Origin of the sequence: Nocardia arthritidis NBRC 100137, assembly GCF_001612765.1 — a bacterium.
Classification (GTDB): domain Bacteria; phylum Actinomycetota; class Actinomycetes; order Mycobacteriales; family Mycobacteriaceae; genus Nocardia; species Nocardia arthritidis.
Genome location: NZ_BDBB01000016.1, coordinates 57020 through 172362, shown reverse-complemented (window position 1 = coordinate 172362; position 115343 = coordinate 57020). Strand labels below are relative to the sequence as shown.

The 115343-nt window shown below is 68.2% G+C and carries 115 protein-coding genes (2 of these 115 running past the window's edge); 46 read left to right on the top strand and 69 right to left on the bottom strand.

Annotated elements, in window-relative coordinates; all coding sequences use genetic code 11:
• The 3 genes from NA8_RS13605 to map all read right to left on the bottom strand — a co-directional run.
• Positions 1-108 carry the beginning of an AbrB/MazE/SpoVT family DNA-binding domain-containing protein gene (locus NA8_RS13605; RefSeq protein ID WP_245663809.1) on the bottom strand. Its footprint begins 138 nt before the window's first position, so the window shows 108 of its 246 coding nt (coding positions 1-108); the start codon lies at positions 106-108; its stop codon lies beyond the left edge, outside the window.
• A gap of 130 nt (positions 109-238) precedes the next feature.
• Positions 239-1777, bottom strand: a complete 1539-nt coding sequence (locus NA8_RS13600; protein ID WP_063050726.1) for a cobyric acid synthase — start codon at positions 1775-1777, stop codon at positions 239-241.
• Positions 1778-1829: 52 nt separating this feature from the next.
• Entirely contained in the window at positions 1830-2693 is an 864-nt protein-coding gene (map, locus tag NA8_RS13595; protein WP_063050725.1) for a type I methionyl aminopeptidase, read from the bottom strand.
• 801 nt (positions 2694-3494) lie between these two features.
• Here map and NA8_RS13585 point away from each other — a divergent pair.
• The gene (locus NA8_RS13585; RefSeq protein WP_063050775.1) at positions 3495-4121 is read left to right on the top strand and encodes a DUF4126 domain-containing protein; all 627 of its coding nucleotides are present in this window, start codon (positions 3495-3497) and stop codon (positions 4119-4121) included.
• A gap of 199 nt (positions 4122-4320) precedes the next feature.
• Here the strand turns inward: NA8_RS13585 and NA8_RS13580 are convergent, their stop codons facing one another.
• From NA8_RS13580 to NA8_RS13570, 3 genes are all read right to left on the bottom strand, one after another.
• Complete coding sequence (locus NA8_RS13580; RefSeq protein ID WP_063050774.1) at positions 4321-4680, bottom strand: DUF4254 domain-containing protein; 360 nt, start codon at positions 4678-4680, stop codon at positions 4321-4323.
• A gap of 543 nt (positions 4681-5223) precedes the next feature.
• Positions 5224-5604, bottom strand: a complete 381-nt coding sequence (locus tag NA8_RS13575; RefSeq protein ID WP_063050723.1) for a DUF1304 domain-containing protein — start codon at positions 5602-5604, stop codon at positions 5224-5226.
• A 150-nt stretch (positions 5605-5754) separates the two neighbouring features.
• Entirely contained in the window at positions 5755-6570 is an 816-nt protein-coding gene (locus NA8_RS13570; RefSeq protein WP_063050773.1) for an amidohydrolase family protein, read from the bottom strand.
• A gap of 280 nt (positions 6571-6850) precedes the next feature.
• On the opposite strand from NA8_RS13570, the gene NA8_RS13565 reads away from it, so the two are divergent.
• Complete coding sequence (locus NA8_RS13565) at positions 6851-10270, top strand: serine/threonine-protein kinase (protein WP_063050722.1); 3420 nt, start codon at positions 6851-6853, stop codon at positions 10268-10270.
• A gap of 136 nt (positions 10271-10406) precedes the next feature.
• Here the strand turns inward: NA8_RS13565 and NA8_RS13560 are convergent, their stop codons facing one another.
• From NA8_RS13560 to NA8_RS13550, 3 genes are all read right to left on the bottom strand, one after another.
• A complete protein-coding gene (locus NA8_RS13560; RefSeq protein WP_245663808.1) occupies positions 10407-11696 on the bottom strand; it encodes a GGDEF domain-containing protein in 1290 nt (429 codons plus the stop codon).
• 117 nt (positions 11697-11813) lie between these two features.
• Positions 11814-12926, bottom strand: a complete 1113-nt coding sequence (locus NA8_RS13555) for a terpene synthase family protein (RefSeq protein WP_157106676.1) — start codon at positions 12924-12926, stop codon at positions 11814-11816.
• A 285-nt stretch (positions 12927-13211) separates the two neighbouring features.
• On the bottom strand, positions 13212-13883 hold the full coding sequence (locus tag NA8_RS13550) for a PAS and ANTAR domain-containing protein (protein ID WP_063050721.1): 672 nt from the start codon (positions 13881-13883) through the stop codon (positions 13212-13214).
• A 537-nt stretch (positions 13884-14420) separates the two neighbouring features.
• On the opposite strand from NA8_RS13550, the gene NA8_RS13545 reads away from it, so the two are divergent.
• The 3 genes from NA8_RS13545 to NA8_RS13535 all read left to right on the top strand — a co-directional run bounded on the left by NA8_RS13545 (position 14421) and on the right by NA8_RS13535 (position 17367).
• On the top strand, positions 14421-15290 hold the full coding sequence (locus NA8_RS13545; protein WP_063050720.1) for a helix-turn-helix domain-containing protein: 870 nt from the start codon (positions 14421-14423) through the stop codon (positions 15288-15290).
• Between the two features lie 98 nt (positions 15291-15388).
• Entirely contained in the window at positions 15389-16777 is a 1389-nt protein-coding gene (locus NA8_RS13540) for an APC family permease (protein ID WP_063050719.1), read from the top strand.
• Between the two features lie 92 nt (positions 16778-16869).
• Positions 16870-17367: a hypothetical protein gene (locus tag NA8_RS13535; protein WP_063050718.1), complete on the top strand. Its 498-nt coding sequence runs from the start codon at positions 16870-16872 to the stop codon at positions 17365-17367.
• On the opposite strand, the gene NA8_RS13530 is transcribed toward NA8_RS13535, so the two are convergent.
• The 3 genes from NA8_RS13530 to NA8_RS13520 all read right to left on the bottom strand — a co-directional run bounded on the left by NA8_RS13530 (position 17368) and on the right by NA8_RS13520 (position 19504).
• The gene (locus tag NA8_RS13530) at positions 17368-17820 is read right to left on the bottom strand and encodes a DUF4254 domain-containing protein (protein ID WP_063050717.1); all 453 of its coding nucleotides are present in this window, start codon (positions 17818-17820) and stop codon (positions 17368-17370) included.
• Between the two features lie 35 nt (positions 17821-17855).
• Entirely contained in the window at positions 17856-18683 is an 828-nt protein-coding gene (locus NA8_RS13525) for a hypothetical protein (RefSeq protein ID WP_063050716.1), read from the bottom strand.
• A 62-nt stretch (positions 18684-18745) separates the two neighbouring features.
• Positions 18746-19504, bottom strand: a complete 759-nt coding sequence (locus NA8_RS13520; protein ID WP_439957387.1) for an SDR family oxidoreductase — start codon at positions 19502-19504, stop codon at positions 18746-18748.
• Positions 19505-19574: 70 nt separating this feature from the next.
• Here NA8_RS13520 and NA8_RS13515 point away from each other — a divergent pair, with 70 nt between their 5' ends.
• From NA8_RS13515 to NA8_RS13505, 3 genes are all read left to right on the top strand, one after another.
• A complete protein-coding gene (locus tag NA8_RS13515) occupies positions 19575-19925 on the top strand; it encodes a winged helix-turn-helix transcriptional regulator (RefSeq protein ID WP_063050715.1) in 351 nt (116 codons plus the stop codon).
• A 288-nt stretch (positions 19926-20213) separates the two neighbouring features.
• Positions 20214-21272 (top strand): DNA polymerase III subunit beta family protein, encoded by a 1059-nt coding sequence (locus tag NA8_RS13510; RefSeq protein WP_169810499.1) that lies wholly within the window; start codon positions 20214-20216, stop codon positions 21270-21272.
• Between the two features lie 129 nt (positions 21273-21401).
• Positions 21402-21902: a hypothetical protein gene (locus NA8_RS13505; protein ID WP_063050769.1), complete on the top strand. Its 501-nt coding sequence runs from the start codon at positions 21402-21404 to the stop codon at positions 21900-21902.
• 48 nt (positions 21903-21950) lie between these two features.
• On the opposite strand, the gene NA8_RS13500 is transcribed toward NA8_RS13505, so the two are convergent.
• A complete protein-coding gene (locus tag NA8_RS13500) occupies positions 21951-23306 on the bottom strand; it encodes a TIGR03118 family protein (protein WP_439957386.1) in 1356 nt (451 codons plus the stop codon).
• 107 nt (positions 23307-23413) lie between these two features.
• Between NA8_RS13500 and NA8_RS13495 the strand changes: the two genes are divergently transcribed.
• A complete protein-coding gene (locus NA8_RS13495) occupies positions 23414-23920 on the top strand; it encodes a peroxynitrite isomerase (RefSeq protein ID WP_063050767.1) in 507 nt (168 codons plus the stop codon).
• Positions 23921-23938: 18 nt separating this feature from the next.
• Here NA8_RS13495 and NA8_RS13490 read toward each other — a convergent pair whose 3' ends face one another.
• Entirely contained in the window at positions 23939-24361 is a 423-nt protein-coding gene (locus NA8_RS13490) for a DUF4254 domain-containing protein (RefSeq protein ID WP_063050713.1), read from the bottom strand.
• Positions 24358-24717 (bottom strand): DNA-directed RNA polymerase subunit beta, encoded by a 360-nt coding sequence (locus tag NA8_RS13485; RefSeq protein WP_245663807.1) that lies wholly within the window; start codon positions 24715-24717, stop codon positions 24358-24360. Before NA8_RS13485 ends, NA8_RS13490 begins: the two co-directional genes overlap by 4 nt.
• A gap of 353 nt (positions 24718-25070) precedes the next feature.
• On the opposite strand from NA8_RS13485, the gene NA8_RS13480 reads away from it, so the two are divergent.
• The 10 genes from NA8_RS13480 to NA8_RS13435 all read left to right on the top strand — a co-directional run bounded on the left by NA8_RS13480 (position 25071) and on the right by NA8_RS13435 (position 31916).
• The gene (locus NA8_RS13480) at positions 25071-25949 is read left to right on the top strand and encodes a helix-turn-helix domain-containing protein (protein WP_063050711.1); all 879 of its coding nucleotides are present in this window, start codon (positions 25071-25073) and stop codon (positions 25947-25949) included.
• Entirely contained in the window at positions 25946-26158 is a 213-nt protein-coding gene (locus NA8_RS13475; RefSeq protein ID WP_063050710.1) for a DUF397 domain-containing protein, read from the top strand. The genes NA8_RS13480 and NA8_RS13475 overlap by 4 nt, the downstream gene beginning before the upstream one ends.
• Positions 26159-26365: 207 nt before the next feature.
• Positions 26366-26932 (top strand): DUF3558 domain-containing protein, encoded by a 567-nt coding sequence (locus tag NA8_RS13470; RefSeq protein ID WP_063050709.1) that lies wholly within the window; start codon positions 26366-26368, stop codon positions 26930-26932.
• A 41-nt stretch (positions 26933-26973) separates the two neighbouring features.
• Positions 26974-27453 carry a hypothetical protein gene (locus NA8_RS13465; RefSeq protein ID WP_245663806.1) on the top strand — a complete coding sequence of 160 codons (480 nt, stop codon included), beginning with the start codon at positions 26974-26976 and terminating at the stop codon, positions 27451-27453.
• Positions 27450-28601, top strand: coding sequence for a WXG100 family type VII secretion target (locus tag NA8_RS13460; RefSeq protein ID WP_063050708.1), 1152 nt, complete (start codon positions 27450-27452; stop codon positions 28599-28601). Before NA8_RS13465 ends, NA8_RS13460 begins: the two co-directional genes overlap by 4 nt.
• Before the next feature lie 105 nt (positions 28602-28706).
• Entirely contained in the window at positions 28707-29483 is a 777-nt protein-coding gene (locus NA8_RS13455) for an ESX secretion-associated protein EspG (protein ID WP_063050707.1), read from the top strand.
• Between the two features lie 414 nt (positions 29484-29897).
• Positions 29898-30434 carry a hypothetical protein gene (locus NA8_RS13450; protein WP_063050706.1) on the top strand — a complete coding sequence of 179 codons (537 nt, stop codon included), beginning with the start codon at positions 29898-29900 and terminating at the stop codon, positions 30432-30434.
• Positions 30434-30748, top strand: a complete 315-nt coding sequence (locus tag NA8_RS13445) for a hypothetical protein (protein WP_063050705.1) — start codon at positions 30434-30436, stop codon at positions 30746-30748. Before NA8_RS13450 ends, NA8_RS13445 begins: the two co-directional genes overlap by 1 nt.
• Positions 30748-31332 carry a hypothetical protein gene (locus NA8_RS13440; RefSeq protein WP_063050704.1) on the top strand — a complete coding sequence of 195 codons (585 nt, stop codon included), beginning with the start codon at positions 30748-30750 and terminating at the stop codon, positions 31330-31332. Before NA8_RS13445 ends, NA8_RS13440 begins: the two co-directional genes overlap by 1 nt.
• A complete protein-coding gene (locus NA8_RS13435) occupies positions 31317-31916 on the top strand; it encodes a hypothetical protein (RefSeq protein WP_063050703.1) in 600 nt (199 codons plus the stop codon). The genes NA8_RS13440 and NA8_RS13435 overlap by 16 nt, the downstream gene beginning before the upstream one ends.
• A gap of 66 nt (positions 31917-31982) precedes the next feature.
• Here NA8_RS13435 and NA8_RS13430 read toward each other — a convergent pair whose 3' ends face one another.
• Positions 31983-32303, bottom strand: a complete 321-nt coding sequence (locus NA8_RS13430; RefSeq protein WP_063050702.1) for a hypothetical protein — start codon at positions 32301-32303, stop codon at positions 31983-31985.
• Positions 32304-32659: 356 nt separating this feature from the next.
• On the bottom strand, positions 32660-32863 hold the full coding sequence (locus tag NA8_RS13425; protein WP_063050701.1) for a hypothetical protein: 204 nt from the start codon (positions 32861-32863) through the stop codon (positions 32660-32662).
• A 770-nt stretch (positions 32864-33633) separates the two neighbouring features.
• On the opposite strand from NA8_RS13425, the gene NA8_RS13420 reads away from it, so the two are divergent.
• From NA8_RS13420 to NA8_RS13400, 5 genes are all read left to right on the top strand, one after another.
• Positions 33634-33855: a hypothetical protein gene (locus tag NA8_RS13420; RefSeq protein ID WP_063050700.1), complete on the top strand. Its 222-nt coding sequence runs from the start codon at positions 33634-33636 to the stop codon at positions 33853-33855.
• Positions 33852-34289, top strand: a complete 438-nt coding sequence (locus NA8_RS13415) for a hypothetical protein (protein WP_063050699.1) — start codon at positions 33852-33854, stop codon at positions 34287-34289. The genes NA8_RS13420 and NA8_RS13415 overlap by 4 nt, the downstream gene beginning before the upstream one ends.
• Positions 34286-34591 carry a hypothetical protein gene (locus tag NA8_RS13410; RefSeq protein WP_063050698.1) on the top strand — a complete coding sequence of 102 codons (306 nt, stop codon included), beginning with the start codon at positions 34286-34288 and terminating at the stop codon, positions 34589-34591. The genes NA8_RS13415 and NA8_RS13410 overlap by 4 nt, the downstream gene beginning before the upstream one ends.
• Positions 34592-34929: 338 nt before the next feature.
• Positions 34930-38862 carry a beta strand repeat-containing protein gene (locus NA8_RS13405; protein WP_084466758.1) on the top strand — a complete coding sequence of 1311 codons (3933 nt, stop codon included), beginning with the start codon at positions 34930-34932 and terminating at the stop codon, positions 38860-38862.
• A 120-nt stretch (positions 38863-38982) separates the two neighbouring features.
• Positions 38983-39990 (top strand): hypothetical protein, encoded by a 1008-nt coding sequence (locus NA8_RS13400; RefSeq protein WP_063050696.1) that lies wholly within the window; start codon positions 38983-38985, stop codon positions 39988-39990.
• Positions 39991-40195: 205 nt separating this feature from the next.
• Here the strand turns inward: NA8_RS13400 and NA8_RS13395 are convergent, their stop codons facing one another.
• The 5 genes from NA8_RS13395 to dxr form a co-directional block, all read right to left on the bottom strand.
• Positions 40196-41983, bottom strand: a complete 1788-nt coding sequence (locus NA8_RS13395; RefSeq protein ID WP_063050695.1) for a penicillin-binding transpeptidase domain-containing protein — start codon at positions 41981-41983, stop codon at positions 40196-40198.
• Positions 41984-42057: 74 nt separating this feature from the next.
• Positions 42058-42921, bottom strand: a complete 864-nt coding sequence (locus NA8_RS13390; RefSeq protein WP_084466757.1) for a GNAT family N-acetyltransferase — start codon at positions 42919-42921, stop codon at positions 42058-42060.
• Positions 42922-42986: 65 nt separating this feature from the next.
• Positions 42987-44144, bottom strand: coding sequence for a flavodoxin-dependent (E)-4-hydroxy-3-methylbut-2-enyl-diphosphate synthase (ispG, locus tag NA8_RS13385; protein ID WP_063050694.1), 1158 nt, complete (start codon positions 44142-44144; stop codon positions 42987-42989).
• 151 nt (positions 44145-44295) lie between these two features.
• Positions 44296-45495, bottom strand: a complete 1200-nt coding sequence (locus NA8_RS13380) for a M50 family metallopeptidase (protein WP_063050693.1) — start codon at positions 45493-45495, stop codon at positions 44296-44298.
• A gap of 166 nt (positions 45496-45661) precedes the next feature.
• Complete coding sequence (gene dxr / locus NA8_RS13375) at positions 45662-46801, bottom strand: 1-deoxy-D-xylulose-5-phosphate reductoisomerase (RefSeq protein WP_063050692.1); 1140 nt, start codon at positions 46799-46801, stop codon at positions 45662-45664.
• A gap of 145 nt (positions 46802-46946) precedes the next feature.
• Here dxr and NA8_RS13370 point away from each other — a divergent pair, with 145 nt between their 5' ends.
• A complete protein-coding gene (locus NA8_RS13370; RefSeq protein WP_063019818.1) occupies positions 46947-47213 on the top strand; it encodes a DUF2631 domain-containing protein in 267 nt (88 codons plus the stop codon).
• Between the two features lie 140 nt (positions 47214-47353).
• On the top strand, positions 47354-47668 hold the full coding sequence (locus tag NA8_RS13365) for a hypothetical protein (protein ID WP_063050691.1): 315 nt from the start codon (positions 47354-47356) through the stop codon (positions 47666-47668).
• A 58-nt stretch (positions 47669-47726) separates the two neighbouring features.
• Here the strand turns inward: NA8_RS13365 and NA8_RS13360 are convergent, their stop codons facing one another.
• Positions 47727-48644 carry a LysR family transcriptional regulator gene (locus NA8_RS13360; protein WP_063050690.1) on the bottom strand — a complete coding sequence of 306 codons (918 nt, stop codon included), beginning with the start codon at positions 48642-48644 and terminating at the stop codon, positions 47727-47729.
• A 176-nt stretch (positions 48645-48820) separates the two neighbouring features.
• On the opposite strand from NA8_RS13360, the gene NA8_RS13355 reads away from it, so the two are divergent.
• The gene (locus NA8_RS13355) at positions 48821-49234 is read left to right on the top strand and encodes a DUF5997 family protein (RefSeq protein WP_063050689.1); all 414 of its coding nucleotides are present in this window, start codon (positions 48821-48823) and stop codon (positions 49232-49234) included.
• A 106-nt stretch (positions 49235-49340) separates the two neighbouring features.
• Here the strand turns inward: NA8_RS13355 and rlmN are convergent, their stop codons facing one another.
• Complete coding sequence (rlmN, locus tag NA8_RS13350) at positions 49341-50450, bottom strand: dual-specificity RNA methyltransferase RlmN (RefSeq protein ID WP_063050688.1); 1110 nt, start codon at positions 50448-50450, stop codon at positions 49341-49343.
• Between the two features lie 125 nt (positions 50451-50575).
• Here rlmN and NA8_RS13345 point away from each other — a divergent pair, with 125 nt between their 5' ends.
• Entirely contained in the window at positions 50576-50920 is a 345-nt protein-coding gene (locus tag NA8_RS13345; protein ID WP_063050687.1) for a LapA family protein, read from the top strand.
• A 9-nt stretch (positions 50921-50929) separates the two neighbouring features.
• Here NA8_RS13345 and NA8_RS13340 read toward each other — a convergent pair whose 3' ends face one another.
• The 5 genes from NA8_RS13340 to rpsB all read right to left on the bottom strand — a co-directional run bounded on the left by NA8_RS13340 (position 50930) and on the right by rpsB (position 55296).
• Positions 50930-51835, bottom strand: coding sequence for a phosphatidate cytidylyltransferase (locus NA8_RS13340; RefSeq protein WP_063050764.1), 906 nt, complete (start codon positions 51833-51835; stop codon positions 50930-50932).
• Positions 51836-52027: 192 nt separating this feature from the next.
• Entirely contained in the window at positions 52028-52585 is a 558-nt protein-coding gene (gene frr, locus NA8_RS13335; RefSeq protein ID WP_040868343.1) for a ribosome recycling factor, read from the bottom strand.
• Positions 52586-52635: 50 nt separating this feature from the next.
• A complete protein-coding gene (pyrH, locus tag NA8_RS13330) occupies positions 52636-53364 on the bottom strand; it encodes a UMP kinase (protein ID WP_040780648.1) in 729 nt (242 codons plus the stop codon).
• Between the two features lie 195 nt (positions 53365-53559).
• Complete coding sequence (gene tsf, locus NA8_RS13325) at positions 53560-54384, bottom strand: translation elongation factor Ts (RefSeq protein ID WP_040868273.1); 825 nt, start codon at positions 54382-54384, stop codon at positions 53560-53562.
• Between the two features lie 99 nt (positions 54385-54483).
• Positions 54484-55296: a 30S ribosomal protein S2 gene (gene rpsB / locus NA8_RS13320; RefSeq protein WP_062969814.1), complete on the bottom strand. Its 813-nt coding sequence runs from the start codon at positions 55294-55296 to the stop codon at positions 54484-54486.
• 379 nt (positions 55297-55675) lie between these two features.
• Between rpsB and NA8_RS13315 the strand changes: the two genes are divergently transcribed.
• The 3 genes from NA8_RS13315 (at position 55676) to NA8_RS13305 (ending at position 57166) form a co-directional block, all read left to right on the top strand.
• Positions 55676-55957 carry a hypothetical protein gene (locus tag NA8_RS13315; RefSeq protein WP_063050686.1) on the top strand — a complete coding sequence of 94 codons (282 nt, stop codon included), beginning with the start codon at positions 55676-55678 and terminating at the stop codon, positions 55955-55957.
• 23 nt (positions 55958-55980) lie between these two features.
• Entirely contained in the window at positions 55981-56532 is a 552-nt protein-coding gene (locus NA8_RS13310) for a M23 family metallopeptidase (protein WP_084466756.1), read from the top strand.
• A gap of 115 nt (positions 56533-56647) precedes the next feature.
• Positions 56648-57166: a DUF1990 domain-containing protein gene (locus tag NA8_RS13305; RefSeq protein ID WP_063050685.1), complete on the top strand. Its 519-nt coding sequence runs from the start codon at positions 56648-56650 to the stop codon at positions 57164-57166.
• Between the two features lie 26 nt (positions 57167-57192).
• Here the strand turns inward: NA8_RS13305 and NA8_RS13300 are convergent, their stop codons facing one another.
• From NA8_RS13300 to NA8_RS13280, 5 genes are all read right to left on the bottom strand, one after another.
• Positions 57193-59094 carry an alkyl/aryl-sulfatase gene (locus tag NA8_RS13300; protein ID WP_063050684.1) on the bottom strand — a complete coding sequence of 634 codons (1902 nt, stop codon included), beginning with the start codon at positions 59092-59094 and terminating at the stop codon, positions 57193-57195.
• Positions 59095-59141: 47 nt separating this feature from the next.
• Positions 59142-59450 (bottom strand): DUF202 domain-containing protein, encoded by a 309-nt coding sequence (locus NA8_RS13295; RefSeq protein ID WP_063050683.1) that lies wholly within the window; start codon positions 59448-59450, stop codon positions 59142-59144.
• Positions 59447-59812 carry a YidH family protein gene (locus tag NA8_RS13290; RefSeq protein ID WP_063050682.1) on the bottom strand — a complete coding sequence of 122 codons (366 nt, stop codon included), beginning with the start codon at positions 59810-59812 and terminating at the stop codon, positions 59447-59449. Before NA8_RS13290 ends, NA8_RS13295 begins: the two co-directional genes overlap by 4 nt.
• A 550-nt stretch (positions 59813-60362) precedes the next feature.
• Positions 60363-61091, bottom strand: a complete 729-nt coding sequence (locus NA8_RS13285; protein ID WP_063050762.1) for an acetoacetate decarboxylase family protein — start codon at positions 61089-61091, stop codon at positions 60363-60365.
• 152 nt (positions 61092-61243) lie between these two features.
• Positions 61244-61990 (bottom strand): TetR/AcrR family transcriptional regulator, encoded by a 747-nt coding sequence (locus NA8_RS13280; RefSeq protein ID WP_063050681.1) that lies wholly within the window; start codon positions 61988-61990, stop codon positions 61244-61246.
• A 54-nt stretch (positions 61991-62044) separates the two neighbouring features.
• On the opposite strand from NA8_RS13280, the gene NA8_RS13275 reads away from it, so the two are divergent.
• The 3 genes from NA8_RS13275 (at position 62045) to NA8_RS13270 (ending at position 64869) form a co-directional block, all read left to right on the top strand.
• Positions 62045-63508 carry an MFS transporter gene (locus NA8_RS13275; protein WP_063050680.1) on the top strand — a complete coding sequence of 488 codons (1464 nt, stop codon included), beginning with the start codon at positions 62045-62047 and terminating at the stop codon, positions 63506-63508.
• Positions 63509-63745: 237 nt separating this feature from the next.
• Positions 63746-63997 (top strand): hypothetical protein, encoded by a 252-nt coding sequence (locus tag NA8_RS33755; RefSeq protein ID WP_157106675.1) that lies wholly within the window; start codon positions 63746-63748, stop codon positions 63995-63997.
• 206 nt (positions 63998-64203) lie between these two features.
• On the top strand, positions 64204-64869 hold the full coding sequence (locus NA8_RS13270; protein ID WP_063050761.1) for a chymotrypsin family serine protease: 666 nt from the start codon (positions 64204-64206) through the stop codon (positions 64867-64869).
• A gap of 38 nt (positions 64870-64907) precedes the next feature.
• Here NA8_RS13270 and NA8_RS13265 read toward each other — a convergent pair whose 3' ends face one another.
• On the bottom strand, positions 64908-65441 hold the full coding sequence (locus tag NA8_RS13265; RefSeq protein ID WP_245663804.1) for an FHA domain-containing protein: 534 nt from the start codon (positions 65439-65441) through the stop codon (positions 64908-64910).
• Between the two features lie 456 nt (positions 65442-65897).
• Here NA8_RS13265 and NA8_RS35710 point away from each other — a divergent pair, with 456 nt between their 5' ends.
• Positions 65898-66296: a GNAT family N-acetyltransferase gene (locus tag NA8_RS35710; protein WP_369690254.1), complete on the top strand. Its 399-nt coding sequence runs from the start codon at positions 65898-65900 to the stop codon at positions 66294-66296.
• Here the strand turns inward: NA8_RS35710 and NA8_RS13260 are convergent.
• From NA8_RS13260 to NA8_RS13205, 13 genes are all read right to left on the bottom strand, one after another.
• The gene (locus NA8_RS13260; protein ID WP_063050679.1) at positions 66233-67156 is read right to left on the bottom strand and encodes a tyrosine-type recombinase/integrase; all 924 of its coding nucleotides are present in this window, start codon (positions 67154-67156) and stop codon (positions 66233-66235) included. The genes NA8_RS35710 and NA8_RS13260 overlap by 64 nt on opposite strands.
• Positions 67157-67210: 54 nt before the next feature.
• Positions 67211-68446, bottom strand: coding sequence for a DNA-processing protein DprA (dprA, locus tag NA8_RS13255; protein ID WP_084466753.1), 1236 nt, complete (start codon positions 68444-68446; stop codon positions 67211-67213).
• A complete protein-coding gene (locus tag NA8_RS13250; protein WP_063050678.1) occupies positions 68443-69951 on the bottom strand; it encodes a YifB family Mg chelatase-like AAA ATPase in 1509 nt (502 codons plus the stop codon). The genes dprA and NA8_RS13250 overlap by 4 nt, the downstream gene beginning before the upstream one ends.
• Positions 69952-70308, bottom strand: coding sequence for a YraN family protein (locus NA8_RS13245; protein WP_063050677.1), 357 nt, complete (start codon positions 70306-70308; stop codon positions 69952-69954). It lies immediately after the preceding gene.
• Between the two features lie 101 nt (positions 70309-70409).
• Complete coding sequence (locus NA8_RS13240) at positions 70410-70715, bottom strand: DUF2469 domain-containing protein (protein ID WP_011210678.1); 306 nt, start codon at positions 70713-70715, stop codon at positions 70410-70412.
• 46 nt (positions 70716-70761) lie between these two features.
• Positions 70762-71547, bottom strand: a complete 786-nt coding sequence (locus NA8_RS13235; RefSeq protein ID WP_157106684.1) for a ribonuclease HII — start codon at positions 71545-71547, stop codon at positions 70762-70764.
• A gap of 47 nt (positions 71548-71594) precedes the next feature.
• Positions 71595-72377, bottom strand: coding sequence for a signal peptidase I (gene lepB, locus NA8_RS13230; protein ID WP_063050676.1), 783 nt, complete (start codon positions 72375-72377; stop codon positions 71595-71597).
• A gap of 76 nt (positions 72378-72453) precedes the next feature.
• The gene (gene rplS / locus NA8_RS13225) at positions 72454-72795 is read right to left on the bottom strand and encodes a 50S ribosomal protein L19 (protein WP_040780792.1); all 342 of its coding nucleotides are present in this window, start codon (positions 72793-72795) and stop codon (positions 72454-72456) included.
• Between the two features lie 265 nt (positions 72796-73060).
• Positions 73061-73354: a hypothetical protein gene (locus NA8_RS32685; protein WP_245663803.1), complete on the bottom strand. Its 294-nt coding sequence runs from the start codon at positions 73352-73354 to the stop codon at positions 73061-73063.
• Positions 73355-73511: 157 nt separating this feature from the next.
• Positions 73512-74432, bottom strand: a complete 921-nt coding sequence (locus NA8_RS13220; RefSeq protein WP_245663802.1) for a hypothetical protein — start codon at positions 74430-74432, stop codon at positions 73512-73514.
• Positions 74433-74459: 27 nt separating this feature from the next.
• On the bottom strand, positions 74460-76877 hold the full coding sequence (locus NA8_RS13215; protein ID WP_084466751.1) for a Tex family protein: 2418 nt from the start codon (positions 76875-76877) through the stop codon (positions 74460-74462).
• A 136-nt stretch (positions 76878-77013) separates the two neighbouring features.
• The gene (locus NA8_RS13210; RefSeq protein ID WP_063050675.1) at positions 77014-78672 is read right to left on the bottom strand and encodes an AMP-binding protein; all 1659 of its coding nucleotides are present in this window, start codon (positions 78670-78672) and stop codon (positions 77014-77016) included.
• The gene (locus tag NA8_RS13205) at positions 78669-80303 is read right to left on the bottom strand and encodes an AMP-binding protein (protein ID WP_063050674.1); all 1635 of its coding nucleotides are present in this window, start codon (positions 80301-80303) and stop codon (positions 78669-78671) included. The genes NA8_RS13210 and NA8_RS13205 overlap by 4 nt, the downstream gene beginning before the upstream one ends.
• A gap of 99 nt (positions 80304-80402) precedes the next feature.
• Here NA8_RS13205 and NA8_RS13200 point away from each other — a divergent pair, with 99 nt between their 5' ends.
• Entirely contained in the window at positions 80403-81254 is an 852-nt protein-coding gene (locus tag NA8_RS13200; protein ID WP_063050673.1) for a helix-turn-helix transcriptional regulator, read from the top strand.
• Positions 81255-81468: 214 nt separating this feature from the next.
• On the opposite strand, the gene trmD is transcribed toward NA8_RS13200, so the two are convergent.
• The 13 genes from trmD to ftsY form a co-directional block, all read right to left on the bottom strand.
• Positions 81469-82176, bottom strand: a complete 708-nt coding sequence (trmD, locus tag NA8_RS13195; RefSeq protein ID WP_063050672.1) for a tRNA (guanosine(37)-N1)-methyltransferase TrmD — start codon at positions 82174-82176, stop codon at positions 81469-81471.
• Between the two features lie 73 nt (positions 82177-82249).
• Positions 82250-82774: a ribosome maturation factor RimM gene (gene rimM, locus NA8_RS13190; protein WP_063050671.1), complete on the bottom strand. Its 525-nt coding sequence runs from the start codon at positions 82772-82774 to the stop codon at positions 82250-82252.
• Positions 82775-83017: an RNA-binding protein gene (locus tag NA8_RS13185; RefSeq protein WP_011210690.1), complete on the bottom strand. Its 243-nt coding sequence runs from the start codon at positions 83015-83017 to the stop codon at positions 82775-82777.
• A 94-nt stretch (positions 83018-83111) separates the two neighbouring features.
• On the bottom strand, positions 83112-83543 hold the full coding sequence (gene rpsP, locus NA8_RS13180) for a 30S ribosomal protein S16 (protein WP_063050670.1): 432 nt from the start codon (positions 83541-83543) through the stop codon (positions 83112-83114).
• A gap of 196 nt (positions 83544-83739) precedes the next feature.
• Complete coding sequence (locus NA8_RS13175; RefSeq protein WP_063050669.1) at positions 83740-84477, bottom strand: class I SAM-dependent methyltransferase; 738 nt, start codon at positions 84475-84477, stop codon at positions 83740-83742.
• Positions 84478-84526: 49 nt separating this feature from the next.
• Positions 84527-85510 carry an LLM class F420-dependent oxidoreductase gene (locus tag NA8_RS13170; protein ID WP_040868319.1) on the bottom strand — a complete coding sequence of 328 codons (984 nt, stop codon included), beginning with the start codon at positions 85508-85510 and terminating at the stop codon, positions 84527-84529.
• Between the two features lie 54 nt (positions 85511-85564).
• Positions 85565-86659 (bottom strand): amidohydrolase family protein, encoded by a 1095-nt coding sequence (locus NA8_RS13165; RefSeq protein ID WP_063050756.1) that lies wholly within the window; start codon positions 86657-86659, stop codon positions 85565-85567.
• Between the two features lie 130 nt (positions 86660-86789).
• Positions 86790-88352 carry a signal recognition particle protein gene (ffh, locus tag NA8_RS13160; RefSeq protein ID WP_063050668.1) on the bottom strand — a complete coding sequence of 521 codons (1563 nt, stop codon included), beginning with the start codon at positions 88350-88352 and terminating at the stop codon, positions 86790-86792.
• Between the two features lie 106 nt (positions 88353-88458).
• Entirely contained in the window at positions 88459-88773 is a 315-nt protein-coding gene (locus NA8_RS13155) for a hypothetical protein (RefSeq protein WP_063050667.1), read from the bottom strand.
• Between the two features lie 120 nt (positions 88774-88893).
• The gene (locus tag NA8_RS13150) at positions 88894-91365 is read right to left on the bottom strand and encodes a [protein-PII] uridylyltransferase (RefSeq protein ID WP_063050666.1); all 2472 of its coding nucleotides are present in this window, start codon (positions 91363-91365) and stop codon (positions 88894-88896) included.
• A gap of 83 nt (positions 91366-91448) precedes the next feature.
• Positions 91449-91787 (bottom strand): P-II family nitrogen regulator, encoded by a 339-nt coding sequence (locus NA8_RS13145; RefSeq protein ID WP_040868325.1) that lies wholly within the window; start codon positions 91785-91787, stop codon positions 91449-91451.
• A gap of 4 nt (positions 91788-91791) precedes the next feature.
• Entirely contained in the window at positions 91792-93171 is a 1380-nt protein-coding gene (locus tag NA8_RS13140; protein WP_063050665.1) for an ammonium transporter, read from the bottom strand.
• Positions 93172-93495: 324 nt separating this feature from the next.
• Positions 93496-95004 (bottom strand): signal recognition particle-docking protein FtsY, encoded by a 1509-nt coding sequence (gene ftsY, locus NA8_RS13135; RefSeq protein ID WP_063050664.1) that lies wholly within the window; start codon positions 95002-95004, stop codon positions 93496-93498.
• A 193-nt stretch (positions 95005-95197) separates the two neighbouring features.
• Here ftsY and NA8_RS13130 point away from each other — a divergent pair, with 193 nt between their 5' ends.
• Positions 95198-95587: a DUF2237 family protein gene (locus NA8_RS13130; RefSeq protein WP_019048221.1), complete on the top strand. Its 390-nt coding sequence runs from the start codon at positions 95198-95200 to the stop codon at positions 95585-95587.
• A gap of 126 nt (positions 95588-95713) precedes the next feature.
• Here NA8_RS13130 and NA8_RS13125 read toward each other — a convergent pair whose 3' ends face one another.
• On the bottom strand, positions 95714-96484 hold the full coding sequence (locus NA8_RS13125; RefSeq protein ID WP_063050663.1) for a TetR/AcrR family transcriptional regulator: 771 nt from the start codon (positions 96482-96484) through the stop codon (positions 95714-95716).
• A 106-nt stretch (positions 96485-96590) separates the two neighbouring features.
• On the opposite strand from NA8_RS13125, the gene NA8_RS13120 reads away from it, so the two are divergent.
• Both NA8_RS13120 and NA8_RS13115 read left to right on the top strand, forming a co-directional pair.
• Complete coding sequence (locus NA8_RS13120) at positions 96591-97553, top strand: NmrA family NAD(P)-binding protein (RefSeq protein ID WP_063050662.1); 963 nt, start codon at positions 96591-96593, stop codon at positions 97551-97553.
• A gap of 95 nt (positions 97554-97648) precedes the next feature.
• On the top strand, positions 97649-97855 hold the full coding sequence (locus tag NA8_RS13115; protein WP_063050661.1) for a hypothetical protein: 207 nt from the start codon (positions 97649-97651) through the stop codon (positions 97853-97855).
• Between the two features lie 13 nt (positions 97856-97868).
• Here the strand turns inward: NA8_RS13115 and smc are convergent, their stop codons facing one another.
• Positions 97869-101489, bottom strand: coding sequence for a chromosome segregation protein SMC (gene smc / locus NA8_RS13110; protein WP_063050660.1), 3621 nt, complete (start codon positions 101487-101489; stop codon positions 97869-97871).
• A 439-nt stretch (positions 101490-101928) separates the two neighbouring features.
• Here smc and NA8_RS33750 point away from each other — a divergent pair, with 439 nt between their 5' ends.
• The gene (locus NA8_RS33750) at positions 101929-103578 is read left to right on the top strand and encodes a hypothetical protein (RefSeq protein WP_157106674.1); all 1650 of its coding nucleotides are present in this window, start codon (positions 101929-101931) and stop codon (positions 103576-103578) included.
• A 57-nt stretch (positions 103579-103635) separates the two neighbouring features.
• Here the strand turns inward: NA8_RS33750 and NA8_RS13100 are convergent, their stop codons facing one another.
• Positions 103636-104061, bottom strand: coding sequence for a DUF1707 SHOCT-like domain-containing protein (locus NA8_RS13100; RefSeq protein ID WP_062969845.1), 426 nt, complete (start codon positions 104059-104061; stop codon positions 103636-103638).
• Between the two features lie 228 nt (positions 104062-104289).
• Here NA8_RS13100 and NA8_RS13095 point away from each other — a divergent pair, with 228 nt between their 5' ends.
• Positions 104290-105375: an S-(hydroxymethyl)mycothiol dehydrogenase gene (locus tag NA8_RS13095; protein ID WP_063050755.1), complete on the top strand. Its 1086-nt coding sequence runs from the start codon at positions 104290-104292 to the stop codon at positions 105373-105375.
• Entirely contained in the window at positions 105369-105998 is a 630-nt protein-coding gene (locus NA8_RS13090) for an MBL fold metallo-hydrolase (protein ID WP_218019446.1), read from the top strand. The genes NA8_RS13095 and NA8_RS13090 overlap by 7 nt, the downstream gene beginning before the upstream one ends.
• 48 nt (positions 105999-106046) lie before the next feature.
• Here NA8_RS13090 and NA8_RS13085 read toward each other — a convergent pair whose 3' ends face one another.
• The 5 genes from NA8_RS13085 to NA8_RS35030 are packed head-to-tail and all read right to left on the bottom strand — an operon-like array spanning position 106047 to position 110943.
• Positions 106047-106919: a potassium-transporting ATPase subunit C gene (locus tag NA8_RS13085; RefSeq protein WP_063050657.1), complete on the bottom strand. Its 873-nt coding sequence runs from the start codon at positions 106917-106919 to the stop codon at positions 106047-106049.
• A gap of 1 nt (position 106920) precedes the next feature.
• On the bottom strand, positions 106921-109059 hold the full coding sequence (gene kdpB, locus NA8_RS13080; RefSeq protein ID WP_157106681.1) for a potassium-transporting ATPase subunit KdpB: 2139 nt from the start codon (positions 109057-109059) through the stop codon (positions 106921-106923).
• A gap of 16 nt (positions 109060-109075) precedes the next feature.
• On the bottom strand, positions 109076-110746 hold the full coding sequence (gene kdpA / locus NA8_RS13075) for a potassium-transporting ATPase subunit KdpA (protein WP_063050655.1): 1671 nt from the start codon (positions 110744-110746) through the stop codon (positions 109076-109078).
• Positions 110747-110833 carry a K(+)-transporting ATPase subunit F gene (gene kdpF / locus NA8_RS35705; protein WP_062969850.1) on the bottom strand — a complete coding sequence of 29 codons (87 nt, stop codon included), beginning with the start codon at positions 110831-110833 and terminating at the stop codon, positions 110747-110749. It abuts the gene before it with no gap.
• Positions 110830-110943: a potassium-transporting ATPase gene (locus NA8_RS35030; RefSeq protein WP_157106673.1), complete on the bottom strand. Its 114-nt coding sequence runs from the start codon at positions 110941-110943 to the stop codon at positions 110830-110832. Before NA8_RS35030 ends, kdpF begins: the two co-directional genes overlap by 4 nt.
• Positions 110944-111430: 487 nt before the next feature.
• Between NA8_RS35030 and NA8_RS13060 the strand changes: the two genes are divergently transcribed.
• From NA8_RS13060 to NA8_RS13045, 4 genes are all read left to right on the top strand, one after another.
• Complete coding sequence (locus tag NA8_RS13060) at positions 111431-113977, top strand: ATP-binding protein (protein WP_084466747.1); 2547 nt, start codon at positions 111431-111433, stop codon at positions 113975-113977.
• 54 nt (positions 113978-114031) lie between these two features.
• Positions 114032-114715, top strand: a complete 684-nt coding sequence (locus NA8_RS13055) for a response regulator (protein ID WP_063050654.1) — start codon at positions 114032-114034, stop codon at positions 114713-114715.
• A gap of 98 nt (positions 114716-114813) precedes the next feature.
• Positions 114814-115281: an OsmC family protein gene (locus NA8_RS13050; protein WP_063050653.1), complete on the top strand. Its 468-nt coding sequence runs from the start codon at positions 114814-114816 to the stop codon at positions 115279-115281.
• Positions 115281-115343: the start of an acylphosphatase gene (locus NA8_RS13045; RefSeq protein WP_063050652.1), read on the top strand. Its footprint extends 216 nt past the window's final position; only the first 63 of its 279 coding nucleotides appear in the window; it begins with the start codon at positions 115281-115283; its stop codon lies beyond the right edge, outside the window. The genes NA8_RS13050 and NA8_RS13045 overlap by 1 nt, the downstream gene beginning before the upstream one ends.

The following is a 115343-nucleotide window of genomic DNA, read 5'->3' as shown; positions in this document are numbered from 1 at the left end:
GTTGGGCGTGGGCACGAACGCGACTCGCACGCCCGCGCGCAACCCCATCGCCACGCGAACATCGATCGGGATCGTGATCTGTCCCTTACTGGTGACCGTCGCCGACACCACATTCGTCCCTCGGCCGCTGGGCCTCTTCTCCGCCGCCATCATCCTCACACCCGACCGTGCCGACCGGCTCCAAGCCTTACCTGGAGCCGAATTCCTTACTGCAAGGTAAGGCGCGGGGTGGCCCGCGTCAACCGATACGGTCGCCCGTGAGCACCGCGTCGGTGGCCAGGACGGGCAACCCGGCGGGCGCGCCCTCGCAGAGCAGCCGCTCGAGCGCGGCGATGTCGAGGTGATCTTCGATCAGATCGGCCAGCAGATCGAGCTGCGCGGCGCGCACCGCCGGTACCGAGATGTCCTCGGCCACGACGAAACCCGTGCGGCCCGCCGCCGTGGCGACCGCGCGGAGCCAGGCACGGCGGAACTCGTCGGACTCCAGCAGTCCGTGCAGATGCGTGCCCCATACCGCGCCGCGAACGCTGCCCTCCGGCTCGCCCTCGACCCTGAGCCATGCCGGGTCGCCACGGTGCGTGACGCGGCCGTGGTGGATCTCGTAGCCGCGCACGGCGATTCCCGCGGCGTGCCCTTCGCTACGGCGCAATACCTTGGATTCGGCGAACTCGACGGTCAGATCGAGCAACCCCAGCCCGTCGATCTCGCCCGCGCCGGATTCGACGCGGTCGAGGATGCGAGCGCCGAGCATCTGGTACCCCCCGCAGACGCCGAGGATCGGCCCGCCTGCGGCGGCGCGTGCCCGCAGGGCGCCGGCGAGGCCGGTACGCCGCAGCCACCGCAGATCCGACACCGTCGCCTTGCTGCCGGGCAGGACCACCAGATCGGCGCCGGCCAGCCGGGACGGCTCGGTCACCCAGCGCACCGCCACGCCGGGTTCGCACGCCAGCGCCTCGACGTCGGTGGAGTTGGAGATGCGCGGCAGCCGGATCGCGGCGACGGTCAGCCAGTCGGCGCCCAGCGGCGGCCGAGGGCGGCCGACCGGCGCGTCGGCGAGGGTGCCCAGCGAGTCCTCCGCATCGATCCAGAGGTCCTCGGCATACGGCAGCACTCCGAGGGTGGGGCGGCCGGTGAGTTCGGTGAGACGCTCCAGCCCCGGCCGCAGCAGCTCGACCGCGCCGCGGAACTTGTTGACGATGAAACCCGAGATCAGTCGCTGATCATCGGGTTCCAGGATGGCGACGGTGCCGAACAGGTGGGCGAGCACGCCACCGCGATCGATGTCTCCAACGAGCAGCACGGGCAGTTCCGCGGCGCGTGCGAGCCCCATGTTCGCCAGATCCGTCGCGCGCAGGTTGATCTCGGCGGGCGATCCGGCGCCCTCGCAGACGACCACGTCGAATTCGGCGCGCAGCGCGGCGAGGTCGGCGGCCACCACGTCGCGCAACTGCCGGCGATGCCGGAAGTAGTCTTCCGCGCCGACAGTGCCGATCGCCCTTCCCCGCACCACCAGTTGGGAACGACGGTCACTGCCCGGCTTGAGCAGGACCGGATTGAACCGCACGCTGGGCTCCAGGCCGCACGCCTGGGCCTGCAACGCCTGTGCCCGCCCGATTTCCCCGCCGTCGAGCGTGACCACGGAGTTGTTGGACATGTTCTGCGCCTTGAACGGGGCGACGCGCACGCCGCGCCTGGCCAGCATCCGGCAGATCCCGGCCACGACGACGCTCTTCCCCGCATCCGAGGTCGTGCCGGCGACCAGCAGCGCGCCCTTCATCGCCGGCCGGTCATCCGGTGCGCTGCCACCCGGGCAGCCGGATCACGACCGTTCACGGCAGGGTCAGAATCTCGGTCCCCGACTCGGTGACCACCAAGGTGTGCTCGAACTGCGCGGTCCACTTGCGGTCCTTGGTGACCACGGTCCAGCCGTCGTCCCAGATCTCGTAGTCGATGCCGCCGAGGTTGATCATCGGCTCGATGGTGAACGTCATGCCAGGTTCGATGACGGTCTCCACCGCGGGCTGGTCGTAGTGCAGCACGACCAGCCCGCTGTGGAATGTCGGGCCGACACCGTGGCCGGTGAAGTCGCGCACCACGCCGTAGCCGAACCGGTTGGCGTAGGACTCGATGACGCGGCCGATCACGTTCAGCGCCCGGCCGGGCCGCACGGCTTTGATCGCCCGCATGGTGGCCTCCTCCGTCCGCTCGACCAGCAGGCGCACCTCCTCGTCGACATCACCGGCGAGGAAGGTCTTGTTGGTGTCGCCGTGCACGCCGTTGATGTAGGCGGTGACGTCGATGTTGACGATGTCGCCGTCCTCGATCACGGTGGAGTCCGGGATGCCGTGGCAGATCACCTCGTTCAGCGAGGTGCAGCACGACTTCGGGAAACCCTTGTAACCCAGAGTCGACGGGTAGGCGCCGTGGTCGCACATGTACTCGTGCGCGATGCGGTCCAGCTCGTCGGTGGTGACGCCGGGCGCGACCGCCTTGCCCGCCTCTTCCAGCGCCCGCGCGGCGATCTTGCCCGCGATGCGCATCTTCTCGATCGTCTCGGCGGTCTGCACCCAAGGCTCGCGTCCCTCGTCGGCGGTCTTCTTCCACGCGTATTCCGGGCGCTCGATGGCACGCGGGACTTCACGGGTGGGCGACAACGTACCGGGGACGAGAGGCTTGCGAGTGCGGACAGACATAGCGAACAGCGTAATCAACCGACCGCGCCGATGCCGAGGGCCAGCGGGAACAGGCCGGGAACAGGCCGGGACCACGGTCCGCTTCCCGGCCGGTGCGCACCGGCCGGGAAGCGCGCAGTGCCGGTAGCGGTCACCGTCCGGCTCTCGACGTCCGCGACACCGATCGACTGTTTTCGCCGAACACCCTCTTCCAGGATCGCCCGCGCGATCGGTGATCACGTACACGCCTGATAAAGCTGAACAATAGTCCGGTCTACGTAGAGTCGCCGCCCTCCGAAAATCCCGCTTTCACTCGAACCCGAATGTGCGCATGGGATGGACAGTCGACCTGTAGCCGCTCGTCGAGCGGGAGAAGAATGGCCACCGAACCAGCCGCTCGAGCTCATTCGGACGAAACGGCGACGGCTCCGACACCCGATGCCGCTCCGGACCAGCCGCAGAAAAACTCCGCTGCACCGAAAAGTACACCAACGTCGGCCGCACCCCCTTCCGGCAGCGGTGAACGCAAACGCGACAGCGCAGCCCTCGATACCGCGCTCATGGACTTCACCAACAGGCTCGGCGCAGTGGTAAACGATCTCATGACGCAGAGCCGCAAGGACGTCAACCAGCCGCCGGTCGACAGCGCCGGTCACGGCCCTCGAACGCCCCGATGCGGGGTCGAGCAGACCGGGTCCCTCCTCCACTCCCCGGGCCGCGCCGAGCCGGGGTTCTCGGACCACCACTCTCGCTCGGCCCTGCACCCGTGACGACGCATCACGCCTCCGGCGCCGAACGCCCGCTCGCCATACCATGGGCGAGGTGTCCGTACTACCTCTGATCTTCACCGCAGGCTGGGCCAGTGGCGTGAACGCCTACGCGGTGGTCCTGTTGCTCGGACTCTTCGGCCGGTTCGGATTCACCGATTCCGTGCCGGAAGCGTTGCAGCGCACCGATGTCCTGATCGCGGCGGCGGCGTTGTTCCTGATCGAGGCCGTGGCGGACAAGGTCCCCTATCTCGACTCGTTCTGGGACGCGGTGCACACCGTGGTGCGGCCGATCGCGGGCGCCGTGGTCGCCGCGCTGCTGGCCGGACAGGACGGATCGCTGCCGGAACTCGCGGCGGGCGCGGTCGGCGGCACCGCCGCGCTGATGAGCCACCTGGTGAAAGCCGGAACGCGGATGGCCGTCAACACCTCCCCGGAGCCCGCCAGCAATATCGTGGTCAGCACCGCCGAGGACGTCACCGTCGCCGGGGTGGTCTCCCTCGCCGTTTTCCACCCTGTGGCCGCCGCGGTGATCGCGGCGATTCTGCTCGTCCTCGGTCTGGCGCTGGTGTATTTCTGCGCGAGCCGAATCCGTCGCTATCTCCGGCGGCGGCGCGCCCGCCGGGCAGCGCGCGTGGTCGCCCGCGTACAAGTCGCGAATAATTGCCACGCAGCGGAATAGGTGGCGGGCGTGCCGCGCCAGTCGACCACGCGGCACGCCGGGCGGGGCGCCCCATTGCGCCCGCCGTCACTGTGCCGGCGACAAAATCGCCCGGCCGAAGCCACTGGTCGGATGACTCGGCACCGGGACATCGCCATTCGGACGAGTGACGCTGCGGGGCAGTGTCACTACCGCGGACGAGACCACCGTCGCGACGAAATCATTGTTCGGGCAAACGGCGGCGGCCACCGGCCACGTCGGTTACCAGATCAGTGTACCCGTCGACCAGTTCGGCTAGTTGATACCAATGTTTATGGGTATTGTCGCTGCGCGCGCCCTCGGTGTGAATGACCTGATTCGCGTTCACCCAGCTACGCGCCATCCGGTCCACCACAGCGCCCAGGCTTTCGGTGTGCAGCGAGGACCCGTTGCGATGCTGCGGGATCTCCTGCGCGACCCAGTCGTTGATCTCGTCGACGAGTTCGCGCCGCCGACAGTCGATTTCGGCTAGGAGTGCGGCATCCGACACCTGCACGCGGTGCTGATGCAGCTCGGCGAGTGCGTGTGCCGACCGCAGCAGTTCCCTGTCCTGGAAACGCCGCCCCTGGAAAGCACACAGCAATTGCGGTGCGGTCGGTAAGACGCCGACCGTCGGCGCGCTCATCGGCGCCCCCCGAGTTCACCCGACACCAACGCTCTTTGTACCAACATAATTGGCTCTCGATTCCGTTATCCCGGCCATCGGATCGGTTGTCACAACTAGGCTAGCTGGATCATGCACGTACAGATGCAAGAACGCAAGATTGCGTCCGCATTCTGCGGTCAAGGGCTCCTGACGGCGCGCGAACGCCCAGAGCAGACCGGCCGCAACCTTTTTCGGCTCCTCGGTCGAGTCCGCTCCACACCGATCGGCGATGGTGCGCACCGCCGCTCGTTCCCGACTCGTGGTCACCTTCGCGGGTCGCTCACCCGCCCGCGAGTACGAAATTCGGCCACCACCGCGAACCTTCGGTCGGCACCGGCGGGCCGATGGCGCCCGCCGGACGCGGCGGGGCGATGAGAATCCTTCGGGCGATCACCCGATACCGAAGCGGCGCACCGATCCTCAGCGCGTGAGCCGCGTTCAGAGCTGGGTCGCCGCGGCCAGCAACGTCAGCACCGGTAGCGTTCCCTGCACCACAGCGCCTCTGGCGAACCGGCGGTCGTGTGCCACCAGCACCACCGCGGCGGCCAGCATCGACCCGCAGCCGCTGAGCACCAGCGCCCATCCCGCTTCCGGCGCCGACCGCAGGATCGCCACGCCCACCAGTGTCGTCACCGCGAGAAACAGGTTGTAGAAGCCCTGATTGAACGCCCATGGCCGCACCGAGGGCAGTTCGGCTTCGGAAATTCGGAAGACCCCCTGGTACACCTTGGGGTCGCCGAACCGTACCGACTCCATGACGAAGATGCCGACATGGAGCACAGCGGCCGCGACGGCGAACACCTGTACCACCCAGAGCATTCGACCTCCTCACGATGCGCGCCGACCGGTGACGCCGACAATGGATTCCGCGAAGATCCGCGCGACGGCCCGGTCGACTCCGGCGTGCCGAGGCATCTTATGGCCCGAGCAACGCCCAGCACCTACCCGACACGCCGCCGCACGATTCGGTCAACCGGCCAGTCCGAAAACGCGCCGGGCGTTGCCGTCGAGGTACAGCTCGCGGGTCTCGTCGTCGAGGCCGAGGGCGGCGAGGCCGTCGAGCGCGTGCTGCGGGAAGATCATCGGATAGTTCGTGCCGAACAGCACCTTGTGGCGACCGCTACGGGACTTCAGAAAGGAGATCAGTTCGGCCGGAACGCGTTTCGTCGTGTACGCCGAGGTGTCGATGACGACGTTCTCGTGCTTGCGCGCCACGGCGATCATCTCCTCGGTCCACGGGTAACCGATGTGCCCGCAGACGATCGTCAGCTCCGGGAAGTCGAGCGCCACCTGATCGATGTACGGGATGGGGCGGCCGGTCTCCGACGGCCGCAGCGGACCGGTGTGCCCCACCTGGGTGCAGAACGGGACACCCAGCTCCACGCAGGCCGCGAACAACGGGTAGAAGCGGCGATCGGTCGGCGGTAGTTCCCACAGCCACGGAAGCACGCGCAGCCCCTTGAACCCCTGCTCCACGCGGCGGCGCAGTTCCCGTACCGCCTCCATCGGCCTGCGCAGGTCCACCGACGCGATCGGAAGCAGGCGCTCAGGGGCCTCGGCCACCCAGGCGGCGACCTCGTCGTTGGAGATGAGGACGCCTTCCGGCGCGTGCCACGCCGAGATGAGGGCTCGGTCGACGCCCGCGGCGTCCATCGCGTCAAGGGTGACCTCGAGCGGGATCTCGTCGGTCGGTATCACGGCTCCGGTCCACCGCCGCAGTGAGGCGAACATGTCGTGGGCGAGGAATCGCCGGGTCGGATGTTGCGCCCAGACGTCGATGGTCATGCGCGGATTCTGACACACGTCATAGCTGCACGACAGCGCTGCGTCGACGTCCGCGATAGGAGGTTTTGCGGGGCGACACGGGCCGCCGGACAGCGACTTCCGCGTCTGCGATGCATGTTGCCCCGCCGAAGCGCATGGTCCCGCGCCCACGGGTGCGCACTTCCGCAGCGACTTCTCCACCTGATCTTCTATATCGCACGTAATAACCAGGGACAGGGTTCGCTGGGCATAAACTGGGTATCTACCGCAGGACTGAAGACATCCGACGCAGAGCAGGGCCATGGCCGGTTCGGACCCGTTCGCCACACAGCACGATCGGCCTCCAGGTATCGAGCGGGAACTGGAGGGCGCGGGCCTCGACGACCCCGAAGTGATCGGCAAGGGCGGATTCGGTGTCGTCTACCGCTGCCGACAGCGGGCGTTGAATCGCAGCGTCGCGGTCAAGGTCCTCACCGCGCGGCCGGAACTGGAACCGGAGAACGTCGAACGATTCCTGCGCGAGCAACAGGCGATGGGCGCGCTGTCCGGCCACCCGAATATCGTGCCGATCCTGCAAGTGGGGACCACCCGCAGCGGACGGCCCTACCTCGTGATGCCGTATCACTCGCGCGGTTCGCTGGAGGACCGTATCCGCCGGGAAGGTTTTGTGCCCGTGCCCGAGGCGATCGGGATCACCGTGAAATTGGCCGGAGCCTTGGAGACCGCACACCGGGCCGGGATCCTGCACCGCGACATCAAGCCGGGAAATGTCCTGCTGACCGATTACGGCGAGCCGCAACTCACCGATTTCGGGATCGCCCGGGTGGAGGGCGGATTCGAGACCACCACGGGAGTGGTGACCGGCTCGCCCGCCTTCACCGCGCCGGAGGTGCTGCGTTCCGGCGTTCCGTCGGTCGCCTCGGATATCTACGGGCTCGGCGCGACGCTGTTCGCCATGATCACCGGTCACGCGGCGTACGAGCGCCGCTCCGGCGAGCAGATCGTCGCGCAGTTCCTGCGCATCGCCGCCGAGCCGCTGCCGAATCTGCGGCTCGACGGCATCCCCGACGAGGTGGCCACCGCCATCGAGGTGAGCATGGCGCACAACCCCGCCGACCGTCCGGCCTCGGCCGCCGCGTTCGGCGAGATCCTGCGCGATATCCAGCGCGGCAACGACATGCCGGTCGAGCACATGACCCTGCCCGCCGGCGATCAGCCCGCGCCCGAAGACCTCAGTACGCGGCCGCTGACCGCCACCGCGCGGTTCTCCACTCCGCACCCCAAGACACCGCCGACGCCCGAGACCAAGTTCCGCCCGGCGATGCCCACCCGGCCGCTGGTCCAGCGCGAGCGCCTGATCGACGCGTTGCAGACCGAGCCGCGCCCGCGCCTGGCCGTCATCCATGCCCCGGCCGGGTTCGGTAAGAGCACGTTGGCGGCCCAGTGGGCCAAGCGTCTCGCCGAGACCGAGAAAGTGGTGGTGGCCTGGTTGAACGTCGACCGTGACGACAACAACGTCGTCTGGTTGCTGACGCATCTGATCGAGGCGTTCAACCGCGTGAGCCCGGCGCTGGCCCCCGACCTGGCGCCGGTCCTGGAAGAGGGCGACGCGGCCGCCGCACGCTACGTGCTCACCACGCTGGTCGACGCCATCGATGAACGCGACGAGCGGTTCGCCTTGGTGATCGACGACTGGGATCGGATCACCGATCCCGCCGCCGTCGACGCCCTGCACTATCTGATCGAGGAGGGGCCGCAGCACCTGCAGATCATCCTGACCAGCCGATCGCTCGAGGGCCTGCCGCTCGGCACCATGCGCGTGCACCACCAGCTGGTCGAGATCGACGCCGCCGCATTGCGTTTCGATGCCGAGGAGGCACGGACGTTCCTCGCCGAGCAGACCGGGCTCACCCTGGCGGACACCGAGAGCGCCGAGCTGCGCGACTACACCGAGGGCTGGGCGGCGGCATTGCAGCTGGCGTCGCTGTCGCTGCGCGAGCACCCCGATCCGGCTTCGCTGATCGCCCACCTGTCCGGGCGTGATCACGCCATCGCCGAGTACTTGGCCGAGAACGTGCTGGACACCGTCGAGCCCGAGCTGCTCGACGTGCTGCTCAAAACGTCACTCCCGGAACGGGTCTCGGGCAGCCTGGCCACGGCCCTGACCGGGCGGCCGCACGGGCAGGACCTGCTGGAGAACCTCGAACGCCGCAATCTGTTCCTGCACCGCGTCGACGAGAGCGGCGACTGGTTCCGCTACCACCACCTGTTCGCGGAGTTCCTGCGCAGGCGACTCGAACGAGACCATCCCGAGCAGGTTCCCGAACTCCACCGCGCGGCGGCCGCCTGGTTCGGCGACCACGGGATGCTCAGCGAGGCCATCGACCACGCGCTGGCCGGCGACGACGGGGAAATGGCCGTCGACATCCTCGAGGCGAAATCCCGTGCACTGGTGGAAGACGCGCACCTCGCGACGCTTCTCGGACTGGTCGCCAAACTTCCGCCCGCGGCTGCCGCCGCGCGTCCTCGGCTGCAGATCGCCATCGCCTGGGCCCACGCGGTGCTGCGCAGACCCACCGAATCGCACGCCGCGTTACGGCTGGTGCGAGCCGGGCTGGACAAGGCTGCGACCCTCGACCCCGATCTGGCACTCGAAGCCGATCTCATCGAGTGTGTGGAGCGCGCGTTCGCCGACCATCCGGAAGGTGTGGACGCCGTGGTGAGCAAATGCCTGGGCCGGGCCGACACGCTGGGGCCGTGGGTGCTGTGCGAAGCCGCGAACCTGGCCGCGTTCACGGCGTTCAGCCGGTTCGACTTCGAGCGGGCCCGGGAATGGCACGACTGGGCCACACCGTTCTACCGGCAGACCCGCAGCACGTTCATCATGGTGTACGGCCACAGCCTGGTCGGCGTCGCGGCACGCGAACAGCTCGATATGGGGCAGGCGGAGCGCAGCTTCCAGACCGCGCTCGACATCGCCAAGTCATCGGGCCCGCGGTCCTACGCCGCTCGCCTGGCAGGCGCCATGCTCGGCGAGCTGCTCTACGAACGCGACCAGCTCGCCGCCGCCGAGCGCCTGCTGGACGAAGCGGGCCGGCTCGGCACCGAGGGCGGGCCGGTCGACTTCCTGATGGCCAACTACGCCACCGGCGCCCGGATCAAAGCCCTGCGCGGTGACCTGGCGGCCGCCGCGCGCCGGCTGGACGAAGGCGCCGAGGTGGCGCGCGCGCTGAAGCTGCCACGGCTGGCCACCCGCATCGCCAACGAGCAGGTGCGGCTGGGCCTGACGGCCAGCTACGTCACCGAGCCACCGGCCGGGGAAAGCGGTATCGCCACGATGACCGCGGAACTGCGCGAGGATTCCGCGATCCGGATGCTGCTACGTTCCGGAGCCGCCAAAAGGGTCGCCGCCGCGTCGGCGCGCGCCCGGCAGTTGCGGGATTCCATCGACGCCGATCGACGCCCCCGGGCCGCCGCCCAGGCGTCACTGTTGCTCGCCTCCTGCCTCGCGGCGGCGGGAAGGACCGAATCGGCCAAGGACGAGTTGGTCCCGGTAGTGATCCGATACGCCGACGCCGGGCTGATCCGGCCGTTACTGGACGAGGGGCCCTGGATCATGTCGCTGTTGCACAACTTGGACTACGACTTGCGCGAAGGACGTTGGGACGACGAGCGGCCGATGGTCCCGCCGAGGTTCCTGCACAGGTTGCTGGCGCGCTGAACGCCCCCCGCGAAGGGCTGCCGGAGTTCCGCGACGGTCACTGCGGCCACGGTGCGCGTCCGGTGCGTCGGCCGCGTAACTTCACAGACCGGAATCGCCCATCGCGAGGACCACACCCACGGATCGTTCTCGCGGCTCACAACACCGGTTGCGGACCGCGTGAGGTGTCGGTGTCCAGGATGTGCAACACCCACCGCCCCTTACCGTCGGCCTTCGCCCGGTAGAGGCCGGTGTCGGCGGCGTCGAGCAGCGATTCGGCGTCCGCGCCCGCGACCGCGGTGACGACCGCGCCGATGCTGATCGACATGCGTAGTCGCCGGTCGCCCGCCGTGATGGGATCGACCAGCGCTTCGAGCAGACTGTTCGCCACGGTGGCCACTCGATGGTCGCTGGCCGGCGGCGGGATCAGCGCGACGAACTCGTCACCGCCGATGCGGGCGACCAGGCACCCCGATTCGCGGACACTGTCCTGCAGGCGCCCGGCGACCGCGGTCAAGATCTGGTCACCCGTTCCGTGACCGTAGCGATCGTTGATGTGTTTGAAGCGGTCGATGTCGACGAAACACAATCCCGCGCGATCCCCATTGCGTGCGTCGGCGATCATCGCGTCGATGCGTTCGATGAGGTGACGCCGGTTCGGCAGCCCGGTCAGCGGGTCGTGCCGGGCCTGCCGGTGCAACTCCTCGCGCATCCGGTGCTGCTCGGTGACGTCCTCACCGACCGCGAGCAGGTAATCGCCCTGCCCGTCGACGCCCTTGACGAAGGTGATGGCGAACGACGCCCACCCGTAGCTGTCGTCGGCGCGGCGGATCCGCTGTTCCAGTCGCACCGTGCCTTGCCCGGCCGGGACCAGCTTCTCGTACACCAACGTGCGGATGCCGTCGCGGTCGCTGGGGTGCGCGAAGTCGTAGACCGACACCCCGCGCAGGGCTTCGGCGGGCACCCCGATCATCTCCGCCAAGCCGCGGTTGACGTCCAGCAAGGTGCCGTCGGTGTCGCCGATGGCGATCGCGATCGCGGCGTTGTCGAAGACCACGCGGAACCGCGCGTCGTCGGATCGGCGTGCCTCGCGCACCGCTTCCTCGTGCGAACGCGCCTGAGCTTCGTATCCCTGCCCGACCGCCGCGAGCAGCGCCGCGAGCCGCCGTCCGGTCTCCGGAGCCGCCCGGTGTCCGGCCAGCTCGTACAGGACCTGGGCGGACGTACTGGGCACGGCCGGGCCGACCAGTCCCGCGGAGACCAGCGCCGCGCCCACGCGGTGTCCGACGCCCGCGTCGAAGGGTTCGGCCTCCAGGCCCGAAGCCAGCTCCTCGACCATCTCGAGCAGCACGACCTCGGGGTCCGGTACAAACACGGACCCACCGGCGACGGCCTGCAGGGCGCGCCACCACAAGTTCGCCATCCTGGCGAGTTCGATCTGTTCCACCGCAACCCCCTCACCATTCAGGCCGGAGATAGCCCCCGACGCATCGTATCCACAGATGTTCGAGACCGTCGAGTACTGCCGCCTGGAAGCATTCCCAGCAATGGCGAGATAGCGGGATTATTGCAACCCGTTCTCCCTGAATATCGACGCACCTTTGTAACGCAGAGTCTTGATCTGCCAGACCCAGGTCGCCTGGACGCAGGCGATCAGATCGGCGAGGTGCGTCGATACGGTGGCCGCCAAGGCGGCATCCTGCGCGGCCAGGCGGTCGCAGCGTCCGGCGGCCACCGCGCCCAGCTGGCGGAACTCGGCCAACCGTGCGCGCACGATCTCGGTGGCGCCCTGCACGGCATCCTCCAGTGACCATCCGTGATGGTTGAGCAGGACCACCGGGATCAAATTGAAATCCGCCAGATCGACGATGCACTCCTTCTCGAACGAGAACACGTCATTCATCAGCGCGCCGATCTCCACGGTCAGTATCCGCAACCGGTGCAGATCCTCGGCCAGCCCGGCGTACCGGATGCGTTCCCACGGCAGGTAGTCGTCCCGGCCGAACTCGCACAGCGCGATCGCCGGATACATGCCGGATACCTGTGCCCGCAGATCGATGTACTCCGCCACTCCGAGCAACCCGCCGCGAGCCCGGGCGTTCTGGTCCCGGATCGCGGGCCGCAGGTGCTCGATGGTGGATTCGACGAACCGGTCGAGCCAGACCGGGTCCGCGAGCGCGGACAGCATCGTGAGGAACGCCGACGTCGAGGTCTCCAGGGCGGTGGCGTCCTCGGGGGCCGAACGGGTGCGCAGGAGCACGCACAGCCGGTCGATCGCCACCCGCGCCTCGCGCTGTTCGTCGTCGCGCAGGTGCCCGAACTTCTCCCGGCCGACGGTGTCGTTGAGCCAGAACAGAATCGCGTTGTAGAGACCGATGATCGTCATCCGCTCGGCGCTGACGGCGCCGGGGTGCAGGTAAGGCGTCATGCTGTTGTAGTGCGGTCCCGCGCGCTCGAGCCAGATGCCGTGCTCGCGGCAGAAACGTTCCACCTCCGCGCAAGCTTGCTCGCCGAACCGGTTGGGCCGGAAGTCGCGGCAGTAATCGACGATGTCCCAGTCGGGTGTGCCGAACATCGCGCGCAACGACCACTGCCGCCCGGTCTCCAGCAACACTTGATGTTGCCCGCGCATGTCGAGGATTTCCCGCTCGAGTGCCGATGTGTACTCACTGACCACAACGGACCCCCTCCCACTATGGTTACTTCTAATGAATTGTCTCCGACTTATCGGGAGTGGGATCGGTCGACGGGCGAAGATCACGCAACACCCTCGCCCCGAATGGCGTTGGAACGCCGGGCATTCGACGGCGACGCCGCAGCAAACAGTGGTTTCGCCCGCGGCGGGAGGGTCGCGATGGCGCATAGAGGCAAGCGGCCGGTTCCGGACGCGCGGCAGGGATCGGTGTCCTCGGGCGCGCGACCTACGCTCGATCTATCGGCTGACGGTCACCGAGCCCGGCGCTCACTTCGACGCGAGAACGTCGTGCATGGTCAGCAACAGATGGTCGAAGCAGGCTCGTTGCGAGGCCGGGCCGCCGCCCAGCGCGGGGACCTCGCCGACCAGTTGGCGCGCCAGCGTCCGCAGCTTGATGTTGGTTTCCTGGGAGCGCCACTGCAATACCCGGAACGCCTGTTCGGCGTTGATGCCGTACACGACCATGAGCACGCCCTTGGCCTGTTCGATCACCGCCCGTGATTCGACCAGTTCGGGCAGGGTGTCGTCGAGGATCTCCTGCCGGTTCTCCTCGAGGGTGCCGGACACGTCGATGAAGTAACCGGCGGTGCCGACCACCAGCCCCCGGTCGTCGAGCAGGCGATCGGCGACGACGATGACGTGGTGGGTTCGCCCGGCGGTGTCGATGACGCGGTGGCGGCCACAGAACGGCTCACCGGTTCGCACCGCGGTGGCGATGGACTGGGCGAGCAGCGCGCGGTCGTCGGGGTGCTTGTGCGCCAGCAGCAACTCCGTACTGGGTTGCGCCTCTCCCTCGGCGTAGCCGTAGATCGCGGCCGCTTCGTCCGACCATTCCCATCGCTGATCCTCGAACCAGAAGCGGAAGCTGCCCACGCTCTGCGGCGTGCCCGCGATGACGCTCGCTATCGCGGAGGCGCTTCTCAGCGCGAGGTCATCCATCCTCGTCACGCGGCCATTATCCATCGGCGCCCGCGGGCCACGGTCCGGAACACGAGATGAAACCAAATCGTGGCAAACTCTCCGCATCCTCCATAACGCGCCGTTTACCTGGATAGAAGAGTCATACGGACGGGCAATCAATCTCGTAGCAATCAAACTGCAATAACGTCCGCGACACCCGAGGGCCGGAAGGCGCGGCAGCGCACCAGCCGGCTTCACTCCTCCGGCGGCGGACGCGGGGGCGGGCATCCGGCGGTCGCTTTCCGGCGGCGCGGCCTTCCCGCCGCCCGCATGTCGACGCGGAGCGGGTCCGCGAGTATCCGCACGCGGGCTCAACCGAGTAGCCGGTTCGGTTCACCCCTCGATCTCGGCCGCCGAACGCAGAGCCCGCGAAAACACTGACCATAACGTGGATCACTGGAGGTAGTCTCTGTTGCTGTGCCCACACTCGGCACAGATCCGCTGCACATAGGCCGCATTCGAGGGCGAACGTCATAACACGTTCCAGCAAGTGCGTAGACCGAAGGGGTTGTACTGATGGCAGGCAAGCGCACCGTACTGACCGTCCGGTTGCGGCGGCTGGCCGCGATGCTGCACGAGATGCGCGAGAATGCCCAGCTCAGCAAGGAAGAGGTCAGCGCGAAGACCGGCATCAACGTCACCACGCTGTACCGGATCGAGACCGCCCAGGCCCGCCCGCAGCGACGCACCCTCATGGCGATGCTCGACCTCTACCGCATCGGAGACGAGCAGCGCGAGGATGCACTGGAGCTCCTCTCCGATGCGCTGAAGCCCGGCATGTCGCGCGCCTACGAGGGCAGCGTGTCGGAGGTCTACGCCGCCTACATCAACTTCGAGTCCGAGGCGTTGTCGGCCCGGCACTACCAAACATCCATCATCCCAGGGCTTTTGCAGACCTATGAGTACGCGACGGCGGTGATCGACACCTCCATGCCGAAGCTGGAGGCGGCGGTCATGGAGAGCAGGGCGAAGGCCAGGATGGACCGCGCCGTCAACCTGACCAAGGAGAACCCGCTCGAGCTGTGGGTCGTCATGGACGAGGCCGCGATCCGTCGTACCATCGGCGGACCCGCCGTGATGCGCGGTCAGCTCGACCGGCTCATGCAAGAGATCAAGCGTAAGAACGTGATCCTGCAGATACTGCCGTTCGACGCGGGCGCGCACCCCGGCATGGCGGGCTCCTTCACCCTGCTGGATTTCCCCGATCCCGCCGATCCCGAACTGGTCTACGTGGAGGGCATCGCGGGCGACGAGCTGATCGAGGGCCATACCGAAATCCGCCGTTTCGGCGTCATTTTCGATCAGCTGCGCGCCATGGCGCTGAGCCCGCGCGACTCCGCGGCCATGATCGTGGAGGCCGCGCGGCGGATGGACCGGATGGAGTAGAGCGTCCGCTCCCCGCGAAACGCGCGCGCACGGCCCGGTTGAACGACTATTCCGCGGCCGAATGGGTACCCTCGCCCTTACTGCCGAGGGGAGGACGCATGTCCGAAATCACCGCGAATCCGACATCGGAATCGGGGCCCGAACTCAAACGGGTGATGGGGCCGGGGCTGCTCTTGCTGTTCGTGGTCGGCGACATCCTCGGCACCGGCATCTACGCGCTCACCGGGAAGGTGGCCAACGAGGTCGGCGGGGCGGTGTGGGTGCCGTTCCTCGTGGCGTTCCTGGTCGCGCTCATCACCGGTTTCAGCTATCTCGAGCTGGTCACCAAATACCCGAACGCCGCGGGCGCCGCCCTGTACACGCACAAGGCGTTCGGCATCCACTTCCTCACCTTCATGGTCGCGTTCGCGGTGATGAGTTCGGGTATCACCTCCGCTTCCACAGCGTCGCGGGCCTTCGCGGCCAACTTCGCCGAAGCCTTCGACCTGGATCTCGGCAGCGGGGCCGCGGTGACCGGGATCGCGCTGTTGTTCATGGCCGTGGTGGCGGCGATCAACCTGCGCGGCGTGAGCGAGGGCGTGAAGCTCAACGTGGTGCTCACCTGCGTGGAGCTGACCGGTCTGCTGATCGTCATCGCGATCGGTTGCTGGGCCTTGGGCGTCGGCGATGGCGACTTCTCGCGCATCGTCGAGTTCGACACCGGGGAGCGCAACGCGGTGGGCGGCGTCATCGTGGCCACCACGCTCGCGTTCTACGCGATGGTCGGTTTCGAGGACTCGGTGAACATGGCCGAGGAGTGCAAGGAGCCCACCCGCATCTTCCCGAAGGTCCTGCTCGCCGGACTGCTCATCACCGGGCTGATCTACGTGCTTGTATCGATCAGCGCGGTCGCGCTCGTCCCCGCCGACCAGCTCGGCGAAGGCGACACGCCCCTGCTGAAGGTGGTCGAGGTGGGGGCGCCGAGCTTCCCCACCCACGTCTTCGCCTACATCACCATGTTCGCCGTCGCCAATTCGGCGCTGATCAACATGCTGATGGCCAGCCGCCTGATCTACGGCATGGCCCGGCAAGGGGTATTGCCCCGGCCGTTCGGCCGAGTACACGAGCGGCGCCGGACGCCCTACAACGCCATCATCTTCACCACGCTGCTCGCGCTCGGGCTGATCGTGTTCGTCGGTGAAGTGCCCGAACTCGGCGGTACCACGGCGCTGCTGCTGCTCGCGGTGTTCACCGTGGTCAACGTCGCCGTGCTGGTGCTGCGCCGAGACCCCGTGGCGCACAAACACTTCAAGACGCCGACGCCGCTACCGGTGCTGGGTGCGCTCAGCTGTGGCTTTCTGGTCACGCCGTTCACCGACCGCAACCCGGCGCAATACGCCATCGCCGGCGTGCTGCTGGCCATCGGAATCGCGCTGTGGGGCCTGAACTACCTGGCCATCCGCGCCATGCGGGCACAACCCTTGGACAGCCGGCCGCCCGCGGAGTGACCGATCGGCTTGTGCCGCTGCGGATCACCTCCCTCGGTGTGCCGGAATTCCGCAGATGACTAGTCGCCGCCCGATAGGTAAGGTGGGCGCCGATGACCAGCATGGAAGCCCGTTTCGGGGATGCCACCCGGAGCGTGCCCCTCCCCAACCCGTGGAACCTCACCGCTTATCTGGCTGCGGTGGCGGCCCATCGCGGACGCTCGATCAGCCTGCACCCCGTGCCCAAGGCGATGTTGGCCGATACGGGCTGCGGTGGAGGCGGCCTGTGGGTGGCACGCAAGCACGACGACATCATCGTGTACGACGCCGCGGCGACCGGCCGCAACGCCGATCACGTCATCCTGCACGAGATCGGTCACATGCTGCTGGGTCACCACAAAGACCAGGAACGCGGCGATCCGTTGCCGCCCTCCTTGGCCGTCATCCTGCCCTCGATCTCGCCGCACTCGATCGAACACGTACTCGGCGCCGCCGATTTCGGCGCCGATCGCGAGCGGGAAGCCGAGGTCTTCGCCGACATGACCATGGTGTACTCGACCCTGCCGCGCCGGCGCAAACGGTCGTTCCGGCTGTTCGGGCGTAACGGATAGCTACCAGCGGTCGTAGCACCCCTCGGGTAGTCGCCTCGCCCCGGCGCGCAGATCGTCGACGAGATCCTGGTAGCCGTCGGCCAATTCGTCGATCCGGACCCACGCGTCGTAGAAGACCGATTCCGGCGCGTGCGCGAGCGCGACGAACGCCTGGGCGGCCAGCCTGGCCAACCGGTCCACCATCCGGCCCACGGTCTCGGCGTGCTCGGGAGCGGCGGGCGGCGGGATCGGTGTCGCCAGGGTGACCCAGCGGTCGATGCCGCGCACGAGTTGTGCCCGGCGCCGGTCGAGTTTGTCGCACCGGCTCGCGGGCGTGCGTTCGCGCGTCTGGTGCAGCTGAGCCAGTTCGCCGGCCGCCTCCAGCATCGGATGATCCATGTGCGGCAACCCACGGAAGGCGGCCAGCAGCAGCTCTTTGCCGGGAATCACCCGAGCCTCGGACGCCTGGTCCATTTCCGGAACCCCCCTTCCGACCAGGATGGACGCGTCTAGGCCACGTCCTCGATGCCTTGCCTCGCCGGTGTCCCGGCACTGCCCGAACATCCACATATGCCTAGCGTGACCGAGAGTCGCGTCTGCCGCATCGGATTCGACGAGTTCCGCTCACGCGACACGCCCATCGCCCCGATTTTCCCGGTCCCCGCCCGGCACCGCAGCCGTGGCAAACATCCAGTGACCTTGCGTTTTTCGAGGATAGAGCCATCTTTCCCGGGGCTATTGCCATCCGAGCCGACACGCCAGCCACTCTCGAGCGAGTTGGGCAAACACCGATTGATGCTTGCGCAAACAGGGCGAACGGCGGACCCGGCTTCCGGCAGCCGCTGCCCGGTAGCCGGCGAGCGCGCAGACGAAGGTTGCGGCCCATAGGCATCCGCCACCGTCGGCACCTCCGACAGCGGGCTCGGTGTCAGCTCCGTGGCCAACCGCGTCACCAACGCGAGGGTGTCCCGCAACTCCCCCGGCTCATCGAGCCGCGGAAACGCCCCCTCGACGTCGTCGAACCCGGCGACAAACCACCCCGCGATCTCGCTGACGAACCGGCATCGCGGCGCGGGCGCCGTCGCGGGCAGGCGCGACGCGATGTGCGCCTCCTGCCGATACACCTGCGCGAGTTCGTCTCCCGCCTCGATCGCCTTGACGAAGGCCGGCTCGCCTCCGCCGGTGCGCACGCGCACTGCGACGCCGTGGCCGAACCCGCCACGCTGATCCACGGCCGAGCACACGACATCCCCGAGCAGGCGCTCTACTTCCAGCCGCACCGGCTGCGGCACCTCGCTCCGCTCGGTCCGCAACGCGGTGTCCAGGTAATTCACCATCGCCCCATGGTCCGAGCCCCACCCGCGAACCGGTACCGAATTATTCGTCCTGGCATGAAGACTCAGAAAATGGTCTCGTAGGCGTCGAGGTAGTCCTGACCGCCGATGTATGTGGTGTGGCCCGGATCGGCGGCAGCGGTGGTGGCCAGGGCGACGGCGGTGGCGAACTCCGCGACGGTGGGCAAGGCGCCCTGGTCGCGGCGCGCGGCGACCGCGTCGGGGTTTCGGCGCTCCAGCAGCTGGACGATGATCGTGCCGTCGATCATGTCGCCGGAGACGACGTGCAAGGCGATGCCCCCGGCGGTGAGTTCCGGGATCATGGCGCGTAGCGCGTCCTCGCCCGCGCGCTTGCTGGCGGCGATGGGTTCGTAGTCGGCGGGCACCGGTTTGCGGCCGTGGAAGTGGGCCTGATGGCTGGTCACGAACACGATCCGCGAACCGGAAGGCATATACGGCACGGCGAGTCGGACGAGCCGTTCCTGCGCGTCACGATTGAGGGCTATCGCGTAACCGGGCGAGGCGTTGCGCTCCAGCCCACCGGACGCGTTGAGGATCAGCACATCCAACCGGCCGAACTCCTCGACGACCCCGGCGACCAGGACGCGTGCCGAATCCGCGTCGGCGATGTCCGCGCCCGCCGTGGACGCATTGCCGCCCGCCTGCCGGATCGCCTCCGCCAGCGTGTCGGCGCGCTTGGCCTTCTCCCGGTAGTTGATCACCACGTGGTCACCCCGCGCCGCGAGCACCCGAGCGGTCTCCGCGCCGATGCCGCGGGAGGCGCCCGTGATCAGAACGATTCGCCGTCCGGTCGTGTCGTCCACTGTCACCCTCTCGGTCCGCCCGGCGGCCCGGGCCAGTGCTTCTATTTCAGAATCACTATGCTGGTTCTAAATGAGAAGCGCAAACGAACCCAAGCCGCCGCGCGGCCGGGATGACCCGGCGAACGAGCCGCTGCTGGCCACGATGGACCTGCTCGGCCAGCGCTGGATCCTGCGCATCCTGTGGGAACTGGAACCCGACCGCCTCGGCTTCCTCGAACTGCGCAGACGCATGGGCAACTGCTCCTCCAGCATGCTGTCGGTGCGCCTGCAACATCTGCAGTCCGCGGGCCTGATCGCGAAGAATCCCGACAAGTCCTATGAATTGACCACCGCGGGCATCGAACTCGGCACGGCGCTGGGGCCGGTCTGGGAGTGGTCGCGCCGCTGGCGGGTGACCCCCACCGACCCCCGCACCGACTGACCGGCTCACGCCCGGCGCCGACCGCAATGCGCACGGGCTCATGCGTGAACCGAGGATCGTCGCACCTGGGGCGCGCCGATCGCAGACCCGCAACGTCACCGACGACGATGCGAACCACCCACGGAGGTGCGGCCGCCAGAGGCACCGGGTCGGGCAGTCGTGCGCAGCGCTCCGGCGACATCGATCCGGCGCAGAACTCACCCGCGTCAGGACCTGAGACCTCTCAGCGAGGGTGAGCTGCTCGTGACAGGTTGACCTTCGAGTTGGTTGAGGCTCCATGATGGCCGGGTGACGAGTTCGGAGCCCGCAGGGTTGATCACGATCGGTGTGCTCGCGCGGGCCAGCGGGCTCACTGCGAGCGCGCTGCGGTTCTACGACGACTGCGGCCTGCTCGTTCCGGCCCGGGTCGACCCGCTGACCGGATACCGCTACTACGCCGAGGAGCAGCGAGAACGGGCGACGCTCATCCGGCAGCTGCGGGCGATCGAGCTACCGCTGGAGGCGATCGCGGAGATTCTCGCCGGTGACGCCGAGCGGTCGCGCCGCCTGCTCGATCGTCACGTGGCGGAACTGACGCGCAGAGCACGCGAGGCCGCGTACGTCGCCGCGGTGGTCGAACAGTCGCTCGGCGCTCACGTGGCGGCCGACGCGGCGGCGCTCGCGGAGGCGATCGACCAGGTTCGGACAGCCGCTGCCCGGACCCGGGAGATTCCCGTGCTGGCGGGTGTTCTGCTGGAAGCGGGCGCGAACGCCGTCACCCTCACGGCGACCGACCGCTACCGTCTCTCCACCCGCACCGTGGTGGCGAAGCGGCAGCACGGCGGCGAATGGTCCGTGGTGCTCGATCCGAACGGACTCGAGTCGATCACCGAGGCGCTGCGCGACATGGATGAGGTCGTCGCCGCACCGGCCGACGGCGGGCTGATTTTGACCGGAGACGGCGTAACACACCGGTCGGCTGTCATCGATGAGCCCTTCCCGGATCACCGTGCCGTGCTGTCGGGACTGGGACCGGTCCGCACCAGGGCGATCGTCGCTCGGGACATGATGCTGGAGATCCTTGAAAGGGCTTATACCACAGTGCGATTCGCGATCGGACCGACCGATATCGTGGCGTCCACACCTGACGAAGCGCGTCGCCTGCCCGCGACGGTCACCGGCGCCGCCTTGTCACTGTCGTTCGCTCCCACGACACTGCTGCCCGCCGTCCACATCGCGCTCGGTCCCGAACTCATGCTCGACATCATCGCGACCGATCAGCCGGTGATCCTGCGCTCCGCGACCGACGGAGACCTGACCACCCTGGCGATGCCGGTCCGGCCTCCCGACCACAACACCTCGAGATAGTCGCGCGGACGTCCACGCCCGCGCCCATCGACTTCGAGTGCCGTCCCACCCGCACTCGAGTCGGCCGTCCGGACGCGCCCACGACGCACCACCCCATCCATGCACACACTGCCCCCGAAGGAGACCCGCATGAACTCGGCAACCGACCCCGCCATGGACGCCATCACCAGCGCTGTCGCGCTCGGCCGCGAGGGCCGTCCGGACGACGCGCGGGACGCTCTGCTCACCGCGTGGGCCGCGCTCGGCCCGCAAGGCGACCCGCTGCACCGGTGCACGCTCGCCCACTATCTCGCCGACCTGTACAACGACGCCGCCGAAGCGCTCACCTGGGACATCCGCGCGCTGGACGCCGCCGACAGCCTTACCGACGATCGCGCGCGGAACTACGACGGATCGCTGCGGGTAGCCGCGTTCTACCCGTCACTGCACCTCAACCTCGCCGACGACTACCGCAGGCTCGGCTCGTTCGACGCCGCGCAGCGCGAAATCGACGCCGCCCGCGCGTGTCTGCACACGCTCGCCGACGACGGCTACGGGGCGACGATCCGAACGGCGGTCGACGAAGTCGAGTCGGCGATCCGCGAACGGCGCACCGAACGCCGGGACTCGGCGCCGACCGGTGGCCGATAACGCGCGAGCAGCCCGCACCGATCCGGTGCGGGCTGCTCGGGAACGGGCCTACTTCAAGCGCAGCTTGCCGAACAGACCGTCCTTCTCATCATCGGGCCCGGCTGTGAAGTACAGCGAGTCCGCGTCACCGAGGCTCTCGCCGTTGCCGAACATCAACGCCCACAGTCCCTCGATCGCGACCGGCTTGCCGTCGGCATCGCGCAGGTAATCGGCGAACTTGCCGGTGGTGTCGTCGTAGGCCAGCACGTGCCCGGCGCCGCCGAAGTTGCCGACCAGCAGTTTGCCGCTGAGCGGCCCGAACCCGTCCGGCGCGATCGTCACCGCCCAGGGCGCGTTGAGGCGCTTGCCGTCATCGATGATGCGCACCAGCTTGCCGTTGGCGTCGAACTCGGCGAGCTTGCCCTTGTCCGGTTTGCCGCCCGCGCCCTGCTCTTCGTCCTTATCCAGCGAATCCTCCTCGCCGGCGTCGAACCCGGTCGCGTCCTTCTCGTCCGGCTGCGTGGTGGCGTAGGCGACGAACACCCGGTTACCGACGGTCGAGACGTTGAACGGCGCGGGATCGCCGGGCTTGGCCTTCTTGCCCTTCTCCGGCGCGGCCGGGTCGATCGCGTCACCGGTCGCGAACGGGTTGGCGAAGCCTGCGGTCGGGATCAGCTGCCAGTTGCGGTCGAACGTCCGGACCTGCGGGTCGGCGCCGAAGTCGGCGGCCAGCAGCTTGTCACCGGACGGGGCGAGCGCGATGCCGAAGAACTGCATCCCCTGCGGCTGGCCGTCGAAGACCAGGTTCGCGGGCCCGTCGTGGCGCACGATCCGGCCCTCGAAGCCCAGCTCGGTCCAGGCGGAGATCTTGCCGGAGTCGGTTGCGAAGATGAACCGCGCCGAACCGTTCAGCGGCCCGCCTTCCGCTTCCACCGGCTGATCGTGGACGACGAACAGATCGGAGGTGATCGGCGCGGGGTTGAACACCACGCCGGTGGTCTTGCCCACGCTCTTGTCCGAAGTGTCGGCGTCGGCGCCGGGAATGGTGACGATCTTCAAATCGTCTTGGAAGAGCTTCTGCACCCTCCCGTCCGAGGACTTGGTCACATCGCCGACGAACTGGAACGATTTACCGCCGGCACCGACCCAGAAGTGCCCACCGGCGCCCTTGGGCCGGTCGGCCAGCCCCCAGGCGTTCACCAGGTCGGGGAAAGTGAACTGCGCCTTGTACTCCGCGTTGTTGGCCGCGAGATTCGTCTGGACGTATTTGTTGCCGTCGAGCGCGGGCACGTCGTCCGACTTCGAGTCCGAGCAGCCCGCCGCCACGATCAACGCGACACCGAGCGCCGACGCGCGCAGCAGACCACTCCGGGTCCGCGACCGAGGCAGACCGCCACGGTGCGACTCATTCCAACGTCCGTTCAACTTCTTGTTTCCTTTCCGACCACACCACATTGGTGATAAGGCGAAGCTAACCTTAGCGTGGAGCAAATTCGGGAGTACCCGAACGGTTGAACGAGGACGGGTTTAGGCTGTTCGCCGTGGTCGAACCCCAGCCTGCTATTGCGCTGCATCCCGATATCGCTCCGCTCGCTCCACTGCTCGGCACGTGGCGCGGCAACGGGCAGGGAGAATACCCGACCATTCAGCCGTTCGGTTATGTCGAGGAAATCCGGTTCGGCCATCTCGGCCGCCCCTTCCTCACCTACCGGCAGAAGACCCGCGCCGCCGACGGCGGCCGGCCGCTGCACGCCGAGACCGGCTATCTGCGTTGCCCGCGCCCGGACCGCGTCGAATTGATCCTCGCCCATCCCACCGGTATCACCGAAATCTGCGAGGGCTCGCTCGTGGTCGAGGACGGTACGCTGCGCATGGAATTGGACTCCACCGACATCGGCCGCAGCAGCACCGCGAAACTCGTCACCGCCCTCGGCCGGTCACTGCGCCTGTCCGGCGACACCATCGACTACACATTGCGGATGGCGGCGGTCGGCGAACCACTGCAACATCACCTCGCCGCTACCTTGCTGCGCAACTGAACCGGCCACCGGCGCTTGCTAGAAAGCGCCCGGCAACCGGCGCCGTCCCCTGCTCAACTCGGTGACCAGATCCTCGTAGGCGATCGCCAGCTCGGCCAGCCGCTCCCAGGCGAACCACAGGTCCCACCCCTGATCGGCGGCCATGGCCGCGTAGGCGCACGCGCTCAGCCGAGCGAGGCGGTCGACCACCGAGCCGACCGATTCGGTGTGCAGATAGGCCCCGCCACGCGCCGCAGGCAACCGAACCTCGACCCAGCGGTCGACGTCCCGGATCAGCCGGGCCCGTCGCTCATCGATGTCGCAGACCTCTTCCTCGCGGAGCCTGCGCGTGTGCAGCTCCGCGAGAGCGCGTGCCCGCAGCAGCACCGGATGTCCCGGCGGCGGCGCGCCCTCCCGGCAGGCTCTCAGCAGCTCACTTCGCGTCGGCAAGCCCTCGCTCACGGCGCGCCTTTCCCGCCCGCGCGGGCCAGCACGCAATTCACGATCACCATGCCGGACGGACGGAACGTGTCACGCGGCGCCACCACCCATCGGCGGAATACGTCGCTCCCGTCGGCGGGCGACGGCAGCGCGATTTCGCTGCCGAACGGCACGATCGAGACATCGAGCCGGAACAAGGCCGCGAACAGCCGCATGTCGTCGGGTAGATCGGGCCGGCACAGGAAAGTCCATCGGCGAGAACGAATATGCGCGACGACCGGGCCGAGCGGCCGGCCACGGAAAAGCATGTCGTCGCGCACGCACTGCCCCAGCCTGTCGGGCATCGTGATCCCGCCCACCACGCCGGCCTTCACCACGATCCGGCCGATCTCCGGATGTATCCCGGCGGGCAGCCCACAGGTGCGGCGGTAAAACGCGCAGCGGGACGCGGGTGTGTCCGCGAATGCCGCATGATTCATTCGCCAACCTCGATTCACATAGTTCGGTACGCGAGAAATCCCGGTCGCTGGACCTGTAACCGTTGGGACGGTTAAGGTTTCAGCACTTCTTCGATTCGGACCGGTCGCGATCAGTAGAGCACCGGATATTGCTGGGCGGGAACGTAATCAGCAGTGGAAGCGGGCGGAATCCGCCCAGGTTCCAAGGACCCCCGCCACACGGTTCCAGTTAGGTACCCAGCCAATACTTAGGCTACGAAAGGGAATTCGTCGTGAGCTCAACCGGATCCACCCTCCCCCGCCGCATGCTCGGCAGGCACTTGCGCGAGCTGCGGGTCAACTCGGGCATCAGTGCGGAGTACGCGCGCGACGCGATCAACGTGAGCAAACAGACCTTGTGGAGGATCGAGACCGGCCAGCCGATCCGGCTGAATCCGCTTTTCATCGAGCGGTTGTGCAAGGTGTACGGGGCGTCGGAAGAGCGGACCGCCATCCTGCTCAATCTGGTCGAGGAGACCAAGCGGCCGGGATGGTGGCATGCCTACGGAGACACCATCGCCGAAGAGTTCAGCCTCTTCGTAGAACTGGAGGCGGTAGCCAAGCGTCTCGTCTCCTATCAGACCACCCTGCTACCCGGAATTCTGCAAACCGATGAGTATCGACGCGCCCTCATCTGGGTCGACCTCCCCGCAATACCAGGACATGAGGTCGAACGAAGGATCGAGATGTTCAGGAAGCGAAAGGCCCGTTTGGACGACTCGGACCCCGTTCTTCTGGAGGCTGTCATCGATGAGTCCGCACTGCGCCGCGCGATCGGCGGCCCGTCAGTAATGGAACGGCAGCTCGAACACCTGGCGAGAGTAGGCGAACAAGATCATGTTTCAGTGCGAGTGGTTCCGCTTGCCGCGGAGGCGTACGCGGGCCTGGGAGCTGGGTCGTTCGTGATGCTCGACTTCCCGAAGCATCCGATCGCCCATCTCACCGAACCACCCGTTGTTTACATGCAGGGACTCACAGGCGACCTGTATCTTGAGAGGCCCGACGAGATCCGGCGATATCGCCAGACGTACGCCGATATTCAGCGATCGGCACTGGATCAAGAGCGAAGCCGAGCTCTCATCTACAAGATCGCGAAGGAGTACGCCGCGTGAGCACCGATCTATCCGACGTCACTTGGTTCAAGAGCAGCTACAGCAGCGCTGAGAAAGACTGCGTCGAGGTCGCGTTCCTGGGCGAAGGCGCGGTGGGTGTACGCGACTCCAAAGACCCCGCAGGCCCGGCGCTCGTGTTCCCCACCCACGAGTGGCACTCGTTCACTGCCCGCATCACAAGCGGCGGACTCGACCGGTCGCAGTCCTGAGCAGGCTTCTATCCGCGATCCCGGGGCCTCCCTCGCCAGGGGTTCCGGGACTGCCTGCACAACCCCACGGCTCCCGTCGCATCGGCTCGCTCGTCGGACCGCTTGCACCCGATGAAACCCGCCGGTAGCGTCGACATTCGCTGCGGGGGGCGGAGAAGCCGGTCCGGCCTCGAAGAGCCAGGACAATTACCGGTGCAAGGGGAACCAATGACATCAGGACGGACTTCTCGGCGACTGACCGTCCTCGCCGTCAGCGCCGCACTGGTTCTGACAGGCTGCGATTCCTCCGCTGATGATGCCGCGCCGACCGGAGCTGTCTCCACCAGCCCGAGCATCGCCGCTGATGTGCCCTCCGGTTATGACCCGTGCACCGACATTCCGCAGCGCGTGCTCGATTCGGAGAACCTGCGCCACAGGACCAACGAAGACCACGATGCATCCGGGGGAGTCAAGTGGCGTGGTTGCGGATGGGTCCAGCCCGACGGGTACGCACCCGCCGTAACCACGACAAACATAACCGTGGACATGGTGCGGGACAAGAAGTTTGCGGATACTCGCGAATACACGATCAACAGTCGTCGCGCCATCTCTACACGACAGGTCGAAGAGCACCCCGACGAGGTGTGCACGATAAATGTGGAGATGAAGGGCGGAAGCCTCGAATTCTTCTTGAGTAATCCGCCGTCGAATCGTAATACGGGCCACCTCGACACATGCGCGCTCGCGAAGACCTTCGCGGAGAAGGTAGTGCCGACGATGCCTGCCACAATCTAAAAGACGCTGATGCGATCGAACTCACCGGGAGGGAGTAGCACATGGGTGACGACAGCACGCAGCCGCTTCGGCCGATGACCAACGTCTTGAACGCGGCACGGGAGGGACAGTTAGGCATCCAGATGTCCGCAGAGGACTTCATCTACATAGACCGAGACTGTGAGTACTTCAAAATCGCCATTCGGTCGATCCAGAGGTCTATGGACTTTGTTTCACGGCAGTCCCACTGGGGCTTGGGCGAGGGCAACGGCGAGATGGTCTCGGCACAAACCTTGGTTGATAGATTCAAGAAGAAGGCTCGCGGAGCCGAGGACCGCAACAGCGTCCATCAGATCATGGAAGATCACTACCGCATCGTCGAGGACATCCAAGAAGTGCACCGGCTCGCCCGGGACCGAATCATGCAGGTGGACAGCGATTTCGCGGCAGACTTCAACAGACTGAACACCACCCTCCCCGAGCGTCCACCCGCAGGGGTCCAATTCGCACCGCCCCGGCTTCCGCTCGGGACGAACGAATGAGCGGCTACGAGAACAAGCGCATCCCGAACGGTGGCGAGCACGCCGACAGCTGGGAACACTCGCGGATCAACGACACGTTCAAGCCGCTCGATCCCACCGACGCGTTCAGCCAAGCCGACACGTACTGGCAAGCTCGCAACGAGTGGGAGCGGGGTGTCGAAACCTTCGCTCGCTCCATCCAGACCTCCATAGCGCAAGCCTGGTCCGGCCCCGCCGCGGAGCAGTCCAAGAGCGCCATCGCCAAATACACCAGCGACGCGCAGAATCTGACGACCTCCCTGGAGGAGTTGTACTACCGGGTCCGCGACGCCGCCACCGCGATCGCAGATACGAAGAAGGCGCTCCCGGACCTCATCGATTTCTCCGTCGGGGAGCGGATCTTTCATCCGACGCGCTGGATTCTGTCGGACGACCGGTCCGAGGCCGAGCAGTCCGCGCGGGTCGCGATGAAGGAGTTCTACGTACAGCCGTTCAGCGAGATGGACGGCAAGATCCCGGTGCTGCCCACTCCGGTCGGCCCGACCGCATCGGTGGACATTCCAGCGCCCCCGCCGGATGGACATCCCAGCGACGACAGCGGCGGGCCCACGACGAACGGTCCCGGCACCAGTCCTACCGACACCGGCACTCCCGGCGACCAGGACGGCGACGGCAAGCCCGACGAGACGAGCACCGAGGAGCAGCAGTCCACCGACGAGTCGACGCAGGACCAGCAATCCTCCGACACGACAGCGACGGACACCTCGACCACACCCGCAGGCGTCGACCCCACATCGACGACTCCGGCCAGTACGACGGACCCGACCAAAACCGTGCCGGCCGGCACGCCGACTCCGCACAGCCCGGGCTCCCCGAGCAGTCCCGGAACTCCCGGCACCACGAACCAGCCGCAACCGGGGCGCAGCATCGCGGGCGCACCGGGCACCGCGAGCACATCGGTGAATCCGGCCGCGGCAACGAATACCTCGGTCCGCGGCACGAGTGGTACGCCGGGCATGATGGCCCCCGGCGCTCGCGGCGGCGGCAAGGACGACGAATCCGAGCACAAGACACCGGACTACCTGATCACCCAGGAGAACACCGACGAGCTGCTCGGCGAAGTCCCGAGAACGTTGCCCGGCGGCGTCATCGGCGGCACGCCCGACTGACCGGGCCACACCCTTCTCGACTTCGCGAACGCCCGCATCGCGTATCGGCGGCGGGTGTGCGCGCGTGGACATTGGCCGCCTTCACGCGGCCGGATTGGACCTCACATGGCTGAATGGACCTGGGATCCCGACGACTTCGCCGCTCTCTGGTACGGCGACGCCCACGATCGCATCCCCGGCCCCTTGCGCTACACCAGTCGTTTCGCCTTCCGCGACGACTTCGCCGCCCACCGCACCGCCGTGTGGAAGCGCTATTCCGCCGACGAACGCGACGAGATCGCCGCGGCCTTCCGCACCTTGGGCGACTCCCACCTCCGCATCGAGATCCTCGGCGGCACGTGCAAGCACAAGAACAGCACCGGTCCCGACGACATCCGCGAGTACCGGATCCTCGGCGCACGCGACACCTACCGCGCCGTCGTCCTCAGCCAAGCGGGCAACCAAACCGAGCACGGCCCGATCCGCGCACGCATGTTCCCCGCCGATCAACTCCCGGCACGCCTCGTGAACGCCATCCCTCCCTGCGCCCCCGGAGCCGAGCGACCGGCCACCTTCCATCCCGACGACCTGACCCCCCGCCGCGACACCTACCTCAAGGACAATGCCCGCAACACTCCCCGCGAGCAATACCAGCGCCTGCTCGGTCGTCCCGTCGACGGCGGCGGCACCGCCGTCCTCCTCATCGCTCCCCTACACACCCGCACAAAACCCACCAAAGTCCTCCAATGGCACGACATCTCCGACGACGGCCGCTACACCGAACACCGCACCGACCACATCACCATCCGCCCCACCACCCCCACCGACCTGACCACCCACTTCACAACCTGGATCACCCAAGCCCTCGAACGCCTCGAACCCACCCGCCCCGAAACCTGGTAGGCGTGGGTCCGCTGCTCGCCGGTCGCGCGGGGACTGGATCCAGCGGCGGTGCGTCCGTACGCGACCGAGTCTCGTCTTCACGTGACTCTGCCGGGGCGCATGTATTGCCCGAGTGTGGTTCTCGCGGCGAAGCACGCTGCGGCAGGACCGACCGTCCAAGACGTGACCTCGCCCTTGCCGGGGCAGCAAACAGAACGGTAGTGTCTGTTCGGCAACAGCCTGAGGGGAACGAACCACTTTATTGCTGGAGCACTACGGCTGGCCGCGAGGGGGCTGGCGACTTGCGGGGCCGCGATGAATTGCAGCCCGTTTGTCACTTGATTCGGTAGCGGCCATTCGGCAGAACAATCCCACTGCAGTGAAGACAAAGGGGGAAGTGTGGCCACTGGCTTGATCGGAGTCGGCGTGTTCACAATGAATCTGGACGAGGACCGCCTTCCGGTGAACGTCGATGTGAGCCGGAATGTCCATGACCGCCTGGATCCGCTGGACCTCTCCGCAGCAGCGATGACCGGCTATTATTTGGCGCTGTGGCGGCATGACGCGCCGGTCATCGCATCTGGCAGATGGACCGAACTGACCGTATCCCCGTCTCGCCGTATGCAACTGATTACGCTCCTCGATACCCGATCGCTCGCCGAATACGAGATGGTCGAACGATCGCTGCGACTGAGTGATGAATTCGTAGGGCGAGGGCCGGTGACCGACTCCGGAGTGCCCTCGATCACGGTGGCCGCGAGCATCTCGCGCATCGGCAGCATCGAGATCGATCCGCGGTGGGCGGCCACGGCCAGCCCGTCCTATATCGCGCACGACATCCTCGACTGCGCGAATCAGATCCGGCAACAGCGCCCACGGTTCCACGAAGACGGCACATGGGCTGACCGCACCGATGATGAGCTCGAACACGAACTCGCGGAATACAAGCGCTACCTGATGAGGAACTCGTAATGGTCGATTTCTCAGCGGATCTGAACCAACTCGTCAAGGCCGCCAGAGCCTGGGATCACGCGTCGGACGCCCTCACCGTCGCCGCTACCGAGGCGCAGAGCATCCATTTCAGTCACCAGGACGTCGTCTGGGGAATTTTCCAAGAGACTTGGGAGGCCCAGATGGCGGCCGCACGGTATATGTACGACAGACTGGTCGAGGGAAGAGATGAAACCGATTCCATCGCCCGAGTTCTGGACCATGTCGCCAAGGTATATCAGGAGCAGGACCAGAACTTCGCGAACGTCCTGATCGAGCTGGAAGCGGATTACTGATGGGTGCGACGAAGTCTCTGGACGAGATCAACACGGTACTCGATAGGTTCTCGGACCAGATCGCGGAGATCAGGAGCCAACCCGCCAAGGTGGATGAGGCATTCCGGAAGGCGGCCATCGCCGCCGCCGAGGTCGAGGCAGCGACATTCTTCGGAATGACGGGTGCGGTAGCAGGTGCCGTCTACGGCGCGATGACCGAGGACGACTTCACCGGTTACATGCAGGACCACAAGGAAGAGATCAAGAAGAAGGTATCGGACATCGCTTGGGACTTCTATTCCAAGATCGTCACGGATATCGCGGACCTGCTCATAAAACTCGGGACAGCTCTTGCCAAGATCGTCACCTTTGTCGCCGCTCCGATGGTAATATCCGATACGATTGATATCCTCGGAAAAGCAATCAGCAGCGCCGTCGAGTACACGGACAAGCTTCTGGAAGCCATACTTTTACAAGCGCAGAGCATCAACAAGATACGGGAGTCGACAGAAAATCAGAAAGGGTTCCATAACAACCGGTGGCCGCGCAGCGCGCCCGACGAATTCAATACCAACTCTCCCAGCCCTGAATGGCAGGCGACATGAACCTGCGAAAGCTGCTGGTGATTTCCGCGCTGGTAGTATTGCTTTCGGCTTGCGATCTGTTTTCGCGCACTGAACCCGGAAGATATGAGATACCGACGAGCAGCCACACCATCCAGGACTTATGCGACTCTGCGAAACAGTTTTTCGTCACCCGCGCTGGTACCGAAAATCTGAAGATCAGCCCCGGTGCTGGTGGAAAAGCGCTGACCGATGAGATCGGCGGCGGCAACGGGTGCGCCTATGAGAAGGCCGACGGGTCCGTGTGGCCCTACCTCGGATACGTATCCCTGTTTCGCGTCGCCACCAGTGGTAACACCCTGTCCACACCTCCCGCGACGACAGAGAACTACCCGACCAAGGTCCTGACTGTGGACGGCGCGACCGTCAAGGTAGCCACCGAGCCACTGCCCAAGGAGGGCGATCACGCCACTACTCTGCTCGACGTCGACCTCACCGCCACGATCGACGGCTGGAAGGGCGAACTCCACTTCAGAGCCACCGAAGATCAAACGACGCGAGATGACAAACCGACACGAGAGGGCGCGCAAGCACTGGTGCACATGATCCGTACATTGAAGGGCTGATCGCTCTCGCTCGGGGCGTGGAACGACAACGCGCTCGTGGCACCTTCCTAACATCTTCCGCTGAATTCAGACCTGCTGATTCGTGGCTCGACGCCGGAGCATCGCGTGGTGGATGTAGTACTTGTCGACCTGGCGGGTGAAGACGCTCACCGGTTCCCAGCCGAAGTACATGTCCAACCATTCGATGCAGGAAGTCAGGATCGACAAGCTTCCCTGGTGGTTGGCTTTCAGCAGGCCCGAATCCCAGGCCAGACCCCGCCGGGGCTGCGCGTAGATGATCAGGTGCTTGCGTTGGTAGGTGCGCATGTCGACGGTTCCGTCGAGGATCGCCTTGGCGTCGAGGACCGAACCCGGACCGGCCGGGAGCAGTGGAGGCCGTCCGTTCACGCGCGGATTCCTGCCCGAACGGCTCGGCGGGCACCGCCCGCTCGTGCATCGGTGGAACACCGGCGAAGCCCGCTCGGTCTGCCCGACATATCGATTCCGGCACCGGCTCGATCGGTCAATGAATCCCCCTCAGACGCAATGCGCTACTACCGGCTCCACGATATCCGCTCCTGGGCAGGCGTTGGAGGCCGGCGGCGGTTTCGGGCCTCACTACGGGCGGCACCAGCGTCACGAACGCCGGTACGGGAGTCACCGACCCGCCGACGGTGCGCTTCGGCTCCACCGCAACGACTTTCACTCTCGAGTCCATTACGGCGATCGTCCCGGCTTCGGGCCCACCTCGGGCGCGAACAGCGTCACGATTTCCCGGCACCAGGTGCACCGGTCCGCTGACCGTACGGATCGGCAGCACCCGCGACGACCTTCACGATCGACTCGTCGACGCAGACCACCGCCATCGCCCCGGCCCACGCGGCGGGAGACGTACAGGTGACCGTCACCGGCTCCGGTCGCACCAGCAACGGCCGCACATGCACCTGCGTCTGATCGAGACAGCTCACGGGCCGTCGCCGGGGTTCCGGCGGCGGCCCAATCGCGTTGGGTCCGATCGGCTCCGACGCTCTCCCGAGTCGGTATTGAACAGACCGACCAGCATCATCTGAAGCTCCCTCACACACCGGCGCGACGAGCAGACACGATCCGCTGCCGAGGAGACGGACAGAGATACAGCGTTGAGTATTGTGCGCCAGCTCATTTCGCTCGAGCATCGGATAGCCGAGGCCATGGTCGACCACCCCGACCGGCCACACCGATGAGATCGTCGCTGCGACAAGGCCGCACGATGCGCGCGCGCCGGAACCGCGGTGCCGGTCAATACCTGGCAACGATCTGGAAAACGGACAAGAACGGATCATCCGACGCGTTGCCGACCCGCAGATCCTGGGGCATAACGGAGTTAACCGGTTCACGACTACCGTCGGAAACCCCGGCACAGAGGAACCAGCAAACAGAGAGGCAGCGTTATGCCTACATTCCTCTCCCCGTCCTCGGGACAGAACTCGCGGGGTCCTCGCGTCACGGCGACAACCGGCATCCCAGTGGACGGCGCCGCTCCGGTGCGGGCCGCAGCGCCCCACCACGAACCGTCCTCCAATTCTCACGGGTTCAACTAGATCCCACGGCGCGGGGCGGCCCTGCGACAACGCGATCCGAACTCCCGGACCGGGCCGGAATCCGACCAACCTCACGAACACACAGCTTTCAGACGGCGGAATCCGCGATCGGCCGACGGCACCGTCGGTGCCGCGACAAGAAAGAAAGGGAAGAACCGATGAACAAAGTAATCACCATCCTGCACAGTGAGCCCGTCCGCGCCTTGCTGTACCCGCTGCTGGTGGCGCTGATCGGCTACGGGGTCACCAAGGGCGTCCTCTCGTCCGACCTCTCCGGTTTTGTCCTCGCCATCGTCGCGGCGGCTCTGGGCCTGCCCGCGGTCGAGTCGGCACGCCACCGGGTCAGCCCGGCGCCACCGGAGAGCGGTGAACCAGCATGAGGACGCCGAAGGAAAGGACCCGCCACGACCCCTTCGAGGTGGTGCTGTGCGCTGTGTTCGGTGTATCGATGCTGTTGCAGTGCATCTACGGCCCGCCGCCGGCATCGGCGACCACGGCCATGCCATCCGGATTCCGCACACTGTGGCTCGTCCTCATGTTGATCGGCTGCGTCGCGACGCTGGTCGGTCTGTTCGCCCAGCGCGTCTGGGGTTATCTGGTCGAGCAGGTCGGCCTAGGTGCGCTCGGCTGGTCACTGGTGGCCTTCGGTGCGCAGCTGCTGTTGTTGCAGATCCAGCACCGAACCATCGGTCCGGCCACGGTTCTCGGGGGACCGCTGCCGATCGCGTTGGGCGTCGCGTTCCTCTGGAAGCGCCGACAGGTACTGCAGGACGTCCGGGCGCTGCGCACGGTGAAGATCCGGGAGGCGCCATGAACCTCATCCAGCAGTCGCCGATCTTCGCGGCACTCGTGCTCATCGCCAGCTCGTCGGCGCTGTCGGCGGCCGTCACCGCGTGGTTCAACCGCCGCGACGTCGACGCTCATATGACGAAGACGAAGGCCGACGCCGCCAAAGTCCTGAGTGACCTCGCCATTTCGCAAACCCAGCAGATGTCCGAACAGATGGGCGAGTTCCGCATGGCGCTGCGGGTGCACCGCGAGTGGGATCGGAAGATGGTGACCCGGGCACGGCAGGCGGGCATCGAATTCGACGACCCACCGGAGCTGTTCCTGTAACGCGAGAAGCCGCTTTCCGGGCGCAACGTTGACGGACGTTCCGGGTTGGTCGCCAATCGTTCGCCAGCACCGCGACTCTCGGCGGGCTCACCGTGGGCGCACCCTCCGGCAGCCGTGGCGAAGCCTTGCCGAAAACAACGCTGCCACAACGCCTGCCAGGACGTTCGCGTCACAACGCGACGCGCCGTTGTCAATCCGAAAACGGACCAAAACGGATCGTCAGACACGTTGCCAGGCACCGATTCAAAGGAGTTAATGGAGATAGCCGGGCTGCTGAACAGCGGCGGGCGCCCCCCGGTGCAGAGGAATTATCACCACGGCGACAAGGAGGCAGCCTCATGCCTACCATCACTTCCCTCTCCCCGACTTCAGGACCGACCACGGGGGGAACCAACGTCACGATCACGGGTACCGGATTCACCGGCCCCATGACCGTCCGGTTCGGTAGCACCGCGACCACTTTCACCATCAACTCCCCTACGCAGATCACGGCGATAGCTCCCGCCGGATCGGTAGGTACGGTGCAGGTCACCGTGACCAACTCGGACGGAACGAGCAACGGGGTCGCCTACACCTATGTGCCGGTCCCCGCGCTGAACAGCATCAATCCCAATCAGGGCTCCACCGGAGGCGGTACGACGGTCACCCTCACCGGGTCGGGTTTCACGGGCGCCACCGCGGTCAACTTCGGTAGCACACCGGCGACTTCGTTCACCGTCAACTCCGACACGCAGATCACGGCTGTCACACCTGCCGGAACGGGGATCGTGCCGGTCACGGTGACCGGACCGGGTGGCACCAGCGGTGCGGTGCCGTTCATCTACGTCGTCGTACCCACCATCACCGCCATTTCGCCGACCTCCGGGCCCGCCTCGGGCGGCAACACCGTCACGATCACCGGCACGGGGTTCACCGGCCCATTGACTGTCCGGTTCGGCAATACCGCAACCATCTTCACGGTCAATTCCCCCACTCAGATCACCGCCGTCGCACCGCCCGGATCGGGCAGCGTACAGGTGACGGTCACCGGCTCGGGCGGAACCAGCAACGGCGTCACCTACACCTACGCCGGTGTCCCCGCGCTGACCAGCCTCGCACCCAATACCGGACCGACAACCGGCGGAACCACGGTCGTCATCACCGGAACGGGCCTGTCGACTGCCACATCGGTCAGTTTCGGTGGCACACCGGCGACCTCGTTCACCGTCAACTCCGATACCCAGATCACCGCGGTCGCACCGGCCGGCACGGGGACCGTGCAGGTCACCGTCACGACACCCGGCGGAACCAGCAACGGCCTCCCCTTCACCTATGTAGCGGTGCCCGCCATCACCACGTTGGTGCCGAACACCGGTCCGGTCACCGGGGGAACGACGGTCGTCATCACGGGAACGAATCTGACAGGAGCGACGGCGGTCAGTTTCGGTGGCACACCGGCGACCTCGTTCACCGTCAACTCGGCTACCCAGATCACGGCGGTAGCGCCGGCCGGGACCGGGACCGTGCAGGTCACCGTCACGACCGCGGGAGGAACCAGCAACGGCCTCGCCTACACCTACATCCCGGTCCCCGCGCTGACCACGGTTGTCCCGAACATAGGGCCGGTCACCGGCGGGACAACGGTCCTCATCACCGGAACCGGGCTCACCGGAGCGACCGCGGTGAACTTCGGCGCCACACCGGCAGCCTCGTTCACCGTCAACTCCGACACCCAGATCACCGCCGTCGCACCAGCGGGAACCGGGACCGTGCAGGTCACCGTCACGACCGCGGGAGGAACCAGTAACGGCGTCGCCTACACCTACGTCGCGGTGCCCGCCATCACCACGGTGGTTCCGAGTGTAGGACCGGTCACCGGCGGAACAACGGTGGTCATCACCGGAACCGGGCTCACCGGAACAACGGCGGTGAACTTCGGCGCCACACCGGCGACCTCGTTCACCGTCAACTCCGACACCCAGATCACCGCCGTCGCACCAGCGGGAACGGGGACCGTGGGAGTTACCGTAACCACCGGGGGCGGAACGAGTAACAGCGTCGCCTACACCTACGTCGCACTGCCCACTGTCACCGCGGTGGTGCCGAACGCGGGCGTGGAAGCAGGCGGCACGACGGTCGTCATCACCGGCACCGGGTTGACCGGAACAACGGCGGTGAACTTCGGCGCCACACCGGCGACCTCGTTCACCGTCAACTCCGACACCCAGATCACCGCCGTCGCACCAGCGGGAACCGGGACCGTGCAGCTCACCGTCACCACCCCGGGCGGAACCAGCAGCGGCGTCGCCTACACCTACATTCCGGTGCCCGCCGTCACCGCGGTGGTGCCGAATGTGGGCCCAGCGACCGGTGGCACGACGGTGATCATCACCGGCACCGGGTTGACCGGAGCGACCGCGGTGAACTTCGGCGCCACACCGGCGACCTCGTTCACCGTCGACTCCGCAACCCAGATCACCGCCGTCGTTCCGGCGGGAACCGGGACCGTGCAGCTCACCGTCACCACCTCCGGCGGAATCAGCAACGGCGTTGCGTACACCTACATCGCGGTGCCCACCCTCGTCGCGGCGGTTCCGAATGTGGGTACGGAATCGGGCGGAACAACCGTCGTCCTCACCGGCACGGGACTGACCGGAACAACCGCGGTGAACTTCGGCGCCACACCGGCGACCTCGTTCACCGTCGACTCCGCAACCCAGATCACCGCCGTCGCACCGGCGGGAACCGGGACCGTGCAAGTCACGGCGACCACGGCCGGTGGAACCAGCAACGGCCTCGCCTACACCTACGTTCCGGTGCCCGCGCTTACGACGGCCGTGCCGAATGTGGGCCCGGTGTCGGGAGGGACGATCGTCGTCCTCACCGGGACGGGTCTGTCCACCGCTTCCGCGGTGAACTTCGGTGCCACACCGGCGACCTCGTTCCTCGTCGACTCGGACACGCAGATCACCGCCGTCGCACCGGCGGGGACCGGGACCGTGCAAGTCACCGCGACGACCGCGGGCGGAATCAGCAACGGCGTGGCCTACACCTACGTCGCGCTTCCCACCCTCGTCACGGCGGTGCCGAATCTGGGTTCGGTCTCCGGCGGCACGACCGTCGTCCTCACCGGAACAGATCTGAGCGGCACCACGGCGGTCAACTTCGGCGCCACACCGGCGACCTCGTTCACCGTCGACTCCCCCACCCAGATCACCGCCGTCGCACCGGCGGGGACCGGCATCGTGCAGATCACCGCCACCACTCCGGGCGGGACCACCAACGGCGTGCTTTACACCTACGTCGCGGTTCCCACCCTGACCACGGCGGTGCCGAATCTGGGCTCGGCATCGGGCGGCACAACCGTCGTCCTCACCGGCACGGGACTGACCGGAGTCACGGCGGTCGATTTCGGTGGTACACCGGCGACTTCGTTCACCGTCGACTCCGCCACCCAGATCACGGCCGTCGCACCGGCGGGAACCGGGACCGTACAAGTCACCGCGACCACCGCGGGTGGAACCAGTAACGGCGTGGCCTACACCTACGTCGCGCTTCCCACCCTCGTCACCGCGCTGCCGAGCGTAGGACCGGCCTCGGGCGGCACGACGGTCGTTCTCACCGGAACAGACCTGACCGGAACGACAGCGGTGAACTTCGGCGGCACCCCGGCGACTTCGTTCACCGTCGACTCCGCCACCCAGATCACCGCGGTAGCGCCCGCCGGGACGGGAATCGTGCAGGTCACCGCCACCACCTCCGGCGGGACGAGCAACGGCGTCGCATATACGTACCTCGCGGCGCCCAACCTCACCACCTTGCTTCCGAACGTCGGTTTGGAAGCGGGCGGAACCGTCGTCGTCATCACCGGGACGGATCTGAGCGGCACCACGGCGGTCGACTTCGGCGGCACGCCGGCGACCTCGTTCACGATCGACTCACCAACTCAGATCACCGCCGTGGCACCCGCCGGGACCGGTACGGTGCAAGTCACCGCCACCACCTCCGGCGGAACCAGCAACGGCCTCGCCTACACCTACATCGCGGTTCCGACACTCGCGGTCGTGCTTCCGAATGTAGGACCGGCGGCCGGTGGAACGACAGTCGTCCTCACCGGGACGAACCTGACAGGCACCACCTCCGTCGACTTCGGAGGCACACCGGCAACTTCGTTCACCGTCGATTCCGCAACACAGATCACCGCCGTCACTCCCGCCGGAACGGGAACAGTGCAAATCACCGCGACCAGCTCCGGAGGAACCAGTAATGGTCTCCCATTCATCTACATCTGACGGCTGATGCGGCTGGGCCGTCGGCGCGCTTCTGCCGACGGCCCAGTTTCGTTGCGGTTGAGCCAATACACAGAGTCTCCGTCACCGTCGACGAAGGCTGCAGGGGTAAGGGGGTTTCCGTTGGCGACCGTACTGAAGATGCTGCTAGCGGAGCGGCATCTGAAAAGTCATCCAGATTTTCTCGTCGCGTACGACCGATGCGCGGCGCAGCTGGACCCGCCCATTCCCCCAGGGCATGGGCCGGCGAAAGCGCAGTACTACCAGTGGTTGTCCGGTCGCATGATCGGCCTTCCGCGCGACTATCACTGCCGGGTGCTCGAGCGGATGTTTCCCGGCTGGACGGTTGAAGGATTGTTCCAGATGGCCAACTCGACACCGGACGGCATGCGATCGCTCGGGCCGGGTTATTCCGGCACCGATGTCCGGCTCGAGGCTTTTCTCGGGATGGAGACGAGCACCAGGGGAACCACTCTGGTGTACCCGTCGTTCGAGCTGACCAGGGCGTCCGTGGACGCACTGCGGGCGGCGGGGATCTCCCGGCGGCGAGTATTCGGGAAGCAGGAGGGCGGTTTCCCGGATCGTCCCGTCGATATCCCCTCCGTGGTGGCGGAGAACGATTTCCGGGGGCTGCTGTACATGTTCTCCTTGCTCCAGCGCCACACCAGTATTCGGGCCGAGGTCCGTAGCGACCGCTACATGGTCACCCATTACGACCGCCCGTACATCAGCTTCGGACTGAGCGGCAACAACTGCACCCGGTTGTATCCGCACCTCGTCGACAACCCGCTGTTCACCATCCATGACAGCGGCACCGAGGACGGCTCCGCGGCGGTGCGTCTGGAGTTGACCGACGGCAGCCGGTACGACTCGAACGACGACCGGAATATCGGCATCGTCGCGCGAGTACGACCGAGCGCGGATCAGCATCCCGATCGCTATTGGATCTATTGCGGCGGCTTGCGGCCACGCGGCACCGCCGGAGCGGGCTGGTATCTCGCCAACTCGTGGCTTTCCCTCCAGCACCGGGTCGGGGATCGCGAATTCGTCGCGGTCGTCGGCGTAGACGAATATTCGGACCGGACGACCAGTTTGGAACATTTGCTGATCGCTGCGCCCGAGGCGAAATGAAAGGCACGCACACCCGTCGGCCCGGACAGTCCCGACAACGGCTGTCCGGGCCGCACGCACGCATCGGCTCCCGCCGCGCGGTCAGCGCGAGGAAGGAGGACACCGTTGAACCATCGGCCGACATCGATTCGGGCGGTACGCTGTCGCGTGCCGCGGCACCGCGAAGTCCTGATCTGGGTCCTTCCCGTCTGGGCGCGAAAACCTATCAATAACCGGCGGGCAACGCCGCGAGCATGTCCCGTGTCACGGCGACGGCATTATCGGAACTGCCGCCTTTGACCAGCAGCGTGGCGAAGGCGATGTCGCCACGGTAACCGACGAACCAGGAGTGCGACCCGTCGTCCACTTCTGCCTCGCCGGTCTTGCCGTAGACCGCGCCTTGATCGGCGATCCGCTCGGCCGTGCCGCCCACGACCACCTTGCGCATCATCGCGCGCAATCCTTCGATGACGTCGGCAGCCAGCGCCGGGCGATCACCGTCGATCTGTGTGGGGCGCCCCGCGATCAAGTACGGCACGGGCGCCGAGCCGTGCGCGATGGTCGCCGCCATGAGCGCCATGCCGAACGGACTGACCACCACTCTGCCCTGACCGATGCCGTCCTCGGTGCGCTGGATCAGGTCGTCGGAGGGCGGCACCGAGCCGGAGGCCGTTGGCAGCCCCACCACCGAATAAGCGGGTCCGACACCGAGCTTCGCCGCCGCCTCGTGCAACGCGGGGCCGGGCAGCTCACTGGCGAGTTCGGCGAACGAGGTGTTGCAGGACCTCTCGTAGGCCGTCGACATCGGCACATCGCCGACGGTGAACAGGTTGTAGTTGGGGATGGTCCGCTCGCCGATGACGATTCGGCTCGGACACGGCAGCACCGTATCCGGCGTCGCGAGGCCGTAGGACATGGCTGCGGCCGCGGTCACCGTCTTGAACACCGAACCGGGCGGGTACTGGCCGATCGTCGCGAGGGGACCGTCCCGGTCGGCGGCCCTGTTCTGCGCGACCGCCAGAATCGCGCCGGTGGACGGGCGCAGCACCACCATCATGGTCTGCTCGCTACGCGGCCGCACGGCGAGCTGGGCGGCATTCTGCACGTTGCGGTCGATGCTGAGCGAGAACGACGGCGCGGGCTGGGAGGGCACTTCCATCAGCACATCGGTGTCGGCGCCGTTGGAGTTCATGGTGACCACGCTCCACCCCGCCTTCCCGTCCACCTCCGCGATCACCGTCTTGCGCACCTGGGTGAGCAGATCGGGCGCGAATTCCCGGTCGGTGGCGACCAGATCCCACTGCTGGGTCAGTGTGACACCGGGCAGCCCGATGAGATCGGTGGTCACCTGACCGGATTCGGTCTCGTTGAGCAGCGCGACGGTGTAAGCGCCCGTGGCCGCCTTCGCCTCGTCGAGGATCGACTGCGGTGTCAGCGACTTGTCGAAGCGGTGCAGCGCGGCGGCCAGCGTGGTGGCCACGGACGCGGGATCGGCGGCGTCGGCCGCGACGAAGGTGACCCGGGAAACCTTGCCGGGCACCATGACGTCGCTGCCGGACTGCTCGTTGACCCGCGCTCGCGGCGGCGGGTTGGTCCGTAACGCCATGGTCTGGGTGTCGCCGAGTTTGGGGTGGATGTCGGAGGAAGTCCAGCGGACCATCCAGCGCCCGTTGCTGCGGCCCATCTGCAGCTGGCCCGTGTACTTCCAGATCCGGTTCTTGGGCAACCGCCACTCGTAGGTGTAGTCGACGGTCGCGGTGTCACCGGTCACGCGCGCCGCCCCGGTACGCGCGGTGAGCTGTTCGGCCTGCAGTTGATCCCACGCGGAACGTAACGCGTCGCTCGCCTTCTCCGGCAGGTTGGTGAGTTGCGCGGCAGCGCTGACCCGATGCTCGGCGAAGGCTTTGACGAAGGCGTCGGCGGCGGGCACAGGCCCCTGCGGCTCGCTCGCACAACCGGCGGCGGCCATTGTGAAGGCCGCGACGGCTAGCGAAAGGAGCGTCCTGGTCGACATCGGCACCGATCGTAATAGTCACTGACGGGCAAATGCCTGCGGCACTCCGGGATTCGCCGCGCCCGCGGGCGCGTTCAGTCGACCAGGACGGTGGCGAAGGTCGCGATCTGGCGAAACCCGACCCTGCTGTAGGCGCGGCGGGCGATCGCGTTGTAATCGTTGACGTACAGGCTCGCGGTGCGGCCGGAAGCGACCACCGCGTTGGCCACTGCCGAGGTGCCCGCGGTGCCACGGCCCTTCCCCCGATGATCCGGATGCACCCAGACTCCCTGGATCTGGCCCGTGCGCCGGGACAGCGATCCGACCTCGGCTTTGAAGACCACTTCCCCGTCTTCGAAACGGGCCCAGGCGCGACCGGATTCGATCAAGCTCTGGATGCGGCGGCGATAGCCGCGTCCGCCGTCACCCGCGCGCGGATCGACGCCGACCTCCTCGATGAACATCGCGATCGCGGCCGAGAGGTAACGATCGAGCTCGTCGCGGCGCACCCGGCGGACCTCCTGGTCGGGCGTGGACAGCGGCGGCTGAGCCAGCGCCAGCAGCGGCTGTTCCCCGCGTAACTCCCGTTCCGGGCCCCAGTGTCCGGACAGCATCTCCCACAGCGGCAACGCCAGTTCTCTGCGCCCCACCACCGAGGAACAGATGCGAGGCCACCGGATCGCCCGATCGGCGAACGCGCGCAACGCGTCACGATCACCCAGCAACGGAACCAGGTTCGCGCCCGAGAAACACAGCGACTCGGCGGGACCGCCTCTGCTCCAGAGTTCACCCTGCCCACACCGGCTGTCCAGGCCGAATTCTTGCAACCGGGCGGCGACCATGCACGAGGCCACCGGATCGGCATCCAGCACACGCAGCACCTGAGCAAGGTCTCGATTAGCGAGCTGCCGCGCAGGGGCGTATTTGGCCCGTCGCGCCGGCTCCAGCAGACTCCGCACGATGACAGCCTGCCACGAACCGGCGCGATGCGGTATGGCTATCCCGAAAGCGCTGGTGAGCGGCGTCAGCTGACGGTGACGACCGGTTCGCCCGCCCCCGCGTCCTCGCCCATCTCCTCGGCGATGCGCAGCGCCTCTTCGATGAGCGTCTCGACGATCTTCGCCTCCGGGACGGTTTTGATGACCTCACCCTTGACGAAGATCTGGCCCTTGCCGTTGCCGGAGGCCACACCGAGATCGGCCTCACGCGCCTCGCCGGGCCCGTTCACCACGCAACCCATCACGGCCACCCGCAGCGGCACCGCCATGCCCTCCAGGCCCGCGGTCACCTCGTTGGCCAGCGTGTACACGTCGACCTGGGCGCGGCCGCAGGACGGGCACGACACGATCTCCAGCTTGCGCGGGCGCAGGTTCAGCGATTGCAGGATCTGCCCGCCGACCTTGACCTCCTCGGCGGGCGGCGCGGACAGCGACACCCGAATCGTGTCGCCGATGCCTTCCGACAACAGCGCGCCGAACGCGACCGCCGACTTGATCGTGCCCTGGAACGCCGGGCCCGCCTCGGTGACGCCGAGGTGCAGCGGGTAATCGCACTGCGCGGCCAGTTGCCGGTATGCCTCCACCATGATCACCGGGTCGTTGTGCTTGACCGAGATCTTGATGTCGCCGAACCCGTGCTCCTCGAACAGGCTCGCCTCCCACAGCGCCGACTCCACCAGCGCCTCCGGGGTAGCCTTGCCGTACTTCTCCATCATCCGCTTGTCCAGCGAGCCGGCGTTCACGCCGATGCGGATCGGGATGCCCGCGGCGCCCGCGGCCTTGGCGACCTCCGCGACCCGGCCGTCGAACTCCTTGATGTTGCCGGGGTTGACGCGCACCGCCGCGCATCCGGCGTCGATCGCCGCGAAGATGTAGCGCGGCTGGAAGTGGATGTCGGCGATTACCGGAATCTGGGATTTCGCCGCGATCGTGGCCAGCGCGTCCGCGTCCTCCTGACGCGGGCAGGCCACCCGCACGATGTCGCACCCCGACGCGGTCAGTTCCGCGATCTGCTGCAGGGTGGCATTCACGTCGTGCGTCTTGGTCGTGGTCATGGACTGCACCGAGATCGGGTGATCACTGCCCACCCCGACGTTGCCCACCATCAACTGGCGGGTCTTACGCCGGGGAGCGAGCACCGCAGCGGGCGCGGTCGGCATCCCCAATCCGATTGTGCTGGTCACCTTCGGCTGCCTACTTTCGTCGTGTCCGGCCGGTTGGTGCCGAGTCTAGCCTTGGCGCACGCCGCCCACCTTGTGACAGCAACGACAAGGCTTCCCCGGTTGACCGCGCCAGACTACGTCGCGAGCCGCACCACCCGGCCGCCGGCCCCGGTCAGAACAGCTTGATCGGGTTGACGATGTCGGCGGCCAGGGTGAGCAGCATGTAAGCGCCGCCGATCACCACGACGACGTACGTCGCGGGCAGCAACTTCAGGTAGTTCACCGGCGCACCGGGCGCCAGCCCCTTCCAGCCGCGGATGGTGTTGCGGATCTTCTCGTAGATCACCACCGCGATATGGCCGCCGTCCAGCGGCAGCAGCGGCAGCAAATTGAAGATGCCGAGGAAGAAGTTCAGGCTGGCCAGCACCAGGATGAACATGTTCCACAGGCCGCGTTCCGCGGTCTCGCCACCGATCTTGCTGGCGCCGTACACGCTGACGGGGGTTTCCGGATCCCGTTCACCGCCGGTGACCGCGTCCCACAGCGAGGACACCTTCGCGGGCATCTCGGTCAGCGAGTCCACCGTGCGCACGAACATGTCCCCGGTGAACGTGGCCGCGGCGGGAACCGCGCCCAGCACGTCGTATTGCACGGGTTCGTAGCGTTCCGGCGCCACCCCGATGGCTCCGACTTCGCGGCCCGTGCCACCGCCCTCGGGGTAGCGGATGACCCGCTCCGGGGTGACGGCAATGCTGAGGATGCGGCCGTCTCGCTCGACGAGGTAGGTGAACGGGCCGGTCTGCTTCTGCGTCTCGGCCTGGAACTGACGCCAGGTGTCCACCTTGACGCCGTTCACCTCTTTGACGATGTCGCCGCGCTGCAATCCGGCGCGCTGCGCGGGGCCGGTGCCGGTGCACGGTTCGCTCGAGCCGTCCGGCCTGCCCTGCGGTACGCAGCTCATCTCGCCCAGCGCGGTGGCCGGAGGCTCCTTCAGGTTCGGCAACCCCCAGCCGATGGCGAGCACCACGATCAGGATGAAGCCGAGGACGAAGTTCATCGCGATGCCGCCGGACATCACGACCAGCCGCTTCCAGGTGGCCTGGCGGTACATGGCGCGGTCGAGTTCTTCCGGGCGCAGTTCGTCGAGCGCCGTCATTCCCGCGATGTCGCAGAAACCGCCGAGCGGAAGCGCCTTGAGGCCGTACTCGGTCTCACCGCGGCGGAACGAGAAGATCTTCGGTCCGAATCCGATGAAATACCGCCGTACCTTCATGCCGGTCGCCTGAGCGGTCCACATGTGCCCACATTCGTGCAGCGCGATCGACACGGTGATGCCCAGCGCGAACAGCACGAACCCCAACGCGAACACCATTTGCTCTACAGCCCTCCTGCGTATGCGCAGCTCGAATATCCCGCACGCACGCGTCCGCTCCTGGCCGCGAGCACTCTGATCACCCTAACCGGACAAAGTCGTGTCCTGTGTGTTCAGTGTGCCAGGACGCCGTCGCTTCGCGCGTCCGATCCGGCGCGCGACGGTGTCAGCCGCGCACCCGGACGGCGGCGAACTCCCGCGCCCAGGTGTCCGCGGCGAGCACCTCGTCGAGCGAATCCGGCTCGGCACGCCACTGCTCGGCGGCCTCCACCGCGGCGGCCACCGTGCCGACGATCTGCGGGAAGCGGATGGCGCCGTCCAGGAAGGCCTGCACCGCGACCTCGTTGGCGGCGTTGTAGACCGCGGTGACGCTGCCTCCCGCCTGCCCGGCCGCACGGGCCAGCTCGACCGCGGGGAAGACACCGTTGTCGACCGGTTCGAACGTCCACGTGGAGGCGGTGCCGAAATCGCAGGCGGTGGCCGCGCCCGGCACCCGGTCCGGCCAGCCGAGCGCCAGCGCGATGGGCAACTTCATGTCCGGCGGACTGGCCTGGGCGAGCGTGGAGCCGTCGGTGAAGGTGACCATCGAGTGCACGATCGACTGGGGGTGCACGGTGACGTCGATGCGGTCGTACGGAATCCCGAACAGCAGGTGGGTCTCGATCAGCTCGAGCCCCTTGTTCACCAGCGAGGCCGAGTTCAGAGTGTTCATCAAGCCCATCGACCAGGTGGGATGAGCCTTGGCCTCGGCCGGCCCGACCGACTCGAGCATGTCGGCGGTCCAGCCGCGGAACGGGCCGCCGGACGCGGTCAGCACCAGCCGGTCGACCTCGTCGGCCCGGCCGCCGCGCAGGCATTGCGCCAGCGCGGAATGTTCCGAGTCCACCGGGACGATCTGCCCGGGTGCGGCGGCGCGTGTGACCAGGGAACCGCCGGCCACCAGGGATTCCTTGTTGGCCAGGGCGAGGCGGGTGCCCGACTGGAGGGCGGCCAGCGTCGGTTCCAGTCCGAGCGAACCGACCAGGGCGTTGAGCACGACGTCCGCCTCCGTGCGGCGCACCAGCTCGGTCACCGCCCCCGGGCCGCCCAGCGGCAGGTCCAGCCGCTGGGCCGCGGCCGGATCGGCGACGGCGACATTGCGCGTGCCCGTCGCGGCCATCTGGGCGGCGAGCAGGTCGGTGTTGCCGCCGCGCGCGGCGAGCCCGACCACCTCGAAGCGGTCGGGATTGGCCGCGATCACCTCGAGCGCTTGGGTGCCAATGGATCCGGTGCTGCCCAGGAGCAGGACTCTCACGATGTCGGACACGACTTCATTGTGTCCTACCACCGGAACGCGTTCGACGGGGCGCGGGCCGACTTACAACGACGCGCCGTCGTATGTCACGATATGCGGCAGCAGCTCATCGAGTGCGTACCGGAATCGCGGTACAAGGAACAGCTAAGGAGCGATCGTGGCCGCCACGGAACTCGAACACGCCGACACCGAGCGCGTCGTCACTCGCGTGGACCCCGCCGAAGTTCCCTCCGCCGCCTGGGGTTGGAGCGGCGAGTCGCGTCGCACCTTCCGGATCGCGGGCTGGATCGTCGCGCTGATCCTGCTGGCCATGCTGGTCGGCAACCACAGCGGCAAGATCGAGGACATCTTCCTGGTCGGCTTCGCCGTCCTGATCGCGGGCATCCTCATCCGCGACTCGCTGCTGCAGCGCAAGCCGCGCTAGTTCTTCATCCGGAAAGTCTTCTCGCACAACTTCATTCGTCCTGTACCGCGCGCCTTCAGCCGGTACTGTGTGCGGCCGAGGTCCGCGTCCCAGCCGGGTCGCGGACCTCTGTTCTCTGTCCGCACAACCCTTAGGACGCAATGATCAAGACCTGTTCGGCCGCCCTGCTCGCCGCGAGCGCGTTCGGTTCGCTGCTGTTGCTGCCCGCCGCGCCCGCGCACGCCCAGTCACCGGCGTGCGGCGCCGCCATCGACGCGATCAACGCCGCCATCGACGAGTCGGGCGGGAATCTGGACCCGACCGTGCAGCAGTCGCTGGCCACCAAGCTCTCGGCCATCGAGGCCGAAGGCGCGGAGAAGGCCGCCATCGCCGCCTACGCCCACGCCCTCACCGATGACAAGGTCGCGAACATGGACGCCGCGACCGACGAACTGAACCGGGTTTGCAAGGGCTGATCGCCGGGCGGCGCGGACCGGCCGGGGTTCGCGCCGCTACCCCTCGAGCACGAATCGGCTAGCGCCCGCGGCGCCGCGCCGGTTTCTTCCCGGCAGGAGCCGGACGACCGCCCGTCTTCTTGGCCGGGGCCTTCTTTCGTGGCTCGTTCTGGTCGGCGCGGGCGGCGGCTCTCGAGCTTCGCTCTGAGCGGCCGCGCACGACGCCGATGAAATCCTCGACCGGATCGGTGGTGCGATCGGCGGGCCAGGCCAGCGCGATCTCCGTATCCGGGACGTCGAGCATCGTGCGATAGACGAGGTCGCGGCGATGGTGCAGGCGCGCCAGCGAGTGCGGCACGACGGCCGCGCCCCCGGCCGCGGCGACGAGTTCCAGCGCGCCACCGACCGCGTCGAGGTCCGAGGTGTCCTGCACCTGCTCGTCGGCCAAGTCGTCCATGCGTACCTCGTCGAACACCGAGAGCGGGTGTTCCTTCTGCACCACGACGACGGGAACCTCCCGATAGAGGGGGATCGCGCTCATGCCTTCGCGATCGATCGGCAGCCGGACGAAGCACATGTCGACACGCCGCTCCCGCAAGGCCGTCTCCTGTTGCGCCTGCGCCAGCGCGATCACCTCGAGCGGGGTGCCGGGGAAGCGCTCGGCCCAGATCCGGGTCCATTTGGACACCGTGACCCCCGGCACGAAACCCACCCGCAGGGCGGCCGGAGCCTCCGGCTGTCGCGCCGCGGACTCGGTCCGGCCGATGATCTCGCGGGCCTGGTCCAGCAACTCCCGTCCGTCGTCGGTGAGCCGGGTCGGTTGCACGCCGGGCACGAAAAGCTTTGTACCGAGTTCGTTTTCCAAGTCGATGACGGTATGGCTCAACTTCTGACGCGAGATGTGCAGCGATTTCGCCGCGCGCGCGAAATGCAACTCCTGCGCGACCGCGACGAACCAGCGCAGGCGCACGACATCGATCGACTCCAACCGGCTCATTCGTGGAAGCGTATGCCACCGGGCGAGGTGGGCCGCCCGCGCCGCCGGATAGACGGCTGGGGCCGGCTCATGCCCCGCGTACGCGGCGGCGCCCCGTCGAGCGGGCGCCCCACCTCCGCGTAGGCGAGGCGGGGCTGCGGACGAATCCGTCCGGCGGCGCCCGTTAGGCTGTTCCAGTGAGCCCGGACAAGAAACCGCAGACGATGAAGCCGTTGACGGCGGCGAACAAACTCGGCATCTACCTTCCGGCCGCGCCCGAGGAGTTCCGCAACGCGCCGATCTCTCGCGCTCAGCTGGACGCGCTGCGCAACGATCCCCCCGAGTGGCTCACCGAATTGCGCCGCACCGGCCCGTTTCCCCGCGATGTGGTGGCCCGCAAGCTCGGCGTCTCCAACACCGGCTTGACCCGCGCCGAGGTCTCCGACCACCTCACCGCCGACGAGATCGACGCCCTGCTCGCCGACCCGCCGGAATGGCTCGTGCGCGAGCGTGACAACTACGCCGCGGTCCGCGCGGAGGATGCCCGTATCAAGGCGAAAGAGGCCGAACGCCGCGCCGCCACCAACCGCCCGGCGAAGAACCGCGGCTAGCGGGTCATCCGACGCCGATCGTCGAGGCAAGGCTGTGGGCGGCTTCGGCCGACGCGGCCGCCCACACGGTCACATCGGCCGGCGCGCCCCCTGACGTTCCGGCGTCTCAGTTCTCCGCGGCCAGCTGCCCGCAGGCGGCGGCGATTTCCTGCCCGCGGGTGTCGCGGACCGTGCAGGGCACGCCCTGAGCGTTGACGCGGCGGACGAACTCCTGCTCGACCGGCTTGGGGCTGGCGTCCCATTTGGAGCCGGGGGTGGGGTTGAGCGGAATGACGTTGACGTGCACGCGGGAGCCGAGCGCCTTGTGCAGCTTCTCGCCCAGCATGTCCGCGCGCCACGGGTGGTCGTTGATATCGCGGATGAGCGCGTACTCGACCGAGACGCGGCGGCCGGTCTTGTCCGCGTAGTAGCGGGCCGCGTCGAGCACCTCGGCGACCGGCCAGCGATTATTGACCGGGACGAGGGTGTCGCGCAGTTCGTCGTCGGGCGTGTGCAGAGAGACCGCGAGCGTGACCGACAATCCCTCGTCGGCCAGCTTGCGGATGGCCGGAGCGAGCCCGACGGTCGAGACCACGACGTTGCGCTGGGAGATGCCCAGGCCGTCCGGCGCGGGCGAGGTGATCCGGCGGACCGCCGCGACCACCCGCTTGTAATTGGCCAGCGGCTCGCCCATGCCCATGAAGACGATGTTGGACAGCCTGCCGGGCCCACCCGCCACTTCGCCGTCCCGCAGCGCCGCGGCCGCGGCCCGCACCTGGTCGACGATCTCGGCGGTGGACAGGTTGCGGTTGAGCCCGCCCTGGCCGGTGGCACAGAACGGGCACGCCATGCCGCAACCGGCCTGGCTGGAGATGCACAAGGTCGCGCGGTCCGGGTAGCGCATCAGGACGCTTTCCAGCAGCGTCCCGTCGCCCGCGCGCCACAATGTCTTGCGGGTCTCTCCCTCGTCGCACGCCACGTGCTTGACCACGCTCAACAACTGCGGGAACAGCGCCTCGCCGATCTTCTCCCGCACCGCGGCGGGCAGATCGGTCATCCGCGCCGGATCGGCCTGCAATCGCGCGTAGTACTGGCGCGCGATCTGATCGGCGCGGAATTTCGGCAGGCCCAGTTCCTCGACGGCCGCGCGCCTGCCCTCGGCATCGAGGTCGGCGAGATGCCGAGGCGGCATGCCACGGCGCGGAGCATCGAAAACCAGGGGCAGGGAGACGGTCATAGTTGCTCCATTCTCCCATCCGGCGGAACTACCCGGGCACCCGACCACAGTCGGGCGGCCCGACATGCCCGGTTGGTCGCCGGGAAATGCCTGCGGCCGCGATAGCTGTCGGCCATGATCGAGATATGTCCACGCACCCCGAATACCCGACGGAGCCGGATCCGGACCTGTCGCAGCGCCGATACACGACGCCGCCGGGCGCCCCGCCTGTCGCCCCTGTCAACAAATCGCTGTCCTCACGCACCGGTTACGCCTGGAGCGGGCTCGTCACCGGCGTCTTGATCCTGGTCTTGTTGCTGATCTTCATCCTGCAGAACTTGGAGCAGATCCAGGTGCACTTCTTCTTCTGGGACTTCTCGCTGCCGCTCGGGGTCACCGTGCTGCTGTCGGTGATCGGCGGCGCACTCATCATGGCCTCGGTGGGCGGCGTTCGCATCCTGCAACTGCGCAAGGCTGCCAAGCAGGGCTGACGCGGCCGATCACAGCAGCGTCGACAGCACCAACCAGGAGACGAACGCCGAAGGAAGCATGGAGTCGAGGCGGTCCATGATGCCCCCGTGACCCGGCAGCAAGGTGCCCATGTCCTTGATGCCGAGTTCGCGCTTGATCTGCGATTCGATCAGATCGCCGCAGGTGGCCACCAGCACCAGACCGACGCCGAGCACGACGCCGATCATCGAGTTGGCCTCCAGCAGCAGCGTCACCGTGAGCAGACCGCCGATCACGCTGAACACCAGCGAACCGGCGAAACCCTCCCACGACTTCTTCGGGCTGATCGAGGGCACCATCGGATGCTTGCCGAACAGCACGCCCGCCACGTACCCACCGACATCGGAGCAGACCACCAGGATCATGAAGGTCAGCACGCGCAGGTTGCCGTCCGGTTCGAGCAGCAGCAGCGTGGCGAACGAGGCCAGCAAGGGGATCCAGGCCAGCGTGAACACCGTGATGGCCGTGTCGCGCAAGAAGTTTCGCGGCGCGGTCCGCAAGCCGTGATCGAACAGCCGCCACACCATGCAGATCAGCGTGGTGGCGGCGAACGCGCCCGCGACGCCGCTGGCCCCGTACGGCCAGCCCAGCCAGAACACCGCCTGGCCGCCGGTGATCAGCGGAACCCGCGGGACGAGCACGTCGGCTTCGCGCAGCCGCTTGGCCACCTCCCAGGTGGCCACGCCGACCCCGGCCGCTGCGACGCCGATGAACACTTTCGGCACGAACAGCAGGATCGCGATCAGCGAAAGCCCCAGACCGAAGCCGACGGTCAGCGCGGCGGGCAGATTCCGGCCCGCGCGCGAACCACTCGACGCGGGAGCGGGTTCGGATGCCGCGGGGCTGCGTAACGGTTCATGACCGGACGCACCAGCGTCGTGCGGGTGCTGTCGCATCGCATCGGCTGTCCCGTTCACCGGCGGCTCCTCTGCCGCACCGGTCGCGGCGGCGTTCTCGGCCACGATTGTCCCGTCGCTCAACTCGTCGTTCCGTTCGTCCCCCGCCCGGGCGGGCCTTGGCGCTGTTCCGCCGGCGTTCGCGGTGATCTGGCCTCCTCCGGACCCGTCCCGCCTGCCGACCGATCCGCGTCAGACCTCGAGCAGTTCGGCTTCCTTGTGCTTGACCAATTCGTCGACCTGGCCGACATACTTGGCGGTGGTCTTGTCGAGTTCCTTCTCGGCACGCCCGACCTCGTCCTCGCCCGCCTCGCCATCCTTCTGGATACGAGACAGTTCGTCCATCGCCTTGCGACGGACATTGCGGATGGCGACCTTGGCGTCCTCGCCCTTGCCCCTCGCCTGCTTGGCGAGTTCACGGCGGCGCTCCTCGGTCAGCTGCGGCACCGAGATCCGGATGATGTCGCCGTTGTTGGTGGGGTTGACCCCCAGGTCCGAGTTGCGGATCGCCGTCTCGATCGCGCCGAGCTGACCTGCCTCGTAAGGTTTGATCACGACCATGCGCGGCTCCGGCACCGTGATGCTGGACATCTGGGTGATCGGGGTCGGCGATCCGTAGTAGTCGACCACGACCCGGGAGAACATGCCCGGATTCGCCCGCCCGGTACGAATGGTTCCGAGATCGTCCTTCGCTACCGAGACGGCCTTTTCCATCTTCTCCTCGGCGTCGAAGAGCGCTTCTTCAATCACGACCGTTTCCTCCACAGCGTCGTCATGTCATGATCCGCGGTCCGCGGGTATCAGGACCGAACCAGTGTGCCGATCTTCTCACCGGCGACCGCGCGGGCGATATTGCCCTTGGTCAACAAATTGAACACCAGAATCGGCATCTGGTTGTCCATGCACAAGCTGAAGGCGGTCGCGTCCGCGACCTTGAGGTCGCGCTCGATGACCTCTTTGTGAGTGATCTCGGAGTACATGGTCGCGGTCTCGTCGACGCGCGGGTCGGCGGTGAACACCCCGTCGACCGCCTTGGCCATCAACACCACGTCCGCGCCGATCTCCAGTGCGCGCTGCGCGGCGGTGGTGTCGGTGGAGAAGTACGGCATGCCCATCCCCGCGCCGAAGATGACCACGCGGCCCTTCTCCAGGTGCCGCTTGGCGCGCAACGGGAGGTAGGGCTCGGCGACCTGGCCCATGGTGATCGCCGTCTGCACCCGGGTGTCCACGCCCTGCTGCTGCAGGAAGTCTTGCAGGGCAAGGCTGTTCATCACCGTGCCGAGCATGCCCATGTAGTCGGAGCGCGCGCGTTCCATGCCGCGCTCCTCGAGTTCGGCGCCGCGGAAGAAGTTCCCGCCGCCGATCACCACGGCCACCTGGACGCCGGTGGCGACCACCTCGGCGATCTGCTCGGCGACCGTCTGCACGACGTCCGGGTCCAGCCCGACCTTCCCGCCGCCGAACATCTCCCCGCCGAGTTTCAGGAGTACCCGGCGATATCCTGGGCGATCGGTCCCCGGGTCCGTCATGGGTCTCCAGTCTCCTTCGGCGAGGGATTGTCGTTCTTGGGGCGATTCGTTGCGCGCGGCAAGCGCCTGTGACGTAGAGCAAGGCAGAGCGGCATCCATCCTGCCTTATTCGGTTGGAGCGGCAGCAGAAGGCCCCCCGTCAACCGGCGTTCGTTCGGTCGGCGGGGGGCCTGCACGCTGAGGGTGCGGCGAGAGTCAGTTCGCGCCGACCTCGAAGCGGGCGAAGCGGGTGACGGTGACACCGGCCTCGTCCAGCAACGCCTTGACGGTCTTCTTCGAATCGGTGACCGACGGCTGCTCCAGCAGCACGACGTCCTTGAAGAAGCCGTTGACCCGGCCCTCGGTGATCTTCGGCAGCGCGGCCTCGGGCTTGCCCTCCTCGCGAGCGGTCTGCTCGGCGATGCGGCGCTCGTTCTCCACGATGTCGGCCGGAACCTCGTCGCGGGTCACGTACTTGGCCTTGAGCGCGGCGACCTGCATGGCGGCGGAGCGGGCGGCCTCGGCCGCGGCGTCACCTTCGCCGGTGTACTCGACCAGCACGCCGACGGCGGGCGGCAGGTCGGAGGCACGCTTGTGCAGGTAGGTGGCGACCGGGCCGTCCAGCGAGATGACACGGCGCAGCTCGAGCTTCTCGCCGATCTTCGCGGCCAGCGCCTGCACCGCCTCGTCGACGGTCTTGCCGCCCAGGTCCAGCGCCTTCAGCGTCTCCAGGTCGCCGGGCTTGGCGGCCGCCGCCGCGGCGACGACCTGCTCGGCCAGCTGCTGGAACTCCGCGTTCTTCGCGACGAAGTCGGTCTCGGAGTTGATCTCGACCATGACGCCGTCCTTGGCGGCGACCAGGCCTTCGGCGGTAGTCCGCTCGGCACGCTTGCCGACGTCCTTCGCGCCCTTGATGCGCAGCAGCTCGACGGCCTTGTCGAAATCACCGTCGGTCTCGGCCAGCGCGTTCTTGCAGTCCATCATGCCGGAGCCGGTCAGCTCCCGGAGCCGCTTCACATCGGCAGCGGTGTAGTTCGCCATTCTCGGCGAGCCTCCTTTGGAGAAGTGTGAGTGTTGGCAGCGGCGATCACGATGGCACTCGCTCGTGATCGCCGCCGAAACTGTGCGTTACGACGAGCCTCAGGCCTCGGCCGAGGTCTCGGCGGCCTCGGCGCCGGGGGCGGCCTGCGCGAGCAGCTCCTGCTCCCACTCGGCCAGCGGCTCGCCCGCACCCGCCTCCGGCTTCTCGTCGCCCGAGGACGCGCCTGCGCGCGCCTGCACACCCTCGGCCACCGCGGAGGCGACGACCTTGGTCAGCAGAGCGGCGGAGCGGATCGCGTCGTCGTTACCCGGGATCGGGTAGTCGACCAGGTCGGGGTCGCAGTTGGTGTCCAGGATCGCGATGACCGGGATGTTCAGCTTGCGCGCCTCGCCGACGGCGATGTGCTCCTTGTTGGTGTCGACGACCCAGATGGCCGAGGGCACCTTCTGCATGTCGCGGATACCGCCGAGGGTGCGCTCCAGCTTGTTCATCTCACGCGTCAGCATGAGGATTTCCTTCTTGGTGCGACCCTCGAAACCACCGGTCTGCTCCATGGCCTCGAGCTCCTTGAGGCGCTGCAGGCGCTTGTGCACGGTGGAGAAGTTGGTGAGCATGCCGCCCAGCCAGCGCTGGTTGACGTAGGGCATCCCGACGCGAGTCGCCTCGGCCGCGATCGACTCCTGGGCCTGCTTCTTCGTGCCGACGAAGAGGACGGTGCCACCGTGGGCGACGGTCTCCTTGACGAACTCGTAGGCCTTGTCGATGTAGGTCAGCGTCTGCTGCAGGTCGATGATGTAGATGCCGTTGCGGTCGGTGAAGATGAACCGCTTCATCTTCGGGTTCCAGCGCCGGGTCTGGTGTCCGAAGTGCGCGCCGCTGTCGAGCAGCTGCTTCATAGTTACGACAGCCATAGCTCCCGTATCTCTCTTTCATTTGCCGGTTGACGCAGCGAATCGGCGATTCACTGCCCTGGCGCCGCCGAATCGTCGGACCCGACCGCGAGGGTTGGGACCAGCCGGCGATTCCCTGTTCCGAACACGCTGCCGCGAACTCACATATGTCGAGTTCGATCCGAACAGCGCCGCTATGAACAGGCACGGGTGGCGCGCGAAGTCGGTCCATGCAGGCACAGACCGCTCGATCAGTTTACGGCCTCGTGGCACCCAGACCTAAATCGGTTCGATCCGGAGCCTTGACCAGCCGGAACGCCAGCTTTCCACAAGCGAGCGCGTTATCCACATTCCACGGATCGAGCCCTGGGAGGCGCCGCAACCACGGAAGGCTGGAGCCATGAAACCGTTCTCCACCGCGACCACCTTCCTCGTCCCCCTGTTCTTCGTGCTCGGCGTCGTCGCCGCTGCGCCGGTCGGGGCCGAGACTCCTGCCGCTGAACCCGTGCGCGGGGCGTGTACGGGGTCCGTTTGCCTGCCGTCTCTGTCCGACCTGCTGCGGCGCGCGCCACTGTCGTTCCGGCAATCCGGGTTCGGCGCGGGCGGGGACGAGCAACTCGAGACGACTTCCGCCTCAGGTGGCGACCTGTGCGCACCGCCCGCACCCCTCTGCGGGGCGTGACCGGTCCTTCCGCCCCGGCACGAATGACCAGTTCGAATGGCATGGGGCCTGCTCGGTGTCTTTCTTCGGCCTTGGCTCTCGGCATCACCGCGCTCGTCGCGACGGCGCCGACCGCGACAGCCGGGCCCGAAGGTCGGTTCGGCTGGCCGCTGCAACCACGCCCGGCGGTCGAACGGCACTTCGACAAACCCGCGCACAACTGGCTACCGGGCCATCGCGGGGTGGATCTGGCAGGCATCGGGGGTCAGGCCGTGCTCGCCGCGGGAGAAGGGATCGTCGTGTTCGCCGGAACCGTGGCAGACAAGCCGGTCGTGTCCATCCATCACCCCGGCGGCCTGCGCACGACTTACGAGCCCGTCCGCGCCGAGGTTCCCGTGGGCAGGCGGGTCGGCCGCGGCACCCGGATCGGGACGCTCGAGTCCGGGCATCCGGGATGTGTGACGGCATGTCTGCACTGGGGAGCCCGCGCCGAGGGCGGCCGACGCCACACGCGCGAGTATCTGGACCCCCTCGGGCTCCTCCACCTCACTCCCCTGCGACTCAAACCGGTGCGCCCGGGGCTCAGCACGCGATGATCCGCCGCATCGTCACGCGTCGGGTCGCGTCTTCGGAGAAGCCCGATTCGATCGGGACCGGCGTGTCGGCTGTCCGAGGTGGCGAGACCGGGCGCGGTGAGGCCAAGATCAGGGCATGGCGGATGGGCTCGGTCGGTCGTCGTTCACATATTCCCCAGTCGGGGCGACCCGAGGTGTGCTGCCGGAGGGATATCACGGGTTACGGCTGCGGCGGCGCATCGGCCGGGGGCGCGCGCTGTTCGAGCAGGCGGGGGCGGAGATCTCTGCCTACCGGGTGCAGAAGGGCACCGGAATCTTTCGATCCGCCGACACCCCGACGGCCGAACCCGGTACCTCCATCACTGTGCGGCTCGGGGTGGGTCCATTCGGAATCACCGCGCCGTGCCGCGTGGTGTACGTACTCGACGAGCCGGACCGGCGGGGGTTCGCGTACGGGACCTTGCCCGGACATCCGGCGTCCGGCGAAGAACTGTTCGCCGTCGAGTACGACCCCGCCGATGACGCGGTGTACGGACTGATCGTCGCGTTCTCCCGTCCCGCGACCTGGTACACCAGGCTCGGCGGCCCCGTCGTGCGGCTGATCCAGCGCTTCGTCGCGGGCCGGTACCTCGCGACGTTGCCGACGTCGGTCTGACCCGGGCACCCGGCGCGGGCCGGAGGCTACGGGGTGACGATCGCGAAATCGGGATCGGGAGCGTCGAAGATGCCGACCAGTTCGGCCAGCTTGGTGACATCTCCCTCGATGACGATGTCGCCCGCGGCCGCCGCGACGCCGAAGTCGTCACCGGCCAGCAACACTCGGATCAGGGTGGACTTGGCCAGGGTGAACGTGGCGTCCGGTTCCGGCAAGCTCATGCCGGGCGCGACGTCGAAGTGGGTGAGGCGGCCGTTGCGCAATTCGAGCCGGTGGGTGCGGTCCTGGTCGGTGAGTATCCAGTCCGTCACGAGCCGATGGTTCCACGCCTTGGGCCCGTCGACGCGCAGGGCCAAGGCGTCGAAGATCTGGTCGATGCTCAGTGCGGCCAGCATGGTCGGCGATTCGCTCTTGGTGGGCGTGCCGAACGAGCCGTAGCGCAGCTCGTAGGCTCCGCTGAGATAGAAGTTGCGCCAGGTCGCGTTCTCCGCCCCGTAGCCCAGTTGTTCGAACGTCGTGGCCTGCAACTGCTTCGCGTCGTCGTTGTCCGGTTCGGCGAAGATGACGTAGTTGAGCACCTGGGCCACCCAGCGGTAGTCCCCGGCGTCGTAGGAAGCCCGGGCCTTGCGCAGCACTTCGTCCGCGCCGCCCATGAATTCCACGTGCCGCCGCGCCGATTCGACCGGCGGATGCTCCCAGAGATGTGCGGGGTTGCCGTCGAACCAGCCCATATAGCGCTGGTAGACGGCCTTCACGTTGTGACTGACCGAACCGTAGTATCCGCGCGTGTGCCAGGCCTGCTCGATGGCCGGCGGAAGAGTGACCAGTTCGGCGATCTCCGCGCCCACGTAACCCTGATTCAGCAGGCGGACGGTCTGGTCGTGCAGGTACCCGTACAGGTCGCGTTGCAGCGAGAGGAATTCCACCAAGCGCGCGGTGCCCCAGGTCGGCCAATGGTGCGAGGCGAAGACGACGTCGCAATCGCGGGCGAACAGGTTGATCGCCTCGGTCAGATATCTCGCCCAGACATGAGCGTCGCGTACCAGCGCGCCGCGCAACGTAAGAACGTTGTGCAGCGTGTGGGTCGCGTTCTCCGCCATGCAGAGGGCGCGGCGGTCGGGGAAGTGGAAGTTCATCTCCGCGGGCGCTTCGGTGCCCGGGGTGAGCTGGAAGACCATCCGTATGCCGTCGATCGTCTCCTCTTGACCGGTAGCCGTGATGTCGACCGTCGGCGGGATCAGCGTGACCGTGCCGACAGACGTGGTCTGACCGAGCCCGGAGCCCACCGCGCCCAGCGGTCCGCGCGGCAACACGGCCCCGTACATGTACCCGGCACGGCGCGCCATCGCCGTACCCGCGTAGATGTTCTCGGCCACCGCGTGTTCCAGGAAACCGGCCGGCGCCAGCACCGGACAGCGCCCTTCATCGACCGCCGCCGCGGTGGTGACCCCGCATGCCCCGCCGAAGTGGTCGATGTGCGAATGCGTATAGACCAGGCCGGTCACCGGCCGGTCGCCCCGATGGGCGCGGTAGAGCGCGAGACCGGCCGCCGCGGTCTCGGCGGAGATCAGCGGATCGATCACGAGGACGCCGGTTTCGCCTTCGACCAGCGTCATATTGGAGATGTCGAAACCGCGGATCTGATAGATGCCCTCGCACACCTCGAACAACCCTTGCCGCATCGCGAGGCCCGACTGCCGCCACAGACTGGGATGCACCGAGGCCGGGCAGAGTTCCTGCAGGAACGAATAGGAGTCGTTGTCCCACACGACGGTTCCGTCCTCGGAGGTGACCAAGCCGGGCTCCAGCGCGGCGATGAAACCGCGCTCGGAGTCGGCCAGATCGGCCGTGTCGGCGAAGGGCAGTGCGGCGGTCGCGCGCTCGTGCTCCGCGACGATGAAGCCGCTCGGCTCGCTCGCTGTGCTCATTGTCGTCCTCCTGTCGTCTCGGCCAACCTTGCTGGGCCGCCGGCCCTTCAGGGCAGCGGTTCGAGAGAACCGGCCGCCGCGGCGGCCAGCGCGACCACGACCACCGCCATCGCCGTCCCGGCGATGACGCGCCCGCCATCGGCGTATTGGCCTCGGCGAAGCCCGCGGTTGCGCAGGTAGCAGGCCCCGGCCAGCGCCGCCATCGCAATCGCGGCGCCGATGGGCGCGACCGCGGCCGCGCGCCACTCGCTGCCCAGCGCCTGATGCACGAGCAGCGTGCCGACGACCATCGCCGACACGGCGGTGCGCCGCCACGCCAATGCGGTGCGTTCGGCGGACAGATGCGGCGCGCTCATCGCAGCAGCACCGCCACACCCGCCAGCACCGAGACGATCGCGATGCCCGCCGACAGGATCGGCACCAGCGCCGTCTCCGGCAGCGGATCGCCGCGCCGCATGGCCACGCCGATGCGCCGCCAGTGCGCGTACGCGCCGACCGCGACGACCGTCGCCAAGACCAGGCAGCTCAACGCGATGGCGCGCCGCAGTCCCGCGATCCGGAACGACTGGACCAGTGTGTGCACCGCGACGCCACCGGCCAGCAGCCCCAGCGCGGTCCGCATCCAGGCCAGGAAGGTGCGCTCGTTCGCGAGCGTGAAGCGGTAGTCGAGTTCCTCTTCGCCCTCTTCCGATTCGGCATCCGGATTCGGCAGCGTCACGCCGCCTCGGTTCGGATCGAGCGCCCTGTAGCATCCGCCCACGTGCGGGTCGCGTGGCCGGCACGCAAGTGCCGCGAGAAGTGGTGTCTCCTGGCGCAAAGGGTTCTTCCGACGCGCAGCTTCGCGCCGGACCGCACGGTAGTCACACCGAACCACGCTAGTGGGAGGAGTGGAAACCGGCGGCTGGTCCGCACCGGCCGTGGGAAAGCGATCGGTGACGGGACGCGCGCCGGAGCGTTCGTCCTGGCGTGCGCGCCAACCCTCACATCGCTCGGAGGACCGGCGGCAACTCCAAGGGCTCCCCTACCTGGCCGCAACCATGTTTGCCAGACGCATACGGCCTGGCGAACGGCTCCCGCAAGTCGCCGTGACTCGCATGATCGCCGCAGTTCACACCCGAATTCAGGCGCGCAGATCCGGTTGGTGACGACCACGGGCACACTCCATAGCCGAGAGCAATGGCAAATTATCAGCTACGTCAGCGTAACCGGCGCCATGGGGACCGTCCACGCTCCCGGCCCGCCCGTGACCGGGTGGTTACCCAGCGGCGTCAGACCGCGATCGCGTCTTCGAACGTCATGGCCAGTCGCGAGACGGACGAGGACATCACCGCGCGCTTCGGCAGGCCGAGCGACCGGAGTTCCGCCGCGATCTCATGGTCTCCGAGGGTCAGCTGGGCTCCGCCGAAACGCGCTCGCATGCCCGAAGGCCGCATCTCCCAGCGCGTGCATCGGGTGACGCCATCGATGTGCGAATAGGCGTCGAACGAGGACCCGGTGGCGCGGTTCGGAGTCGCGAACCCGGGCCGTATCGTGAGATCCGCGATGAGCTGCCCGTTCTGGCACAGCGCGCCGGTACGCGTCCAGCCACCGTGGTCAACGGTGAATTCGGCGAGTTCTTTCGGAAATCCCCAGATACCGCGTCCTGCGGCGAGGGTGAAATCACCGTCGACCGGCAGCCGGTGGATCAATACGCCGGCCTGCCCAGACGCCAGCGCCCGCAGATCCCCGAATCCCGAGCTCGCGCCCGCGGTGTGGTGGCGCACCATGAACGAGACGCCGAACTCGTTGTAGGGGCCCAGATCGCCGTCGACGTAGTCGACGAAGACCAGCGTGCACATCGCCCGTCCGCCCGGCAACCGGAGCAGCCGCAGGCCGGAGTAGTCGATGAGGCGCTGCGCCGGCTCGGCGGGCACCAGGTAGGTCGCCATGAACGCGCGCGCGAGCCGGATGCGGACCGGCATTCGCACCTCTCGGCCGAGAACGGTGTGCGTACTCACGCAGACGCCTTTCTGCACAACTGCGGCGGACTGCGCCGCGTGGCCACGCGCCTGCCGCGAGACGGTCTATAGAACGAGTATCATTTTGTTCGCACAATACCGTCGATCCGCACGCATTATATCAAAAATAACCCGTTCCAGTCTTGTCCAGGTCACTCGCCCGATACCCCCGTTCGGGGCGACCCTGGAGATTCCGACATCGCACGCAGGCGCGCCTGCAAACCATCCAGGACGCAGAGCAAGCCGAAGTCGAAGGCCATGGCCCGCCCCGCCTCCTGATCAGCTGGCACGGTCGCCCGGTAGTCCGCGAGCATCTCGGGATAGTCGCTCCCCACCTCGTCCATCACGCGCAGGATGCCATCGATGTCGGTCTCGACCCCCTTCGACGCCTTCTCCCACGCGATCTCGGGAATCACCTGACCGAGGACGAAGCACATGACCGTTCCGCTGGCCAGGTAGATGTCCACACCCTCGAACCCGGCCCGGACGAAGGCGCGGCGCAACCGATCACTCAGCCGCAGCGAGTTGGGACCGATACTGGGCAGCTGCCCGACCAGCGAGACGCTCCACGGATGCTCCCGAACGGACGCGCGCAAGCTGTAGGCGAAAGTGGTCAGCACTTCGCGCCAGGACGCCGCCTGTTCGGGCTCGGGGATCTGCACCACCCCCCAGAACTGGTCGAGCACCAACTCCAGCAATTCCTCCTTGTTGGAGACGTGCCAGTAGAGACTGGTCGCGCCCGCGCCCAGCTTCGCGCCGAGCTTGCGCATGCTCAGCGACTCCAGCCCTTCGGCGTCGAGGATCTCGACCGCGGCGGCGATGATCTGCTCCCGGTGCAACCCGGATGTCTTGGGCTGGCGGGGTTGCTTGGTCCATACCGAGGCGAACTGCTTGGTCACGACACGATCTTATAATCTCTCGCACAGTGTTCGAGTTTCTCGTACGCTGTGCGAGTGGAATCGAACATTGTACGAGACCCCCGCCGCTGGTGGGTCCTGGGGGTCCTCTGTCTGTCCTTGCTCGTGCTGATGCTCGACAGCACCGTGCTCAATCTCGCGATTCCGTCGCTGATCCGGGAGCTAGGCGCCACACCGTCGGACGTGCAGTGGATTCTGGATGCCTACGTGCTGGTCTTCGCCGGGCTCCTCCTCACCGCCGGAAGCCTGTCCGACCGGTTCGGCAGACGACGCGCGCTGATCACCGGGCTGGCCGTGTTCGGGGTGGCGTCGCTGGCCGCCGTGCTGGCGACCGAACCTTGGCAGGTCGTGGCCGCCCGCGTCGCGATGGGCGTCGGCGGGTCGCTGTTGATGCCGTCGACTTTGTCGATCCTCATGACCACCTTCGCCGAGGACGAACGGCGCACGGCGATGGCGGCCTGGTCGACGGTGTCCATGGTCGGCATCGTGGCCGGGCCCACGCTGGGCGGCTTCCTGCTCCAGCACTACTGGTGGGGGTCGGTGTTCCTGCTCAATATCCCGGTGGCGGCGCTGGCGATCATCGCGGCCGTCGTGCTGATGCCCGAAACCACCGGCGAACAACGGCCGGTCGACCTCGTCGGCGTTGTCCTGTCCGTCGTAGCGCTGAGCGCGACGGTCTACGTGGTCATCGAGCGGGAGTGGAACATCGGCGTGATCGTGCTGGCCGTCCTCGCGGCGACCGGCTTCGTCGTCTGGGAGAGCCGCTCAGCACATCCCATGCTGCCCTTGGCGGTGTTCCGCAGCCGGGACTTCACGGGCACCTCCCTCACTCTGCTGCTGATGGTCTTCGGCATGGGCGCTGTCATGCTCATGCTCACCCAGTACCTCCAGTTCGTGCTCGGCTACGGTCCGATGAAAGCCGGCCTGGCGCTGCTGCCGTACGCCGTGGCGGCGGCGGTCTGCAACGGCCTCGGCGCGACACTGGGCAAGACTCTGAGCAACAAGACGCTCATCGTGTCGGGACTGCTCGTCATGGGCGTGGCCTTCGGCATCCTCGCGGCCGGGAGCGGGTACCTGTGGGTTCTGGTCAGCATGCTGGTGATGGGCATCGGCGGCGGCCTGGCGGGTCCGGCCGCCTACGCGGCGATCATGAGCGCGATCCCGCTCCAGCACGCCGGTGTGGGCTCCGCGATGAACGACACGATCCAGCAGGTCGGCATGGCGATCAGCATCGCCGTCCTCGGTAGCGTGCTGGCCGGCGTGTTCACCTCGAACATGCCCGCCGACGTCCCCGACGCGGCGCGCGAATCCATCGGCGCCGCTTTCCAGCTGGGCTACATCGAGCCCGCCAAGGACGCCTTCACCGCCGCCATGTCCGCCGGGGCATGGATCAGCGCCGGATTCAGTGTCGCCGCCGCCCTCTTCGGCGCGGTCCTGCTGCGGGCGCGGCGGCCACAACCGGCCCAGCAGCCGGAAACCGCTCCGGTCGCGCACGGCTGATCATGTCCGCGACCCGCGCTGGACCGGTGAATAGTCCACCGGTCCAGCGCGGCGCCGACGGCTCGGAGGCCACGCACAATAACGACTTCGGTGTCTCGTCGGCTCCCCCGGTATGAATGATTCCGACCCCGGGGCTGATGGTCTCGCGCGCGCCCGCCGACAAGAGTTGATGGTGTGTTCACAATGACGGCCTTCAACCAACGAGGGCTGGTGAGGCAATCAAACGATGGAGACATCATGATCACGAACAAAATGCGCGCAACGGCAGCGGCGGTAGCGCTCGCACCGATAATCGCCCTGGGTTCAGGGTTCGCTTCCGCCGCACCGGAAGTGACGCCGGGACCTGTGCAAGTGGCGGATCAACCGGTACCGGTTCAGGTCGAGCCCGCGACATTGGGCCTGATTTGGCCGCTGGGTATTTTCTGCGCTCCTTTGTTGCTGCTTCCACCGGTGGTCAACGCGATTACCGTGGCCATCTGCGCGGCCTGACCTCATTTCGTCAGCAGCGCATCGAACACGAGTGCGCCTCGGGCTGTGTTTGCACCCGAGGCGTCTCGTCTGTCTCGGCTGCTCCTCAATCCGCCTGTAGGTCGGAGGAGCGACGAATTTTTGCACACCCCGCACCGAGGCGCCCCTGACCGGGAAACATCTGCGAATCAATCGTGACGCACGGATAAGTGCGGTTGAATTACCGGATGACCAAGTTCAGGAAACTCGTGGGCGCTGCAGCGGCTCTGACCGCGGCCACAGCGCTGTTCGGGGCACCCGGGACCGCGCAAGCCGAGACTCCATCCGTGCTGGGTGGCGGCTCCGGCATCGTAGTCGGCGGTCAGAACATCTGCACGCTCACCACGATCGGGCGCGACTCCGGTGGCCGGTTGGTCGGTTTCACCGCGGGGCATTGCGGTGACGCGAATGCCGCCATCGTCGCCGAGGGCAATCGCGACGCCGGTACCGTCGGCACTGTCGCCTACTCCGACAGCACCATGGACTATGCCGTGATCGAGTTCGATCCGGCGAAGGTCGCGCCGGTCAACCAGGTGGGCGGAACCACCATCACCGCCCTCGGCGGGCCCGCCCGACCGCCGGACACCGTCTGCAAGGAAGGCCGGACAACCGGCCGGACCTGCGGCGCGGCCTATGGCGACGTGTTCACCGGCGGCAATATGACATGGACCCAGACGTGCGTCGTCGAGGGCGATTCGGGCGCTCCGCTGGTCGTCGGGACCACGCTCGTCGGCATGGTCAGCGGCTACTTGGCCGTCCCGTGCCTGGGACCGCAACTGGGCACAGACATCACCGCGGTCGTCGCCGACGTGAACGCGCGCGGCGGCGCGGGCGCGGGGTTCCAACCGATCTGATCCGTCCCGGGCCACAGCTGGCATATCCAGCCGGAGCCTTACCTCTCCTGGTCGCTGACGATGCCCAATTCGACAGCGCGTTCGACCAGGAACAGCCGTTTCTGATTCGGCGGTAGGGCTTCGACCTGGAATATCCGGAACAGCGCCCGCATGTGCGTCTTGACCGTCGAGAGACTCAGGCACAGATCGTCCGCGATCTGACGGTTGGCGGCGGGGTAAGAATACCCGTCGTGTGCGTCGTAAGGGCGGCACAGCGCCTCCAGAACGAGATGCTGTGCCGGGGTCAGTGAATTACGGGTCGGCAGCGGGGAATGGGCAAGTGTCATTTCTTCGTCGGAGGAGTCGGCGGCCCGGAAGACGAATACCGAACGACCGACGCGAATCGTGTCGCCGGAGCCGAGTTTCCGGCGCCCGCCCACGCGTTCGCCATTGACGAATGTCCCATTCTTGGACAGACCGTCGTCGACGATGACCCAGCATCCGCCCACTCGCTCGATAATGGCGTGCAACCGGGATACGGTCGGGTCGGAAGGCACGGCGATATCGGCCGCGCCGGACCGTCCGATCGTCATTCTGGACGCACCGCCGTCGAGAGAAATCTCGCGTACCCTCTCCTGCACGACGGGCCGGGGCGAAGTGGAAGTAATGGCAGGACGTGGCCACGCGGACTGCCCCGTCAGTGGGTACAGTCCGCGACGCAGGGCCTGTGGTCCGCTGAACGTAGACATCGTTCGTCTTTCCACTCGAAGTACGTCGTGAACTGCGGGCACTGATTCGCTACTTCAAGGGTGCGCTTTCTCGGTGCAGATCACACACGGATTCGACTACTTCCCCGCGTGAGCGGGGCTTGTAGCGAACCGTCTGGCACGACAAAAGCACTAAAACCGATCAATCGGTCTGACAACGGGCGGCTGGGCGGGTGAGCGGATCGATGAGCGTGATCATTCGACCGCGAAGCGAGACCTCGACGCTTGCACCGCGGCCCTGCGGCACGTCCACGAACGCCGTCTCGGTGATCCCGGTTGTATGTGCCTCCAGCCGCGCGTCGAGCAGGCGTGGGTTCACAACTGCTGACAGCGGCAGCGCGGATGGCCGCGGGCTGGGGGCAGCGCGCTGTGCTCACGGTTTCGTCCGACAGTGCGGCGGCGATAGCCATGTACGAACGACGCGGTTGGCGGCAGGTGCACACCAGGCTCGGCGGCTGGCGTACCGCGGATGAACGGGAGGTTGGAGGTGCGCTATTACGTGAGCCCATGAGCCGGCGGGTTGCGGATGTTCGTTCGTCCGGTGTTGCGCTTACCCGTGCCGGGACGGAGTACCCCGGGCCGGGTGTCGCGGCATTCCGGCCACCGCGACCGAGCCGTCAAGCCCGCGGGTGGGCTTGGTCGTGTACTTTCTTGAGCCGATCGATGGAGACGTGGGTGTAGAGCTGAGTGGTGGCCATGCTGGCGTGGCCGAGGAGTTCCTGGACCACACGCAGGTCGGCCCCGCCTTCGAGGAGGTGGGTCGCGGCGGTGTGCCGCAAACCGTGCGGGCCGAGGTCCGGTGCGCCGGGGATGGCCGAGACCACCTCGTGCACAACGGTTCTGGCCTGGCGCTGATCCAGACGCCTGCCGCGGCGGCCGAGCAGCAACGCCCGGCCGGACTCGGCGGTGGCGAAATCGGGGCGGCCATAGCGCAGCCAATTGCCGACCGCCTCGTCGGCGGGCGTGCCGAACGGCGCGGATCGCTCTTTGTTGCCTTTGCCGAGCACCCGCACCACTCGCCGCTCGCGGTCCACGTCCTCGATGTCCAGTCCACACAGTTCGCTGACCCGGATGCCGGTGGCATACAGCAATTCCACGATCGCCCGATCTCGCAAGGCCATCGGATCGCGCTGCGCGGCACCGGATTCCGCGGCGTCCATGGCACCCAGCGCCTGTTGCCTGCCGAGTACGGCGGGAAGGACGCGATGCGCCTTCGGCGAACCCAACCGCAGCCCCGGATCGGTGGGCAACCGGCCGGTCCGGGTGAGCCAGGCGGTGAACGTGCGCGCCGACGACGCCCTTCGGGCCACGGTCGTTCGCGCCGCGCCCGCCGCCGCTTGCTGCGCCAGCCATGAACGCAGCAACAGCAGGTCCAGCTCGCGGATCGCCGAATCGGCCGACCGCGTGTACAGATGTTCCAGCAGGGACCGGGCGTCCCCCAGGTAAGCACGTACGGTGTGCTCCGACCGGTTGCGCCCGAGCCGCAGATGCCTGCCGTACTCCAGCAGCAGCGCTTCCAGATCTTCGGGCAGTTCCTCCATGCTTCCACCGTCCCGACTCGCGGTCCGGATGGCAAGCGACCGCGCCGATCACGCTCATCCGCGACGCGCCGTTCGGCGCCAACCGCTTTCGTCACTGGTCACCAGGCCCGCCAATTCCAGGGCGGACAATGTCGCACGCACCACCGGGAGAGGCAAACCGCACTGCCGGGACACCTCCAAAGGCAATCGCGCGCCGATCCTCGGTAGTGTGGCGAAGACCAAGGCCTCGTCTTCGGTCAACTGGTCCTCCGGATTGCCGCCTGCCGCCCCGGGAATCGACAGCCCCAGCGGCCCCGCCTCGTCGGCGACTTCCTCGGCCCTGGTCACCAGGAGGGCTTCGCCATCGCGGATCATGCGGTGGCAGCCCACCGAAGCGGCCGAGGTCACCGGGCCCGGCACGGCCAAGGCGGGATGACCGAGACGGCGCGCCCATTTGACGGTGTTGCGCGCGCCGCTGCGCAGCCCGGCCTCCACGACGAGCACGCCATCGGCCAAGGCGGCGATCAAGCGGTTCCTGGCGAGGAATTGGTGTTTCCGCGCGGTGATACCGGGCGGGTATTCGCTGACCACCAAACCTGATTCGGCGATGTCGGCCAGCAGGCGCGCGTGCTGCGCCGGATAAGGCCGGTCGATGCCGCAGGCCAGCACCGCGATCGTGAGACCTTCCACCGCCAGCGCCGCCCGGTGCGCCATGGCGTCTATCCCGAACGCCGCCCCGGAGACAACGGTCCAGCCCTGCGCGGCGAGGTCGCCCGCGATCTCCCCCGTCACCCGATTGCCGTACCCGGTGCTGCACCGCGCACCTACCACCGCCACAGCGCGCTCGCTGGACTCCAGCAGCGAGCGCGGACCACGCACCCACAGCACCAGTGGCACGGCGCCGTCCCGATCTCGTCCCGGCTCGAGCTGCGCGAGACCTAGCATGCGCCAGGCGGGCCATTCCGGATCGTCCGGCGTCACCACACGCCCGCCGATCCGGTCGATGGCCTCCAGATCCCGCGCCGACACGTCGACATCGCGCCGCTGCGCCGTCGGGCCGCGCAGCGGTTCGGGCAGCGCGCACTCCCGCACGGCCCGCGCCGCCTCCACCACCCCCACCGACGCGATGAGGGCCGACAGCGGCGCGCACGGCCCCTGCACCACACGCGACAGGTACACCCACGCGAGCCGCCGGGCGTCGGATTCACCGGATCCGGAATTCGAACCGCACGGAGGCGCGACGACTCCAGGCACATTCGCCGCCGCAAACACCTCAGCTGCCGCGCCCTCGGTCGGCTTTCGAACGCTCATTGCGCGCCCCGCTGACGAAAGTTCAATGCGGCTAGAACGTCCTGCGCCGAGGGCAGATCGCCGCCGCGTAGATCGCAGATGGTCCAGGCGACGCGGATGGCCCGGTCCGCGCCGCGCGCGGACATGCGGCCGAGACGCAGCGCGGCCTCGACCGGAGCGAGCGATTCGCGCGGCAGACGGAACCGCTGGCGCAGGATGTGACCGGGAACTTCGGCGTTGGTGAGCCATCCGTACTCGCGCCAGCGCTCGGCGGCGGCGCGGCGCGCCGAGGTGACTCGGGCGCGAACGACCTCACTGCTCTCGGCCGCGTCGGTGCTGAACGCCGCGCCGGACTGCCCGTGCATCCGCACCCAGATGTCGATCCGGTCCATCAGCGGCCCGGACAGTTTGCCGAGGTAGCGGCGGCGAGCCAGCGGCGCGCAGATGCAGTCGACGTCGCGGGCCGGGGCGCAGGGACAGGGGTTGGCCGCCAGCACGAGCTGAAAGCGGGCCGGGTACCGTGCCACACCGTCGCGCCGGGCGATGCGCACTTCCCCTTCCTCGAGCGGCGTCCGCATCGCCTCCAGTACCTTCGTGCCGAGTTCGGCACATTCGTCGAGGAACAGCACGCCGCGGTGGGCCCGGCTGACCGCGCCGGGGCGGGCGGTCCCCGAACCACCGCCGATCATCGCGGTCACCGAGGTCGAATGGTGCGGGGCGACGAACGGTGGCGCGGTGATCAACGGGTGATCACCGGCGAGCGTGCCCGCCATGGAGTGGATCGCGGTAACCTCCAGCGCCTCGGTCTCCGTGAGCGGTGGCAGCAGACTCGGAAGACGATGCGCCAGCATGGTTTTACCGACGCCCGGCGGTCCGGTGAGCAGCAAATGGTGCCCGCCCGCCGCGGCGACCTCCAAGGCCCAGCGGGCTTCGTCCTGCCCCGCCACCTCGCTCAGATCGCCGCCCTGCCGCACCGTATCCGGCAGGTGACCGTCCGGCTCGTCGAGCGCCCCTTCCCCGCGCAGCCACGCCACCACGCCGCGCAAACTGCGCGCTCCGAGTACCTCGATGCCCTCGACCAGTCCGGCCTCGGCCATGGTCACCGCAGGCACCACGACGGTCGACCAACCTGCCTTGCGCGCCGTGAGCACGGCGGGCAGGATGCCGCGCACGCGCCGCACCCTCCCGTCCAGCGCGAGTTCACCGAGCAGCACCGTCTTCGCGAGCCGCTCTGAGGGGACCGAACCGGACGCGTCCAGCACCGCTACCGCGAGCGCCAGGTCGTAGACGCTGCCCAGTTTCGGCAAGGTCGCGGGCGACAGCGCGAGAACCACCCGGCTGTCGGGCCACTTCTCCCCGGAGTTCGCCACCGCGGAGCGGACCCGGTCGCGCGATTCCTGCAACGCGGTGTCGGGGAGTCCGACCAGATGGACCGAGGGCAGCCCCTGCCCGATATCGGCTTCGATTTCGACGAGCAGGCCGTCCACGCCGGTGACCGCGACCGAATGCGCCCGGCCGAGGGCCACTCAGAACACCGCCTCGAGATGATCGATGACCGGCGTCCGACCCCGCACCGCCAGCACCGACACCACATCGAACCGGATGCGCCGCCATGGTCCATCCTGCTCGGCCAGCCACAGCAGGGCCAGCCGTCGGATCCGTCGCCGCTTGGCGAAGGTGACCGACTCCGCAGGAGTGCCGTAACCCAGACCCGAACGCGTCTTGACCTCGACGAACGCGGTCACATCCCCGTCTTTGGCGATGAGATCGAGTTCGCCGTATCGGCAACGCCAGTTCCTCGCGATGATCTCCATCCCGGCGGCGCGCAGAAACTCCGCCGCCAGTTCCTCCCCGTGCGCGCCGAGCGCCTGTTTGTCCGTCACCCGGCCAGCGTGCGCCGGGACCGAATCAGGTCACCGCCGCCGACCTGGGGAATCGGAAAACCTGTTGATTACCGAGTCGCTGTGCAGAACTCCAGGCATGCTCACTCGGGCAGCCGCAGGTCCGGCTTCTCCAGCTCCTCGATGTTGACGTCCTTGAAGGTGATGACCCGGACGTGCTTGACGAAGCGGGCCGGGCGGTACATGTCCCACACCCACGCGTCGCTCATCCGCACCTCGAAGTACACCTCGCCATCCGCGTTCTGCGGCCGCAGCTCGACGGAGTTGGCGAGGTAGAAGCGGCGCTCGGTCTCCACCACGTACGAAAACTGACCGACGATGTCCTTGTACTCGCGATACAGCGAGAGCTCCATCTCGGTTTCGTACTTCTCGAGGTCCTCGGCACTCATCGGGTGGGACGTCCTCCTTCTCGCCGCATCGCGTCGTATGGTCACATCATCGCGCATGCGCTGCGTCGGTAGCCACTCGGCCAGCCGTACGCTCGTTCGGAAATTGCTCTGACAGGGCTTCGTCCAGTCCTTCGGCCAGTACGGCGTCCGCGACGTCGGCCGCCGCCGCGACCGGCCGCAGCCCGGCGGCTTCGCGCACATTGCGCCAGGAGCGGCGGTGCTCGCTGCTGGGTCCGAGGCGGTGCAATGCTGCGGTGTGCTCGGGCGTGTTGTAGCCCTTGTGGGCGGCAAATCCGTAGCCGGGGAATCGCTGGTCCAGCTCGACCATGATCCGGTCCCTGGTGACCTTGGCCAGAATGCTCGCCGCCGCGATGCAGGCCGCCGCACCGTCGCCCCCGATCACCGGCAGCGAGGGCACCGGGATGCCGGGTACCCGGAATCCATCGGTGAGCACATAGCCAGGCGTGCGCCCGAGCCCGGCCACGGCGCGGCGCATGCCCTCGATGTTGGCGACATGAATGCCGATCGAGTCGATCTCCCAGGCCGGAATGACGACCACCCGGTAGGCCAGCGCCAGCCGGACGATCACCGGATACAGCTCTTCCCGGGCGGCCTCGGTGAGCTTCTTGGAGTCGTCGAGGCCGGCCAGCTTGTCATATGCCTTCGGAGCGAGCAGGCATGCCGCCACCACCAGCGGTCCCGCGCAGGGACCGCGCCCCGCTTCGTCGACGCCGGCGACGGGGCCGAGGCCACTGCGGATCAAAGCCGCCTCGAGCGTGCGCAAACCTCCGGCCCTGCGCATCACCACACGCGGCGGCCAACCGTTACCCACCGGCACTCGACCTTGCCCCACCGTCCAATTATCCTGCGTCCGAGCGGTCAGTTCTCCTGCGGATTCTCCGCACGCACCGGTCCGATCCGGCCGGGCGGCCAGATCTTGAACACCGCCTTACCGCGGACGTTCTCCACGGGGATGGTGCCCTGCAGTTCGTCGGTGATATGGGCGCGGGAGTCGGCGGACTGGTTGCGGTTGTCGCCCATCACCCACAGATGCCCCTCGGGCACTTTCACGGGCTTGAACTCGCGTCCGCCCCCCGGGCCGTAGGGCTGGCCCGGCACGTACGGGGCGAGGTAGCGGGCATACGGCTCGTCCAGGGGCTTGCCGTCCACCATGACCCGGCCCTGCGCGTCGCAGCACTGCACGGTCTGGCCGCCGACGGCGATCACGCGCTTCACCAGATCGTTCTCGTCCGGCGGCACCAGGCCGAAGAACGAGAAGAAGTTCTGCACGCCACGGACGGCGGCGTTGTCCGAGCGGATCGACTTGTAGGTGGTGTTCCACGAGGGCGGGCCGACGAACACGACCACGTCACCCGGCTGCGGATCACCCCAGTAGTAGCTCAACTTCTGCACATAGATGCGGTCACCGGTGCAACCGGCGCAGCCGTGCAGCGTGGTTTCCATCGACTCCGACGGAATCACGTACGGCCGACCGACGAACGTGACCATCAATGCGGCGATCACCGCGGCGATCACGATGAGGATCGGCAATTCCTGCCAGAACGGCCGCTGCTTCTTCTTCGGTCGCCGCTTGGCGCGACCTACCCGCGAATTCTCGTCGCCCGATTCGGACACCGACACCGACCCACTTTCGTCTGCCACGCCGAACAGATTAGCCCGGCAGCGAAACCGAGGTCCGATGCCGGGCTGAGGAAGATCTGCTGTGCCGAAAGCTAGCTCAGCGCTTTTCCTTGATCTTGGCGGCCTTGCCGCGCAGCTCGCGCAGGTAGTACAGCTTGGCGCGGCGAACATCACCGCGGGTCACGACATCGATGTGGTCGATGTTCGGGCTGTGCACCGGGAAGGTGCGCTCCACGCCGACACCGAACGACACCTTGCGAACCGTGAAGGTCTCGCGGATGCCACCACCCTGGCGGCGGATCACGACGCCCTTGAAGACCTGGATGCGCTCCTTCGAGCCTTCGATGACCTTCACGTGCACGTTCAGCGTGTCGCCCGGGCGGAACTCGGGGACGTCGCTACGCAGCGACTTTTCGTCGACGAAGTCAAGGGTGTTCATTTCCATCCTTATGGTTTCGCGCGAACAGAGGACCCTGGCGGCACTCGAGGTGCTCGGCCGGTTCATGCTCCGATTCAGGGGGTGCGCCGGGTCGACAACCACCCAGGGCAACCTGAGCATTGTGCCAGATCGGCACGCCGCAGAAGAAATCGGCCCGGGGTGACAGCGCGGGGGCCCCTCCTACGCTACGGCTCGCACGGGTGCGAGACAGCGGGGAGGTCGTGAACTCAGCGCGGCGACCGGCCGTGCGTCGTCTCCTGTCCGTTCAGGACTCCGGCGGGAGGATCGGCGACGCGAACACTTCCTCCAGCGGGGTCGGGCCGGTATAGCGGCGGCACTGGCAACCCACCCATTCCCGCAGGCCGTGCGTGCCCTTACGGGAGATCTCGGCGTGACAAGTGCCGGTGGCGCGGTCGTGCAGCGCCAGGTCGTGACCGCAACCGCAGCGCGCGGGAAGTCTTCCTACTGGCCGGTCTCGCCGCCGATGCCCGAACCTGCCACATGCCCAGCCGACACCGACCAAGCCGGCGCCGACCGCGAGACTGAAGGGATCCAACACCCTCACAGTATACGTATACGCATAGCCTCGGTCTCTGGAATGGCGGCATCCGAAATCAGCCCGCCTCCGCGGGAGACGGCGGTGCGGAAAGCCGGAGGAGATCGCAGACCCTCGTGCACCGAAGTGACGCGGCAGGTCACCTCGGCAGCTGCCGCGCTCAGTGGTTCTGTTCGCCGGAGATCGCGTCCTGGGCGGACGGCGAGCTGGGCGTATGCAGCGAACCATGGTCGGAATGCCACAGCGAATGGTGCCGGTGCGGGGCGGGCGGAGCCGGGACGACCGTCCGAGTGAGTTCCGCTTCCGCCGCCGTGCGGACGTGCTCGACGTCCGGTTTCCCCGCGACCAGATCCTGCACGAAGATCTTGGCGCGGATGACCGGACGGCGATAGCGCCGTTCCCGGACGATGGCCCGGTACATCATGCGTCTGCGGTCGGCGTAACGCCAGCGCGCCCAGGGCGCGCCGGGGCGGCTCAGTCGCAGCGCACCGACGAACAGCAGCGGCAGGAAGAACATGCCGAACAGGCCGGTCCAGATCTTCCCTTTGGCGATCACGATCGCGGCGAGGGCGAGGTTGACCACCGCGAACACGACGACGAAAGCGCGGACTTCGACGCTCGGGTCGCGCCGGAAGTCGTTGATGTCCAGCATCCACAGCGGGTGGAAGCCCAGCAGCAGCAATCCGGTCACGGCGAGTGCGACGAACACCGCGTCCACCGACGTGCGTCCCTGTTTCTCCCAGTACACGTCGCGCAGATAGAAGATCAGCGCGAATTCGTCGAGGACCAGCGCGGCGCCCACACCGAAGAGCGCGGCGAGGATGCCCGCGGTGGTCATGCCGGCGCTCTGGTATTGGGCGACCATGCCGACGCCGGAGGAAAGCACCAGGATCACGCCGAACACCATGTGGTGGATGTGCGTGTCACCGGCCCGCAGATTGCCCGGCCACCAGCGCACGCGCGCGCGGATCAGCCGAACGCTGACGCGGATGACCAGGAATCCGACGATGAATCCGAGCAGGAAGCACAGCAACGGCAGCCGCCCTTGGGCGATCACGTCCTCGTCGAGCCACCGTCGCATGGCCGTTACTCCCTCCCGCGCGTCGGACTACTGGCCGAAACCCGCCCTGCGCAGCGCGTCCGCCATCGAACCGCTCGGCGCGGGGGCGTTGCGGCGCTGGTTGCCGCCGCGCCCCTGACCTTGATTGCGGTTCTGGCCCTGCTGCTTGTTCTGGCCATTCTGCCGCTGCCGCTGCTCCCCGCCCGCGGGTCGGCCGCCCTGGCCGCGCTGCCGGTTGTCGCCGCCTTTGGCGGGTGTGCCGGGCTCGTCGTCCAAGCGCAGGGACAGCCCGATGCGCTGACGCGCCACGTCCACCTCGAGCACCTTCACCTTGACCACGTCGCCGGACTTGACCACTTCGCGCGGGTCCTTGACGAAGTTGTGCGACATGGCCGAGACGTGCACGAGGCCGTCCTGGTGCACGCCCACGTCGACGAACGCGCCGAACGCGGCCACATTCGTCACCACGCCCTCGAGCACCATGCCCGGTTTCAGGTCGGCGACCTTCTCCACGCCCGCGGCGAACTCGGCGGTCTTGAATTCCGGACGCGGGTCGCGGCCCGGCTTCTCCAGCTCGGCGATGATGTCGGTGACCGTGGGGACACCGAAGCGCTCGTCGGTGAACTCACCGGCGCGCAGCGAGCGCAGCACCGTGGTGTTGCCGATGACCTCCGCGATGGGGCGACCGGTCGATGCCAGGATGCGCCGCACCACCGGATACGCCTCAGGGTGCACCGCGGAGGTGTCCAGCGGATCGTCGCCGCCGCGGATGCGCAGGAAGCCCGCACACTGCTCGAACGCCTTCGGCCCCAGGCGCGGGACGTCGAGCAGCGCGGTCCTGCTGCGGAACGGGCCGTTCTGGTCCCGATGCGCCACAATGCTTTCCGCCACGGAACCGGCGATGCCGGACACCCGCGACAGCAGCGGCACCGAGGCCGTGTTCACGTCGACGCCGACCGCGTTCACCGCGTCCTCGACCACCGCGCCCAGCGAGCGGGCCAACAGCGATTCGGACACGTCGTGCTGGTACTGACCGACACCGATGGACTTCGGATCGATCTTCACCAGCTCGGCCAGCGGGTCCTGCAGCCGCCGCGCGATCGACACCGCCCCGCGCAGCGAGACGTCCAGGTCGGGGAGTTCCTGCGAGGCGTAGGCGGAGGCGGAGTACACCGAGGCGCCCGCCTCGGAGACCACGATCTTGGTGGGCTTGTTCTCCGGGATGCGCGAGATCAGCTCGGCGGCGAGGGCATCGGTCTCGCGCGAGGCGGTGCCGTTGCCGATGGCGATGAGTTCCACGCCGAAGCGGGCGACCAGCGCGCCCAGCACCGCCAGCGACTTCTCGGTCTGGCCTTGCGGTTTGTGCGGGTAGATCACCTCGGTGGCGACCACCTTGCCGGTGGCGTCGACCACCGCGACCTTCACTCCGGTGCGGTAGCCGGGATCCAGCCCCATGGTCGTGCGGGTGCCCGCGGGGGCGGCGAGCAGCAGATCGCGCAGATTCGCGGCGAACACGTCGACCGCGTCCTTCTCCGCCGCCTGCCGCAGCCGCATCCTGGTGTCGATACCGAGGCTGACCTGCAGCTTGGTACGCCACGCCCAGCGCACGGTGTCCAGCAGCCAGGAGTCGGCGCGGCGGCCGCGGTCGGCGATGCCGAAGCGGGCAGCGATGCGGCCCTCGTAGATGGTGCGCTCGCCGGGCTGCGGCTCCTCGGTGTCGGGCTCGAGGTGCAGTGTGAGCACCTCCTCCTTCTCCCCGCGCAGCAGCGCGAGGATGCGGTGGGAGGGCAGCTTGTCGAACGGCTCGCTGAACTCGAAGTAGTCGGCGAACTTCGCGCCCGCCTCCTCCTTGCCCGCGCGTACGGTCGAGGTGACCTGCCCGCGGTTCCACATCAATTCGCGCAGCTCGCCGACCAGGTCGGCGTCCTCGGCGAAGCGTTCCACCAGGATGGCGCGCGCGCCGTCGAGCTGCTCGGCGGTGTACTGCGCCGGATCGGTGTTCGGATCCTCGATCAGGGCGTCGGCCACCGGTTCGTGCCCGGCCTCGCGCGCGATCTGCGCCTTGGTGCGCCGCTTCGGCTTGTACGGCAGGTAGATGTCCTCGAGCCGGGCCTTGGTCTCGGCGAGCAGGATCTGCCGGTGCAGGGCGTCGTCGAGTTTGCCCTGGCCGCGGATCGATTCGAGGATCGCGGCCCGGCGCTCGTCGAGTTCGCGCAGGTAATGCAGACGTTCGTCGAGCATGCGCAGCTGCGCGTCGTCCAACCCGCCGGTGACCTCCTTGCGGTACCGGGCGATGAACGGCACCGTCGAGCCCGCGTCGAGCAGCTCGACGGCGGCGCGCACCTGGGTCTCGCGCACCGCGAGTTCCTCGGCGATGCGACGGTTCACGCTGGCTGGGCCCGCGATGTCGGAGCGTGGCACGGCGGGTGTGGACTCTGCACTGGCAGTCTCGGGCGCTGTCGTCACGTCGGAGACACTACCGCTCCCTCGCCTCTGCGCGTCTTTGCCGGTCGCGGGTGCCCGGCCGTACCGCCGCGGGCCGGCGGTGGCGCGGCGGGCCGATTTCCGTGCCGACTGGGTACCTACCCATGTTCTCCGGAAGTCAAGAGTCGCTGGTCGAATTCGACGAGGTGTCCTTCGACGACGCGAGGATCGCTCGGGCTATTTCCCGCATTTCGGCCTTGCGGACCTTGCCGGTGACCGTCATCGGGAATTCCTCGACCACATGCACGTAGCGGGGAATCTTGAAGTGCGCCAGCTTGCCGGTGGCGAACTCGCGCACGGCCGCGGCGTCCAACGGCGGTGCGCCCTCGCGCATCCGGACCCAGGCCATCAGCTCCTCGCCGTACTTCGGATCCGGCACGCCGATCACCTGCGCGTCCAGGATGTCGGGATGGGTGTAGAGGAACTCCTCGATCTCACGCGGGTAGACGTTCTCGCCGCCGCGGATGACCATGTCCTTGATCCGGCCGGTGACGGCCAGATAACCCTCGTCGTCCATCACGCCGATATCGCCGGTGTGCATCCATCGGGCGGCATCGATGGCCTCCGCGGTCTTGACCGGATCGTTCCAGTACCCGAGCATCACCGAGTAACCGCGGGTGCACAGTTCGCCGGGTTCGCCGCGCGGCACCGTGAGACCCGTTGCGGGATCGACGATCTTCACCTCCAGATGCGGCCCGACCCGGCCCACCGTGGCGGTGCGCCGGTCGATGCCGTCGTCGCGCCGGGTCTGGGTGGAGACCGGGGACGTTTCCGTCATGCCGTAGCAGATGCACACCTCGCGCATGCCCATCCGGTCGATCACCCGCTTCATCACCTCGACCGGGCACGGTGAGCCCGCCATGATCCCGGTGCGCAGCGTGGACAGCTCCACGGTGGCCGAATCCAGTTCGGCGAGCATGTCGATGAACATCGTCGGCACGCCGTAGAGCGAGGTGCAGCGCTCCGCCTCGACCGCGGCCAATGTCGCCTTCGGATCGAACGACGGCGCCGGGATCACGACGGCCGCACCGTGGCTCGTGCTCGCGAGATTGCCCATGACCATCCCGAAACAGTGGTAGAAGGGAGTCGGGACGCAGATGCGGTCGTGTTCGGTGTATCCGCACAGCTCGCCGACGAAATAGCCGTTGTTCAGGATGTTGTGGTGGCTGAGGGTGGCGCCCTTGGGGAAACCCGTGGTGCCCGAGGTGTACTGGATGTTGATCGGGTCATCGGCCGACAGCATCGCGCCGAGCGTGGCGAGCCGATCGGCATCGATCTCGGTGCGGGCCAGCGCGTCCCACTCGGGTGTGCCGAGGACGAGCACCTGCGCCAGCTCGGGGCAGTTCGGCCGCACCTGCTCGATCATCGCGACGTAATCCGAGGACTTGAATCGCTCTGCCGCGACGAGCATCCGCACGCCGGCCTGGCGCAGTACGTAGTCCAGTTCGCTGGTGCGATACGCCGGATTGATGTTGACCAGGATCGCGCCGATCTTCGCCGTGGCGTACTGCACGACGAACCATTCCGCGCAGTTCGGCGCCCAGATGCCGACCCGGTCGCCCTTGCCGATGCCGCGGCCCGCCAGACCGCACGCGAGGGCGTCGACCGCGGTGCCGAGCGCACGGTAGGTCCAGCGCCGCCCGGTCGGCCGGTCCACCAGCGCTTCCCGGTCGGCGAACGCCGCCACCGTGCGATCGAGATTGCCGCCGATGGTGTCACCGAGCAACGGGACGTCCGAGACGCCGGAGGCGTAACTGGGCAGGGGCGCCTGCGTCACCGCGCACCCCCCTGCCGCAGCACGAATCGCTGCACCTTGCCACTGGGTGTCTTCGGCAGGCTCGGCACGAAATGGACCGTGCGCGGGTAGGCGTGCGCGGCGAACTTCTTCTTCACCAGGCTCTGCAATTCGGTCTCCAGCTCCGGGCCGCCCGCGGCGCCCTCGCGCAGGACGACGAACGCCTCGAGCACTTCGCCGCGCAGTTCGTCCGGCATGCCGACCACGGCCGCTTCCGCGACCTGCTCGTGCAGCACCAGCACGCTCTCCACCTCGAACGGGCCGATGCGGTAGCCCGCCATGATGATCACGTCGTCGTCGCGGGCCGAGAAACGGAAGAAGCCGCCGGCGTCCTGCGAGCCCGCGTCGCCGGTCAGGTACCAGCGGCCGTCGGCGGTGTAGCGCTGCGCGGTGCGTTCCGGGGCGTCGAGGTAGCCGAGGAACCACAGCAGCGGGCTGTGTTCGGTGTCGATCGCGACGCGGCCCAGTTCACCTGCGGGCGCGAGGGTGTCGGCGTCGTCGGCGAGCACGGCGCAGGTCCATCCGGGCAACGAGCGGCCCATCGATCCCGCGGGAGTCTCGGCGTCGAGGTCTTCGTGCCAGGCGTTGCAGATGACCATCCCGTGCTCGGTCTGGCCGTAGTGATCGCGCACCGCGACACCCAGATGCTCCACCGACCAGGCGACGACCTCGGGTGTGAGCGGCTCTCCCGCCGACGACGCGCGGCGCAACCGGGAGTGCACCGGAGGCGTGGCGCTGTCGGCGCGCAGCGCGCGATAGACGGTCGGGGCGGCCGCGAAGTTGGTGACGCCGAAGGTTTCCAGCACCTGCCAGGTGAGCGGGGCGGAGAAACCCGCGTGCAGCAGGATGCTGCGGATGCCGGTGGCCAGCGGGCCGAGGATGGCGTAGTAGAGGCCATAGGCCCAGCCCGGATCGGCGGCATTCCAGAAGACGTCGTCGGGCCGGACGTCCAGCGCGAATTCCTGATACGCGTGGAAGGAGGCGAGTGCGCGCAGCGGGATCGGGACGCCCTTGGGTGTGCCGGTTGTGCCGCTGGTGAACAGCTGGACCAGCAGGCCGTCGCCACCGACCGCGACAGGGCGGGCGTCGGGGTGGGTCGCCGAATGAGTCTCGAGCAGTTCGCCCATCGACAGGGCCCCCTCGGGAACCTCCCCTCCCGCGACGATCAGCCGCCAGGGCGGGATCGCGGGCAGATCCGGTCCGGCCGCCAGTTTCGGCGCCTGGTCGGCATCGGCGATGACGACCGTGGCACGGGCGGCGGTCACCCGCAGGGCGATGGCGGGCGGCGCGAAGGCGGTGAACAGCGGAACGTGCACCGCGCCGCGGCGCCAGATGCCGAGCAGTGCGACCACGAGGTCCGCCGACTTCGCCATCAGCGTGGCCACCCGGTGACCGGGTTCGACGCCCACTTCGGCCAGCGCGGAGGCGAAGCGGGCGGAGCGTTCGCGCAGTTCGCCGTAGGTGAGGTCGATCGAGGACAGGTCGGCTTCGACGATCGTGAAGGCGACCCCGTCGGCCGGGTGCCGATCGCACAGCAGGTCCGCCGCCGACGCGTCGGCGCGGTCGTAACAGTCCAGCAGTTCGCGCACCCGCTGATTCAGGTCGGTGCCCATATTCGGTTCTCCTCGTTCTGTGATCCAGCGCAACCCGGGTGTGCAATAGGATGTGGGTCACATCCCGCTGCCCACTACCCCCGAAAAGGGGTGAGTCTCGTGACCCACACCGCTCTGCTGCGTCCGCGCGACAGCGATGCGCTGCGTGCCGAGATCCGCTGGGTGGCGAGCGCTGCGGGCGTGCCGGTCGCGTTCGGCGGCGAAGTGCACGGCGACGCGCTGCTGCTGTCGGAATTCGTCGGCACGCTGACCAACGGCCTGCGCGGCCTGGCCGTCGTGCGGACTTCGGGGTTGGGCGGCCGGGTGATGGATTCCGGACGGCCCGCCGCGGTCACCGACTATCGCCGCGCCTCCTCGATTACCCACGACTACGACGGGCCGGTCTCCGGCGAAGGCATCCGCTCCGTGCTCGCCGTGCCCGTGGTGGTGGACCGGCACCCCCGCGCGGTGCTCTATGCCGCGACCCGTGGCGCGAGCACGCTGGGCGACCGCACCGCGGATCTCGTCGTCCAAGCCGGTCGCCGCCTGGCCACCGAGATCGCGGTGCGCGACGAGGTCGACCGTCGGCTGCGCATGCTGGAGGTGGCCGCGCCGTCGGCCGCGGCGGCACCGGCCATCACCGAGGAACTGCGCGACATCCACGCCGAACTGCGCGGTATGGCGCGCTCGGCCGAGGACGACCGGCTGCGCGGACGCCTGCACGCGGTGTGCGAACGACTCACCCGGGTCCTGACCGGCGAGCCGCACCCCGACAGTCCCCCACTGTCCCGCCGCGAACTCGACGTGCTCTCCCAGATCGCCCTGGGCTGTACCAATCAGGAAGTTGCGCAACGGCTTTCGATCGGCCCGGAAACCGTGAAGAGTTATCTGCGCAACGCGATGGTCAAACTCGACGCCCACTCCCGGCACGAGGCGGTCGTAGCGGCCCGCCGCCACGGCTTACTGCCGTGAGCGACCCAACGCCCGCGACGGCCGATTGCCGTCATGCGGTGAAGGGCAGCCGGACCACCCGGCAGCCGTCCCGACCCGCTGAGCGCCGGATCGACCCGGCGACCGGGAACGCGGAACAGATGCGCGTCCTTTCGGACTACGCGGCGCCCGGCCTCCGCGCCACGGAGGCCGCGTTCGGCATGCGGTGTGATCTGCCGAGCAGGGCGGTTCCGGTCTACCGCCCGGATTCGCGCACCGTGTCCTGGTCCGGAAGCAGGTCCGGGCGGCGCTCGCGGGTCCGGGCGAGAGCTTGTTCGCGCCGCCAGGCGGCCACTTTCGCGTGGTCGCCGGACAGCAGGATCGGCGGGACGTCGAGGCCGCGCCAGGTTACCGGGCGGGTGTAACTGGGGCCTTCGAGCAGCCCGTCGGAGAACGAATCCTCTTGATGGGACTGCTGATTGCCGAGCACGCCCGGCAGCAGCCGGACCACGGCCTCGGTCATCACCAGCACGGCCGCCTCGCCGCCGATCAGCACGTAGTCGCCGATGCTGACCTCCTGCACCCGCACGCGGCGGGCGGCGTCGTCGAAGACGCGCTGGTCGATGCCCTCGTAGCGGCCGCAGGCGAACACGAGATGCCGCTCGGCGGCCCAGCGGTGCGCGGTCGCCTGCGTGAACGGCACGCCCGCCGGTGTGGGGACCACGAGCAGCGCGTCATCGGGACAGACCTCGTCGAGCGCGTCACCCCACACGGTCGGCTTCATGACCATGCCGGGTCCGCCCCCGTAGGGAGCGTCGTCGACCGATTTGTGCACGTCGTGCGTCCAGCGGCGCAGGTCGTGCACCGTGAGAGAGATCAGGCCCTTGTCGATCGCCTTACCGAGCAGCGCCGTGCGCAGCGGCTCCAGGTACTCCGGGAAGATCGTGACGACGTCGATTCTCATCCCTGTCTCCTCTCGCCGCCGGGCCGCCACGCACCGGACGGATGAGCGACGCGCGATCGGGGCTTGCGCCGCATCATTCGGGGTCGAGCAGACCCTCGGGCGGATCGATCACGATCACACCGTCGGCGAGGGACACCGTCGGCACGATGGCGGTGACGAACGGGATCAAGATCTCCCGTCCGTCCTCGGCGGCGCGCACGTCGAGTAGCTCACCGGCGGCGGAATGCAGCACTTCACGCACGGAGCCGACCACGGTGCCGTCGAGGAGCCGGACCTCCAGCCCCTCCAATTCGTGGTCGTAGAACTCGTCCGGGTCATCGGAAGCCGGGAGGTCGGCACTGTCGACCACGAACAGCATGCCGCGCAGCGCGTCGGACCCGGTGCGGTCGGTCACGCCGGCCAGGCACACCAGAAGCCGGCCCGAGTGCTCCCGGGCCGACTCCACGGTGAACTCGCGGACCTCCGCCGCTCGGGGCAGCCGGCCGCGCAATGTCGTGCCCGGCGCGAAACGCGCCTCGGGCTCGTCGGTGCGTACCTCGACAACGAGTTCGCCGCGCACGCCGTGCGACTTTGCGACCCGTCCGACGACGAGTTCCATCTACTGGTCGGTGTCGACCACGTCGACCCGGATGCCCCGGCCGCCGATACCGGCCACGAGGGTGCGCAGCGCGGTCGCGGTACGTCCGCCGCGGCCGATCACCTTACCCAGGTCATCGGGATGGACATGCACCTCGACGGTGCGCCCGCGGCGGCCGGTGATCAGCTCGACGCGGACGTCGTCGGGATTGGCGACAATGCCGCGCACCAAGTGCTCCACGGCATCGGCGACGACGGCGCTCACTGTTCCATCACCTCAAGACGCAACTCACCCGTCGTCGGGGCCGGTCTGTGAACGGCTCGGGACGGGTATCGGGTGGACGGGTGACGCGGGCTCATTACTCGGCGGCCTCGGCGGACTCGGCGCCCTCTTCGGCGTCCTTCTTGCCCTTCTTCTTGGGGGTGACCGCCTCGGCGACCGGCTCGTTGTCGGCGGCGGCCAGCGCGGCGTTGAACAGGTCCAGCTTGGACGGCTTGACCGGCTTGACCTTCAGGGTGCCCTCGGCGCCCTCGATGCCCTTGAACTTCTGCCAGTCGCCGGTGATCTTCAGCAGCTGGAGGACCGGCTCGGTCGGCTGCGCGCCGACACCCAGCCAGTACTGCACGCGCTCGGAGTTGATCTCGATCAGCGAGGGCTCTTCCTTCGGGTGGTACTTGCCGATGGACTCGATGGCCCGGCCGTCGCGGCGGGTGCGGGCGTCGGCGACGACGACGCGGTACTGCGGGTTGCGGATCTTGCCCAGGCGGGTGAGCTTGATGCGAACAGCCACTGCTGATCTGCCTTTCGTAGGTTGGTCACGGCGCAATTCGGCGACCCGCATGGTCTGCGAGCCCGGTTTTGCGCTTTCGAGTGTGTGACCGCCGCGCGGTACGGAACCGGAGACGGGCTGCCACTTGTCCGGAAGGACGGTGGTCCATTGTGCCAGACCGGATGATCGCGCCGGAAATCGCGTCTCCTCGGTGTGGCTAGCCCGCAGCGGTGGCGGTCAGCGCGCGGGTGGGCACCCAGGGGCCGCCCCACCACATCCGCCATCCCACGGGGCGCAGGGTGAGGGCCGTCGCCCCGTGCGCCGCCACGACAGCGCGGTAATCGCGGGTCCTGCCGATATCGACGATGACCAGCTTGCCGCCGGGACGCAGCACGCGGCACGCCTCCCGGACCGCGCTGGCGCGGCCCTCGGCGGTCTTGATGGTGTGAATCGCCAAGCTGGAGACGACGACGTCGAACGCGCCGTCCGGAAAAGGCATGCGGGTCATGTCGCCGGTGCGCAGCTCGATCCGGTCGGCGACGTTCTCGGCGAGCGCGTTCTGCTCGGCGGTGGCCGGGGTGTTCCCGCAGTGGTCGGCCGAGCACCACAGGTCCAGGCCCACCGCGCGCCCGGCGGGCAGACGGCGCGCGGCGGCCAGCAGCACCGCCCCGCGGCCGCATCCCATGTCGAGTAGTCGTTCGTCGCCACGCAGGTCGAGGTCGTCGAGCAGACCCGCCCACACCCGGAACTTGCCCCGGCGGGTCGCATGCAGGAACAACCCGAACTGCGCCGCCAGCACGGCGCCGATGAGCAGGAGCAGCAGACTCGGGCGCAGCTGCTGGAATAGCGCCACCACCAGGGCGGCGGCGAGATACCCGACCGCGAGAACTCCCAGCAACAGCAGCACCGACGGCGCGTCGACACCGTACGACGCACGCCACGGAGGGGCAATCATCGGCCGATTGTATCCAGCGCCAACGGCATTCGGACCCGGTTCTCGCTCGTCAGCGCACCAGCGGAGCAAAAGTGCGCCCGGCGAGTTCGACCGCGCCCGCCTCGTGCCCGTTGAACACCATGTTGATGATCAGTCCGTCGACGCCCTGGTCCAGAACGCGGGTCCGCAGCTGTTCGGCAACATCGTCCGGCGTGCCGACGAACTGGCGGTCGGCCGGACTCTGCGCACGCTCGGAGTCCGACATCGCCGACAGGTCGATACCCATGCGGCTCAGGTAATCCCGCTGCTGCTTGCGCACCAGATCGCCGTCCTCGTCCATCATCACGAAGCACAGGTAGCTGGTCTCCAGGGTCTGCGGGTCCCGGCCTGCTTCGGCGCAGCGTGCCCGCAGCGCCTCGATCTTGCGCGGCAGTTCGGAGGCGTTGCAGATGATGTTGAGGTGGTCGGCGAAGCGGGCGGCCAGGCCGAAGGTCTTCTTCTCGCCGCTGCCGCCGAGCAGGATCGGCAGGTCGTCGCGTACGCGCGGCTCGTTCATGGCCTGCTCGACCTGGTACCACTTGCCCTGGAACGTGGGGCGTTCCCCGCGCAGCATCGGCTGAATGATCCGCAGGGCCTCCTCCAGCCGCTCGAAGCGGTCGGTGAACGTCCCGAATTCGTAGCCGAAGGAGCGGTGCTCGAGCTCGAACCAGCCCGCGCCGATGCCGAGCACCGCGCGGCCACCGCTGACCACGTCCAGCGTCGTGACGGTCTTGGCGAGCATGGCCGGGTTGCGGTAGGTGTTGCCGGTGACCAACGCCGACAACTGGATTCGCTCCGTCGCCGTGGCCAGACCGCCGAGCGCGGTGTACGCCTCGAGCATCGGCTCGTCGGGCGTGCCGATGCCGGGCAGTTGATAGAAGTGGTCCATCACGAAGGCCGTGTCGAAACCGGCGGCTTCGGCCTCTCGGGCCTGCGCGACAACCGTGGGGAAGAGCTCGCGCACCGACTTGCCGTAGCTGAAGTTGGGCATCTGATAACCGAGGCGAATTGTCACGGAATCCGACCTTACGCCGCGTCGGCGAACGCGCGGGTGAGCCGCGATGACGAGTTATCGATGGCCGGTGACCGGGCCGCGTGCGCCGTACACGCGCCCGCGCAGGACGACGGCGTACGGCGTGGCGAGCGTTTCCGGATGGGTGCGCGGATCCTCTTGATAGACGACGAAATCCGCGGGCGCACCGTCTTCGATGCCGGGCCGCCCGAGCCAGTCGCGGGCATTCCAGGAGGCCGCGCCGAGCGCTTCGTGCCGGGACAGGCCCGCGGCGCCGAGCGCGGCGATCTCGTCGGCGATGCGCCCGTGGCGGATGGAGCCGCCCGCGTCGGTGCCCGCGAAGATCGGCACGCCCGCCTCGTGCGCGGCGGCGACCGTGCCGCGCACCCGCCGGTGCAGATCGCGCATGTGCGAGGCGTAGACCGGAAATTTGCCCGCGCTGTCGGCGATGTCGGGGAAGGTGTCGATATTGACCAGGGTGGGGACCAGAGCGGTGCCGTGCTCGACCATCATCTCGATGGTTTCCTCGGTGAGGCCGGTGCCGTGCTCCAGGCAGTCGATACCGGCGTTGATCAAGCCGGGTAACGCGTCCTCTCCGAAGACGTGCGCGGTGACCCGGGCGCCGTTGGCGTGCGCCGCGTCGATGGCCTCCTTCAGGATCGCGTCGCTCCACAGTGGGCGCAGGTCGCCCACGGAGCGGTCGATCCAGTCGCCGACGATCTTGACCCAGCCGTCGCCGAGGCGGGCCTGCTCGGCGACGATCTCCGGCAGATCGCGTTCGTCGTCGAGTTCGATGCCCAGTTCGCGGATGTAACGCTTCGGGCGGGCGATGTGGCGGCCCGCGCGGATGATCCGCGGCAGGTCCTCGTGGTCGTCGATGAACCGGGTGTCGATCGGCGAGCCCGCGTCGCGCAGCAGCAGCGCCCCGACCTCACGCTCGGTCTCGGCTTGCGCGACGGCGCCCGCGCGGTCCTCGTGCCCGCCGCCGTACCGGATCCCGACGTGGCAGTGCGCGTCGACCAGTCCCGGCACGATCCATCCCGCGCCGCACAGCGTTTCGGCTCCCGCTACGGGTTCGAAGGACACCAGGCCGTCCCGCACCCAGAGATCGCGCACCTCGTCGTCGGGGAGAATCACGCCTCGCAGATGCACGAACAACCTCCTGGATATCACCGGCGGCCTTCAACCTACTGGGCGATTCCCGCAACGGTCATCCCCGCACCTAAGGACCGCGGGACAGCGTCGGCCGTCCGACCAGAGGGCCCTGCCGTGGCGAAGCGCCCTACTTCTTCGGGAACTTCAGTTTGCTGAGGTCGAACCCCTCCAACCCGGGCGGCAACTCGTCCAAGCCGGCGGGCATGTTGGACAGGTCGGGCATTCCGGCGGGCAGGCCGGGCATGCCGCCCATCCCCGGGAAGCCGCCGCGCACCTTCGGCGGCGTGGGGCCACGGCCACCCTTCTTGCCCTTCTTGCCCTTCTTCGCGTTGCCGCGGCGGCTGCCGGGCAGCCCCATCTGGCGGCCCATCATCGCCATCATCTTCTTGGCCTCGAAGAAGCGGTCGACGAGCTGATTGACGTCGGAGACCTGGACGCCGGAACCGTTGGCGATGCGCAGGCGGCGGGAGGCGTTGATGATCTTCGGATTCGCCCGTTCGGCCGGGGTCATGCCGCGGATGATCGCCTGCACGCGGTCGAGCTGCTTGTCGTCGACCTGCGCGAGCACGTCCTTCATCTGGCCCGCTCCCGGCAGCATGCCGAGCAGGTTGCCGATCGGGCCCATCTTGCGGATGGCGAGCATCTGGTCGAGGAAGTCCTCGAGAGTGAGTTCGCCGCTGCCGATCTTGCGCGCGGCCTCCTCGGCCTGCTTGGCGTCGTAGACCTGCTCGGCCTGCTCGATCAGGGTGAGCACGTCACCCATGCCGAGAATGCGGCTGGCCATACGGTCCGGGTGGAAGACGTCGAAGTCCTCGAGCTTCTCACCGGTCGAGGCGTACAGGATCGGCACACCGGTGACCTCGCGGACGCTCAGTGCCGCACCACCGCGGGCGTCGCCGTCGAGCTTGGTGAGCACCACTCCGGTGAAGCCGACGCCGTCGCGGAACGCCTCGGCGGTGTTGACCGCGTCCTGGCCGATCATCGCGTCGAGCACGAACAGGATCTCGTCCGGTTGCACCGCGTCGCGGATGCCCGCCGCCTGGCGCATGAGTTCCTCGTCGATGCCGAGACGGCCCGCGGTGTCGACGATGACGACGTCGTACTGCTTCTGGCGCGCCTCCTCGACACCGCCGCGCGCCACGTTCACCGGATCGGCGGCCGAGATGCCCAGCGGGTTCTCCCCGCCGCCGACGGACGTGCCGGGGTGCGGCGCGTAGACGGGCACGCCCGCGCGCTCGCCGACCACTTGCAGCTGGGTGACGGCGCCGGGACGCTGCAGGTCGCACGCCACCAGCAGCGGCTGATGGCCCTGTCCCTTCAGCAATTTCGCCAGCTTGCCCGCCAGCGTCGTCTTACCGGAACCTTGCAGACCGGCCAGCATGACCACGGTCGGCGGGTTCTTGGCCAGGTTCAGCCGCCTGGTCTCGCCGCCGAGGATGCCGACGAGTTCCTCGTTGACGATCTTGACGACCTGCTGGGCAGGGTTCAGCGCCGCGCTGACCTCCGCGCCCTTGGCGCGCTCCTTGATCCGTCCGATGAAGCCGCGGACGACGGGCAGCGCGACGTCGGCCTCCAGCAGAGCGAGGCGGATCTCGCGGCAGGTGGCGTCGATGTCGGCCGGTGACAGACGCCCCTTACCGCGCAGATCCTTGAGGGCACCGGTAAGCCGGTCGGACAGGGATTCGAACACCGATCGCGCTCCTGATCTCGGGGGACGTCACATTCTCTCCCAGGGTAATGGGATCACCCGCGTGTTCGCGCAGGCGGTGCGTCCTTCCGGCCCGAGCGCGGGCCTGCTAGTCGAGCACGCGGCGGCGCGGCTTGGCCGTTTTGCGGTAGTCGTGGTTCTCCTCGGCCACCATGAAGACCGCCTCGTTGGCGGTCAGGCCCAGTTCCAGGGCCAGGTCGTCGAGCATCGCCCACTCCGCCGTGCTCGGAATGGGCGAGGTGGCGACCCTGGACGCGATCGTCATCGCGGTCACCGCCTGCCGTCCGGTCAACGTGCGACCCGGAAGCCAGGAGACCACCCAGCGGTCGCCGCCGACGCAGCGTGCCATGTGCGTGGTCTCGTCACTCGTCATCGTGGACGCCGAAACGACTTCAATTGCCATCGACCTGCTCCCCTCGTGCTCGCGATAGCCGGACGCCCTAGATCGTATGGTCCGGCCGCCGAGCGGGAGTTCGGATGCAGCAAATATCCTGCAACAGATTGATCACCGGGTAATTCGCAGTTAGCGGCTACTTTCCGGGTCGGAAGCAGTCTCTTCGGGCGGTTTGGGCGCAGTTTTGGGAACCACCGCGAGGAGCGCCTTCTCGATCGCTTCCCGGCGGGCGGGGCCGTCCTCGGATCCCAGGTCCAGACAGAAGCTGTCGACCACCGCCGACCCCATCGTGACGACCTTGGCCCAGCGGACGTCGGCTCCGCAGGCGGCCAGTTCGGCGGCCAAGCGGCTGAGCAGGCCGACCCGGTCCTCGGCGCGCAACTCCAGGATCACCTGGCCGGGCGCGGAGGAGTCCGACCAGATCACCCGGGGCCGAGCCTGCGCGTAGCGGCTCCGGCCGATGGTGCCGGCCTCTCGCTCGCGTTTGGCCAGCGCCGCGGACACATCCAGATCGCCGGCCGTGGCGCGGATCAGTTCCTGGCGCAGCAGGCCCGGGTCCGGCGGATCGCCGAACCTGGGCGCGACGACGAAAGTGTCCACCGCGGACGCGCCTTCGACCCCCAGCGCGGCCGACAGCACCCGCAGCGAGTGCAGCGCGAGCACGCCGGCGGCGTCGGAGAGCAGCCCTGGGCTGTCCGGCGCGATGACGGTCACCGTGTAGGTGTGTTTGCTGTCGCCGGGCTTCAGGTCCACGTGCACCCCGCCCCCTCGGGCCTTCTCGATCAGCTCCGGCGCTATCGGCTCCGGCGTCGGCAGCTGGTCGCCCGCCATGACCATTCGGCAGCGGCGGACCAGCTCACCGATCAGCGAGGCCTTCCAGTCGCCCCATACGCCGGGACCGGTGGCCAGCGAATCCGCCTCCGCCAGGGTATGCAGCAGTTCCAGCAACTGCGGATCGCCGTCCAGGGTGTCGACGACGGAGCGCACCGTCTCCGGATCGGACAGGTCGCGCCGGGTGGCGGTTTCCGGCAGCAGCAGGTGGTGGCGGACGATCGCGCTGAGCGTCCGCACGTCCGAGGGCCACAAACCGAGGCGGCGGCCGATGTGCGTGGCCAGTTCCGCGCCGACCAGGCTGTGATCGCCCGCGCGACCCTTGCCGATGTCGTGCAGCAGCGCACCGAGGGCGAGCAGGTCCGGGCGGGCCACCCGGGTGCTCAGCCCGCCCGCGTAGGCGACCGTCTCCATGAGGTGGCGATCGACGGTCCAGATGTGCTGGACATCGCGCGGTGGCAGGTCGCGCACGGCGCCCCATTCCGGCAGCAGCCTGCCCCACAGTCCCGTCCGGTCCAGCGCCTCGACCGCGTCGATGGTGCCCCGGCCCGCGCCCAACAGGACCAGCAAGTCGTTGAGGGCGTCCTTGGGCCACGGCTCGCGTAGCTCGGGGGCGTCCTCGGAGAGCCGGTTGAGGGTGGTGGCCGACATCGGCAGGCCGGTCTGCGCGGACGCCGCCGCCACGCGCAGGATGAGGCCGGGATCGCGCTGCGGGCGGGCATCCCGGGCCAGCACGACCTCACCCGCGTGCTCGACCACTCCCTCGTCCAGCGGCCTGCGCACCGGCATCCGTCGCAGGCGCGCCAGGCCCCGGCGCGGCAGCGCGTTGGCCGCGGTGCGCAGCCCGACATCCACGGAGTAACTGACCGTCCGGGCCGAATCGCTCAGGGTACGAGCCAGATCGAACCGATCGCCGACGCGCAGGGCCGCGCCGATCTCGTCGGCGTCCTGCGCCCGCAGCTGGTCCCGGGCCCGGCCCGCCACCCGGTGCAGCTCGGTACGCACGTCGAGCAGGCGCCGATGCGCCTGTTTCAATCCGCCGCCGGGCACGTCCGGACCGAGGCCTGGCATGGCGTCGGTCAGCTGGGCGATGGCGAGCGCGTCGAGCAGCTGGATGTCGCGCAGGCCGCCGCGACCGTTCTTCAGATCGGGCTCGGCGCGGTGGGCGATCTCGCCGTTGCGCTCCCATCGGGTCTGCGCCTGGGCGATGAGCTCGTCGAAGCGGGAGCGGATTCCGGTGCGCCATTCCCGGCGCACCCCGCCGATCAGCAGATTGCTCAAGTCCTGGTCGCCGACGATGTGCCTGGCCTCGAGCATGCCCAGCGCGGCGATGAGGTCGTCCGCGGCCACCCGCAACGCCTGCGGAACGGTCCGCACACTGTGGTCGAGTTTGATGTGCGCGTCCCACAGCGGATACCAGAGCTGATCGGCGACCTCGGCCACCCGGGCTGGGTCGACGTCGTCGTGCAGCAGCACCAGATCCAGATCGGAGTACGGCAGCATCTCGCCGCGGCCCAGACCGCCGACGGCGACCACGGCCAAGCCGCTGTCGGGGGCGATGCCCAGTTCGGCGCCCTTGCTGGTGAGCCACAGTTCGTAGAGGTCGACCAGGGCCTGGCGCAACGACTCGGCGTCCAGCCGGGGATTGCGCGGCTGGCCGCCGTCGAGCAGTTGGGTTCGCGCGCGGACCAGGTCGGCCGCCCCGTTGGACACCTTGCCGTTGCCTCCGGTGGCCTTCGGCTCACCGTCGTGCTCGTACTGACTACCCACAACCCACCGCCCAGTTCATGCGCGCGGCCCCGCTCCGGCCGGAGCTCCGGCGGGAGCGGGGCCGCCGCTCGATCGATATCCCGCTACAGCGCGTCGGTGCCGCGTTCGCCGGTCCGCACCCGGATGATGGACTCCACCGGGGTGACCCAGACCTTGCCGTCGCCGATCTTGCCGGTGCGGGAGGCCTCGACGATCACTTCCACGACCTTGTCGACGGACGCGTCGTCCACGACGACCTCCACGCGCACCTTCGGCACGAAGTCGACGGAGTACTCCGCGCCGCGGTACACCTCGGTGTGCCCCTTCTGCCTGCCGTACCCTTGGACCTCGCTGACGGTCATGCCGAGCACACCCGCCTGCTCGAGCCCGGACTTGACGTCCTCGAGCGTGAACGGTTTGACGATTGCGGTGATCAGTTTCATGTCGTCATGCCTCCTTGACGGCCGAACGTGCCGTGCTACCCAGAGCGGCGAAGTCGTAGGCGGTTTCCGCGTGCTCGGACTCGTCCAAGCCCACCGACTCTGCTTCCTCGCTCACGCGCAGCCCAATGGTGAACTTCACGATATAGGCAATGATCAGCGTCGCGACGAAGGAGAAGGCAAGTACCACACCGGCGCCCACCGCTTGCCGCCACAGCTGATCGACGCCACCGCCGTAGAACAGACCGGTCTTGCCCGCACCCGCCTCGGGCGCCGCGACGAAACCGACCATCAGGGTGCCGACGATGCCGCCGACCAGGTGCACGCCGACCACGTCGAGCGAGTCGTCGAAACCGAACTTGAACTTCAGGCCCACTGCGAGGGCGCACAACGCGCCCGCGACCGCGCCGACGGCCAGCGCGCCGAGCACGTTCACCGAGGAACACGACGGGGTGATGGCGACCAGGCCGGCCACGATGCCCGAGGCCGCGCCGAGCGAGGTGGGCTTGCCGTCGCGGATCTTCTCCACCAGCAGCCAGGCCAGCATGGCGGCGCAGGTCGCGACGGTGGTGGTGACGAAGGTAGAACCGGCGAGGCCGCCGGAGGTCACCGCGGAACCGGCGTTGAAGCCGAACCAGCCGAACCACAGCAGACCGGCGCCCAGCATGACGAACGGCAGGTTGTGCGGACGGAACGGCGTCGTCGGCCAGCCCTTGCGCTTGCCGAGCACCAGCACCAGGGCCAGACCGGCGGCGCCTGCGTTGATGTGCACCGCCGTGCCACCAGCGAAGTCGACCGCCAGCAGTTTGTTCGCGATCCAGCCGCCCTCGTGCACGACGTTTCCGTCGGCGTCCTTCACGTCGAAGTCGAACACCCAGTGCGCCACCGGGAAGTAGACCACCGTCGACCAGATGCCCGCGAACAGCAGCCACGCGCCGAACTTCAAGCGGTCGGCGACCGCGCCCGAGATGAGGGCAACCGTGATGATGGCGAACATCAATTGGAAAGCGACGAACACGGTGGCGGGAATCGTGCCCGCGAGCGGGATGTTCACCGCTTCGGTGGTGACCGCGCCCGCCGCGTCCTTGACCTCGGCGGCCGAGTTGCCACCGATCAAGCCCTTCAGGCCGAAGAACTGCGTCGGGTCACCGATCACGCCGAATTTGTTGTCGCCGAAAGCCGTCGAGTATCCGTACAGCGACCACAGCACGCCGACCAAGCCCATGGCGCTGATGCTCATCATGATCATGTTGAGCACGTACTTCGACCGGACCATGCCGCCGTAGAAGAAAGCAAGGCCCGGCGTCATCAGCAACACCAGCGCCGAGCTCGCCAGCATCCAGGCGGTGTCACCGGTATCCGGTGCACCGGTAAGTGGAAAAGCCACCTTAATGTCCTCCTCATCTCGGGCCCCGCCGATTCCGGCAAATGGACCTGAACAGAAGGGTCCTTACTCGGTGTTTCATCCGTAGAGCTGACGTGTTTCACCTACGTGAACGGATGGCGCGGCTGTGTTGCCACTACGTTTCGTCGCCTACACCGGGCGTTTCGCGGCGTCGTGAGGCCCGCGCCCGGGAATCGGACATTCGTTACAGCGGAGGAGGACTCGGCAAACATACGGGGTGTGATCGGCCTCGCACGCCGACGGCAAACGACTCGCGGCGCACCGCCGCCGGCCACCACGAGCCGCAGCCCCTTCGAAGCGGAAGGGTCAGCCCAGCAGCGCGTCCACGAACGCGGCCGGCTCGAACGGAGCCAGATCATCGGCGCCCTCGCCGAGGCCGACCAGCTTCACCGGCACGCCCAGTTCGTGCTGGACCTGGAAGACGATGCCGCCCTTGGCCGTGCCGTCCAGCTTGGTCAGCACGACGCCGGTGATATCGACCACTTCGGCGAACACCCGGGCCTGGGTCAGGCCGTTCTGCCCGACGGTCGCGTCCAGCACGAGGAGGACCTCGTCCACTGCGGCCTTCTTCTCCACAACCCGCTTGACCTTGCCCAGCTCGTCCATCAGCCCCGTCTTGGTGTGCAGCCGCCCCGCGGTGTCGATCAGCACCACATCGACGCCGCGCTCGACGCCCGCGGCCACCGCGTCGAACGCGACCGCGGCCGGATCGGCGCCCTCGCGGCCGCGGACGGTGTCGGCGCCGACCCGCTCACCCCAGGTCTGCAACTGGTCGGCGGCCGCGGCGCGGAAGGTGTCGGCCGCGCCGAGCAGCACCCGGCGGCCGTCGGCGACGAGCACACGCGCGAGCTTGCCGGTGGTGGTGGTCTTGCCGGTGCCGTTCACGCCGACCACGAGCAGGATCGACGGGTGATCCGGGTGTGGCAGCGCGCGCACCGCGCGGTCCAGCTCCGGTCGCAACTGCTCGACAAGCACGTCGCGCAGCACCGCACGCGCCTCGTCGGTGGTGCGCACGCTGCGCGCCGCCATCTCCGCACGCAGCCGGGAGACGACGGCCGTGGTGCTGGCGGTGCCGAGGTCGGCCAGTACGAGGGTGTCCTCGACCTCTTCCCACGAGTCGTCGTCCAGGTCACCGCCGCCGAGCAGGCCGAGCAGGCTCTTGCCGACGGCGTTCTGCGAGCGCGACAGCCGTCCGCGCAGCCGAACCAGGCGTCCGGCGGTGGGCTCGATCTCCTCCAGCGCGACGGGCGCCTCGACGCCGGCGGGCGTGTCGGGAGCGACGACTCCCGTGCCGGCGGCATCCGGGGCCGCGGTGTCGGCGACCGGCTCGGCGGCCGCGTCCGCGACCTCGGTCTCGTCGGCCGCGACCGGCGCGGTGCCGGTCATCGGGATCTCCGGCGCTGGTGCCTCGCCGGTGGCGGGCTCCGCCGTCTCCGGTTCGGCAGGAGCGGCGGGCTCGGCGGCCCCACCCGCGGGCGGTGCCTCGGCGACGTCCGCCTCCGGCAACGGAACGTTGGTGATGCCGCGTTTGGGCGCGTCGCGCGGGATCGCGGCGTCGTCGCCGACGTGCGGCTGTCCTTCGGTGTCGGTGCGCTCGACCGGTTGCGGCTCGGTCGCCGTGCCGCCCCTGCTGAAGGTGAATCCGCCGGACGCGGTGTAGCCACCGGACCGGTCGGTCACCTCCTTGTCCTGCGTGGGCGGTGTCAGCGACACGCGGCCGCGCCGGTACCGGACGAAACCGGCGACGAGCACGACGAGCAGCAGTGCGGCGACCGCGGCGATCAGGATCCAGACTTCGGGACTCACGCGGACCATCCTTGCAGACCGACCGTCACGTGCCAGGCCCCGAGCCGCACCCGCCGCGCGAGTCGCACCACCGGGCCGACGGCGTGACCTCGGGGAACACCGCAGGTGCCGGGCCGTGGACGAGCCCTGCCCGGCACCGACACAGCCCCCGAGATTTCTTGTCCTGCGGAACTTCTCGCGAAGGGACAATAGGATCGGCGACGTGACCGATCGAAACGTGCTTGGGGGGCCGCTGGAAGAGTGCGGCACCGATCCTCTCACCGGCTTCTACCGGGACGGCTGCTGCAGTACCGGGCCGGAGGATCTGGGCAGCCACACCGTCTGCACCGTCGTCACGGCAGAATTCCTGGAGCATCAAGCTTCCATCGGAAATGATTTGAGCACTCCGCGTCCGGAGAACAATTTTCCCGGCCTCCAGCCCGGCGATCGGTGGTGCGTGGTGGCCGTGCGGTGGCTGCACGCGCATGAGGACGGCGTGGCCGCGCCCGTGGTGCTGGCGGCCACGCACGAAAACGCCCTGGAAGTGATCTCGATGGACATTCTGCGCAAGTACGCCGTCGACGTGCCCGACGACGTCAGCGACCTGCTCTGAGCGAGCGGTAACCCCTCATCGGCCCGCGGCGGGTCGCCGCGAGGAACCACCGCCCCCGACCACGAACCGCGTCCGATCGGATGAGTGGCGCAGCAGAGCACCGGATGGCACAGATGCGCCATCTTCCTACCGGGCCGCCGCGACACGCCGGCGATGCGCCTTCTGGCGGCATGCCGCCGAGCAATACCTGGCCCGGCGGCCCATCCCGGCCCGTGGCACCGCCGCGTGGCACACCGGGCAGCGACCGTCCCCGGTTTCGTTACGTTCGACCGATTCGTTACGGTTTTCGATCCCCGGCTCCACTTTCGTCACCGGACCACCGGGCCGGGCGCGCAACGCGTCGAGCACAAGCGCCGCGGTGCGGTCGACTTCGCCCCGTGCCTTGCGGAGTTGTTGAATCGCAACGCATCCGGTGAAGATCGCCAGCACGTCGTCGAGTTCGATGTCGGCCCGGACGGCCCCCTCGCGCTGGGCCGCGGCCAGCAGTGCGCCCAGCGCGCGATGGAAACGCACGCCCGCGCCCTGCAACAGCGCACGCGGCCAGCCGTCGTCGGACTGGACCAGGTCGCACAGCGCCTGGTTACCCGGGGTCGTGGCGATCACGGCGGTGCACAAGTCGAAGAAGGCGGCGCCGGGGTCGGCCGCGCCGAGACGGTCGGCGGCCATTTTCGCCAACCGGTCGATGCGCTGCTGCATAACGGCTTCCAGCAGAGCGGCTTTCGTCGGGAAGTGGCGGTAGACGGTGCCCGCGCCGACGCCGGCCCGGCGGGCGACCTCGGCGAGCGACACCGAGGCGCCCTGCTCCGCGAAGGCCCGCTGCGCGGCCGCCAGCACGAGGGCGCGGTTGCGCCGGGCATCGGCTCGGGACAGCCCGTCCGGGGCGAGCGAGATGGTCATTTCGTTACGGCCTTCCTGGAAGCGACCTGGTGAATCGGGTCGAGCCACCCGTATCGTCCGAATCCGGGTTGACCGACCCGATTCTAACGAGCAGAGAAGGCGGAGCATGTCCCCTCAGCACAACCTCATCCTGGTCACCGGCGCCACCGGCAAGCAGGGCGGCGTGACCGCCCGCAGGCTTTTGGCCGACGGCAGGGCGGTGCGCGCGCTGGTCCGCGACGCGCAGGCACCGGCCGCACAGGACTTGGCCGCGGCGGGCGCGGAACTCGTCGTCGGTGACTTCGACGCCCCGGAGACCTTGCCCGCGGCGCTGGCCGGTGTGACTGGGCTGTTCCTGGTCCCGCCGGCCGCATACAGTCCGCAGGGCTGGGATGTCGGCCTGGAAGCCGCGCGCGGACAAGCGATCGTGGACGCGGCGCGCGATGCGGGCGTTCGGCAGATCGTGTTCACCGGCATCGCCTCGATGGGCGACAACGCGTCCTGGGGCGCGATGGGCAAGAAGCGCATCGAAGACGCCGTCATCGCCAGCGGCGCCCGCTACACCCTGCTGCGCCCGGTGCGGTTCATGGAGAACTACCTGCTGCGCACCTCACCGGTCGACGGCATCTTCGACGGCGTACACCGGCATCTCTTCCCGGCCGAAGGGCCGATGAAGGTGATCGCCCTGGCGGATATCGGCGATATCGCCGGTCTCGTTTTCGCCGACCCGGATCGATTCCACGGCCGGGTCCTCGAACTCGCCGGCGACGGGCTCGCCCCGCGGGCAGCAGCGGCGGCGATCAGCGCGGCCACCGGCCACTGCGTCCGGTATCAGGAGGTAGGTGAAGCCGAGGCGGACGCGATAACCGCGCAGATCGGGAATACCTGGCGTTTGATGCGCCACACCGGCGGCTGGCGCGCCGACGTCGACGAGATCCGCGAAGTCCATCCCGGTCTGCGGACCTTCGACGCCTGGCTCGCCGAATCCGGCGCGGAGCAGATCAAAGCGCTGCTGGACGGCGAAAAGGCCACCGCCGCACGGTCAGCGCACCCTGACAAGAGCCCGGCCGATCCGCATGTGACGGCATGACCGGGCACCCGGACCTGAACGCGGCGGACGTCTGCTGAGCCACGTACTCGCCCAGATCGCCGGGTGATCGTCCCGCCAGGCGTACCCTCGGCACGGTGTTACGCCTGCGCCGAGCATCCCGCCGTCCCCGGCGCGACCCGGTTGGCGCGGAAGTCGACGAGATATTCGGCCCGTCGCGCAAGCACATCCATGAGCGCAAGGAATGGGTGGCGGTCACGAAGCTCGACGACCGCGTCTCCGGTGACGCTCCGCTGGTCGACCTGGACTCCGGCACGGTCACCCTTCCCGCGCCCGGCAGGTGACCCGGGTGGCGGCTCAGCCCGCCGCGCCGACCGGGGCCAGATTCTCCCCGCGCAATCGCTGGGAGATCACCTGGGTGATGCCGTCGCCGCGCATGCTGACGCCGTAGAGCGCGTCGGCGATCTCCATCGTGGGCTTCTGGTGGGTGATGACGATCAGCTGGCTCTTCTCCCGCAGCTGCTCGAACAAGCCGATCAGGCGGCGCAGGTTGGTGTCGTCGAGCGCGGCTTCGACCTCGTCCATCACATAGAACGGCGAGGGCCGGGCGCGGAAGATGGCCACCAGCAACGCGACCGCGGTCAGCGACTTCTCTCCGCCGGACAGCAGCGAGAGCCGCTTGACTTTCTTGCCCGGCGGACGGGCCTCCACCTCGATGCCGGTGGTGAGCATGTCCGAGGGGTCGGTGAGCAGCAGCCTGCCCTCGCCGCCGGGGAACAGTTTCGCGAACACTCCGACGAACTCACGCTCCACGTCGGCGTATGCCTCGGTGAAAACCTGGAGAATGCGGGCATCGACCTCGGCGACCACGTCGAGCAGATCCTTGCGCGCGCTCTTGACGTCCTCGAGCTGGGTGGCCAGGAAGTTGTAGCGCTCCTCCAGCGCCGCGAATTCCTCCAGCGCCAGCGGATTCACCTTGCCGAGGGTGGTCAGATCCTTCTCCGCGCGCTTGGCGCGACGCTCCTGGGTCTGCCGGTCGTAGGGCATCGGGGCGGGCTCGCTGACCTGCTCGCCCCGCTCCTTGGCCTGCTCGTACTCCTGCAGTTCCAGCGCCGAGGGCGGCAGCGGCACGTCCGGACCGTACTCGGCGATCAGATCGTCCAGCGCGATGCCGAACTGCTCGGCGATGGTCGCCTCCAGTTGCTCGATGCGCAGCGCCGCTTGCGCCTTGGCCACCTCGTCCCGGTGCACGGCGTCGGTGAGCTGGGACAGCTGCGCGGTGAGCGCGCGCACCCGCTCCTTGATCTGCTCGACTTGCGCGGCGCATTCCGAGCGCTTGCGCACCAGCTCGTCCCGGCGGGCGCCCGCCGCGGCGACCACCCGCTCGAGCTCGGCGGCGATCTTCGCACCGGATTCGGCGACGGCGGCGGCCACCTCGGCCGCCTTCTTGCGTGCGGCCGCCGCGCGTTCGGCGCGGGCGCGATTCTCCCGCTCGGCACGGGCGGCGCGGCGTAGCGACTCCGCCTTGCCGCGCACCGATTCCGCGCGTTCCTCGGCGGTGCGCACGGCGAGCCGGGCCTCGACCTCCATCGCACGCGCCTCGGCCAGCGCGGACGCCGCCTCCTCGCGCGCGCGGCCCGCGGCTTCGGTGCCCGCAGCGCCCGCGCCGTCGGCGTCCACCTCGGACTGTTCGAGTTCCGCGTGCCGCAGGCGATCCTCCAGGTCGGCGAGCGCGGCCAGCGCCTCTTCCCGGTTGGCCTCGGCGTCGTCGCGCTGGCCGAGCAGCCGTTCGCTCTCCGCGTGCGCGGTGCGGGCGGTCTGGCCGAGCCTGCCCAGCCGCTCGTAGATCGCCACCAGCGCCTGATCGGATTCGTGCAGGGCGAGCAGTGCCTGGTCGACGGCGTCCTTGCGGTCGGCCTGTTCCTCGAGCGCGCCCGACAGCGCGGCCTCGAGTTCCTCGGCGCGCCGCTGCGCGGACACCAGCTCGGCTTGGGCGGCGTCGATGTCGGCCTGAATTTCCAGCTGGCTGGGCGCCCGATCGGAACCCCCGAGCAGCCAGCCGTTTCCGGCGAGGTCGCCGTCGCGGGTGACCACGCGCAGGCCGGGCCGGGAGGCGACCAGCGCGCGGGCGGCGGGCAGATCGTCGGCCACGGCGATTCCCGCGGTGAGCGCCGCGATCGCGCCGCGCACGGTGTCGGGGCACTCCACCACGTCGACCAGCCAGCGGGCGCCGCCGGGCAATACGCCCGGGTGCGGCCCCTCGGCGCTCTCGGTGCCGAAGACGACCGCGGCGCGACCACCGTCGGCATCCTTGAGCGCCTGGATGGCGGCGTGCGCGCGCTCGCCGGTGTCGGCGGCGACGGCGTCGGCCAGCGGGCCGAGCGCGGCGGCGACAGCGGCCTCATACCCACCGTGCACGCGCAGCAGCGCGGAGAGCGGACCGAGCAAGCCCTGTTCACGGTGCTCCACCAGCCAGGCCACCCCATCGCGGCGCGCCAGGTTCATCCCGAGCGCCTCGATGCGCGCGCCCAGCGAGGCGACCCGCTTGCTCGCGTCGCGGTCCTGTTCGCGCAGTTCGGTGACGCGCTGATCGGCCAGTTCCAGCGCTTGTACCGCGTGCTCGTGCTGGGCGTCCAGACCGGCCTCCCCCGCGTCGAGTTCGTCGAGTTCGGTCTGCACCGTGTCGAATTCGGCTTGCGCGGCATCGCCGCGATGGCGGGCGTCGGCGATGGCGACCGACAGGCGCGCGATCTCCGCGTCCACCGACTGTGCCCTGGCCCGCAAAGTGTCCACCTTGCCCGCCAACCGGGCCACGCCCTCGCGCCGGTCCGCGATCGCCCGCACCGCGGCCAAGTGCGCCTGCTCGGCGGCCTTGGCGGCGTGTTCGCGTTCGGCCAGCTGGTCTCGGGCCGCCTCCAGCGTCTCGGCGGCCATCTCGACCGCCTCGCGCAGTTCGGCCTCCTCGGCCTCGACACGATCGGCCTCGGCCTCGAGCTGCGCGGGGTCGCGGCCCGTGCCGACCGCAGCGGTGGTGTCCAGGTGCCGCGCCCGGTCGCCCGCGATGCGGATGGTCGCGTTGACCCGCTCGGCGAGCGCGGAGAGCTGGAACCAGATCTGCGCGGCGGCCTCGGCGCTCGGCGTCAACCGGGACAGCTGGAATTCCTGCTGCGCCAGCGCCGCGTTGGCGGCGTCCAGCTCGGAGTGCACGGTGATCTGCTGCTCGCGCGCGTACGCCTCCTTGCTCTGCTGGCCTGCCAGCTCCGCGCGGCGGGTGACCAGGTCGTCGGCGGCCAAGCGCAGCCGCGCGTCACGCAGATCGGCCTGTACGGTCTGCGCCCTGCGGGCCACCTCGGCCTGCCTGCCCAGCGGTTTGAGCTGCCTGCGCAGTTCGGTGGTGAGGTCGGTGAGCCGGGCCAGGTTGGCCTGCATGGCCTCCAGCTTGCGGACCGCCTTCTCCTTGCGCTTGCGGTGCTTGAGCACTCCGGCGGCCTCTTCGACGAACGCGCGGCGGTCCTCCGGGCGCGACTCCAGGATCGCCGAGAGCTGCCCCTGCCCTACGATGACGTGCATCTCGCGGCCGATACCGGAGTCGCTGAGCAGTTCCTGCACGTCCATCAGGCGGCAGGAGTTGCCGTTGATCTCGTATTCGCCCGCCCCGTCGCGGAACATGCGCCGGGTGATGGAGACCTCGGCGTAGTCGATCGGCAGTGCGCCGTCGGAATTGTCGATGGTCAGCGTGACCTCGGCGCGGCCGAGCGGTGCGCGCCCCGCTGTGCCCGCGAAGATGACGTCCTGCATCTTGCCGCCCCGCAGCGCCTTCGCACCCTGCTCGCCCATCACCCAGGTGAGCGCGTCGACGACGTTCGACTTGCCCGATCCGTTCGGACCGACCACGCACGTGATGCCCGGCTCCAACCGCAGCGTCGTCGCGGACGCGAAGGATTTGAAGCCCTTCAACGTCAGACTCTTCAGGTGCAAGTTCGACGACCTTTCCGTGTTCTGCCCGGTCGGCGTTTCGCGCGGTCGAGGCAGCGCATCCGGCGACCAGTCATGGTAGCCGTCGCGTGCCGGGCGCTCCCCGGCCCCGACGGCACGCGGCCGAGTGCCGGTTCGGCGATATCCGTAGGTTATCGACTCGCCGCCGGTTCGCGCGCATTTCGATGTGCCCGGGGTTTGCCCGGACGGCGCACAGCACTGTCCGTGGCACCCGTTCGAGACCGGTGGCGCGCGAACCGCGGACCATTCGGCCCTCGCCCGCGACGGCACGCCACCCCTGCGTGTTCGCTCGATCGCCGGTCCGCTTCCCGGCCCGTGGGTCCGCAGAATTCGGGCGGTCTCGAACTGGCACTGACGCCGCGCCCTCCGGCCACATACGATCCCTCTGATTCGCCAGCGGAACGTTCGGGAGCGCACCACGATGTCTGCCCCCTCACCAGGGACGAGCACGCGGCTGCGCCTTGCCCGGATCGCGGGGCTGGTGCTCGGCAGCCTGGTGTTCCTGCACGCCTGCGAGCGCAGCAAGAGCGCGCTGCTCGGCGATGTGCGGGTGGAGGTGGCGGTCGCGGCCGCTCTCGGTGTAGCCGCCCTGGCCGCGGCGTGGTTCGAGATCAAGCTGCGGGGGCCGGAGCAGGACGCCGATGCGCGGTGGGGCGACGCCGAGCAGTACGAAACTCCCAGTCCTGGGAATTTTCCCGGTCGAACCGGTCATCGCGCGGGCACGGCGTATGGCAGGGGCGAGCGAGCGCATCGCACGGATGCGGCCGGGAGGCATGCTCCCGTGGTCGACCTCGAACACGACGACCAGCTCGAACCCGAGGATTCCGCAGGGCGCGCCGATCTCGTCTCCGGGATTGCGCGGACATTGCGGATCACCCGCCGCGGCGCCTCGGGCGAACGGCTGCCCCTGCCAACCCTGAACGCGATGACGAAATGGATTCGCCGCGTCGACCCCGACGATGAAGCCGACCCCGACGAGCTCGACGACCATGACGAGACAGAGCAGATCACCCGCACCGAGACGGGCGAACTCGTCGTCGAATCGAACAGGCGAACGGTGCGAGCCAGGATCGGCCGCTCCGGCGACCTCGTCGTGCACGGCCGGTGGCACGGCAGTGGGCATCCGCCCTCCGAATGGAAGTGGACGTTTCACCCCGACGCCTTCCACGCGATTCGCAGCGCCCTCGGCGACGGGCCCGGCGACCTCCTCGATCTGCTCGAGGACACCATTCCCTGGCTGGACGCCGGCGCCCGCCGAGACCCCGGCGCATGGCTGCGCGCCCACGACATTCCCGCGACCTACCGGGAGAAGGGCGTCAACGCCGCGCAGACCACCCGCGAACTACCCGTCCTCCAGCCGGGCCGTCCACCGCAGCCGCCGCGTGCGGGCAAGTCCCTCCGCAAGCTGCCTGATGACGCGTCCGGCACCGGAACCGCACGCCGGTCGGCCAAAGCTGTGGACGACGAGCATGCGCGGCTCTCGTCCGGTCGCGAACGACCTCCGGCCGCTCCGAGAGCTTCCGAGCGCCGCTCCACACCAAGCGCCGCCGCCCCCCGACCCTCATCCCACCGCGCCGGTGCCGATCGACGATCACGCGACGACTCGGGGCAACAGAACCTCCGGTCGGACGGCTACGGCTCGCCGGCGCGAACGTCCCCGGCGCGCCGTCGACGAGGCGAACCCGAATCGGCGCAGCGCAGCGATCGGTGGCCCGGTGCGGAAGAGCCGCAAGTGCCCACCCGGCCCACCCCCGACCGTCCCGACCTCCCGAGACGTCGACACCGCGAACTCGCCGAGGACGACCAGCACGTCGCCCGGCAGCCGGATCGCTACCCCGACGAGACCGATTCCCCTCGTTCACGACCCGGTCGGCAGTCAGGGCGCAACCTTCAGCCGCCGATGGACTTCGAGCCGAGGACCGGTCGGCGGGACCGGCCGACACCGTCCGAACGCACCCCGGAGCGGACCTACGATCAACCGCCACCCGACCGCCGCCATCGCGGCGATCAGCGCTCACGGCGCGAAAACCCGGCCCCCTCGCACGAGTCCACCTCGCGGCGCGGGTGGTAGGACACGAAATCGGCGCTGTCACCCGGTGCGCCGGGTGACAGCGCCGAGAAGCGGGGCTCAGCTCGCGCGGTGGGTGAACCGGCCGTTCTCGAAGCCGGCCACCATACGGAAGGCGAGGACAGCGCCCCACGGGCCGATCACCCAGATCGGCCAGAAGTAGGTCAAGGCGCCGACGCTCAGCGAGACCGCACCCCAGATGACGAGCACCAGCAGGCTCACGGCGAGCCAGGTGCTGCCCTCGATGCGCTGCCAGATCGGGATGCGCGGGCGCGCGGAAGCCGGTGCGACGGCATCCTTGCCGAGTTCGGGCAGATCGGACAGCACCGAGCGCAAATCCTCACGATCGGTGGTCGCGTACACCTGAGCGACGCGCTGGTCGTATTCGGGCAGATCGAGCCGCCCGTCTGCCATATGCCTGCCGAGCAGGCGCACCACGGCGTCGCGTTCGGCATTCGAGGCGCGGGTGCCGGTGGAGATGTCCATGCCTGGTCCTATCGACGGTTCCACCCTCCATAGTGGAATATAGATCTAGCATAACCCTCCAAAGTGGAATGTCAACCCTTGGACGTTCAGCGCCCGAAAGCGGGGACTTCCCACCCGGCGGCGGTAATGTTCGGTTGGACGAGAACAACTGTATGGACAGGTGTTCGGCTCGCGGGCCCGCCGAACGGCCGGCTCCGCGTCCCGATCAACTCGCTGGAGGAGGAACAGGTGTCGGAAACCGTCCGCGGGGTCGTGGCCCGCAGCAAAGGCGCACCGGTCGAGATCGTCGAGGTGGTGATCCCGGATCCCGGACCGCACGACGTGGTGGTGCGGGTTCAGGCTTGTGGTGTCTGCCACACCGACCTGCACTATCGCGAAGGCGGTATCACCGACGACTTCCCGTTCCTGCTCGGTCACGAGGCGGCGGGCGTGGTGGAAACCGTGGGCGCCGCGGTCACCCACGTGGCGGAGGGTGACTACGTGATTCTCAACTGGCGCGCGGTCTGCGGCGAGTGCCGGGCGTGCAAACGAGGCCGTCCCTGGTACTGCTTCGACAGCCGCAACGCGAGCAAGAAGATGACCCTCGCCGACGGGACCGAGCTGACCCCCGCGCTGGGCATCGGAGCCTTCGCCGACAAGACCTTGGTGCACGAGGGCCAGTGCACCAAGGTCGATCCGGCGGCCGACCCCGCGGTGGCAGGCCTGCTCGGCTGCGGCGTGATGGCGGGCATCGGCGCGGCGATGAACACCGGCAACGTGTCGACCGGCGACACCGTCGCGGTGATCGGCTGCGGCGGCGTCGGGGACGCGGCTATCGCCGGGGCCCGGCTGGCGGGGGCCAGGACCATCATCGCGGTGGACCGCGACACCCGGAAACTGCGCTTGGCCAAGGACTTCGGCGCCACCCACACGATCGACGCCACCACCGAGGACGTGATCGAGAAGATCCAGGAGTACACCGACGGGTGGGGCGCCGACGTCGTCATCGAGGCCGTCGGACGGCCGGAGACCTGGAAGCAGGCGTTCTACGGCCGCGACCTGGCCGGCACGGTGGTGCTCGTCGGCGTGCCGACCCCGGAGATGACCATCGAGATGCCGCTGCTGGACCTTTTCTCCCGCGGCGGCGCGCTGAAATCTTCCTGGTACGGCGACTGCCTGCCGGAACGCGACTTCCCCACCTTGATCGGCCTGCACCGCCAGGGACGGCTGCCGCTGGACCGCTTCGTCACCGAACGCATCGGGCTCGACCAGGTGGAGCGGGCCTTCGCCGAGATGCACACCGGTGATGTGCTGCGCTCGGTGGTGGTCTGGTGACCGCCCGCATCGACCGCGTCGTCACCTCCGGCGACTTCTGCCTGGACGGCGGCACCTGGGCGGTGGACAACAACATCTGGCTGGTCGGTGACGACGACGAGGTGGTCGTCATCGATGCCGCCCACGACGCGGGCCCGATCGTCGCGGCGGTCGCGGGCCGCGCCGTCCGCGCGATCGTGTGCACCCACGGGCACAACGATCACGTGACGGTGGCGCCCGAACTCGCCGAACGCTTGAACGCACCGGTCCTGCTGCATCCCGGCGACGAGCCGCTGTGGCGCATGACCCACCCGGACGCCGGCTACCAGCCGCTCACGGACGGCGATCGGATACCCGTGGCGAACACCGAGATCCACGTCCTGCACACGCCCGGGCACTCCCCCGGCTCGGTCGCCCTGCACCTGCCGGACGCGAAAGCCGTGTTCACGGGCGACACGCTGTTCGCGGGCGGGCCCGGCGCGACCGGTCGCTCGTTCTCCGATTTCGGCACGATCATCGAGTCGATCCGCGACCGCCTGCTGACGCTGCCGGAGGAAACCGCGGTGCACACCGGGCACGGCGATTCCACCACCATCGGCGCGGAGAAACCGTTCCTGGCCGAGTGGATCGCCCGCGGTCACTGAGACCTCGAGGATCGCGGGTGGATCGAGTGCGGCCACCCGCGATCCCGCTCAGCCGCGGTACGGGTAGCGCTGATCCAGATCCAGATTCAATCGCAGGACGTCGACCCGCGGCTCACCCAGGAACCCTAGGGTCCGGCCGCGGGTGTGTTCGTCGACCAGTGCCCGCACCTGCCCCTCGGTGATCCCGCGTGCCTTCGCGACGCGTGCCACCTGAATGGTCGCGTACTCCGGTGAGATATGGGGGTCCAGCCCACTGCCGCTCGCGGATACGGCGTCCGGGGGCACCGCCGGGGCGTCCGGGGCGTCACCGCGAATCGGCACGATCCGGCCGAGGGTGTAGTCCCGGCCGGGTTCGGCACATTCGACACGCACTCCGCGATAGGTGGCGAGGAACGGCCGCGCGGGGCAGACCTGGTTGACGCTGACGACCTGCACCGGATGTGCCACGTCGCCGTCGGCGCCACGAGGACCGATCACCGAGAGGACCGCGCCCACGCCGTCTTTCGTACAGAACGGGCGACTGCCGTCGACCCCCTCACGGTCGCCGACCGACTTGCTACGCGCGCACACGGTGGTGAGCAAGCTAGCCCGCGACGCGGTGTCCACGATGTCCTCCGGTCCGAGATTGCTCGCCGCCGTGGCCATCGGGTCGTAGCCGTGACCAGCGGCCGACGGGCGACTCTGGAAATACTGCGCGAGGGCGGCACCGCCGGCGTCGTCGGTGAACGATTGACCGATGAGGGCGGAGCCCACGATCGATCCGTTCGCCTCGAGCAGTGAACCGTCCGCCTTGTCGTGCAGCCCGGGTAGCTGCGCCACCGCGAGTACCGCCAGGGGATAGCCGATTCCGGTGATCGCCGTGAGTACGAGCAGGGCGCGCAACGCGGCGAGATGCTGTCGGATCCAGGTCGAAAGGCGCATCTCAGGACATCCCGGGGAGGAAGTGGACAACGAGGTCGATGAGTTTGATGCCGAGGAACGGCGCGATGACGCCGCCGAGTCCGTAGACGGTGAGATTGCGGCTGAGCAACTTCGACGCGTGGGACGGCCGGTAGCGCACACCGCGCAGCGCGAGCGGGATGAGCGCCACGATGACGAGGGCGTTGAAGATCACCGCCGACAGGATCGCCGACTGCGGACTGGCCAGGCGCATCACGTTGAGCCGGTCCAGACCGGGGAACAGCGTCACGAACAGCGCCGGAATGATGGCGAAGTACTTCGCGATGTCGTTGGCGATGGAGAACGTGGTCAGTGCACCGCGGGTGATGAGCAACTGCTTGCCGATCTCCACGATCTCGATCAGCTTGGTCGGATCGGAGTCCAGATCGACCATGTTGCCCGCCTCCTTCGCGGCCGAGGTGCCGGTGTTCATCGCGACGCCCACGTCGGCCTGCGCCAGCGCGGGCGCGTCGTTGGTGCCGTCACCGGTCATCGCGACCAGCCGTCCGCCGTCCTGTTCCCGCTTGATCAGTGCCAGCTTGTCCTCCGGCGTCGCCTCGGCGAGGAAGTCGTCGACCCCTGCCTCATCGGCGATCGCCTTGGCGGTCAACGGGTTGTCGCCGGTGATCATCACCGTCCGGATGCCCATCCGGCGCATCTCGTCGAACCGTTCCCGCATGCCCTGCTTCACCACATCCTTGAGGTGGATCACGCCGAGCACTTTCGCCGTTCCGTCGGCCACCCGGCCGACGACCAGCGGTGTGCCGCCCGCCGCGGAGATCCCGTCCACGGTCGCGCCGAGTTCGCTCGGTACCGAACCGCCGTGGGCTCGCACCCATTCGGTGACCGCGCTCGCTGCGCCCTTGCGCAGGAGGCGGCCATCGATGTCGACGCCCGACATCCGGGTCTGCGCGGTGAACTCGACCCAGTGTGCGTGGATCAGTTCGCCTGGCGTCCGCTCCCGCAGCCCGTACACCTGTTTGGCGTAGACCACGATGGAGCGACCCTCTGGTGTCTCGTCGGCCAGGCTGGAAAGCTGTGCGGCGTCGGCCAATTCTTCCTTGCTCACGGCCGGTACCGGGACGAAGTCCGCGGCCTGGCGGTTGCCGAGGGTGATCGTGCCGGTCTTGTCCAGCAGCAGCGTGTTGACGTCTCCGGCGGCCTCGACGGCGCGCCCGGACATGGCGAGCACGTTGCGTTGCACCAGCCGGTCCATGCCCGCGATGCCGATGGCCGACAGCAGCGCGCCGATGGTCGTAGGGATCAGGCACACCAGCAGCGAGACCAGCACGATGCCGGTGACACCGTGCGTGTCCAGCGCCGCGCTGTCCGGCACCCCCGGATTGTTCGACTTGCTGAAGATCGCCATCGGCTGCAGTGTGACGACCGCGAAGACGAAGATGATCGTCAGCGCCGCCAGCAGGATGTTCAGCGCGATCTCGTTCGGGGTCTTCTGCCTGCTCGCGCCCTCCACCAGCGCGATCATCTTGTCGATGAAGCTGCGCCCCGGCTCCTGGGTGATCCGCACGACGATCCGGTCCGACAGCACGGTGGTGCCGCCGGTCACCGCCGACCGGTCGCCGCCGGATTCCCGGATCACCGGCGCGGATTCACCGGTGATCGCCGACTCGTCGACCGAGGCGATGCCTTCCACGACGTCGCCGTCGCCCGGGATCACCTGCCCGGCCTCGACCACGACGTGATCGCCGCGGCGCAGTCCCGGAGCGGCGACGCGCTCCTCGACCGGCCGCGCGCCCGGCGACCACTCGACCAGTCGCCGTGCGACGGTGTCGGTCTTCGCCTTACGCAGTGTGTCGGCTTGCGCCTTGCCGCGCCCCTCCGCGACCGCCTCGGCCAGATTCGCGAAGATCACCGTGAGCCACAGCCACACGACGATCGCCCAGGCGAAAAAGGACGGATCCGCCAGTGTGAGAACGGTCGACCACACCGCGCCCAGCTCGACGATGAGCATCACCGGGTTGCGCCACAGGGTGCGCGGATCGAGCTTGCGTAGCGCGTCCGGCAACGAGGTCAGCAGCATCCTCGGATCGAGCACTCCCCTGGGGACGCTCTCGCCCCGCCGCCGCTCGGGCACGGCATGCGCCGAAACCTTCTCATCCATTACAGAACTGGACATGTCAGTGGATTCCTTCGGCGAGCGGCCCGAGCGCCAGCGCGGGCAGGAAGGTGAGCGCGACCAGGATCACCGTCACGCCGACGACCATGCCGACGAACTGCGGCCGGTGCGTCGGCAGCGTGCCGATCGACGCGGGGGTGGTACCCTGCCGGGCCAGTGAACCGGCCAGCGCGAGCACGAAGATGATCGGCAGGAAGCGGCCGAAGAGCATGGCGAGACCGAGTGCGGTGTTGTACCATTCGGTGTTGCCGGTCAGGCCTGCGAATGCCGAGCCGTTGTTGTTGGCCGCGGACGTGAACGCGTACAGCACCTCCGACAGACCGTGCGGCCCTGAATTCAGCATGCTCGCGCGCTGGCCCGGCATCGCCATCGCCGCGGCGGTGCCCACCAGCACGATCAGCGGGCTGATCAGGAAATACGACGCGGCGAGCTTGATCTCGCGCGGCGTGATCTTCTTGCCCAAGTACTCCGGGGTGCGACCGACCATCAACCCGGCGACGAATACCGTGATCACCGCCAGGATCAACATGCCGTACAGGCCCGATCCGGTGCCGCCCGGCGCGACCTCGCCCAACTGCATGTTGAACATCGTCATCAGGCCGCCGAGGCTGGTGTAGGAGTCGTGGAACGAGTCGACGGCTCCGGTGGAGGTCAGTGTCGTCGAGGCGGCGAAGGTCGCCGAGTTCGCCACGCCGAAGCGCTGTTCCACACCTTCCATCGAGGCGCCGATCGCGGTCGGCATGGTGCCGTGGTGCTGGAGCTGGAAGAAATTGGTCAGTGTGACGCTGATCAGTGCGATCGTCCCCATCACCGCGACGATCGCGTAGCCCTGCTTGCGGCTGCCCACCATCCGGCCGAAGGTGCGCGGCAGCGAAAAGCCGATCACCAGCAGCAGGAAGATCTCCACCCAGTTGGTCCACGCAGTCGGGTTCTCGAACGGGTGAGCGGAGTTGGCGCTGTAGAAGCCGCCGCCGTTGGTGCCCAGTTCCTTGATCACCTCTTGGCTGGCGACCGGCCCACCGGTGATCGTCTGCTCGGTGCCGTTCAGGGTCTGCGCCACCTGATCGTGCAGGTGGAAGTTCTGGATCACACCGCCCGCCACCAGCACGACCGCGAACACGAACGCGATCGGCAGCAGAATGCGCAGCGTGCCGCGCACCAGATCCACCCAGAAGTTGCCGAGGTCGCCGGTGTGCCTGCGGGCGAACCCGCGCACCAGCGCAACCGCCACAGCCATGCCGACCGCCGCCGAGACGAAGTTCTGCACGGCGAGTCCAGCCATCTGTACCAGGTGCCCCTGGGTGGATTCACCGGAGTAGTTCTGCCAGTTGGTGTTCGTCACGAAACTGACCGCGGTGTTCCAGGCCAGCGCAGGCGTCATCGTGGTGCCCGGATCGTTCAGGTGCAGCGGCAATCTGCCTTGCAGGAGTTGGAAAAAGAACAGGAAGAGAATGCCGACCGCCGAGAAGGCCAGCACACTGCGTGCGTACACCGGCCACGGCTGCTCGACTTCGGGTTGCGCGCCGATCGCGCGGTAGACGAGGCGTTCGGCACGAGAGTGTCTTCGCCCCTCGTACACCCGGTACATGTAATCCCCCAGCGGCACGTGCACCAGCGCGAGCGCCAGGATCAGGGCCGCCACGAAAACGGCCCCGGCGGTTGTCGTGCTCACTCAGAACCTCTCGGGAAACAGCAGCGCCGCGATCAGGTAGATCGCCACGCCGACAGCGAGAACCAGACCGATCCAATTCGCGGTCACAACTTCTCCACCCCGCGCTGGACCAGCCCGAGCAACGCGAACGCCGCCACGGTGAGCGCGGTGAACACCACGACCGACATAACTCGACAACCTCCATCCGCGCGCGCCATGCTTCGGCGCGACAGAGCGAGTGAAGCGCCCCTGCGCCCCTTCGGGGCACTCCCTGACGACTTCTTGATGCCCCGATGCTCGGCCTTTGCGGTTCGTTGACGCCCACACGGCGTCCGCAAGTATCGCGTCAAGGTATGCGGGTGAACCGTCAACACACCGTAAAAATCGAGGTCCACGCGTGCGACGAAGGTAGAACTGGGGAGTCGCCAGGCCGAGAACGCCGGGGCGGCCGGTGCATCGCCGGCCGGGTGGGAAGAGAGGACCGTCGTGTCGGCAGTAGCCGTAGTCGTCTTGTTCGTCTGCTGCGCGCTTATCATCCGCGCGCTCGCAGCCCACAAACAAACTCACGCCCGCCGGGCCGTGGTGGTGGAGGCGAACCATGCGCGGCGGTGACATGCCAGTGGCATGGTCCGGATACGCGGCACAGCGCGCCGCCACACCCTTGGGCTGTACGGCCGAGGACGCGCGGCGCGCGATGATGAACGGGTGAAACGTGGTCAGCTGCGTATCTACCTCGGCGCCGCGCCGGGAGTCGGTAAGACCTATGCCATGCTCGGCGAGGCGCACCGACGACTGGAGCGTGGTCGCGACGTGGTGGCCGCGGTGGTCGAAACACATGGCAGGGAGAAGACCGAGAAACTGCTCGAGGGCATCGAGCGCATTCCCCCGAAGCTGATCGAGTATCGCGGCAGCACGTTCTCCGAACTCGACGTCGAGGGGGTGCTGCGGCGCGCGCCCGCGGTGGTGCTGGTCGACGAGCTGGCCCACACCAACGCGCCCGGCAGCAAGCATGAGAAGCGCTGGCAGGATGTGGCGGAGCTGCTCGACGCGGGTATCGATGTCATCTCCACGGTCAACGTGCAGCATCTGGAAAGTCTCAATGACGTCGTCGAGCAGATCACCGGCATCCAGCAGCGCGAGACCGTGCCCGACGCGGTGGTACGCGAAGCCGACCAGGTGGAGCTGGTCGACATCACCCCCGAAGCGCTGCGACGCAGGCTTTCCCACGGCAACGTGTACGCCGCCGAGCGCATCGACGCCGCCTTGCGCAATTACTTCCGGGCGGGAAACCTCACCGCGCTTCGCGAATTGGCGCTGCTGTGGCTGGCCGACCAGGTCGACGCCGCGCTGGCGAAATACCGGGCCGACCACAAGATCACCGAACTGTGGGAGGCGCGCGAACGCGTCGTGGTCGCGGTGACCGGCGGCCCGGAATCGGAGACCATCGTGCGCCGAGCAAGCCGGATCGCCACCAAATCCAGCGCCGACCTGGTGGTCGTGCACGTGGTGCGCGGCGACGGCCTGGCCGGGGTCTCCACCGAGCGTATGGCGCGGCTGCGCGAGCTGGCGGCCAGCCTGGACGCCTCCCTGCACACCGTCACCGGCGACGACGTGCCCACCGCACTGCTCGAGTTCGCCCGTGAGGCGAACGCCACCCAACTGGTGCTCGGCACCTCACGGCGCTCGCGCTGGGCGCGGATGTTCGACGAGGGCATCGGGTCCACAGTGGTACAGCGCTCCGGCAAGATCGACGTGCACATGGTGACGCACGAAGAAGCTCACCGCGGGCTGCGGTACTCGGCCCTGCATCCACGCCGACCCGTGGCCGCGTGGCTCGCCGCCGTTCTCGTACCGGCCCTGGTCTGTACGATCAGCGCCGCCTACCTCGACGACGTGCTGGATCTCGGCGGCATCAGCGCCGTATTCGTGGTCGGCGTAGTGGCGGTGGCCCTGCTCGGCGGCGTGGTACCCGCGTCCGTCTCGGCGCTGTTTTCTGGCGTGCTGTTGAACTGGTTCTTCACGCCGCCCCGCCACAGCTTGACCATCGCCGAGCCGAACAACTTCATTACCGTGGTGGTGCTGCTCATCGTCGCCGTCGCGGTGGCGGCGCTGGTCGATCTGGCCGCGAAACGAACCGCGCAGGCGCGTAAGGCATCCCGGCAAGCCGAGCTGCTGACCATGTTCTCCGGCGCGATTCTGCACGGCGCGGACCTGCCCCGGCTGCTCGAACAGATCAGGGAGGTCTTCGCGCAGCGCGCGGTCACGCTGATGGCGGGTGACCAGGTGCTCGCCCAGGCGGGTGTGGGCCCGCCGCGGCAGCCCTCCGAGGCGGACACCGTGGTGGAAGCGGGCGATGCCGGCCACTGGCTGCTGCTGGCGGGCCGTCCACTGGCAGCGGCCGACCGGCCGGTGCTCAACGCGGTCACCAACCAGGCCGTCGCTCTGGTCCGGCAGGCACGCCTGGCCGAGGAGGCCGGCGCCGCCGCGGCCCTGCTGGAAGCCGATCGCCTGCGGCGCGCGTTGCTCTCGGCGGTCAGCCACGACCTGCGCACCCCGCTGGCCGGCGCCAAGGCGGCGGTGTCCAGCCTGCGCAGCGACGACATCGAATTCTCCCCAGAGGACACCGCCGAACTGCTGGAGACGATCGAGGAATCGGTGGACCAGCTCACCGCGCTGGTCGGCAATCTGCTCGACTCCTCCCGGCTCGCGGTCGGCGTAGTCACGCCGCGGTTGCGGCGGGTCTACCTGGACGAGGCGGTGCACCGCGCGCTGGTGAGCGTCGGGATGGGCGCGCGGGGACTGCGGCGCACGGCGATGGATCGGGTGCGGGTCGAGGTCGGCGACGTCTCGGTGCGCGCCGACAGCGGGCTGCTGGAGCGCGTACTGGCCAACCTGATCGACAACGCGCTGCGCCACGCGCCACGCGTGGGCACGGTCCGGGTCACCGCGGAACGCACCGGCGACCGAGTCTCGATCGCCGTCGTCGACACCGGCCCCGGCGTACCGCCCGGCACCGAGGAGCAGCTGTTCGAACCGTTCCAGCGCCTCGGCGACCGGGACAACACCACCGGAGTCGGGCTCGGCCTGTCGGTGGTGCGCGGGTTCGTCGACGCCATGGGCGGCACCGTGCACGCCGAGCCCACCCCCGGCGGAGGATTGACCATGCTGATCGACTTGCCCGGCGGCGAGCCGCCGGAGGTGGACGGCACGGGCGGCGGCGCAGCGCACGAAACGACGCGCGCGGGTGAGTGAGGTGTCCGGGTGACGACACAGGAGGCGGCGGTTGTGACGAAGACGCCCGAGACGATGGCGACGAAGGTACTCGTGGTAGACGACGAACCGCAGATCGTGCGCGCGCTGCGGATCAACCTGTCGGTCCGTGGCTACGAGGTGATCACCGCCGCGACCGGTGGCGCGGGTCTGCGCGCGGCCGCCGACCGGCACCCGGACGTCGTGATCCTCGACCTCGGCCTGCCGGACATGGACGGCATCGAGGTGCTCGCGGGATTGCGCGGCTGGACCTCGGCGCCGGTGATCGTGCTGTCGGCGCGGACGGATTCCGCCGACAAGGTCGAAGCGCTGGATGCGGGCGCCGACGACTACGTAACCAAACCGTTCGGCATGGACGAGCTGCTGGCGCGGCTGCGGGCCGCCGTCCGGCGCGGCGCCACCGATTCCGACGCCTCGGCGCCCGTAGTGACCACCGACTCGTTCACCGTCGACCTGGCCGCCAAGAGGGTCACCAAGCGAGGCCATGCCGTGCACCTCACGCCCACCGAGTGGGGCATGCTCGAGATGCTGGTCCGCAACCGCGGCAAGCTGGTCGGGCGGCGCGAGCTGCTGCGGGAGGTGTGGGGCCCGTCCTACGCCACCGAGACCCACTATCTGCGGGTCTATCTGGCGCAACTGCGCCGCAAACTGGAGGATGATCCGTCGCATCCCAGGCATCTGCTCACCGAAGCGGGCATGGGTTACCGGTTCCAGGAGTAATCCCGGCCACGAGCCTTCGACCGCGCGGAATGGCGCGGCGGGGCGCGACGTTGCCAGGCGCGCGAGTTGATTGCGACGACAATGGCAGGATCGAACCCATGGCTGAACACACCGCTACACCCGCCACCGCCACCGCGGCGCCGAGCGCGCCGGAACCCACCACGCTGTGGGTCGAGCGCACCGGAACCAGGGCCTATACCGGACGCAGCTCCCGTGGCGCCGAGGTCCTGATCGGTTCGCAGGGCGTTCCCGGTGTGTTCACCCCCGGCGAGCTGCTGAAGATCGCGCTGGCCGCCTGCTCCGGCTTGAGCGCGGACTTCCCGCTGTCGCGCAAACTCGGCGACAACTTCGATGCGACGATCCGCGTCTCCGGCGACGCCGACCGGGAGAACGAGGTCTACCCGCGGCTGGACGAAGTGTTCGAACTCGATCTCAGCGAACTAGACGACGAGGCCCGCGAACGCTTGCTGGTCACCGTGCAGCGTGCGATCGACAAGGTCTGCACGGTGGGGCGGACGCTGAAGGCGGGATCGAAGGTGACGCTGTCGTTCGACATCGAGGCCTGATGGACGAGGCCGTTCGGTTGAGCGCCTGGGTGCACGGCCTGGTCCAGGGCGTGGGTTTCCGC

Coding starts and splice junctions, on each gene's coding strand:
- NA8_RS13220 (WP_245663802.1), bottom strand. CDS start 74,432: ATGCGACGGTGGCTCGACGAGGACGTGATCGCCCAAGGGCGGCTGCCG.
- NA8_RS13050 (WP_063050653.1), top strand. CDS start 114,814: ATGGCTGAACACACCGCTACACCCGCCACCGCCACCGCGGCGCCGAGC.
- NA8_RS13315 (WP_063050686.1), top strand. CDS start 55,676: ATGAAACCGTTCTCCACCGCGACCACCTTCCTCGTCCCCCTGTTCTTC.
- NA8_RS13085 (WP_063050657.1), bottom strand. CDS start 106,919: ATGCGCCTTTCGACCTGGATCCGACAGCATCTCGCCGCGTTGCGCGCC.
- NA8_RS13410 (WP_063050698.1), top strand. CDS start 34,286: ATGAACCTCATCCAGCAGTCGCCGATCTTCGCGGCACTCGTGCTCATC.
- NA8_RS13515 (WP_063050715.1), top strand. CDS start 19,575: ATGAGAAGCGCAAACGAACCCAAGCCGCCGCGCGGCCGGGATGACCCG.
- NA8_RS13300 (WP_063050684.1), bottom strand. CDS start 59,094: ATGAGCACAGCGAGCGAGCCGAGCGGCTTCATCGTCGCGGAGCACGAG.
- NA8_RS13240 (WP_011210678.1), bottom strand. CDS start 70,715: ATGAGTGCCGAGGACCTCGAGAAGTACGAAACCGAGATGGAGCTCTCG.
- NA8_RS13570 (WP_063050773.1), bottom strand. CDS start 6,570: ATGACCATCGACGTCTGGGCGCAACATCCGACCCGGCGATTCCTCGCC.
- NA8_RS13565 (WP_063050722.1), top strand. CDS start 6,851: ATGGCCGGTTCGGACCCGTTCGCCACACAGCACGATCGGCCTCCAGGT.
- NA8_RS13305 (WP_063050685.1), top strand. CDS start 56,648: ATGGCGGATGGGCTCGGTCGGTCGTCGTTCACATATTCCCCAGTCGGG.
- NA8_RS13575 (WP_063050723.1), bottom strand. CDS start 5,604: ATGCTCTGGGTGGTACAGGTGTTCGCCGTCGCGGCCGCTGTGCTCCAT.
- NA8_RS13340 (WP_063050764.1), bottom strand. CDS start 51,835: ATGCGACAGCACCCGCACGACGCTGGTGCGTCCGGTCATGAACCGTTA.
- tsf (WP_040868273.1), bottom strand. CDS start 54,384: ATGGCGAACTACACCGCTGCCGATGTGAAGCGGCTCCGGGAGCTGACC.
- NA8_RS33755 (WP_157106675.1), top strand. CDS start 63,746: ATGATCACGAACAAAATGCGCGCAACGGCAGCGGCGGTAGCGCTCGCA.
- NA8_RS13460 (WP_063050708.1), top strand. CDS start 27,450: ATGAGCGGCTACGAGAACAAGCGCATCCCGAACGGTGGCGAGCACGCC.
- NA8_RS13100 (WP_062969845.1), bottom strand. CDS start 104,061: ATGGACATCTCCACCGGCACCCGCGCCTCGAATGCCGAACGCGACGCC.
- NA8_RS13525 (WP_063050716.1), bottom strand. CDS start 18,683: ATGGTGAATTACCTGGACACCGCGTTGCGGACCGAGCGGAGCGAGGTG.
- NA8_RS13205 (WP_063050674.1), bottom strand. CDS start 80,303: ATGGGCACCGACCTGAATCAGCGGGTGCGCGAACTGCTGGACTGTTAC.
- trmD (WP_063050672.1), bottom strand. CDS start 82,176: ATGAGAATCGACGTCGTCACGATCTTCCCGGAGTACCTGGAGCCGCTG.
- NA8_RS13450 (WP_063050706.1), top strand. CDS start 29,898: ATGAATCTGGACGAGGACCGCCTTCCGGTGAACGTCGATGTGAGCCGG.
- NA8_RS13145 (WP_040868325.1), bottom strand. CDS start 91,787: ATGAAACTGATCACCGCAATCGTCAAACCGTTCACGCTCGAGGACGTC.
- map (WP_063050725.1), bottom strand. CDS start 2,693: ATGTCTGTCCGCACTCGCAAGCCTCTCGTCCCCGGTACGTTGTCGCCC.
- NA8_RS13545 (WP_063050720.1), top strand. CDS start 14,421: ATGGCAGGCAAGCGCACCGTACTGACCGTCCGGTTGCGGCGGCTGGCC.
- NA8_RS35030 (WP_157106673.1), bottom strand. CDS start 110,943: ATGGCGCGCGCGGATGGAGGTTGTCGAGTTATGTCGGTCGTGGTGTTC.
- NA8_RS13445 (WP_063050705.1), top strand. CDS start 30,434: ATGGTCGATTTCTCAGCGGATCTGAACCAACTCGTCAAGGCCGCCAGA.
- rpsB (WP_062969814.1), bottom strand. CDS start 55,296: ATGGCTGTCGTAACTATGAAGCAGCTGCTCGACAGCGGCGCGCACTTC.
- NA8_RS13270 (WP_063050761.1), top strand. CDS start 64,204: ATGACCAAGTTCAGGAAACTCGTGGGCGCTGCAGCGGCTCTGACCGCG.
- pyrH (WP_040780648.1), bottom strand. CDS start 53,364: ATGACGGACCCGGGGACCGATCGCCCAGGATATCGCCGGGTACTCCTG.
- NA8_RS13360 (WP_063050690.1), bottom strand. CDS start 48,644: ATGAGCCGGTTGGAGTCGATCGATGTCGTGCGCCTGCGCTGGTTCGTC.
- NA8_RS13380 (WP_063050693.1), bottom strand. CDS start 45,495: ATGGTGTTCGCGTTGGGGTTCGTGCTGTTCGCGCTGGGCATCACCGTG.
- NA8_RS13455 (WP_063050707.1), top strand. CDS start 28,707: ATGGCTGAATGGACCTGGGATCCCGACGACTTCGCCGCTCTCTGGTAC.
- kdpB (WP_157106681.1), bottom strand. CDS start 109,059: ATGGATGAGAAGGTTTCGGCGCATGCCGTGCCCGAGCGGCGGCGGGGC.
- NA8_RS33750 (WP_157106674.1), top strand. CDS start 101,929: ATGTCTGCCCCCTCACCAGGGACGAGCACGCGGCTGCGCCTTGCCCGG.
- NA8_RS13345 (WP_063050687.1), top strand. CDS start 50,576: ATGTCCACGCACCCCGAATACCCGACGGAGCCGGATCCGGACCTGTCG.
- NA8_RS13540 (WP_063050719.1), top strand. CDS start 15,389: ATGTCCGAAATCACCGCGAATCCGACATCGGAATCGGGGCCCGAACTC.
- rlmN (WP_063050688.1), bottom strand. CDS start 50,450: ATGACCGTCTCCCTGCCCCTGGTTTTCGATGCTCCGCGCCGTGGCATG.
- NA8_RS13405 (WP_084466758.1), top strand. CDS start 34,930: ATGCCTACCATCACTTCCCTCTCCCCGACTTCAGGACCGACCACGGGG.
- rimM (WP_063050671.1), bottom strand. CDS start 82,774: ATGGAACTCGTCGTCGGACGGGTCGCAAAGTCGCACGGCGTGCGCGGC.
- NA8_RS13125 (WP_063050663.1), bottom strand. CDS start 96,484: ATGACCATCTCGCTCGCCCCGGACGGGCTGTCCCGAGCCGATGCCCGG.
- NA8_RS13420 (WP_063050700.1), top strand. CDS start 33,634: ATGAACAAAGTAATCACCATCCTGCACAGTGAGCCCGTCCGCGCCTTG.
- NA8_RS13155 (WP_063050667.1), bottom strand. CDS start 88,773: ATGGCAATTGAAGTCGTTTCGGCGTCCACGATGACGAGTGACGAGACC.
- NA8_RS13265 (WP_245663804.1), bottom strand. CDS start 65,441: ATGACGATCGGACGGTCCGGCGCGGCCGATATCGCCGTGCCTTCCGAC.
- rplS (WP_040780792.1), bottom strand. CDS start 72,795: ATGAACACCCTTGACTTCGTCGACGAAAAGTCGCTGCGTAGCGACGTC.
- NA8_RS13440 (WP_063050704.1), top strand. CDS start 30,748: ATGGGTGCGACGAAGTCTCTGGACGAGATCAACACGGTACTCGATAGG.
- NA8_RS13530 (WP_063050717.1), bottom strand. CDS start 17,820: ATGGACCAGGCGTCCGAGGCTCGGGTGATTCCCGGCAAAGAGCTGCTG.
- NA8_RS13260 (WP_063050679.1), bottom strand. CDS start 67,156: ATGGAGGAACTGCCCGAAGATCTGGAAGCGCTGCTGCTGGAGTACGGC.
- NA8_RS13435 (WP_063050703.1), top strand. CDS start 31,317: ATGGCAGGCGACATGAACCTGCGAAAGCTGCTGGTGATTTCCGCGCTG.
- NA8_RS13120 (WP_063050662.1), top strand. CDS start 96,591: ATGTCCCCTCAGCACAACCTCATCCTGGTCACCGGCGCCACCGGCAAG.
- NA8_RS13175 (WP_063050669.1), bottom strand. CDS start 84,477: ATGATTGCCCCTCCGTGGCGTGCGTCGTACGGTGTCGACGCGCCGTCG.
- NA8_RS13055 (WP_063050654.1), top strand. CDS start 114,032: ATGGCGACGAAGGTACTCGTGGTAGACGACGAACCGCAGATCGTGCGC.
- NA8_RS13295 (WP_063050683.1), bottom strand. CDS start 59,450: ATGAGCGCGCCGCATCTGTCCGCCGAACGCACCGCATTGGCGTGGCGG.
- NA8_RS13470 (WP_063050709.1), top strand. CDS start 26,366: ATGACATCAGGACGGACTTCTCGGCGACTGACCGTCCTCGCCGTCAGC.
- dprA (WP_084466753.1), bottom strand. CDS start 68,446: ATGAGCGTTCGAAAGCCGACCGAGGGCGCGGCAGCTGAGGTGTTTGCG.
- NA8_RS13600 (WP_063050726.1), bottom strand. CDS start 1,777: ATGAAGGGCGCGCTGCTGGTCGCCGGCACGACCTCGGATGCGGGGAAG.
- NA8_RS13415 (WP_063050699.1), top strand. CDS start 33,852: ATGAGGACGCCGAAGGAAAGGACCCGCCACGACCCCTTCGAGGTGGTG.
- ftsY (WP_063050664.1), bottom strand. CDS start 95,004: ATGGTCCGCGTGAGTCCCGAAGTCTGGATCCTGATCGCCGCGGTCGCC.
- NA8_RS13365 (WP_063050691.1), top strand. CDS start 47,354: ATGATCAAGACCTGTTCGGCCGCCCTGCTCGCCGCGAGCGCGTTCGGT.
- NA8_RS13465 (WP_245663806.1), top strand. CDS start 26,974: ATGGGTGACGACAGCACGCAGCCGCTTCGGCCGATGACCAACGTCTTG.
- NA8_RS13395 (WP_063050695.1), bottom strand. CDS start 41,983: ATGTCGACCAGGACGCTCCTTTCGCTAGCCGTCGCGGCCTTCACAATG.
- NA8_RS13505 (WP_063050769.1), top strand. CDS start 21,402: ATGAACTCGGCAACCGACCCCGCCATGGACGCCATCACCAGCGCTGTC.
- NA8_RS13310 (WP_084466756.1), top strand. CDS start 55,981: ATGACCAGTTCGAATGGCATGGGGCCTGCTCGGTGTCTTTCTTCGGCC.
- NA8_RS13550 (WP_063050721.1), bottom strand. CDS start 13,883: ATGGATGACCTCGCGCTGAGAAGCGCCTCCGCGATAGCGAGCGTCATC.
- NA8_RS13535 (WP_063050718.1), top strand. CDS start 16,870: ATGACCAGCATGGAAGCCCGTTTCGGGGATGCCACCCGGAGCGTGCCC.